Annotated in this window: 106 protein-coding genes (1 of these 106 only partly in view); 48 read left to right on the top strand and 58 right to left on the bottom strand. The window is 62.6% G+C overall.

The window, feature by feature from the left end; all coding sequences use genetic code 11:
- The 3 genes from HU736_RS12820 to HU736_RS12810 form a co-directional block, all read right to left on the bottom strand.
- Positions 1-440, bottom strand: the beginning of a protein-coding gene (locus HU736_RS12820; RefSeq protein WP_186697452.1) for an ABC transporter substrate-binding protein. Its footprint begins 1,153 nt before the window's first position; the window shows 440 of its 1,593 coding nt (coding positions 1-440); its start codon is at positions 438-440; the stop codon falls past the left edge of the window.
- Positions 441-650: 210 nt separating this feature from the next.
- On the bottom strand, positions 651-2,276 hold the full coding sequence (locus HU736_RS12815) for an ABC transporter substrate-binding protein (RefSeq protein ID WP_186697454.1): 1,626 nt from the start codon (positions 2,274-2,276) through the stop codon (positions 651-653).
- A 320-nt stretch (positions 2,277-2,596) separates the two neighbouring features.
- Positions 2,597-3,310 carry an SIMPL domain-containing protein gene (locus HU736_RS12810; protein WP_101316759.1) on the bottom strand — a complete coding sequence of 238 codons (714 nt, stop codon included), beginning with the start codon at positions 3,308-3,310 and terminating at the stop codon, positions 2,597-2,599.
- Between the two features lie 203 nt (positions 3,311-3,513).
- On the opposite strand from HU736_RS12810, the gene HU736_RS12805 reads away from it, so the two are divergent.
- Together HU736_RS12805 and HU736_RS12800 are read left to right on the top strand one after the other, a co-directional pair.
- Positions 3,514-4,770, top strand: coding sequence for an ATP-binding protein (locus HU736_RS12805; RefSeq protein WP_103436140.1), 1,257 nt, complete (start codon positions 3,514-3,516; stop codon positions 4,768-4,770).
- The gene (locus HU736_RS12800) at positions 4,770-5,330 is read left to right on the top strand and encodes a response regulator transcription factor (protein WP_103436141.1); all 561 of its coding nucleotides are present in this window, start codon (positions 4,770-4,772) and stop codon (positions 5,328-5,330) included. Before HU736_RS12805 ends, HU736_RS12800 begins: the two co-directional genes overlap by 1 nt.
- Positions 5,331-5,381: 51 nt before the next feature.
- Here the strand turns inward: HU736_RS12800 and HU736_RS12795 are convergent, their stop codons facing one another.
- From HU736_RS12795 to HU736_RS12755, 9 genes are all read right to left on the bottom strand, one after another.
- Positions 5,382-8,432 carry a multidrug efflux RND transporter permease subunit gene (locus HU736_RS12795; protein ID WP_186697457.1) on the bottom strand — a complete coding sequence of 1,017 codons (3,051 nt, stop codon included), beginning with the start codon at positions 8,430-8,432 and terminating at the stop codon, positions 5,382-5,384.
- A gap of 13 nt (positions 8,433-8,445) precedes the next feature.
- A complete protein-coding gene (locus tag HU736_RS12790; protein ID WP_186697459.1) occupies positions 8,446-9,567 on the bottom strand; it encodes an efflux RND transporter periplasmic adaptor subunit in 1,122 nt (373 codons plus the stop codon).
- A gap of 180 nt (positions 9,568-9,747) precedes the next feature.
- Positions 9,748-10,845: a DUF1513 domain-containing protein gene (locus tag HU736_RS12785; RefSeq protein ID WP_103436144.1), complete on the bottom strand. Its 1,098-nt coding sequence runs from the start codon at positions 10,843-10,845 to the stop codon at positions 9,748-9,750.
- Between the two features lies 1 nt (position 10,846).
- On the bottom strand, positions 10,847-11,911 hold the full coding sequence (locus HU736_RS12780) for an imelysin family protein (RefSeq protein WP_186697461.1): 1,065 nt from the start codon (positions 11,909-11,911) through the stop codon (positions 10,847-10,849).
- 17 nt (positions 11,912-11,928) lie between these two features.
- Positions 11,929-13,356 (bottom strand): di-heme oxidoreductase family protein, encoded by a 1,428-nt coding sequence (locus HU736_RS12775; RefSeq protein ID WP_186697463.1) that lies wholly within the window; start codon positions 13,354-13,356, stop codon positions 11,929-11,931.
- Between the two features lie 153 nt (positions 13,357-13,509).
- Positions 13,510-14,847 (bottom strand): imelysin family protein, encoded by a 1,338-nt coding sequence (locus HU736_RS12770; RefSeq protein WP_103436147.1) that lies wholly within the window; start codon positions 14,845-14,847, stop codon positions 13,510-13,512.
- Positions 14,848-14,995: 148 nt separating this feature from the next.
- The gene (locus HU736_RS12765) at positions 14,996-17,047 is read right to left on the bottom strand and encodes a putative bifunctional diguanylate cyclase/phosphodiesterase (RefSeq protein ID WP_101316777.1); all 2,052 of its coding nucleotides are present in this window, start codon (positions 17,045-17,047) and stop codon (positions 14,996-14,998) included.
- A 249-nt stretch (positions 17,048-17,296) separates the two neighbouring features.
- Complete coding sequence (locus tag HU736_RS12760) at positions 17,297-17,893, bottom strand: superoxide dismutase (RefSeq protein WP_101316779.1); 597 nt, start codon at positions 17,891-17,893, stop codon at positions 17,297-17,299.
- A 181-nt stretch (positions 17,894-18,074) separates the two neighbouring features.
- The gene (locus HU736_RS12755; protein WP_103436148.1) at positions 18,075-18,674 is read right to left on the bottom strand and encodes a LysE/ArgO family amino acid transporter; all 600 of its coding nucleotides are present in this window, start codon (positions 18,672-18,674) and stop codon (positions 18,075-18,077) included.
- A gap of 126 nt (positions 18,675-18,800) precedes the next feature.
- Here HU736_RS12755 and HU736_RS12750 point away from each other — a divergent pair, with 126 nt between their 5' ends.
- The 3 genes from HU736_RS12750 to HU736_RS12740 all read left to right on the top strand — a co-directional run bounded on the left by HU736_RS12750 (position 18,801) and on the right by HU736_RS12740 (position 21,650).
- Entirely contained in the window at positions 18,801-19,691 is an 891-nt protein-coding gene (locus HU736_RS12750) for a LysR family transcriptional regulator ArgP (protein WP_103436149.1), read from the top strand.
- A gap of 49 nt (positions 19,692-19,740) precedes the next feature.
- Positions 19,741-20,736 carry an NAD-dependent epimerase/dehydratase family protein gene (locus tag HU736_RS12745; RefSeq protein ID WP_103436150.1) on the top strand — a complete coding sequence of 332 codons (996 nt, stop codon included), beginning with the start codon at positions 19,741-19,743 and terminating at the stop codon, positions 20,734-20,736.
- An 86-nt stretch (positions 20,737-20,822) separates the two neighbouring features.
- Positions 20,823-21,650, top strand: coding sequence for an ATPase (locus HU736_RS12740; RefSeq protein WP_186697466.1), 828 nt, complete (start codon positions 20,823-20,825; stop codon positions 21,648-21,650).
- A gap of 44 nt (positions 21,651-21,694) precedes the next feature.
- Here the strand turns inward: HU736_RS12740 and HU736_RS12735 are convergent, their stop codons facing one another.
- The 3 genes from HU736_RS12735 to HU736_RS12725 are packed head-to-tail and all read right to left on the bottom strand — an operon-like array spanning position 21,695 to position 24,250.
- The gene (locus HU736_RS12735; RefSeq protein ID WP_186697468.1) at positions 21,695-22,744 is read right to left on the bottom strand and encodes an alkene reductase; all 1,050 of its coding nucleotides are present in this window, start codon (positions 22,742-22,744) and stop codon (positions 21,695-21,697) included.
- Positions 22,745-22,764: 20 nt separating this feature from the next.
- The gene (locus tag HU736_RS12730) at positions 22,765-23,934 is read right to left on the bottom strand and encodes an MFS transporter (RefSeq protein WP_181108484.1); all 1,170 of its coding nucleotides are present in this window, start codon (positions 23,932-23,934) and stop codon (positions 22,765-22,767) included.
- Between the two features lie 13 nt (positions 23,935-23,947).
- Positions 23,948-24,250: an ArsR/SmtB family transcription factor gene (locus tag HU736_RS12725; protein WP_103436154.1), complete on the bottom strand. Its 303-nt coding sequence runs from the start codon at positions 24,248-24,250 to the stop codon at positions 23,948-23,950.
- Between the two features lie 221 nt (positions 24,251-24,471).
- On the opposite strand from HU736_RS12725, the gene HU736_RS12720 reads away from it, so the two are divergent.
- Complete coding sequence (locus HU736_RS12720; RefSeq protein ID WP_103436155.1) at positions 24,472-25,050, top strand: acyl carrier protein phosphodiesterase; 579 nt, start codon at positions 24,472-24,474, stop codon at positions 25,048-25,050.
- On the opposite strand, the gene HU736_RS12715 is transcribed toward HU736_RS12720, so the two are convergent.
- On the bottom strand, positions 25,051-25,839 hold the full coding sequence (locus HU736_RS12715; protein ID WP_186697470.1) for a 1-acyl-sn-glycerol-3-phosphate acyltransferase: 789 nt from the start codon (positions 25,837-25,839) through the stop codon (positions 25,051-25,053). It abuts the gene before it with no gap.
- Entirely contained in the window at positions 25,839-26,594 is a 756-nt protein-coding gene (gene olsB, locus HU736_RS12710; RefSeq protein WP_186697472.1) for an L-ornithine N(alpha)-acyltransferase, read from the bottom strand. Before olsB ends, HU736_RS12715 begins: the two co-directional genes overlap by 1 nt.
- A gap of 211 nt (positions 26,595-26,805) precedes the next feature.
- Here olsB and HU736_RS12705 point away from each other — a divergent pair, with 211 nt between their 5' ends.
- From HU736_RS12705 to HU736_RS12685, 5 genes are all read left to right on the top strand, one after another.
- The gene (locus tag HU736_RS12705; protein WP_186697474.1) at positions 26,806-27,387 is read left to right on the top strand and encodes a YceI family protein; all 582 of its coding nucleotides are present in this window, start codon (positions 26,806-26,808) and stop codon (positions 27,385-27,387) included.
- 1 nt (position 27,388) lies between these two features.
- Positions 27,389-28,546, top strand: coding sequence for a phospholipase D-like domain-containing protein (locus HU736_RS12700; RefSeq protein ID WP_186697476.1), 1,158 nt, complete (start codon positions 27,389-27,391; stop codon positions 28,544-28,546).
- A 79-nt stretch (positions 28,547-28,625) separates the two neighbouring features.
- Entirely contained in the window at positions 28,626-29,204 is a 579-nt protein-coding gene (locus HU736_RS12695; protein WP_103436160.1) for a DJ-1/PfpI family protein, read from the top strand.
- Between the two features lie 150 nt (positions 29,205-29,354).
- Entirely contained in the window at positions 29,355-30,296 is a 942-nt protein-coding gene (locus HU736_RS12690; protein WP_101316808.1) for an AEC family transporter, read from the top strand.
- A 63-nt stretch (positions 30,297-30,359) separates the two neighbouring features.
- Positions 30,360-31,721 (top strand): amino acid permease, encoded by a 1,362-nt coding sequence (locus HU736_RS12685; RefSeq protein ID WP_103436161.1) that lies wholly within the window; start codon positions 30,360-30,362, stop codon positions 31,719-31,721.
- 42 nt (positions 31,722-31,763) lie between these two features.
- Here HU736_RS12685 and HU736_RS12680 read toward each other — a convergent pair whose 3' ends face one another.
- From HU736_RS12680 to gatC, 5 genes are all read right to left on the bottom strand, one after another.
- Positions 31,764-32,807, bottom strand: coding sequence for a calcium/sodium antiporter (locus HU736_RS12680; protein ID WP_150570817.1), 1,044 nt, complete (start codon positions 32,805-32,807; stop codon positions 31,764-31,766).
- A 60-nt stretch (positions 32,808-32,867) separates the two neighbouring features.
- Positions 32,868-33,239: a septal ring lytic transglycosylase RlpA family protein gene (locus HU736_RS12675; protein ID WP_101316814.1), complete on the bottom strand. Its 372-nt coding sequence runs from the start codon at positions 33,237-33,239 to the stop codon at positions 32,868-32,870.
- 69 nt (positions 33,240-33,308) lie between these two features.
- Entirely contained in the window at positions 33,309-34,754 is a 1,446-nt protein-coding gene (gene gatB, locus HU736_RS12670; protein WP_103436164.1) for an Asp-tRNA(Asn)/Glu-tRNA(Gln) amidotransferase subunit GatB, read from the bottom strand.
- 11 nt (positions 34,755-34,765) lie between these two features.
- On the bottom strand, positions 34,766-36,217 hold the full coding sequence (gene gatA, locus HU736_RS12665) for an Asp-tRNA(Asn)/Glu-tRNA(Gln) amidotransferase subunit GatA (protein ID WP_186697478.1): 1,452 nt from the start codon (positions 36,215-36,217) through the stop codon (positions 34,766-34,768).
- A 15-nt stretch (positions 36,218-36,232) separates the two neighbouring features.
- Positions 36,233-36,520: an Asp-tRNA(Asn)/Glu-tRNA(Gln) amidotransferase subunit GatC gene (gatC, locus tag HU736_RS12660; protein ID WP_101316820.1), complete on the bottom strand. Its 288-nt coding sequence runs from the start codon at positions 36,518-36,520 to the stop codon at positions 36,233-36,235.
- A gap of 202 nt (positions 36,521-36,722) precedes the next feature.
- On the opposite strand from gatC, the gene mreB reads away from it, so the two are divergent.
- From mreB to tldD, 8 genes are all read left to right on the top strand, one after another.
- A complete protein-coding gene (gene mreB / locus HU736_RS12655) occupies positions 36,723-37,760 on the top strand; it encodes a rod shape-determining protein MreB (protein ID WP_003255163.1) in 1,038 nt (345 codons plus the stop codon).
- 207 nt (positions 37,761-37,967) lie between these two features.
- On the top strand, positions 37,968-38,984 hold the full coding sequence (mreC, locus tag HU736_RS12650) for a rod shape-determining protein MreC (RefSeq protein WP_189691576.1): 1,017 nt from the start codon (positions 37,968-37,970) through the stop codon (positions 38,982-38,984).
- Positions 38,984-39,472: a rod shape-determining protein MreD gene (mreD, locus tag HU736_RS12645; RefSeq protein WP_101316824.1), complete on the top strand. Its 489-nt coding sequence runs from the start codon at positions 38,984-38,986 to the stop codon at positions 39,470-39,472. The genes mreC and mreD overlap by 1 nt, the downstream gene beginning before the upstream one ends.
- A gap of 34 nt (positions 39,473-39,506) precedes the next feature.
- Positions 39,507-40,106 carry a Maf family protein gene (locus HU736_RS12640; protein ID WP_186697480.1) on the top strand — a complete coding sequence of 200 codons (600 nt, stop codon included), beginning with the start codon at positions 39,507-39,509 and terminating at the stop codon, positions 40,104-40,106.
- A gap of 66 nt (positions 40,107-40,172) precedes the next feature.
- Positions 40,173-41,630 (top strand): ribonuclease G, encoded by a 1,458-nt coding sequence (gene rng / locus HU736_RS12635; RefSeq protein ID WP_186697482.1) that lies wholly within the window; start codon positions 40,173-40,175, stop codon positions 41,628-41,630.
- 73 nt (positions 41,631-41,703) lie between these two features.
- Entirely contained in the window at positions 41,704-45,525 is a 3,822-nt protein-coding gene (locus tag HU736_RS12630) for a YhdP family protein (protein ID WP_186697484.1), read from the top strand.
- An 8-nt stretch (positions 45,526-45,533) separates the two neighbouring features.
- Positions 45,534-46,385: a carbon-nitrogen hydrolase family protein gene (locus HU736_RS12625; protein ID WP_103436171.1), complete on the top strand. Its 852-nt coding sequence runs from the start codon at positions 45,534-45,536 to the stop codon at positions 46,383-46,385.
- Positions 46,386-46,387: 2 nt separating this feature from the next.
- Entirely contained in the window at positions 46,388-47,827 is a 1,440-nt protein-coding gene (tldD, locus tag HU736_RS12620) for a metalloprotease TldD (protein WP_186697486.1), read from the top strand.
- Positions 47,828-47,892: 65 nt separating this feature from the next.
- Here the strand turns inward: tldD and yjgA are convergent, their stop codons facing one another.
- Complete coding sequence (yjgA, locus tag HU736_RS12615) at positions 47,893-48,414, bottom strand: ribosome biogenesis factor YjgA (protein WP_101316835.1); 522 nt, start codon at positions 48,412-48,414, stop codon at positions 47,893-47,895.
- A 108-nt stretch (positions 48,415-48,522) separates the two neighbouring features.
- On the opposite strand from yjgA, the gene pmbA reads away from it, so the two are divergent.
- The 6 genes from pmbA (at position 48,523) to HU736_RS12585 (ending at position 53,766) form a co-directional block, all read left to right on the top strand.
- A complete protein-coding gene (pmbA, locus tag HU736_RS12610) occupies positions 48,523-49,869 on the top strand; it encodes a metalloprotease PmbA (protein WP_186697488.1) in 1,347 nt (448 codons plus the stop codon).
- Positions 49,870-49,997: 128 nt separating this feature from the next.
- Positions 49,998-50,399, top strand: a complete 402-nt coding sequence (locus tag HU736_RS12605) for a FagA protein (RefSeq protein WP_178080747.1) — start codon at positions 49,998-50,000, stop codon at positions 50,397-50,399.
- Entirely contained in the window at positions 50,392-51,768 is a 1,377-nt protein-coding gene (locus HU736_RS12600; protein WP_186697490.1) for a class II fumarate hydratase, read from the top strand. The genes HU736_RS12605 and HU736_RS12600 overlap by 8 nt, the downstream gene beginning before the upstream one ends.
- Positions 51,769-51,786: 18 nt before the next feature.
- Complete coding sequence (locus HU736_RS12595; protein ID WP_186697492.1) at positions 51,787-52,248, top strand: DUF2753 family protein; 462 nt, start codon at positions 51,787-51,789, stop codon at positions 52,246-52,248.
- A gap of 1 nt (position 52,249) precedes the next feature.
- Complete coding sequence (locus HU736_RS12590; RefSeq protein ID WP_186697494.1) at positions 52,250-52,861, top strand: superoxide dismutase; 612 nt, start codon at positions 52,250-52,252, stop codon at positions 52,859-52,861.
- Between the two features lie 11 nt (positions 52,862-52,872).
- Complete coding sequence (locus HU736_RS12585; RefSeq protein WP_186697873.1) at positions 52,873-53,766, top strand: ZIP family metal transporter; 894 nt, start codon at positions 52,873-52,875, stop codon at positions 53,764-53,766.
- Positions 53,767-53,818: 52 nt separating this feature from the next.
- Here the strand turns inward: HU736_RS12585 and HU736_RS12580 are convergent, their stop codons facing one another.
- The 10 genes from HU736_RS12580 to HU736_RS12535 all read right to left on the bottom strand — a co-directional run bounded on the left by HU736_RS12580 (position 53,819) and on the right by HU736_RS12535 (position 60,864).
- Complete coding sequence (locus HU736_RS12580; protein ID WP_101316850.1) at positions 53,819-54,091, bottom strand: HPr family phosphocarrier protein; 273 nt, start codon at positions 54,089-54,091, stop codon at positions 53,819-53,821.
- Positions 54,092-54,111: 20 nt separating this feature from the next.
- Positions 54,112-54,966, bottom strand: a complete 855-nt coding sequence (rapZ, locus tag HU736_RS12575; protein WP_101316852.1) for an RNase adapter RapZ — start codon at positions 54,964-54,966, stop codon at positions 54,112-54,114.
- A gap of 2 nt (positions 54,967-54,968) precedes the next feature.
- Complete coding sequence (gene ptsN, locus HU736_RS12570) at positions 54,969-55,436, bottom strand: PTS IIA-like nitrogen regulatory protein PtsN (protein WP_103436178.1); 468 nt, start codon at positions 55,434-55,436, stop codon at positions 54,969-54,971.
- A 12-nt stretch (positions 55,437-55,448) separates the two neighbouring features.
- Positions 55,449-55,757, bottom strand: coding sequence for a ribosome hibernation-promoting factor, HPF/YfiA family (hpf, locus tag HU736_RS12565; RefSeq protein ID WP_101316856.1), 309 nt, complete (start codon positions 55,755-55,757; stop codon positions 55,449-55,451).
- A gap of 78 nt (positions 55,758-55,835) precedes the next feature.
- Complete coding sequence (locus HU736_RS12560) at positions 55,836-57,359, bottom strand: RNA polymerase factor sigma-54 (RefSeq protein ID WP_103436180.1); 1,524 nt, start codon at positions 57,357-57,359, stop codon at positions 55,836-55,838.
- Between the two features lie 170 nt (positions 57,360-57,529).
- Complete coding sequence (gene lptB / locus HU736_RS12555; protein ID WP_101316860.1) at positions 57,530-58,255, bottom strand: LPS export ABC transporter ATP-binding protein; 726 nt, start codon at positions 58,253-58,255, stop codon at positions 57,530-57,532.
- The gene (gene lptA, locus HU736_RS12550; RefSeq protein WP_101316862.1) at positions 58,256-58,783 is read right to left on the bottom strand and encodes a lipopolysaccharide transport periplasmic protein LptA; all 528 of its coding nucleotides are present in this window, start codon (positions 58,781-58,783) and stop codon (positions 58,256-58,258) included.
- Complete coding sequence (lptC, locus tag HU736_RS12545; RefSeq protein ID WP_186697496.1) at positions 58,770-59,342, bottom strand: LPS export ABC transporter periplasmic protein LptC; 573 nt, start codon at positions 59,340-59,342, stop codon at positions 58,770-58,772. The genes lptA and lptC overlap by 14 nt, the downstream gene beginning before the upstream one ends.
- An 8-nt stretch (positions 59,343-59,350) precedes the next feature.
- Positions 59,351-59,875, bottom strand: a complete 525-nt coding sequence (locus HU736_RS12540) for a KdsC family phosphatase (RefSeq protein WP_186697498.1) — start codon at positions 59,873-59,875, stop codon at positions 59,351-59,353.
- Positions 59,876-59,889: 14 nt separating this feature from the next.
- Positions 59,890-60,864: a KpsF/GutQ family sugar-phosphate isomerase gene (locus HU736_RS12535; RefSeq protein ID WP_101316866.1), complete on the bottom strand. Its 975-nt coding sequence runs from the start codon at positions 60,862-60,864 to the stop codon at positions 59,890-59,892.
- Between the two features lie 243 nt (positions 60,865-61,107).
- On the opposite strand from HU736_RS12535, the gene HU736_RS12530 reads away from it, so the two are divergent.
- From HU736_RS12530 to HU736_RS12470, 13 genes are all read left to right on the top strand, one after another.
- On the top strand, positions 61,108-61,917 hold the full coding sequence (locus tag HU736_RS12530) for an ATP-binding cassette domain-containing protein (protein ID WP_101316869.1): 810 nt from the start codon (positions 61,108-61,110) through the stop codon (positions 61,915-61,917).
- The gene (gene mlaE, locus HU736_RS12525) at positions 61,917-62,714 is read left to right on the top strand and encodes a lipid asymmetry maintenance ABC transporter permease subunit MlaE (RefSeq protein WP_101316871.1); all 798 of its coding nucleotides are present in this window, start codon (positions 61,917-61,919) and stop codon (positions 62,712-62,714) included. The genes HU736_RS12530 and mlaE overlap by 1 nt, the downstream gene beginning before the upstream one ends.
- Entirely contained in the window at positions 62,714-63,199 is a 486-nt protein-coding gene (gene mlaD, locus HU736_RS12520) for an outer membrane lipid asymmetry maintenance protein MlaD (RefSeq protein ID WP_101316874.1), read from the top strand. The genes mlaE and mlaD overlap by 1 nt, the downstream gene beginning before the upstream one ends.
- A gap of 9 nt (positions 63,200-63,208) precedes the next feature.
- Positions 63,209-63,862 (top strand): MlaC/ttg2D family ABC transporter substrate-binding protein, encoded by a 654-nt coding sequence (locus HU736_RS12515; RefSeq protein ID WP_186697500.1) that lies wholly within the window; start codon positions 63,209-63,211, stop codon positions 63,860-63,862.
- Positions 63,859-64,161, top strand: coding sequence for an STAS domain-containing protein (locus tag HU736_RS12510; RefSeq protein WP_103436184.1), 303 nt, complete (start codon positions 63,859-63,861; stop codon positions 64,159-64,161). The genes HU736_RS12515 and HU736_RS12510 overlap by 4 nt, the downstream gene beginning before the upstream one ends.
- Before the next feature lie 118 nt (positions 64,162-64,279).
- Positions 64,280-64,519 (top strand): BolA family protein, encoded by a 240-nt coding sequence (locus HU736_RS12505; protein WP_101316880.1) that lies wholly within the window; start codon positions 64,280-64,282, stop codon positions 64,517-64,519.
- Positions 64,520-64,542: 23 nt separating this feature from the next.
- Positions 64,543-65,808 (top strand): UDP-N-acetylglucosamine 1-carboxyvinyltransferase, encoded by a 1,266-nt coding sequence (gene murA / locus HU736_RS12500; protein ID WP_103436185.1) that lies wholly within the window; start codon positions 64,543-64,545, stop codon positions 65,806-65,808.
- 89 nt (positions 65,809-65,897) lie between these two features.
- Complete coding sequence (gene hisG / locus HU736_RS12495) at positions 65,898-66,533, top strand: ATP phosphoribosyltransferase (protein ID WP_101316884.1); 636 nt, start codon at positions 65,898-65,900, stop codon at positions 66,531-66,533.
- A 126-nt stretch (positions 66,534-66,659) separates the two neighbouring features.
- Positions 66,660-67,985 (top strand): histidinol dehydrogenase, encoded by a 1,326-nt coding sequence (gene hisD / locus HU736_RS12490; protein ID WP_103436186.1) that lies wholly within the window; start codon positions 66,660-66,662, stop codon positions 67,983-67,985.
- Positions 67,986-67,987: 2 nt separating this feature from the next.
- The gene (gene hisC / locus HU736_RS12485; protein WP_150570827.1) at positions 67,988-69,034 is read left to right on the top strand and encodes a histidinol-phosphate transaminase; all 1,047 of its coding nucleotides are present in this window, start codon (positions 67,988-67,990) and stop codon (positions 69,032-69,034) included.
- A 272-nt stretch (positions 69,035-69,306) separates the two neighbouring features.
- A complete protein-coding gene (locus HU736_RS12480; RefSeq protein WP_101316890.1) occupies positions 69,307-69,957 on the top strand; it encodes a FadR/GntR family transcriptional regulator in 651 nt (216 codons plus the stop codon).
- Between the two features lie 13 nt (positions 69,958-69,970).
- The gene (locus tag HU736_RS12475; RefSeq protein ID WP_103436188.1) at positions 69,971-71,254 is read left to right on the top strand and encodes a CynX/NimT family MFS transporter; all 1,284 of its coding nucleotides are present in this window, start codon (positions 69,971-69,973) and stop codon (positions 71,252-71,254) included.
- Between the two features lie 93 nt (positions 71,255-71,347).
- Positions 71,348-71,818 carry a nuclear transport factor 2 family protein gene (locus tag HU736_RS12470; protein WP_186697502.1) on the top strand — a complete coding sequence of 157 codons (471 nt, stop codon included), beginning with the start codon at positions 71,348-71,350 and terminating at the stop codon, positions 71,816-71,818.
- A gap of 6 nt (positions 71,819-71,824) precedes the next feature.
- Here HU736_RS12470 and HU736_RS12465 read toward each other — a convergent pair whose 3' ends face one another.
- The gene (locus tag HU736_RS12465; RefSeq protein WP_186697504.1) at positions 71,825-72,691 is read right to left on the bottom strand and encodes a hypothetical protein; all 867 of its coding nucleotides are present in this window, start codon (positions 72,689-72,691) and stop codon (positions 71,825-71,827) included.
- Positions 72,692-72,747: 56 nt separating this feature from the next.
- On the opposite strand from HU736_RS12465, the gene HU736_RS12460 reads away from it, so the two are divergent.
- Positions 72,748-73,047, top strand: coding sequence for a GIY-YIG nuclease family protein (locus HU736_RS12460; RefSeq protein WP_103436191.1), 300 nt, complete (start codon positions 72,748-72,750; stop codon positions 73,045-73,047).
- Here the strand turns inward: HU736_RS12460 and yejK are convergent.
- On the bottom strand, positions 73,028-74,035 hold the full coding sequence (yejK, locus tag HU736_RS12455; protein ID WP_103436192.1) for a nucleoid-associated protein YejK: 1,008 nt from the start codon (positions 74,033-74,035) through the stop codon (positions 73,028-73,030). The genes HU736_RS12460 and yejK overlap by 20 nt on opposite strands.
- Before the next feature lie 406 nt (positions 74,036-74,441).
- On the opposite strand from yejK, the gene HU736_RS12450 reads away from it, so the two are divergent.
- Positions 74,442-74,723 (top strand): HU family DNA-binding protein, encoded by a 282-nt coding sequence (locus HU736_RS12450; RefSeq protein ID WP_029613585.1) that lies wholly within the window; start codon positions 74,442-74,444, stop codon positions 74,721-74,723.
- A gap of 48 nt (positions 74,724-74,771) precedes the next feature.
- Here HU736_RS12450 and rlmF read toward each other — a convergent pair whose 3' ends face one another.
- The 5 genes from rlmF to HU736_RS12425 form a co-directional block, all read right to left on the bottom strand.
- Positions 74,772-75,728: a 23S rRNA (adenine(1618)-N(6))-methyltransferase RlmF gene (rlmF, locus tag HU736_RS12445; RefSeq protein ID WP_103436193.1), complete on the bottom strand. Its 957-nt coding sequence runs from the start codon at positions 75,726-75,728 to the stop codon at positions 74,772-74,774.
- Between the two features lie 167 nt (positions 75,729-75,895).
- The gene (locus tag HU736_RS12440) at positions 75,896-78,742 is read right to left on the bottom strand and encodes a valine--tRNA ligase (protein WP_103436194.1); all 2,847 of its coding nucleotides are present in this window, start codon (positions 78,740-78,742) and stop codon (positions 75,896-75,898) included.
- 149 nt (positions 78,743-78,891) lie between these two features.
- The gene (locus tag HU736_RS12435; protein ID WP_186697507.1) at positions 78,892-79,260 is read right to left on the bottom strand and encodes a DNA polymerase III subunit chi; all 369 of its coding nucleotides are present in this window, start codon (positions 79,258-79,260) and stop codon (positions 78,892-78,894) included.
- 5 nt (positions 79,261-79,265) lie between these two features.
- Positions 79,266-79,694, bottom strand: coding sequence for a DNA polymerase III subunit chi (locus tag HU736_RS12430; protein WP_103436196.1), 429 nt, complete (start codon positions 79,692-79,694; stop codon positions 79,266-79,268).
- 47 nt (positions 79,695-79,741) lie between these two features.
- Positions 79,742-81,232, bottom strand: coding sequence for a leucyl aminopeptidase (locus tag HU736_RS12425; RefSeq protein ID WP_186697509.1), 1,491 nt, complete (start codon positions 81,230-81,232; stop codon positions 79,742-79,744).
- A 299-nt stretch (positions 81,233-81,531) separates the two neighbouring features.
- Between HU736_RS12425 and lptF the strand changes: the two genes are divergently transcribed.
- Both lptF and lptG read left to right on the top strand, forming a co-directional pair.
- The gene (gene lptF / locus HU736_RS12420; RefSeq protein WP_103436198.1) at positions 81,532-82,653 is read left to right on the top strand and encodes an LPS export ABC transporter permease LptF; all 1,122 of its coding nucleotides are present in this window, start codon (positions 81,532-81,534) and stop codon (positions 82,651-82,653) included.
- The gene (lptG, locus tag HU736_RS12415; RefSeq protein ID WP_101316912.1) at positions 82,640-83,701 is read left to right on the top strand and encodes an LPS export ABC transporter permease LptG; all 1,062 of its coding nucleotides are present in this window, start codon (positions 82,640-82,642) and stop codon (positions 83,699-83,701) included. The genes lptF and lptG overlap by 14 nt, the downstream gene beginning before the upstream one ends.
- Positions 83,702-84,112: 411 nt before the next feature.
- Here the strand turns inward: lptG and HU736_RS12410 are convergent, their stop codons facing one another.
- The 6 genes from HU736_RS12410 to gcvH form a co-directional block, all read right to left on the bottom strand.
- Positions 84,113-84,601 (bottom strand): RDD family protein, encoded by a 489-nt coding sequence (locus HU736_RS12410; protein ID WP_186697511.1) that lies wholly within the window; start codon positions 84,599-84,601, stop codon positions 84,113-84,115.
- Between the two features lie 94 nt (positions 84,602-84,695).
- Positions 84,696-84,908, bottom strand: coding sequence for a cold-shock protein (locus tag HU736_RS12405; protein WP_101316916.1), 213 nt, complete (start codon positions 84,906-84,908; stop codon positions 84,696-84,698).
- Between the two features lie 335 nt (positions 84,909-85,243).
- Positions 85,244-86,368 (bottom strand): glycine cleavage system aminomethyltransferase GcvT, encoded by a 1,125-nt coding sequence (gcvT, locus tag HU736_RS12400; RefSeq protein ID WP_186697513.1) that lies wholly within the window; start codon positions 86,366-86,368, stop codon positions 85,244-85,246.
- Positions 86,369-86,394: 26 nt separating this feature from the next.
- Entirely contained in the window at positions 86,395-87,771 is a 1,377-nt protein-coding gene (locus tag HU736_RS12395; RefSeq protein ID WP_186697515.1) for an L-serine ammonia-lyase, read from the bottom strand.
- A 69-nt stretch (positions 87,772-87,840) separates the two neighbouring features.
- A complete protein-coding gene (gcvP, locus tag HU736_RS12390) occupies positions 87,841-90,696 on the bottom strand; it encodes an aminomethyl-transferring glycine dehydrogenase (protein ID WP_186697517.1) in 2,856 nt (951 codons plus the stop codon).
- A 9-nt stretch (positions 90,697-90,705) separates the two neighbouring features.
- A complete protein-coding gene (gene gcvH, locus HU736_RS12385; RefSeq protein WP_186697519.1) occupies positions 90,706-91,089 on the bottom strand; it encodes a glycine cleavage system protein GcvH in 384 nt (127 codons plus the stop codon).
- 518 nt (positions 91,090-91,607) lie between these two features.
- On the opposite strand from gcvH, the gene HU736_RS12380 reads away from it, so the two are divergent.
- The 3 genes from HU736_RS12380 (at position 91,608) to HU736_RS12370 (ending at position 97,327) form a co-directional block, all read left to right on the top strand.
- On the top strand, positions 91,608-92,825 hold the full coding sequence (locus HU736_RS12380; RefSeq protein WP_437180463.1) for a TolC family protein: 1,218 nt from the start codon (positions 91,608-91,610) through the stop codon (positions 92,823-92,825).
- 68 nt (positions 92,826-92,893) lie between these two features.
- Positions 92,894-94,153 (top strand): efflux RND transporter periplasmic adaptor subunit, encoded by a 1,260-nt coding sequence (locus tag HU736_RS12375; protein WP_186697523.1) that lies wholly within the window; start codon positions 92,894-92,896, stop codon positions 94,151-94,153.
- 24 nt (positions 94,154-94,177) lie between these two features.
- Complete coding sequence (locus tag HU736_RS12370) at positions 94,178-97,327, top strand: efflux RND transporter permease subunit (RefSeq protein ID WP_186697525.1); 3,150 nt, start codon at positions 94,178-94,180, stop codon at positions 97,325-97,327.
- 99 nt (positions 97,328-97,426) lie between these two features.
- Here HU736_RS12370 and HU736_RS12365 read toward each other — a convergent pair whose 3' ends face one another.
- Positions 97,427-97,636, bottom strand: coding sequence for a hypothetical protein (locus HU736_RS12365; protein WP_186697527.1), 210 nt, complete (start codon positions 97,634-97,636; stop codon positions 97,427-97,429).
- 469 nt (positions 97,637-98,105) lie between these two features.
- Here HU736_RS12365 and HU736_RS12360 point away from each other — a divergent pair, with 469 nt between their 5' ends.
- A complete protein-coding gene (locus HU736_RS12360) occupies positions 98,106-98,342 on the top strand; it encodes a PLD nuclease N-terminal domain-containing protein (protein ID WP_103436209.1) in 237 nt (78 codons plus the stop codon).
- An 11-nt stretch (positions 98,343-98,353) separates the two neighbouring features.
- Entirely contained in the window at positions 98,354-98,518 is a 165-nt protein-coding gene (locus tag HU736_RS12355; RefSeq protein WP_181003773.1) for a hypothetical protein, read from the top strand.
- Positions 98,519-98,572: 54 nt separating this feature from the next.
- On the opposite strand, the gene HU736_RS12350 is transcribed toward HU736_RS12355, so the two are convergent.
- From HU736_RS12350 to arcD (HU736_RS12320), 7 genes are all read right to left on the bottom strand, one after another.
- Positions 98,573-99,430 (bottom strand): SDR family oxidoreductase, encoded by an 858-nt coding sequence (locus tag HU736_RS12350; RefSeq protein WP_186697529.1) that lies wholly within the window; start codon positions 99,428-99,430, stop codon positions 98,573-98,575.
- Between the two features lie 100 nt (positions 99,431-99,530).
- Positions 99,531-101,039: a transcriptional regulator GcsR gene (gene gcsR / locus HU736_RS12345; protein ID WP_186697531.1), complete on the bottom strand. Its 1,509-nt coding sequence runs from the start codon at positions 101,037-101,039 to the stop codon at positions 99,531-99,533.
- Positions 101,040-101,148: 109 nt separating this feature from the next.
- Positions 101,149-101,517, bottom strand: coding sequence for a DUF5064 family protein (locus tag HU736_RS12340; RefSeq protein WP_186697533.1), 369 nt, complete (start codon positions 101,515-101,517; stop codon positions 101,149-101,151).
- A 56-nt stretch (positions 101,518-101,573) separates the two neighbouring features.
- Complete coding sequence (arcC, locus tag HU736_RS12335) at positions 101,574-102,503, bottom strand: carbamate kinase (protein ID WP_103436213.1); 930 nt, start codon at positions 102,501-102,503, stop codon at positions 101,574-101,576.
- A gap of 106 nt (positions 102,504-102,609) precedes the next feature.
- Positions 102,610-103,620 carry an ornithine carbamoyltransferase gene (locus HU736_RS12330; protein ID WP_101316942.1) on the bottom strand — a complete coding sequence of 337 codons (1,011 nt, stop codon included), beginning with the start codon at positions 103,618-103,620 and terminating at the stop codon, positions 102,610-102,612.
- A 70-nt stretch (positions 103,621-103,690) separates the two neighbouring features.
- Positions 103,691-104,947 (bottom strand): arginine deiminase, encoded by a 1,257-nt coding sequence (gene arcA, locus HU736_RS12325; RefSeq protein ID WP_186697535.1) that lies wholly within the window; start codon positions 104,945-104,947, stop codon positions 103,691-103,693.
- Between the two features lie 31 nt (positions 104,948-104,978).
- A complete protein-coding gene (arcD, locus tag HU736_RS12320) occupies positions 104,979-106,406 on the bottom strand; it encodes an arginine-ornithine antiporter (protein WP_103436215.1) in 1,428 nt (475 codons plus the stop codon).
- A gap of 426 nt (positions 106,407-106,832) precedes the next feature.
- On the opposite strand from arcD (HU736_RS12320), the gene arcD (HU736_RS12315) reads away from it, so the two are divergent.
- On the top strand, positions 106,833-108,260 hold the full coding sequence (gene arcD, locus HU736_RS12315; protein WP_186697537.1) for an arginine-ornithine antiporter: 1,428 nt from the start codon (positions 106,833-106,835) through the stop codon (positions 108,258-108,260).
- Position 108,261: 1 nt separating this feature from the next.
- On the opposite strand, the gene HU736_RS12310 is transcribed toward arcD (HU736_RS12315), so the two are convergent.
- The 4 genes from HU736_RS12310 to HU736_RS12295 form a co-directional block, all read right to left on the bottom strand.
- Positions 108,262-108,675 (bottom strand): YbaN family protein, encoded by a 414-nt coding sequence (locus HU736_RS12310; protein ID WP_103436217.1) that lies wholly within the window; start codon positions 108,673-108,675, stop codon positions 108,262-108,264.
- Between the two features lie 52 nt (positions 108,676-108,727).
- Positions 108,728-109,336 (bottom strand): biliverdin-producing heme oxygenase, encoded by a 609-nt coding sequence (locus HU736_RS12305; RefSeq protein ID WP_186697539.1) that lies wholly within the window; start codon positions 109,334-109,336, stop codon positions 108,728-108,730.
- A 254-nt stretch (positions 109,337-109,590) separates the two neighbouring features.
- A complete protein-coding gene (locus HU736_RS12300) occupies positions 109,591-112,173 on the bottom strand; it encodes a TonB-dependent receptor (protein WP_186697541.1) in 2,583 nt (860 codons plus the stop codon).
- Between the two features lie 138 nt (positions 112,174-112,311).
- Entirely contained in the window at positions 112,312-113,274 is a 963-nt protein-coding gene (locus HU736_RS12295) for a FecR domain-containing protein (RefSeq protein WP_186697543.1), read from the bottom strand.
- Positions 113,275-113,342 lie beyond the last annotated feature (68 nt).

The following is a 113,342-nucleotide window of genomic DNA, read 5'->3' as shown; positions in this document are numbered from 1 at the left end:
ATGTTCTTGTCCAGGCCCATGCTGACGAAGTAGGGAAACTCGCTGGGGTACGCCAGGCGGAAGCGGTGCTGACGGTCGAGCATGCGCTGGAAGGTGAACAGCACGTCATCGGCGTTGAAGTCGCGGCTTGGCTTGAAGGTTGAGCTGCTGTGGAATTTCACCCCCGCACGCAACTTGAAGGAGTAATGCAGGCCGTCGTCGCTGACCTGCCAGCTTTCGGCCAGCGCTGGTTGCACTGCGGTGCCGCCGCGCTCGAACTCGACCAGGCGGTTGTAGATCGGTTCGGCGGCGTCATTGTCGGTGGCGCTGGTGTACTGGGCGGTGTCAAAGCCGGCCGGGCTGCCCTCGGAACAGAACACCAGGCTGTTGCCATGGCTGAGCGATGCCTGGGTCAGCAGGCCCAGGCCTAAGACAACCGAATACAGCGGAATATGGCGCATGGCAGATCCTTCTCCTCATCCAATGTCAGCCGCAGCGGGGGCGCTGGAACGGCAGCAATTGCTCGTTCCTGACGTTACGTCGGGAGGGAAGGGGGCGACAGGTTGTGATTTCCCCAAAGGCTGTAGGGATTTTCCGACGGAGGTGGGGGATCCGTCCGATGGCCTGATTACAGCGCCCACTGCCAAGGGCTGGCAGTGGGCCTGGCGGGGTTATTTGGCGACGCTGACGCCGTAGAAGGAGTTGAGGCCGAACGGGCTGATCTTGAAGTCCTGCACCGTGCTGCGCATCGGCTGGTACACCGTCGAGTGAGCGATCGGGGTAATCGGCACCTGCTGTTTGAGGATGTGCTGCGCCTGTTGGTACAGCTCGCTGCGCTTGGCTTGGTCAGGGGTGGCCTTGGCCTGCTTGATCAGGTCGTCATAGGGCTTGTAGCACCACTTGGAGAAGTTGTTGCCGTCGACCGCATCGCAGCCGTACAAGGTGCCCAGCCAGTTGTCCGGGTCGCCATTGTCACCGCTCCAGCCGATCAGCATGGCGCCCTGTTCGCCGCCTTTGGAGCGCTTGATGTACTCACCCCATTCATAGCTGACGATCTTGGCTTTGATGCCAACCTTGGCCCAGTCGGCCTGGAGCATCTCGGCCATCAGCTTGGCGTTGGGGTTGTATGGGCGCTGCACGGGCATGGCCCACAAGGTGATCTCGGTGCCTTCCTTGATGCCGGCCTCCTTGAGCAGCTGCTTGGCTTTTTCCGGGTCGTAGGGGGCGTCCTTGATGCTGCTGTCGTAAGACCACTGGGTCGGCGGTAGGGCATTGACTGCTAGCTGGCCGGCGCCCTGGTACACCGATTCAATGATCTGCGGCTTGTTCACCGCCATGTCCAGGGCCTGGCGAACCTTGAGCTGGGCCAGCGGGTTGGGCTGGTTGCTGCCTTTGATCTGGTCCATCACGTTGTAGGCGATATAGCCCAGGTTGAAGCCAGCCTGGTCAGGCATCTTAAGGTCTTTGTCGGCCTTGAGCGGCTGGATGTCGGCCGGTCGCGGGAACAGCGTCACCTGGCACTCGTTACGCTTGAGCTTCTGCATGCGCACCGAGGCGTCGGTGGTGATGGCGAAGATCAGGTTGTCGAGCTTGACCTCACCGGCTTGCCAATACTGCTTGTTGCCCTTGAAACGGATCAGCGCGTCCTTTTGATACTTGTTGAAAACGAACGGGCCGGTGCCGATCGGCTTCTGGTTGATGTCGGCCGGCTTGCCCTGCTTTAGCAGTTGATCGGCGTATTCCGCTGACTGGATCGAGGCAAAGCTCATCGCCATGTTCTGGATGAACGCTGCATCTACCTCATTGAGGGTAAAGCGCACGCTGTGCTCATCGATTTTTTCGACGCTGGCGATGTTGCGGTCCATGCCCATGTCGGTGAAATAAGGGAATTCGCTGGGGTAGGCCTTACGGAACGGGTGGTTCTTGTCGAGCATGCGCTGGAAGGTGAACAGCACGTCATCGGCATTGAAGTCGCGGCTCGGTTTGAAGTACGGCGTGGTGTGGAACTTGACCCCTTCGCGCAGGTGGAAGGTCCAGGTCTTGCCGTCGTCGGAGACGTCCCAACTGGTCGCCAGACCCGGAATCACCTTGGTGCTGCCGCGCTCGAACTGGCTGAGGCGATTGAAGATGGTCTCGGCTGAAGCGTCGAAATCGGTGCCAGTGGTGTACTGACCAGGATCGAAGCCTGCCGGGCTGCCCTCCGAACAAAACACTAGGTTGCTCGCGGCAAAGGCCGCCGGCGCCACGGCGAGCAAGCCTGCGCCGAATAAAAGCGGAATGACTGCATGTTTGAGCATGATGGCCTCATTGTTGTCATTTTTAGCTGAGATGGCCTTGTGAGCCGACCCATCGATCTTTATGCGCGGCAGATTGGCAATGCAACAGTGTGGGGGAGGGCTGGCAGGCGGAATGTGGAACGATCGTACGATAATGTCGCCTGGGTGTAAGTGATGGCGAAGTTGACCGTTTGCGCGGCGAAGATGGCGGCTTTTTGCCACATGTTGCGCAGCGGGATGTCAAGGAGAAAGCGCCGCATTGGGGCGTAGGAAAGGGCTTAAAGCGATGTAAGAAGGGGCCGCAAAGCGGCCCCTTCCGGTATAACGTGCAGATCAATCGATCAAGGCATCAGTACTTCAATCAAACCGTCAGCATTCATGCTGACTTCACTGGTGCCCGCTTCGATTTCAGGCGCCACCGCCGCCTCATCAGCCCCCATGGCTTTCATCGCCATTGGCGCGCTGCGCATATAAGGGCGCGGATAGCCGCTGCTGTTCAGGTTCAGGTTGACCACCTTGTAACCCTTGCCGCCGAGGGCCTCGGTCGCCAGCTGAGCGCGAGCCTTGAAGGCATTTACCGCATCCTTGAGCAACTCGTCTTCGCTGGTCTTGCGCGTAGTCTGGGCAATGGAGAAGTCCATGCCGCCCATCTTCAGGTCCTGCAGCAGCTCGCCGGTGAGTTTGGACAGGGTCGGGAAGTCGGCGCTCTCGAGGCGCAGCTCGGCACGCTCGCGCCAGGCGGTGATCTTCTGGCCCTTGGCGTCGTAGACCGGGTAGCTGTTGCGGCTGCCCTGGCTGATTTTCACTTCCTTGACCTGACGCGCCTGCTGCATGGCCTTGTTCATGGTCTCGGTAATGTCCTTGGCCAGCTTGCCCGGATCGCTGTTCTGGGCTTCGCTGTAAAGGGTCACGACCATCAGGTCGCGGGGCACTTCCTTGCTGACTTCGGCGCGCAGCGAGACCTGGTTGTAACGCGGCTCTTCAGCCAGCGCCGGGAGGCTGGCCAACAGGCCGCAGGAAAGCAGCAGGGCAGTGCTGCGACGAGACATATGCATAGGTGACTCCTTGGCGAAGAATAGGCGTGGCGAGTAATTGTCCATGCCACGCATGGCCCATAAGACCGGTTTCAGTGTAGTGGGTTCAAAAGTGCCATCATCAAGCTGTGACAAAGTGTGGCGCTTTGCCGCAGCGCTGCAGTGCAAGGCCAGGCTTGGGTATACTCCCGCCGATGTCCCTGGAGCACTCATCAGGAGAGCTCATGCTCGCTGCCGCCCAACCGTTGTCTGCAACTCGCCAGAACCTCTGGCGCCTGACCGTGATTCGGGTCCTGGTGCTGGCCGCCCAAGCCGGCTCGGTCGGCGTTGCCTACTGGACCGAACTGCTGCCGCTGCCGTGGCTGTCGTTGGCGGCAACCCTGGCGCTGTCATCGCTGCTGTGCGCCTTCACCGCCTTGCGCCTGCGCCTTTCGCTGCCGGTTACCGAACTGGAGTACGCCTTCCAGCTGGCCTGTGACCTGCTGATTCACAGCGCCTTGCTCTACTACTCCGGTGGCTCGACCAACCCGTTCGTCTCCTATTACCTGGTGCCGCTGGCGATTGCTGCGGTGACCTTGCCGTGGATCTACTCGCTGGTGCTCTCGGGCCTGGCCCTGGTCGCCTACAGCCTGTTGCTGGTGCAGTTCTATCCGCTGGAAACGCTGCCGCTGGCGCGCGACACCATGCAGGTCTACGGCATGTGGCTGAGTATTGCTCTGGCTGCGGCGGTGATTACCTTCTTTGCCGCACGCATGGCCGAAGAGTTGCGCCGCCAGGAGCAATGGCGTGGCGAGCGCCGCGAAGAGAGTCTGCGCGATGAGCAATTGCTGGCCGTCGCCACGCAAGCCGCCGGTGCCGCGCATGAGCTGGGCACGCCGCTGTCGACCATGAGCGTGCTGATCAACGAGATGCGCCAGGACCATCACGACCCGCAGTTGCAGGAGGACCTGGCGATCCTGCAAGACCAGGTCAAGCTGTGCAAACAGACCCTGCAGCAACTGGTGCGCGCCGCCGAGGCTAACCGGCGCATGGCCATCGTCGAGCAGGACGTTACCGCCTGGCTCGACGAAGCACTCAACCGCTGGCACCTGATGCGCCCCGAAGCCAGTTACCGCTTCCAGCGCCTGCGCGATGGCGAGGTGCCGCAACTGACCCCACCGCCCGACCTGACCCAAGCGCTGCTGAACCTGCTTAACAATGCTGCCGATGCCTGCCCGGATGACCTTGAAGTGCGCCTCGACTGGAACGCCGAGGACATCATCATCAGTATCCGCGACCATGGCCCGGGCATTCCTCCGGCCATTGCCGAGGCCATCGGCAAACCCTTCTTTACCACCAAGGGCAAAGGCTTCGGTCTTGGCCTGTTTCTGAGCAAGGCCAGCGTTACGCGTGCGGGCGGCTCGGTGAAACTCTATAGTCATGAGCAGGGCGGCACGCTTACCGAGCTGCGCCTGCCCCGTGGCAAGCGAGGAGATGAATGATGACTGATGAAACCCAGATCGACGGCGAAGAGCTGCCGCACCTGTTGCTGGTAGACGACGATGCCACCTTCACCCGGGTCATGTCCCGGGCCATGAGCCGCCGCGGTTTCCGCGTAAGCACCGCGTCGTCGGCCGAGGAAGGTCTGATCCTGGCCCAGAACGATTTGCCCGACTATGCCGCGCTGGACCTGAAAATGGAGGGTGATTCGGGCCTGGTGCTGCTACCCAAGCTGCTCGAGATGGACCCGGAAATGCGCGTGGTGATCCTCACCGGTTACTCAAGCATTGCCACTGCGGTCGAGGCGATCAAGCGTGGCGCCTGCAATTACCTGTGCAAACCGGCCGATGCCGATGACGTGCTGGCCGCGCTGCTGTCCGAGCACGCTGATCTGGATTCGCTGGTGCCGGAAAACCCCATGTCGGTAGACCGCCTGCAGTGGGAACACATCCAGCGCGTGCTCGGCGAGCACGAAGGCAATATCTCCGCCACGGCGCGGGCGCTGGGCATGCACCGGCGCACCTTGCAGCGCAAGCTGCAGAAGCGCCCTGTACGCCGCTGAAGTGAGCGCTGCCGGCTGGGTCGAGTGACGATCCAGCCGGCAGCGTGTACTTCACACGCGCGTTACTTCCGCCTCCCGTGCCACGGTCTTGTGCGCTAGCAGCGTGTAGATGCATGGCAGCACAAACAGCGTGAACAAGGTCCCGATCGACATCCCGGTGGCAATCACCATACCGATGTCAAAGCGGCTGACCGCCCCAGCGCCGGTCGCCAGAATCAACGGCACCATGCCGAACACCATCGCCGCGGTCGTCATCAGCACTGGCCGCAAGCGGATCGCCGCCGCCTCTTCGATGGCTTCGCGCACATCCAGCCCCTTGTCCTTGCGCAGCTGATTGGCGAATTCGACGATCAGAATGCCGTGCTTGGTAATCAGCCCGATCAACGTCACCAGGCCGACCTGGGTGTAGATGTTCATGCTCGACAGGCCCAGGAACAACGGCAGCAAGGCCCCGCAGATCGACAACGGCACCGTCACCAGAATCACCAGCGGGTCACGGAAGCTCTCGAACTGCGCCGCCAGCACCAGGAAGATGATCGCCAGCGCCAGGCCGAAAGTTACCCACAGCGCGCTGCCTTCCTGGACGAACTGCCGCGATACCCCGGCGTAGTCGAACGAGAAGCCTTCTGGCGCTTCTTCACCGGCGATCTGCCGCACCGTCGCCAGCGCTTCGTCCATGCTCACCAGTGGCACGCCCTGAATGATCGCCGAGTTCAGCTGCTGGAACTGGTTGAGCTGGCGCGGTCGAGCACGGTCGCTCAGGGTGATCAGGGTCGACAACGGCAGCAGTTGGCCCTGGTTGTTCTTCACGTAGTAGCTGTTGAGCCAGTGGGGGTTGTCGCGATAGGCGCGTTCGACCTGGGCGATGACCTTGTAGCTGCGCCCTTCGAGGGTGAAGCGGTTGATCTCGCCTTCGCCGAGCAGGGTGGCCAGGGTGCCGCCGAGCACGTCCATCGACACGCCCATCTGCGCCGCCTTGGCCCGGTCGATGTCGACCACCACCTCGGGCTTGTCGAACGCTAGGTCGATGTCGAGGAAGGCGAACTTGCCGGACGCCTGCGCGCGCTCCTTGACCCGCTGGGCGACCTCGAGCAGCGCCGGGTAATCACCGGCGGTATTGATCACGAACTGGAACGGCAAACCTTCGCCAGTGCCGGGCAGCGCCGGCAGGTTGAAGCCGAAGATCTGCAGGCCGGCGATTTCGGCAAGCTTGGCCTGGACCAGTGGCAGCAGCTCCATCTGGCTGCGCTCGCGCTCGTTCCACGGCTTGAGCAGAAAGCCACCGATGCCGCTCTGCACACCATTGAAGCCGTTGATCTGGAACGACGAGTAATACTCCGGGAAGCCCTTGAAGATCCCGGTGTACTGATTGGTATAGGTGTTCAGGTAATCAAGGTTGGTCGGCTGCGGCGCACTGCTGATCATGAAGATCACGCCCTGATCCTCGTCGGGCGCCAGCTCGTTCTGGGTGAACTTGAGCAGCACCGGGATCAGGCACAGGATGATCACGGCAAACACCACCACGACCGGCCTGCTGTCGAGGGTGCCGTGCAGCAGCCGTTGATAACGCACCTTGAGGCCGTCGAAGATCCGGTCGAGGCGATGCGCCAGGCCACTGGCGTTCTGCTCGCGGCGCAGCAGCAACGCGCACATCATCGGCGACAGGGTCAGGGCGACGATGCCGGAGATCACCACTGCACCTGCCAGGGTCAGGGCAAACTCCTTGAACAGCGCACCGGTAAGGCCTTCGAGAAAACCAATCGGCGCATACACCGCAGCCAGGGTGATGGTCATCGACACTACCGGTATCGCAATTTCGCGGGCGCCTTGCAGCGCCGCATCGAACGGCGTCTTGCCTTCGTCGATATGGCGATGGATGTTTTCCACCACCACGATCGCATCGTCCACCACCAAGCCGATCGCCAGCACCATCGCCAGCAAGGTCAGCAGGTTCAGCGAGTAGCCCATGGTCTGCATAAAGAACAGCACGCCGATCATCGACAGCGGGATGGTGACTACCGGGATCAGCACCGAGCGCAGCGCGCCGAGGAAAAGGAACACCACGACGATGACGATCAGCACCGCTTCGCCGAGGGTCTTGATCACTTCGTCGATGGAGGCCTGGATGAACAGCGTGGCGTCGTAGGCAATCGACACCTTGAGCCCGGCCGGTAGTTGACCTTCCAGCTCCGGCATGACCCGCCGCACTTCCTTTATTACCTCGAGCGGGTTGGCCGACGGCGTGGCCTTGATGCCGATGTACACCGAGGGCGTACCGTCGAACGAGCTGACCGTGTCGTAGTTTTCGGCCCCCATCTCGACCCGGGCGACATCGCCGAGCAGCACCCTAGTGTCGCCAGCCGTCTTCAGCGGCAATGCAGCAAACGCCTCCGGTGATTTCAATTCGGTGGTGGCGTTGATGCTGGTGACCACGTACTCGCCCTTGACCTCGCCTGCGGCCGAGAGGAAGTTGTAGCGGCGCACGGCATCGGTGACGTCATTGGCGGTCAGGCCAAAGCCGGCCAATTTGACCGGGTCGATCCAGATACGCATGGCAAACACCTGGTTGCCGAGGATCTCGGCCTCGGCCATGCCAGGCAGGGTCGCCAGCTTGGGCTGGATCACCCGCGACAGGTAGTCGGTGATCTGCGGGTTGCTCATCTGCTCGCTGTAGAAGCTGATGTACATCAGCGCCGAGGCGTCTGCCGCTTCCTTGCTCAACACCGGTGCCTCGGACTGCTGCGGCAGCTTGTTGCGCACTTCGTTGGCCTTGGCCAGCAGCTCGGTGAACAACCGGTCGCTGTTGGCGCCAACCCGCGCGTAGATCGAGATGATGGAGAAGTTCTGCCGGCTCACCGAGGTCATGTAGTCGATGCCTTCGGCACTGGCCAGGCTCTGCTGCAGCGGCTGGGTGATGTAGCCCTGGATGGTCTCGGCGTTGGCCCCGGGGTAGGCGGTGGTCACCGTGATCAGGGCGTTTTCCATTTGTGGGTACTGGCGGATCTGTAGTTTGCTCCAGGCCTGAAAGCCGAGCAGCAGGATCAGCAGGCTGACCACACTGGCCAGCACCGGGCGGCGGATGAACGGGTCTGTGAACGCCATGTCAGCCTCCTGCTCAGTTGCCGCGCGGAGCGCTGGCTGGGGTGGTCGACGCTTGCTCGGTGATCTGGATGGCCGCGCCCGGAGTCAGCTTCAGTTGCCCGGCACTGACCACCCGTTCTCCCGCCTTGAGCCCCTCACTGACCACCACCACACCGTCACGGCGCTCGCCGGTGCGGATGGTGCGTTGTTCGGCAATCAGCTGCGGCTGGCCGTCTGCGTTCTGTTTCGGGCTGACCACGTACACCGAGTTGCCATACAGGGTGTAGGTGATGGCGCTCTCCGGCACTACCACCTGTGGCTGAGGATCGGGGAGCAGCACCAGCAGGCTGGCAAACATCCCCGGCAGCAACTTGCCGTCGGGGTTGGCCAGGCTGGCGCGGACCAGCAGGTTGCGGGTGTTTTCGTCGACCTTGGGGTTGATCGCGCTAAGCGTGGCATTGAAGGTCTGGCCAGGGAAGGCCGCCACCTGCAGCAGCACTTTTTGGCCAAGGGCCAGTTGCGGCAGGCTCTGCTCCGGCATGTTGAAGTCGACGTACAGGCTGGACAGGTCCTGCAGGGTGGCGATTACCGTGCCGCTGGCAAGAAAGTCGCCGATGTCGACCTGACGGATACCAATGGTGCCGCTGAACGGCGCCTTGATGCTCTTCTTCTCCAGCGAGGCCTTGAGCTGATCGACCACCGCCTGGTTACGCCGGTACTGCGCAGTCAATCGGTCGAACTCGCCACGAGAGATAGCCTGGTCACCAACCAGCTGGCTACCACGGCCGTAGTCCACCTTGGCCAGGCCCAGATCAGCCTGGGCGGTGCCGAGCAGGGCGGCTTCCTGATCGCTGTCCAGTTGCAGCAACAACTGGCCTTGCTTGACCTGCTGGCCAGACTCGAAGTGCAGCGACTTCACCGTCCCGGCCTGCTCCAGGCTCAGCTCGACGCCCTGCAACGCCTTGAGGCTACCGACCGCCGGCAGGCGCTGCTGCCATGGGCGCTGTTCAGCCGTTGCGGCGGCAACGCTGACCGGAGGTTTCGGTGCGGTAAATATCTGGATCTGCTGATAGATCGAAAAGGCCTTGTAGCCCCCCAGAATCAACACGATCAACAGCACGATGGCCAACATGATCAGCATGCGCCGGCGCAGCATAGGTCCACTTCCCTGGAGGTAGTCATTGTTATGGCTGAGGCACGACCACGGGCGTTCCTGCCCACGTGCGAATGCACTGAGTATCGCCGGTTTTGCGCAACTAGGGGAGGGGCTATGCAGGCATTGATCTGACCTGCTCGTACAGGCAGCGAGCAGGCCAGATCAAGTGCCGGAAACGGGTCAAACCAGGTGCAGGTGGTTATCCCAGAAGCCGGAGGGCAGCTCCAGGGGCTGGCCCACAAGCTGCTGTTTGCGGCAGTCGTAGAAGCGGCAACGGCCTTGCCCGGAGGTGACCACAAAACCGTCCTTCACCGCACCCACGCCGGCGCAGTCGGGCATCGGTGCGTCGAGCTTGACCGCTGCCGTGTCCAGGTCCCAGATGAACAGCCGGTTGGCCCGCGGCGCAGTCAGGGCGACCAGCCGCAACTCGTTGTGGATGGCCACACTGGCGGTGTACTGAGCCATCGACTGCAATTGCCGCTCCGGCACCGGGAAGGCCTGGAATGGTTCGCCCGGGCGCTTGATCGCCAGCAGCTCGGCGGTCTCATCTGATGCGCCCATGAATTGCTGGCAAGCGACCAGGGTGCCGTCGTTGCCGATGGCCAGGTGGCGCACGCTGTTCATCTGCTGGCCGAGGGTTTCCTTGGACAGCAGGGTGCCATCGCGCTGCATCATCACCAGGCTTGGTTGCATGGCGTTGAGGTTCATCTCCACCCGGCTTTCGGCTTCGGTGCGAATGCCGCCGTTGGCCACTACCAAGGTTTCGCCGTCGGGCATCCACGCCAGCTCGTGCGGGCCGATGCCGTGGGTCGAGATCTCGCCGCTGTGCACCAGGCGTTCACCGTCGAAGCGATACACCCCGAGTACGCCACGGCCCGGATCGGTGGTGTCGTTCTCGGTGGCGTACAGCCACTCGCCGTCCTTGTGCATCACCGCATGGCCATAGAAATGCCGGTTGGGCTGCGCCGTCAGGGTTTGCAGCAAACGCCCATCACGCAGGTCGACCAGATAGCTTTCGGTGCCGGGGCGACGCGCCACGAACAGCGCAATCGGCTGTTGCGGGTGATGAATGATGGCATGGCAACGCTGGCCCACTTCGGTGGCGAACACCTGGTTGCCGTCGAGGCGATAGCCGACGGCGTAGTGCTTGCCGTCGGCATCGTCGCGGGCCGACAGCAGCAGTGGCTCGCTGCCTTTGTTGCGCAGCAGGCTCCAGCCGCCCAGGGTCAGGGCGCTAAGGGCGATACTGGCAAGTTTCAGGGCCTGGCGTCGCAGCATGTCAGTCACCGTCGTTGGCATTGAAGCCCAGCTGGATGTTCAACGCTTTGGCCAGGTCGCCTTCGTGCAGGCGGTGGACCACGTTGAGGCTGTCGTAGATATCGTTCAAGGTCTGCTTGCCAGCGTCGTCCGCGAGCAGCTCGCCAAGGGGCTTGTCGTTGGCGGCCAGCAGCTTCAGGGCGTTGGCATAGGCGGCGTCGATCTTGTCGGCGAGGGCGCTCTGGTCCTTGCCGAGCAGCCCGCGCAAGCCGCGGTTGTCGACCCCGACCCAGACCGCCTGGGCGGCTTTCAGGCTGGCTTCCAGGCTCTTCATCGAAGAGTGGCTGCGCCAGGCTTCGGCCTGCAGCGGCTGGGCGATGCCCTTGCTCTGGCGGCCCATCGGTGCGCCGAGCTTTTTCTTCAGGGTGTCCAGTGCGGTGACCTGGGCGCGGAGCAGATCGGCGATCGCCTCGTGCGAGTCAGCATAGCGCTGGTTGGGGAACTTGGTCATCTGCGAAAGCATGCCGTCGGTGCTGTTCCAGCCCTTGAGGATTTCTTCGGCGAGGGCCTTCTGGTGTTCGCTGATGGCCACCAGCAGTGGGCAGTAGCGGGCCTTCTGCTCAGGTGTGGCGATGTCTGGCTTGCTGTCGAAGAGGATGTACTCGTAGGCAGACAGACCGCGCACGACGACGCTGGACTTGCCCAGGGTCTCGTTGTCGATCGGCTTGTCGCCGTTGACCAGTTGCTCGACCTGACGGCCGACCAGGTTTTTCTTGTCGGGCCAGAACTGTACCTGCCACGGGCGGTTGCCTTCGGCCAGCGGGCCGACCAGCAGAGGCTGCAGCTCGGCCCAGGCTTTTTGCGCGTTGAGGAAGTCGGCGCGGGCGGCGTCCAGGGTGGTTTTGCCTTCACAGTAGGACAGGGCGCTGGCGGCCAGCTGGCGGTCAGCTTCGACCCAGCGGCTGTAGGTCGGCAAGATCACCTGCTTGGCGATTGCCGCCGAGGTGACGGCCTGCGGGTCTTGCGGCGAGCAAGCACCGAGGGCGATTGCGGCGAGGCTGGTGAACAACAGTTTGGGTCGGAACATGCCCGGCTCCTTGCGCGTTAAAGTGAATTCAGAAAAGCCAGCAACGCGGCGCGTTGCTCGGCATTGAAGGTCAAGACCTGGTCGCGCGCCGCCTGCGCTTCGCCGCCATGCCAGAGCACGGCTTCGAGCAGGTTGCGGGCGCGGCCATCGTGCAGAAACTGAGTGTGGCCGCTGACCGTTTCGGTCAGGCCCAGGCCCCACAGCGGCGCTGTGCGCCAGTCCTGTCCACCGGCGGCGAACTCGCTGCGCTGGTCGGCCAGGCCGGGGCCCATGTCATGCAACAGCAGGTCGCTGTAGGGGCGAATCAGCTGGTTGGCCAGCTCCGGCTCGACGCCTGCGCTGGCCGTGGTGAACTGCGGCGTATGGCAGCCCTGGCAGCCGGCCTGGAAAAACAGGTTCTTGCCAGTCAGCACCTGTGGTGCGTCGACGTTGCGGCGGGCCGGCACGGCCAGGTTGCGGGTATAGAAGGTGACCAGGCGCAGGATATTGTCGCTGACCTCTTTCTCGCCGTCGGCGCCGTCACCGTTGGGCGCGGCCAGGCAATCGGTCTGGGCCGGGGTGCAGTCGTCATGGGGCTTGAGCGTGCTGGTCAGGCCCATGTCGCCGGCAAAGGCATGCACGTTCTGCTGGTTGACGTTGGGCTGCCCGGCTTTCCAGCCGAAGCGACCGAGCACGGTCTTGCCCTGGGCGTCATCCCAGACCTGATTGGCGCGCCCGCGGATGCCGTCGCCATTGCGATCGTCCGGGTCGGCGTTGGCCAGAATCGCCGCTTCGGGGATTGCCTCGAGCAAACCCAGACCGATCATCGGCGGCGCGATCCGCGCCGAGAAACGCGTGTCGGGGTGCATCGGGCCGTAGCCGAGCTGGGTGATCTGCAATTGCGGGCGGCGCAATTCCACCGCGTGGCCGTCGGCGAAGCGTACGGTCTCGCTGCTGTAGCTGACGCGGACCTTGCCCTCGGGTTTGATGCCGGGGATGGCCATGTCCTGCAACTGAGTGCCGTAGACCGGCTCCGGAACCACGCCCAGGCGTTCGATTTCCTTGGCGTAGGCGGGCTGGTCGGGGATCGACAGCCTTACCAGCATCGACACTGCGTTGCTGTCGTCGAGTTCCGGCGGGTGCCCGCGGCCGTCGCGGACGTGGCAGTTCTGACAGGCGTTGGTGTTGAACAACGGGCCGAGCCCGTCACGCGCGGTGGTGGTCGCCGGAGCGATTACCCACGGGTTGCGGAAAAAGCTGTTGCCCACGGCAAAGTCCAGCCGCCGTTCGGGGCTGAGGTTGGCAGAGGGGAGGGAGAAGGCCTGGCGATCGCTGCGCAGGACGGTTGCCTTGCCACCGGACAGGGCCTCGCCTGGTTCGGCCTGAGTGAAACGCGGGGCGTCGTCACAGGCGACCAGAACAGCGGCCAGCAGCAGGGGGCTTAGGCGGAGCAAGGACATCAACAATCCTGGGCTTGGGCAAAAAACCGGCGTGCAAGCTTAGCAGGACGGGATTGTTTGAATAAGAGCAATTTGCAATTACTGGATGAAATCGTTGTCAGGTTGCTGCTGCAATTGGGGCCGCAAAGCGGCCCCAATCAAGTAGGTTTACAGCCCGAATCAGAACTCGTGATCAGCAGTATCCGGATTCAGGTTGGCAATCCCCAACTTGCCCGCAGCCTGCTCGATCGCACCGGTCTGTTTGACCAGCGAAGCAATCGCATCACGCACGATCTGGTTGCCGGCAGCATTGTCGGCGGCGATCAGCTGATCGTAGTGCTCACCCTTGAGGGCATGATCGACGATCACCTGGATCTTGGCCTCGGTGGCCTCCAGGTCAGCTTTCAGGGTGGCGTCGGTAGCCGGGTCAACCTTGGCCACCAGCGACGACAGGCTTGGGCCGGTCAGCTTGCTGCCGTCGGCGCGGGTGTACTCGCCCAGGTAGACGTTACGAATACCCTTGGCATCGTAGAAGTGCGAGTAGTGGGTGTTGTCGCTGAAGCAGTCGTGCTCGTCTTCCGGCGAGTTGGCTTCCAGCGAAACCTTCATGCGCTCGCCCGCCAGTTCACCCAGCGACAGGCTGCCCATGCCGAACAGCATCTTGCGCACGCCGTCGTTGACCGGCTCCGCTTCCAGCGTGGCGCGGTAGTTGTCGGCGACGTTTGGTGCCCAGTTGCCGACCATCTCTTCGAGGTCTTTGACCAGCAGGTCGGTGACCGCCTTGAGATAGGCACGGCGACGGTCGTTGTGGCCACCGGTGGCGCCAGCGCCTTCCAGGTAGTCAGACGCCGGACGATTGCCCGCACCTGGGCCGGTGCCGTTCAGGTCCTGGCCCCAGAGCAGGAATTCGATTGCGTGGTAACCGGTCGCGACGTTGGCCTCGGAACCGCCCAGCTCATTCAGACTGGCGAGTTTCTCCGGGGTCAGGTCCTTGACGTCGATCTTGTCTTCGCCAACCTGGATTTCGGTGTTGGCAATAATGTTGGCGCTGGCGGCAGGGTTGCCCAGCGCGTGCTCGTAGCTCTTGTCGACGTAGTCGATCAGGCCTTCGTCCAGTGGCCAGGCGTTAACCTGACCTTCCCAGTCATCGATGATGGTGTTGCCGAAGCGGAACACTTCGCTCTGCAGGTACGGCACGCGGGCAGCGACCCAGGCATCCTTGGCGGCTTGCAGGGTTTCGTCGTTCGGCGTGGCGAGGAACGCGTCGATGGCGCTTTGCAGGGTCTTGGCGGTGCTCAGCGAGTCGCTGTAGACGGCCGAGACGAGCTCTGCGTAGTGCTTGACCACGGCCTTGCCAGCCGCCTCGTCGATCGCCCCGGCGGTCGCGGCGGTGGTGCTGGCGGCAGCAGGTGCCTGGGCTTGCGGAGCGGCGGCCTTGTCATTTTTACCTTCGCCACAACCGGCGAGGGCGATAGCGATGGCCAGCAGACTGGCGGAGGCCAGAGGCATACGAATCATTGTTGGTTTCCTGCGTGGTGGGTTTGGACGTGTGCCGTGGCACGCGAAACCGTCACATCATGCGAAAGATTTGCATTTGCTGTAAAGGGGTGGGCAGTGAATTCATGAAAATGCCCGCTGGTGGGGCATTTTCCTGTTCTGGCGGGGTTTACAGCACTGAGACCTGATTGCGCTGCGCCTGCTTGAGGTAGGCAGTCAGCTCGCGCGCCGACAGCGGCTTGCTGTAGTGATAGCCCTGCCCCTCATGGCAGCCCTGGGCAATGATGTAGGTCTCCTGCTCGGCGGTTTCCACGCCTTCGGCGATGACCTGCATGCCAAGGCTCTTGCCGAGCTGGATGATGGCGCGAACGATGGTGGCGTCATCGTCGTCATCGAGCAGGTCCTGAACAAAGCTCTTGTCGATCTTGATCTTGTCCAGCGGCAGCGACTTCAGGTAGCTGAGCGAAGAATAACCAGTGCCGAAGTCATCAATCGCAATCAGCGCACCTGAGCGACGCAGGCTCAGCAGGTGCTGGGCGGCGGTGCTGATGTCTTCCATCAGGCCGGTTTCGGTGACTTCCAGCTCAAGGCTGCGAGGCGGCAGGCGATAGGCCTGCAGCAGGTTGTTGACCACCCGCGGCAGCTCGTTGTGGTGCAGTTGCACGGTCGACAGGTTGACCGCCATGCGCAGCTCGCCAAAGCCCTGGTCGTGCCATTCGCGCAGTTGCCGGCAGGCCTGGTCGAGGACCCATTCGCCGATGGGGATGATGTGGCCATTCTGCTCGGCCAGCGGGATGAACTGGTCGGGCGGGACCATACCCAGCTGCGGATGCTGCCAGCGCAGCAGGGCTTCGACGCCGACTACGCTGTGGTCGCGGTAGCTGATCTGCGGCTGATAAACCAGGTACAGCTGGTTGCGCGGCAGGGCTTCGCGCAGGTCCTTTTCCAGTTCGCGGCGTCGGCGCATTTCGCTGTCGACGCTGGCGATGTAGAACTGGTAGCGATTGCGCGAGCGCGCCTTGGCCAGAGTCATGGTCTGCTCGGCCTTTTGCAGGAGCTTTTCGGTGCTGTCGCCGTCCTCCGGGAACAGGGTGATGCCGATGGTCGCGCGCAGGCGGATTTCCTGCTGCTCGAGGGCAAACGGCGCCTCCAGGTCGTCGAGGATGCTCTGTGCCAGCTCGGCCGCCTCGTAAGGCTGCTCGATGTCGGCCTGGACTAGCGCAAACTGGTCGCCGCCCAGCCGGGCCAGGGCGCCGAGGCGGCCACTGTGCGCGCGCAGACGGTCGGCCAGGGCCAGCAGCAACTGGTCACCGACCTGATAACCGAATTGTTCGTTGATGCCTTTGAAGTCATCCAGACCTACGCACAGCACCGCCACTCGGCGCTGCAGGCGGCCGCCATCGACGAGGATCTTGTCCAGTTGCTGCTGCAATTGCTGGCGGTTGGGCAAGCCGGTCAGAAAGTCATACTGAGCCATACGTTGCAGGCTGTTCTCGGCTTCATGGCGCAGATGGGTATTGCGCTCGATCGAGGCCAGCAGCTGGTTGGCGGTGTTGACCCACAAACCCAGTTCATTTTTTTCGTGGCCTTTGACCAGCGGAATCTGATGCTGGCTGGGCCGATCAGGGTTGATCTGGGTAAGGTGCTCGATGATCTTCGACAGCGGCTTGGTCAGCAGCCAGTGGTAGACCAGGTACAGCACCAGGCCCATGGCCAGCGCCCGTAGTACGCCGGAGATGAAGATGATCACGGCGTTGATCAGGAATTCTTTGCCATAGGCGGCAGTGTCGAGGGTAATGCTGAGGTCGCCGTAGTACTCGCTGTAGGGGCCGCGGCCGACCAGTTGCGTGGTGTAGGTGCGTTCCTGGCCGAGCAAAAGATCGGTCAGCCAGCGCATCGACATGTCGCGCAGCGGTCGCGATTTCTCTGCGAGCATGGTTTCGTTGGGGTGGCCGATCGAGGCCATGCGCACCGAGTCATCCTGGAACAGGCCTTCCATGACCTGCATGCCCATTTCCCGGTCGAGGCTGTACACCGCCTGCGTCGACGGGTCACGGAACATGTCGAGGATGCGCTGGGCATCGCTGTTCACCGCCTGACGCGTCTTGTAGGTGTCGTAGACGATCTGCGCACAGCTAAGGACGACGCCAACCGCGAGCGCCGACAGCAGCACTACCCTGAGCAACTTGACCGATAAGCTGTTCCGCAATTGCAGCTTCAATGGGGATTCCTTAATCCATGCGCATGCCATTATTTTGCCAGTAGTTGTGGCAAGACACTATCGACCCTTTGTTGCATTGCTACTGTATCGGTTGCGCAGGCTTGCTACTTTAGTGCTATGCGCCAACTTTCCCAGAGTTTTGATGTTAGCGCGCTATGCGGGCGGATCAAGCTGGATTTACAGCGGTGCGAGCAGCCATAAAAAAACCCGGCGAGTGCCGGGTTTTTTCTGTGCCAAAAGCGAAGTCGATCAGGCCTTGAAGGTCTGGCCTTCGAACTGCTCGGCAACGAACTTCCAGTTGACCAGGTTCCAGAACGCCTCGACATACTTTGGACGGACGTTGCGGTAGTCGATGTAGTAAGCGTGCTCCCAGACGTCGCAGGTCAGCAGCGGGGTGTCGCCGTTGGTCAGCGGGTTGCCGGCGCCGATGGTGCTGGCCAGTGCCAGGGAACCGTCAGCTTTCTTCACCAGCCAGCCCCAACCGGAACCGAAGGTGCCGACCGAAGTCTTGGTGAACTCTTCCTTGAACTTGTCGAACGAACCGAAGGCAGCGTTGATGGCCTCGGCCAGTGCGCCAGTCGGTTGGCCGCCGGCGTTTGGTGCCAGGCAGTTCCAGTAGAAGGTGTGGTTCCAGACCTGAGCGGCGTTGTTGAAGATGCCACCCGAAGAGGTCTTGACGATCTCTTCCAGGGTCTTGCCTTCGAATTCGGTGCCTGGGACCAGATTGTTCAGGTTCACGACATAGGTGTTGTGGTGCTTGTCGTGGTGATACTCCAGGGTTTCCTTGGAGATGTGCGGCTGCAGGGCATCATGGGCGTACGGCAGCGGCGGCAATTCAAAAGCCATGGTGGATCTCCTGATTCAGGTCTAATTCGCGGTTTGCGCAAGGCCGATCACGGGCGGCCCGAGGTACGTCGGCGAGTTTGTACTCTTTGCGACGCAAGCCTTGGATCATATCACCAGCCCCCGCGCATAACCACGCAACAACTATAGGGACAAATAGTTGCAGCGCCGGCGCCAATGGCATTCAGCCCAGAATCAGCTGCGCTGCCACCGCGAACATCATCACTGCCACCATCAGGTCGAGCAGGCGCCAGGTCGCCGGCCGTGCCAGCCACGGTGCCAGCCAGGCTGCGCCGAGGGCGAGGGTGAAGAACCACACCAGTGAGGCGCTGGCCGCACCCGCTACGTAAGCGCTGGGCACGCTTTGCTGGGCGCCCAGCGAGCCGATCAGCAGCACAGTATCCAGATACACATGGGGGTTGAGCAGGGTCACTGCCAAGGCGCTGAGCAGCACCGCCCGGCGCGAGCGGGAGCCCTGGCCTTGCTCCTGCTCCAGGCTTTGCTTGGAACAGGCCCGTTGCAAGGCCTTGGCCCCGTACCAGATCAAGAACGCCGCGCCGCCCCAGCGCGCAGCAGCCAGCAACGTCGGGTTCTGTGCCAGCACCGTGGCCAGTCCGAACACTCCGGCGGCAACCAGCAGGGCGTCGCAGACCACGCAGAGGACGGCCACCGGCAGATGGTGTTCACGGCGCAGGCTCTGCGCCAGGACAAACGCGTTTTGCGTGCCGATGGCCATGATCAGGCCAAAGGCAACCAGCATGCCGTTCATATAACTTTGCCACATAGCGCAGACACTCCACTGCCACCAACCGATTGGCTGGCGCTGATTGCTTGATCGAATGCTGGCCATTGTGCCGAGTGGCGTTGTATAAGAAAAACCAATAAAGCTGATCAGGCATTAGAGAAATCGATGTTCGACTACAAGCTCCTGGCGGCCCTGGCGGCGGTCATCGAACAAGGCGGTTTCGAGCGGGCAGCACAAGTGCTTGGCCTGTCGCAATCGGCCGTGTCGCAGCGGATCAAGCTGCTCGAAGCGCGGGTCGGCCAGCCGGTGCTGGTGCGCGCCATGCCGCCGAGCCCGACCGAAGTCGGCCGGCAACTGCTCAACCATGTGCAGCAGGTGCGCCTGCTCGAGCGTGACCTGCAGCGCCAGGTGCCGGCGCTGGACGAAGGCGGCATGCCCGAGCGTCTGCGCATTGCGCTTAATGCCGATAGCCTGGCGACCTGGTGGGCCGGTGCGGTGGGCGCGTTTTGCGCCGAACAGCCGGTGTTGCTGGACCTGGTAGTCGAGGATCAGGACGTCGGCCTCAAGCGCATGCGCGCCGGTGAGGTTGCGGCCTGCCTGTGTGGCAGCGAACGCCCGGTGGCCGGCGCGCGCAGCCAGCCACTGGGCGCCATGCGCTATCGCGCCTTGGCAAGCCCGGCATTCATGGCCCGGCATTTCCCGCAGGGCTTCGACGCCAGCCGGCTGGCGCGGACCCCGGCGATCGTGTTCGGCCCGGACGATTTCCTCCAGCACCGTTATCTCGCATCGCTAGGCATTGCCGATGGATTTTTGCATCACCTGTGCCCGTCCTCGGAGGGCTTTCTGCGCATGACCGAAGCCGGCCTGGGCTGGGGCCTGGTGCCGGAGCGGCAGGTGACTGCGCAGCTGCAGTGTGGCGAACTGGTGGAAATCTGCGCCGATACTCCCATCGATGTGCCGCTGTACTGGCATCATTGGCGCAATGGCGGGCAACTGCTCGCCCAATTGACCGAGCACCTGCGCCAGACGGCGCCAGGTTGGCTAGTGCCGTTGTAGCCGGCAGCGACGTCAACTGCATCTGAAATCTGGCAAGGCGGAGTGTTACATGCGAATTCTGGTCACCGGCGCGAGCGGCTTCATCGGCGGGCGCTTTGCGCGTTTTGCCCTGGAGCAGGGCCTTGAGGTCCGGGTCAACGGGCGGCGTGCCGAAGGCGTGGAGCATTTGGTCAAGCGCGGCGCGCAGTTCATCCCAGGTGACCTCGGTGATGCCGAACTGGCCCGGCGTCTGTGCCAGGGCGTCGATGCCGTGGTGCATTGCGCGGGCATGACCGGCGCTTGGGGACGCTACCAGGATTTCCATCAGGGCAATGTGGTGGTCACCGAAAACATCGTTGAAGGCTGCCTCAAGGAGCATGTGCGCCGGCTGGTACACCTGTCGTCGCCGTCGATCTACTTCAATGGCCGCTCACGCCTGAATGTGCAGGAACAGCAGCTGCCGCGGCGCATGCACGATCATTACGCCACGACCAAATTTCTCGCCGAGCAGAAGGTCTTCGGCGCGCAGGAGTTCGGCCTCGAAGTGCTCGCCCTGCGCCCACGGCTGGTCACCGGGGCCGGCGATGCGAACATTTTCCCGCGCTTGCTGCAGATGCAGCGCAAGCGCCGCCTGGCAATCATCGGCAACGGCCTGAACATGGCCGACTTCACCAGTGTGCACAACCTCAACGAAGCGTTGCTCAGCGCACTCTTTGCAGATGATGAGGCGCTCGGCCAGGCCTACAACATCAGTAACGGCCAGCCGCTGCCGCTGTGGGATGTGGTGAATTACGTCATGCGTCAGATGCAGTTGCCGCAGGTCACCCGCTACCGCTCCTACGGCCTGGGTTACAGCCTGGCAGCACTCAACGAAGCGGCGTGCATGCTCTGGCCTGGCCGCCCGCAGCCAACTTTGTCACGCCTGGGTATGCAGGTCATGAGCAAGGACTTCACCCTCGACATCAGTCGGGCCCGGCAGCATCTGGATTACCGGCCTCAGGTCAGCCTGTGGAGCGCGCTCGACGAGTTCTGCGGCTGGTGGAAGAACGTCCCGCACAACCGCTGAAGCGCGCGCCTTGATGATGGTCATCAACGTAACGCGCTGGCGGTTTATACTGTGTCTCTTTGCTATGACTGTGGTTGAAAGCCCCCATGCGTAACGACCTTCGCGACGACTTCGACGACGTGCCAACATTGCGTGCCGGCACCCGAGATGACGATGAACTGCTCCCCGAGCACGTGGCGCGCAGCCGCCAGAAAGCCGCACGGCCGACCAACACCGCGCCGCTCTGGGCTTTGCTGGTTGCCTCGTTCATCGCCCTGGCCGGGCTCGGCTGGTGGAGCTTCCAGCAGATTTCGCTGATGGAGCAGCAACTGGTCGCGACCCAGGAGAGCTTTGCCCGCATCAGCGAGGAAGCCGCCGGCCGGCTGCAAGCGATCAGCGGCAAGGTCGAAGCCAGCGATGCCAGCGTCAGCACCGGCAGCGAAGCCTTGAAACTGCAGATTCGCCAGTTGCAGGCCAGCCTTGCCGAGCAGGGCAAGCAGCAGCAGGGCGTGGCCGGTCAGGCCGGCGACCTTGGCAAGCGCCTGGAACAGGTACTGGCCGATACCCGCGAGCAGCAAAAAGCTGTAACTGAATTGCAGGCCCAATTGCAGGCGCAGTTGAAGGCGGTGAATGCCGAGTTGGCGGCGCTGAAGGCGGGCCAGCTGGATGGCGGCAAGCTCGACAACGAGCTCAAGAGCCTGAACAGCGAGATTGCCGCGCTGAAGAAGCAGGGCAACCCGAGCGCGGCGATCAACAGTCTGGAGCAGGATGTGCTGGTGCTGAAGAGCCAGATCGACAATCGCCCCGCAGCAGCGGCCAGCAGCGGCGCCTCGGTGCAGGAATTCGACGCTTTCAGGGGGCAGACCACGCGCAGCCTGAACACCCTGCAGAACCAGGTGCAGAACCTGCAACAGCAGATCAACGCCCGGCCATAGTGGTAATGCTGATGGGGCCGCGCAAGGCCGCCCCATTCATCTGCTTACAGCCGTGGATAGTCGATATAGCCCACGGCGCCACCGCCATAGAACCTCTCCGGCCGCGCCTCGTTCAACGGCGCATCGGCGGCCAAACGTGCTGGCAGGTCCGGGTTGGCAATGAACGGCACGCCAAACGCCACAGCATCGGCCAGGCCGCTGGCAAGGGCGGCGTTGGCGCTGGCCTTGTCGAAGCGTTCGTTGACGATGTACGGCCCACCGAATGCTTGCTTGATCTGCGCGCCGAGGCTGTCGTCGGCGAGTTTTTCCCGCGAGCAGATAAACGCGATACCGCGTTTGCCCAGTTCGCGGGCGACGTAGGTGAAGGTCTCGGCGCGGTCAGCATCGCCCATGTCATGAGCATCGGCGCGTGGCGCCAGGTGCATGCCGACGCGCTGGGCGCCCCACACTTCGATCACCGCATCGGTCACTTCCAACAACAGCCGGGCACGGTTCTCCAGTGAACCGCCGTAGTTGTCGTTGCGCTGGTTGGTGCTGCTTTGCAGAAACTGATCGAGCAGGTAGCCGTTGGCGCCATGAATCTCGACGCCATCAAAGCCCGCCGCCTTGGCGTTTTCGGCACCGATCCGATAGGCCTCGACAATGTCAGCGATCTCTTCGCTTTCCAGTGCCCGCGGGGTTGGGTAGTCGGCCAGCGGACGCACCAGGCTGACATGGCCCTTGGGCTGGATCGCGCTGGGTGCAACCGGCAGCTCACCGTTGAGGTAGCTGGGGTGGGAGATGCGCCCGACGTGCCACAGCTGCAGGAAGATCCGCCCGCCGGCAGCATGCACTGCCTTGGTCAGGCTGTGCCAGCCGCGCACCTGGTCGTTGGACCAGATACCGGGGGTGTCCGGGTAGCCAACGCCCATTGGCGTCACCGAAGTCGCTTCACTGAGAATCAGCCCGGCGCTGGCGCGCTGCACGTAGTACTCGGTCATCAGCGCATTGGGCACGCGGCCTTCGTCGGCGCGGCAGCGGGTCAGCGGCGCCATGATGATGCGGTTGGGCAACTGCAGGTCACCCAGCAGCAGTGGATCGAATAGCGTAGTCATCGGTTCAGCCTCGCAAAGGTTCAGTTGCCAGCGGTGGCCAGCTCGGCATCGTTGCCGCGCTGGTTGAAAGTGATGAGGGTGACGATCAGGGCCAACAGCGCCAGGGCTGCGGCGGCCAGCGGTACGCGGGTCAGGCCCAGGCCGTGAGCGATCACGCTACCGCCGACCCAGGCGCCGAGGGCGTTGCCCAGGTTGAAGGCGCCGATGTTCAAGGTCGATACCAGGTTCGGTGCAGCCTTGCCGTAGGTGACCACGTTGACCTGTAGTGCCGGCACGGCGGCAAAGGCAGCTGTGGCCCACAGGAACAGGGTGATTTCAGCGGGGATCACGGCGCTGCTGGTCCAGCTGAACACCGTCGAGATCACCGCCATGGCCACAAACACGCCAATCAGAGTTGCGCCCAGACGGCGGTCGGCGAGCTTGCCGCCGATGATGTTGCCCAGAGTCAGGCCAAGGCCGATCAGCAGCAAGGTCCAGGTCACGCCGCTGGGCGAAACCCCGGTGACATCACCCAACAGCGGCGCGACATAAGTGAACAAAGCGAACATCGAAGCCGAGAACAGCACAGTCATGCTCAGCGACAACCAGATACCGGCCCCTTTCAGCGCGGCCAGTTCAGCGCGCATGTCGACCGCCTCTTCGTCACGTTGCAGCGGCAGGTAGCGGATCAGGCCGATCAGCGCGATCACACCGATCACGGTCACTGCCCAGAAGGTCGAACGCCAGCCGGCGACCTGGCCCAGCGCGGTCCCCAGCGGCACGCCGAGCACGTTGGCCAGGGTCAGGCCGGTGAACATCAGGGCTACGGCGGAGGCGCGGCGATTGGCCGGTACCAGGCTGGCGGCGACCACTGAACCGATGCCGAAGAAGGCCCCATGGCACAGCGCGGTGACTACACGGGCGAACATCAACAGGTTGTAGTCAGCGGCGACGGCGCACAACAGGTTGCCGACGATGAACACGCCCATCAGCGTGACCAGCGCGGCTTTGCGTGGCAGGCGGGCGGTGGCCAGGGCCATGAACGGTGCGCCGATGGCGACGCCCAGGGCATAGCCGGTAACCAGCCAGCCGGCACCGGGGATGGACACGCCAAGGTCGCTCGCCACTTCGGGCAGCAGGCCCATGATGACGAATTCGGTGGTGCCGATGGCGAAAGCGCTCAGCGCCAGCATCAAGAGTGGAAGGGGCATTGCTGAATCCTCGTCAGAGCGTTTCGCTCAGTTGCTTGAGAAACGCCTGGATCGCGTCCTCGTTGCGTTTGAAAAAATGCCACTGGCCGATTTTCTGGCTGCTGATCAGGCCTGCGCGTTGCAGGGTGGCCAGGTGGGCCGACACGGTGGATTGCGAGAGGCCGCAGCGTTGGTCGATCTGGCCGGCGCAGACACCGTGCTCGATGCTGTGCTGTTGATCGGGGAACTGGCTGGCCGGGTCTTTGAGCCAGCCGAGGATTTCGCGGCGGACTGGGTGGGACAGGGCTTTGATGGTTTCGTCGAGGTCCAGGGGCATGGGGAGGCTCTTGGGTAGGGCGCTATATCGCGATGGGGCGAAATATAAATCGGTATTTCGCGATATACAAATATGATGTTGGTCTTAGCTCGGGTCGAATCGCTATATCGGGTTATAACGATATTGGGGGCCAGCAAAACCACCACAAAAACCAGATAAGCCCGCAGCCAGCTATCCATCATCCCAAGCCGACCAACCCGCAGAAACCCTATACTGTCCCCATGAACTACCTAGCCCACCTGCACCTAGGCGGCCAACAGCCGCAACAACTACTCGGCAGCCTATACGGCGATTTCGTCAAAGGCACCCTGCACGGCCGCTTCCCACCCACCCTGGAAGCCGCCATCCAGCTACACCGTTCGATCGACAGCTACACCGACAGCCACCCCATAGTGCTAGCCGCACTGGCGCGTTTCCCGCGGGAGCGGCGGCGCTACGCCGGAATCGTGCTCGATGTGTTCTTCGACCACTGCCTGGCGCACCACTGGCACGACTACGCCGTCCAGCCGCTGACTGAGTTTACCCAGCGCTTTTACCAGGTCCTGCTCGCCGAGCCCGAGCTGCCAGGCCGGCTTGCGCATATCGCCCCGATGATGGCCGCGGACGACTGGCTGGCCGCGTACGGCGATTTTGCCACGCTGGAGTACGTGTTCCGTGGGATAGGCCGGCGCCTGTCGCGCCCCGAAGGCTTGGCGGGAGTAATGCCCGAACTGGAGGTGCTGTACCAGCCGTTGCTGGAAGACTTCAGAGAGTTTTATCCACAGCTGCAGGCGTTCGCCAGCGCCCGCTGGCCCTGCTGATCAAGCCGCTCGCGCTAGCCGGCGCCGGGCCAACTCGACTTGCTCGTGGCCGAACAGGGCGCCATGAATGGCTTGTTGTGCCTGAAACGCCAGCTGAGCGCGCTCCTTGCCGACGCTGCTGATCGGTGCCAGCAACTGAATGCGTACCTGCCCACGCGGTTGGGCAAACAAGCGCAGCAGGTGCGAAACCAGGTCGTCATCGCCAACGAAAGGTGCAATTGGATCAACCTCACCACTGCGCCAGTACTGAATCGCCACCGGTTGCAGTGGGGTAGCGCCATCGATGGCGCCGGCCAGCAGGCGGCCGTGGAAGGTGCGCAGGCTGCGGCCATCGGTAGTGGTGCCTTCCGGGAAGATCAACAGCGGCAGGGCATCGCCCAATTGCTGGCTGATCTGCTCGCGCAGGCCTTGGGCGTCACTGCCACCGCGGCGGATGAACAGCGTCCCGGCCTGCTCGGCAAGCCAGCCGGCCAGCGGCCAGTGACGGACTTCGGCCTTGGACAGAAACGATAACGGGGTGAGCATGCCGAGCAGCGGAATGTCGGTCCATGACACGTGATTGCCGACCCACAGCATCGGCCGCTGGGGCAGCTCGCCGAGCACCTCGACCTGAAATGGCAGCGCGCCGACCAGGCGCTGCATGTACCAGCGGCTCCAGCGCTGGCGCAGAGCCAGCGACACCGGCACACGCAGACGCTGGCCAAGCGCAGTAACGCTGGCCATGGCCATGCCGATCAGCAGCACCCACAGCAAACGTGCCAGGCGGGCGGCGACCCGCAGCCTCAGCATCACACCGCTGCCTTGAAGTGGCGGGCGTAGCGCGGGCATAGGTCGTCGCGTTTGAGCAGGATGAACACGTCGGCGACCTGAAAGTCCTCGTCCCAGCACGGTTCGCCGCAGATCTTCGCGCCCAGGCGCATGTAGGCCTTGAGCAGCGGGGGCATTTCGGCAATCACGTTGTTCGGCAGGGCCAGAGTCGGCAGCGGTTTTTTCGGCTCGGCGCGCAGGTTTTCGGTGCACAGGTAGCGTTCACGCAGGCGTTGCATGATCGCGTGGGCCTGCACGCCGCCATCCTGCATGGGGATGCTCGCGCAGCCCATCAGGTAGCTGTAGCTGCCTTCGTTGAGCACCTCGGCCAACTCGCCCCAGAGCACGGCGATGGTGCCGCCGTTGCGATAGGCCGGGTCGACGCAGGTGCGGCCCAGTTCAAGGATCGGCCCCTGCAATTGCAGCAGGCCGTGCAGGCTGAACTCTTCTTCGCTGTAGAAACGCCCGAGGCTGCTCGCGGCCTGGTGGTCGAGCAAGCGGGTGGTGGCAACCAGGCGGCCAGTACTCAGGTCACGCACGCCGATATGGCGGCAGTGGATATCGAAATCGTCCATGTCCAGGCCCTGTTCGGCGCCCTTGAGCTTGGCCATGAGTTCACCGCTGAACACCTTGAAACGCAGGGCCTGGGCTTCTTGCAGGGCCGCAGCGCCTAGCAGGCGCTCGGCTTGCAGACGGCGTTCAGTGCTGGTGTCGCCTGAGCGAGCGATCCGGGTCATTGCGAGTCTCCATTGGCCAACCATGTGCGGGGCTGCCGGTCGGCTTTGTTGTGCAAGGTCAGCCTAGGTAGGGGGGGTGTCACCTCGGTGAATCTTTGGTGATGCTTGCGTGACAGCCACCGCTGGCCGTACCTGAGGGGCTGCGAGACTGCTGCTTGCTGCACCGAAGGCGGGCGGGTAATGTTCACGGCTTTGTTTCACGGAATTCCCCATGCCCATGCTTGCCCGTCTGCTTCCCGCCCTGTTCCTGGCGTTGTGCCTGCCCGCTCATGCCAATTGGCACCTGGACGGTGAGTCTTCGCGCTTGTCGTTCGTCACCGGCAAAAACGGCGAGACCACCGAAGTGCATCGCTTTCTGGTGCTGCACGGCAGCGTCGATCGCAAGGGCGCAGCCGGCCTGCGGATCGAGATGGATTCGGTCAGTAGTGGTATCCCGCTGCGTGACGAGCGCATGCGCGATGGCCTGTTCGAGGTCGACCAGTTCCCCGAAGCGAAGGTCAAGGCGCAGATCGACCTGCGCCCGATCGACAACCTCGCCAACGGCGCGCAGATCGAACTGCGCCTGCCGCTGACCGTCACCCTGCACGGCCACTCGCATAGCTACAACGCATTGCTGATGGCCACGCGCCTGGACGAGCGGCGCTTTCAGGTGGTGACCCTTGAACCGTTGATCCTGCGCGCTGCTGACTATGGCCTGCTGCCCGGGCTCGAGAGCCTGCGCAAGTTCGCCAAGCTGAAGTCCATCAACCCCTCGGTACCGGTCAATGCGGTGCTGATCTTCAACGCCCGCTGATATGCCGGGGCCGGTCTTTCCCTGGCGCGACGGTAATCAGTTCGAGCTGCTGATCGACGGCCCCGAGTTCTTCCCGCGGATGTTGCAACTGATTGCCGAGGCCGAGCGCCAGGTCGATCTGGAACTGTATCTGGTCGAGGCCGGCACGTGCGCCGAGGCAGTGGTCACAGTGCTGGAGCAGGCCGCCCGGCGCGGCGTGCAGGTGCGTTGCCTGTTTGATGACTACGGCTCGCTGGCCTTCACCACGGCGCTGCGCCAGCGCTTGCTTGGCGCCGGTGTGCAGTTGAGCTGGTACAACCGCCTGCACTGGCGCCGCGGCGTGCGCAATCTGTACCGCGATCACCGCAAGATCCTCTTGGTCGACAGCCGCTGGGCGGTAGTCGGCGGCACGGGGGTCACCGATGAGTTCTGGCAGCCGCAGGCCGAGCGCAGCGAATGGCATGAAGTGATGGTGCAGATCCAGGGGCCGGTGGTCAGCGACTGGCAGCTGTTGTTCGATCGCCAATGGCATGCCAATGACCGCCGCACTGCCTGGCGCCCGCCAGCAGGTTTCGGTCTGCCACGCCTGCCCAAAGTGCCGGTACAAGGGCAGGGCCTGGGTCGGGTGGCTTACGCCGATGCCCGACAACACCGCGACATTCTGCATTCGCTGGTGCGTGCCCTGAACAGCGGGCAGCAGCGCATCTGGCTGGCGACGCCGTATTTTTTGCCGACCTGGAGCGTGCGCCGTTCTCTGCGCCGGGCTGCTTCGCGCGGCATCGACGTGCGCCTGCTGCTGACCGGCCCGCGCACCGACCACCCCTCGGTGCGCTACGCCGGGCACCGTTACTACCCGCGACTGCTGCGCGCCGGCGTACGCATCTTCGAATACCAGCCGTGCTTCCTGCACCTGAAGATGGTCGTGGTCGATGACTGGGTCAGCGTCGGTTCGTGCAACTTCGACCACTGGAACCTGCGCTTCAACCTGGAGGCCAACATCGAGGCGCTCGACCCCGCCCTGACCGCAGCCGTCAGCGCCAGCTTCAAACGTGACTTTGCCCTCAGCGAGGAGGTCGATCTGGCCCACTGGAACGCGCGACCGTTGTGGCGGCGAGTCAAGCAACGGATCTGGGGCTGGATGGACCGGCTGGTGGCCAACCTGCTGGATCGGCGCAATTGAGATGAACGCGCATATCGGTAAGCGCCGAAGCGGTCTATCGTGCTCAGATTGATCCCAGGCTAGGCAAGGAGCGGTGGCGATGACAGGCAAGAAGATTCTCATGCTGGTGGGCGACTATGTCGAAGACTACGAAGCGATGGTGCCGTTCCAGGCGCTGAGCATGGTCGGCCACACCGTGCATGCGGTGTGCCCGGAGAAAATCGCGGGGCAGACGGTGCGTACCGCTATCCACGACTTCGAAGGCGAGCAGACCTACAGCGAAAAGCCCGGGCACAACTTTGCCCTCAACTTCGACTTCGTCCAGGCCCGCGCCGAAAGCTACGACGCCTTGCTGATCCCGGGCGGCCGCGCACCTGAATACCTGCGCCTGAACGAGCAGGTGCTGGCGCTGGTGCGGGCTTTCGACGAGGCGCGCAAGCCGATTGCCGCGGTGTGCCATGGCGCCCAGTTGCTGGCAGCGGCAGGCGTGCTGCATGGCCGCGAGTGCAGCGCTTACCCTGCCTGCGCGCCGGAAGTGCGCCTGGCTGGAGGCACCTTCATCGACATCGCAGTGGATCAGGCCCACGTCGAGGGCAATCTAGTTACCGCGCCAGCATGGCCGGCGCATCCCGCCTGGCTGGCAGCGTTCCTGAAAGTGCTGGGCACTCGGATTTCTTGAATCGGCCGCTGTGCAGGGGGCGAGGCTGACAGCAAAAAGCGCCAGTTGTGTAGGAAATATCCTTTTAGCAGTGGCTATTGTCCGCAAAACCCAGCGCCTGGCGTATCATTAGCCCCCTAACGGCAACCCCAAAACCAGGACCGCTCGCGCATGCTCGCCCTTCTTATCCAGACGCTGAACATCACTGCACCGGTGTTCGCCATGCTGTTCATGGGCGTATTGCTCAAACGTTTGCACCTGATCGACGACAACTTCACCAAGGTTGCCTCGACGCTGGTGTTCAACGTGTGCATGCCGGCGCTGCTGTTTCTTGGCATCTACCATGCCGATCTGGATGCAGCGATCAAACCCGGTGTGCTGGTCTACTTCACCGCAATTACCCTGATCGGCTTCGCCTTGTCCTGGGGCCTGGCGATCTGGCGCGCGCCGCTGGCCGAGCGCGGCATCTACACCCAGGGGGCTTTTCGCGGCAACAACGGCGTTATCGGCCTGGCCCTGGCGGCCAGCCTGTACGGTGATTACGGCATCTCGCTGGGCGCGGTGCTCGCCGGCCTGGTGATCCTCCTGTACAACTCGCTGTCGGCGGTGGTGCTGGCGGTATACAGCCCGGACCTCAAGTCCGATCCGTGGAGCATCTGCAAAAGTGTTTTCAGTAACCCGCTGATCATCAGCGTGCTGCTCGCCACACCCATGGCCTACGCCCAGGTGCCGCTGCCGAACTGGCTGCTGACCTCGGGCGACTATCTGGCGCAAATGACCCTGCCACTGGCGTTGATCTGCATTGGTGGCACCTTGTCGCTGGCGGCGCTGCGCGACAGCGGCAAGCTGGCGGTGGATGTCAGCCTGGTGAAGATGGTCTGGTTGCCGCTGATCGGCACCCTCGGCGCCTGGCTGTGTGGTTTCCGCGGTGCCGAGCTGGGCATCCTGTTCCTGTACATCGGCAGCCCTACCGCTGCCGCCAGCTATGTCATGGCCCGTGCGGCCAATGCCAATCATCAGTTAGCGGCGGCGATCATCGTCATTACTACCCTGATGGCGGCAATTACCACCAATATCGGCATCTTCATCTTGCAGTGGGGCGGCTGGATCTAGATCCTTGCCGCCTGAACAGAACAACAACAGCAACAACGCTGCCACCTGACCTAAGGACACTCCATGCAAGACCAGAACTCGCCCGAGCGGTTACAGCGCGGCCTGAAAAATCGCCATATCCAGTTGATCGCGCTGGGCGGGGCCATCGGCACCGGGCTGTTCCTGGGCATTGCCCAGACCATCCAGATGGCCGGCCCCTCGGTGTTGCTGGGTTATGCCATTGCCGGCCTGATGGCCTTCCTGATCATGCGCCAGCTTGGCGAAATGGTGGTGGAAGAGCCGGTTGCCGGCAGCTTCAGCCACTTCGCCCATAAATACTGGAGCGAGTTCGCCGGCTTTGTCTCGGGCTGGAACTACTGGGTGGTCTATGTGCTGGTAGGCATGGCCGAGCTGACCGCAGTTGGCATCTATGTGCAGTACTGGTGGCCGGACTTCCCGACCTGGGCCACGGCAGCAATCTTCTTTGTGGTGATCAACCTGATCAACCTGACTCAGGTCAAGGTCTACGGCGAGATGGAGTTCTGGTTCGCTCTGGTCAAAGTAGTGGCGATTGTCAGCATGATCGGCTTTGGCGCCTGGTTGCTCACCAGCGGCCAGGGTGGCCCGGATGCCAGCGTCGCCAACCTGTGGCAATACGGCGGCTTCTTCCCCAATGGCGTCGGCGGCTTGATCATGGCTCTGGCGGTGATCATGTTCTCGTTCGGCGGCCTGGAGCTGGTCGGTATCACTGCCGCCGAGGCGGAAAACCCGCGGGTGAGCATTCCCAAGGCGACCAACCAGGTGGTGTACCGCATCCTGATCTTCTACATCGGTGCGCTGGCGATCTTGCTGTCGCTGTACCCGTGGCAAAAGGTGGTGCAGGGCGGCAGCCCGTTCGTGATGATCTTCCATGAACTGGACAGCAACCTGGTCGCGACCATTCTCAACGTGGTGGTACTGACGGCGGCGCTGTCGGTGTACAACAGCTGCGTGTACGCCAACAGCCGTATGCTGTTCGGCCTGGCCAGCCAGGGCGATGCACCGCATCAATTGCTCAAGGTCAGCCGTCGCGGCGTGCCGCTGACCGCGCTGGGTGTGTCGGCAGCGGCCACCGGTTTGTGCGTGGTGATCAACTACCTGATGCCGGGCGAAGCCTTCGGCCTGTTGATGGCGCTGGCGGTATCAGCGCTGGTTATCAACTGGGCAAGCATCAGCATCACCCACCTGAAATTCCGCAAGGCCAAGATCGCTGCCGGCGATACGCCGTTCTACCGCAGCTGGGGCCACCCGATTACCAATTACATGTGCCTGGCCTTCATCGTGTTGATCCTGGTGGTGATGTACCTGACTCCGCCGATCCGCATCTCGGTGATGCTGATCCCGCTGTGGATTGCCGCACTGGGCATTGCGTTCAAGCTCAAGAAGCAGCGCCAGGCCAAGCGCTGAGGTGTTTGCTGCAAGGCCTGCGCGGCTAAACCTGCGCAGGCCTCAGTGCTGGCGCCGCCAGGCGCGCACGGTGGTGTACAGCAGCGTCAGAGCAAGCAGCGGCAGCACGTAGAACAGCATCAGTTTCTCCAGCTTGCCCGCCAACGGCATGCCGGTGGTGAAGGTCACCACATGCAGGCCGTAGGCCAGGTACAGGCAGAGAAACACCAGCCCCTCGGCGCGGGTGACGCGGTAGCCGGAGTAGAACACCGGCAGGCTCAGGCAGGCGACGCCGAGCATCACCGGCAAGTCAAAGGCCAGTGCATTTGGTGAAATCGACAGCGGGGCAGGGGTGACCAGCGCGGTCGCGCCCAGCACTGCCAGCAAGTTGAACAGGTTGCTGCCGATCACTGTACCTACCGCTACTTCGCGCTCACCGCGCAGCGCCGCAACCAGCGCAGCGGCAAGTTCCGGCAGCGAGGTGCAGACGGCGACTACGGTCAGCCCAATGATCCGTTCCGACAGGCCAAGGTCAGTGGCCACTTCCACTGCGGCTTCCAGCAGCAGATGGCCGCCAATGCTGAGCAATACCAGGCCCAACGCGATCTGCCCCACAGCACCGCTCCAGAAGCGCAGGCGGCTGACCTCCAGGGCATTCGGTGCCGGATAAGTACGCGCGTAGTGGCGCGATTGGTGCCAGAGGATCAACAGATAACCGAGCAGCCCGAGCAGTAACAGCGCGCCTTCGAAGCGGCCCAGCTGGCCGTTGGCCGCGAGCAGGTAGACCAAGGCGCTGGCGGCCACCATCAACGGGATGTCCAGACGCACCAGTTGGCGCGACACGCGCAGCGGGATGATCAGCGCGGTAAAGCCGAGAATCACCAGCACATTGAAGATGTTGCTGCCGATCACGCTGCCGACAGCGACGTCAGGCGCACCTTGATAGGCCGCTTGCAGGCTGACAGTCAATTGCGGCGCGGTACTGCCGAAGGCAACCAGGCTCAAACCGATGATCAGCGGCCGCACATGCAGACGCGTAGCCAGGCGCAGGGCGGCGCGCACCAGCAGTTCGGCGCCGAGCACCAGCAGGACAAGGCCCACAGCCAATTGTAGGAGGCTGAAGGTGGGTAGGGTGGCGAGGTCGAAAATGGTCAGGCTCCCGTTGGCTCAGTCGCTCAGACCTTGTACCCGCACTCGCGCGGTTCCGCTACGGATCATGCCGATTTTTTCTGCGGCCGCGCGGGACAGATCGATCAAACGGCCACGGCTGTGTGGTCCGCGGTCATTGATGCGCACCACGACGCTGCGCTGGTTGGCCAGGTTGGTGACCAGCACTCGGCTGCCAAAAGCGAGGCTGCGGTGGGCGGCGGTAAGGCCGTGCTGGTTGAAGGGCTCGCCACTGGCGGTCCGTTTGCCATGATGGCGCGAACCGTAATAGGAGGCGGTGCCGGTCTTGTCGTAACCGCTAGGGTCGATATCGTGACTGGCGCAGCCGGCCAGCAGGGAGAAAAGCGCAAGTGCGCCAAGGGTATGCCGCATGCTCGCGTACGCTCCGCAAAGAATGAGTTGCCGGTGCACGGTCGTGGCTGACCGTGCACCGCGCAGGGCTTAGCCTTCGAGCTTGGCCTTGAGCAGTTGGTTCACCTGCCCCGGGTTGGCCTTGCCTTTGGAGGCTTTCATCGCCTGGCCGACGAAGAAGCCGAACATCTTGCCGCGCTTGGCTTCATCGGCGGCGCGGTACTGTTCGACCTGCTCGGCATTGGCTGCCAGCATTTCGTCGAGCATGGTCTCGATTGCACCACTGTCGGTGACCTGCTTGAGGCCCTTGCTGTCGATGATGCTGTCGGCGTCGCCTTCGCCTGCGGCCATCGCTTCGAACACGGTCTTGGCAATCTTGCCGCTGATGGTGTTGTCGCGAATACGCAGGAGCATGCCGCCCAGTTGCTCGGCGCTGACCGGCGCCTGGTCGATCTCGACACCGAGCTTGTTGAGCAGGCTGCCCAGCTCGACCATGACCCAGTTGGCGGCGAGCTTGGCGTCGCCACCAATGCGCACCACGGCCTCGAAGTAGTCGGCCTGTTCGCGGCTGGCGGCCAGCACGTTGGCGTCGTAGGCCGACAGGCCGTACTGGCTCTGGAAGCGTTCGACCTTTTGCGGTGGCAGCTCTGGCAGGCTGGCGCGGATGCTCTCGAGCAGGCTGCTCTCGATCACCACCGGCAGCAGGTCAGGGTCGGGGAAGTAACGGTAGTCGTTGGCTTCCTCCTTGCTGCGCATGGAGCGGGTCTCGTCCTTGTTCGGGTCGTACAGGCGGGTTTCCTGGATGACCCGGCCGCCGTCTTCGATCAGCTCGATCTGGCGCTGGATTTCGCTGTTGATGGCGCGCTCGATGAAGCGGAACGAGTTGACGTTCTTGATCTCGCAGCGAGTGCCGAACTCGACCTGACCCTTCGGCCGGATCGATACGTTGCAGTCGCAACGCAGCGAACCTTCGGCCATGTTGCCGTCGCAGATGCCCAGGTAACGCACCAGCGCGTGGATCGCCTTGACGTAAGCCACGGCTTCCTTGGCGCTGCGCATGTCCGGCTCGGAGACGATCTCCAGCAGCGGCGTGCCGGCCCGGTTGAGGTCTATGCCGCTGGCGCCATTGAAGTCTTCGTGCAGGCTTTTACCGGCGTCTTCTTCAAGGTGCGCACGGGTGATGCCGACGCGCTTGATGGTGCCATCTTCAAGGGCGATGTCGAGGTGCCCCTTGCCGACGATCGGCAGGTCCATCTGGCTGATCTGATAGCCCTTGGGCAGGTCAGGGTAGAAGTAGTTCTTGCGCGCGAACACGTTGCGCGGGCCGATCTCGGCTTCGATGGCCAGGCCGAACATGCACGCCATGCGCACGGCTTCCTGGTTGAGCACCGGCAGTACGCCAGGCATGCCCAGGTCGATCAGGCTGGCCTGGGTGTTCGGCTCGGAGCCGAAGGTGGTAGCGCTGCCGGAGAAAATCTTCGACTGGGTGGCGAGCTGGGTATGAATCTCCAGCCCGATCACAACTTCCCATTGCATGTGTGAATTCCTCAGAAGCCGGTAGGGGCGCGGGTGTGCCAGTCGGTGACTTGCTGGTAGCGGTGCGCGACGTTGAGCAGGCGGCCTTCCTGGAAGTACGGCGCCAGCAGTTGCACGCCGACGGGCAGGCCGTCGACGAAACCGGCCGGCATCGACAAGCCGGGCAGGCCGGCCAGGTTGGCGGTGATCGTGTAGACGTCTTCCAGGTAGGCGGAGACCGGGTCGTTGCTCTTGGCGCCAAGCTTCCAGGCCGGGTTGGGCGTGGTTGGGCCGAGAATCAGGTCGACGTCTTCGAAGGCTGCCATGAAGTCGTTCTTGATCAGGCGGCGAATCTTCTGCGCCTGCAGGTAGTAGGCGTCGTAGTAACCAGCCGACAGCGCGTAGGCGCCAACCATGATCCGGCGCTGTACTTCAACGCCGAAACCTTCACCGCGCGAGCGCTTGTAGAGGTCGGTGAGATCCTTCGGATCTTCGCAGCGATAGCCAAAGCGCACGCCATCAAAGCGCGACAGGTTGGACGAGGCTTCGGCGGGGGCGATCACGTAGTACGCCGGGATGGCGTGTTGCATGTTCGGCAGGCTGATCTGCTTGACCACCGCGCCGAGCTGCTCCAGCTCCTTGACGCTGGCATGCACCAGGTCGGCGATGCGCGAGTCCAGGCCGGCACCGAAGTACTCCTTCGGCAGGCCGATGCGCAGGCCTTGCAGCGGCGCGTTGAGGTTGGCGCTGTAATCAGGCACTGGCTCGTCGATGCAGGTCGAGTCCTTGGTGTCGAAGCCGGCCATGCCTTGCAGGAGCAGGGCGCAGTCTTCGGCAGTACGCGCCATCGGGCCGCCCTGATCGAGGCTCGATGCATAGGCGATCATGCCCCAGCGCGAAACGCGACCGTAGGTCGGTTTCAGGCCGGTCAGGTTGGTCAGTGCCGCCGGCTGGCGAATCGAGCCGCCGGTATCGGTGCCGGTTGCCACCGGTAGCAGGCGTGCCGCCACGGCTGCCGCCGAACCACCGGACGAACCGCCCGGCACGTGCTCGAGGTTCCACGGGTTCTTCACCGGGCCGTAGTGGCTGGATTCGTTGGCCGAACCCATGGCGAATTCGTCCATGTTGGTCTTGCCCAGAGTCACCATGCCGGCGTCGGCCAGCTTGCTGACCACGGTGGCGTCATACGGCGCGGTGAAGTTGTCGAGCATCTTCGAGCCGCAGCTGGTGCGTACGCCCTGGGTGCAGAACAGGTCCTTGTGGGCGATCGGCGCGCCCAGCAGAGGGCCGGTTTCGCCAGCGGCGCGACGGGCGTCGGCAGCGCGCGCCTGATCCAGCGCGCGTTCTTCGGTGACGCTGATGAAGCTGTTCAGTTGCGGGTCGAGTTGCTTGATCCGGCCCAGCAGGCTCTGGGTCAGCTCCTCGGATGAAAACGACTTGTCGGCGAGTCCGCGGGCGATCTCGGCCAGGGTCAATTGATGCATGGCAGGTGCTTTCCCTTACTCGATGACTTTTGGAACCAGGTACAGACCGTTCTCGGTCGACGGGGCGATGGCTTGATACGCGTCGCGCTGGTTGCTTTCGGTAACCTGGTCGGGGCGCAGACGTTGGCTGGCCTCCAGGGGGTGGGCGAGCGGTTCGATACCGCTGGTGTCGACAGCTTGCATCTGGTCGACCAACCCGAGGATGCTGTTCAAGGCATCGGTGATGCGCGGCAGTTCGCCTTCATTCAGCCCCAGTCGGGCCAGATGGGCGATCTTTTCCACGTCGGAGCGTTGCAGCGCCATGGGAAATCTCCAGAAAAACCAAACGGAATAAGTTCCGCGATGAGGAACATGCCGGCAGTTTGGCGGTCATACAGCCGCGATCATCTGCAGGCTTGCTCGGAAAAACTGCCAATTTAACATATTGGCTCCTTGCCCAAAATCCCTGCCATTGTTAGAGTTTGCCGCACTTTTTTACCCACGCTTTCCCCAGGGTCACTTTCCCATGTTCAAGAAACTGCGTGGCATGTTTTCCAGCGATCTGTCTATCGACCTGGGTACTGCCAACACCCTTATTTACGTGCGTGAGCGCGGTATCGTCCTGAATGAGCCCTCGGTTGTTGCCATCCGTACCCACGGCAACCAGAAAAGCGTCGTCGCCGTCGGGACTGAAGCCAAACGTATGCTGGGCCGTACGCCCGGCAACATTGCAGCCATTCGTCCGATGAAAGACGGCGTCATCGCCGACTTCAGCGTTTGTGAAAAAATGTTGCAGTACTTCATCAACAAGGTTCACGAAAATAGCTTCCTGCAGCCCAGCCCACGTGTGCTGATCTGCGTGCCGTGCAAATCGACCCAGGTCGAGCGCCGCGCCATCCGTGAATCGGCGCTGGGCGCCGGTGCACGTGAAGTATTCCTGATCGAGGAGCCAATGGCTGCGGCCATCGGTGCCGGCCTGCCGGTCGAAGAAGCGCGTGGCTCGATGGTCGTCGATATCGGTGGTGGTACCACTGAAATCGCGCTGATCTCGCTCAACGGTGTGGTCTACGCCGAATCGGTACGGGTTGGCGGTGATCGCTTCGACGAAGCCATCGTTACCTACGTGCGCCGCAACTACGGCAGCCTGATCGGTGAGTCCACCGCCGAGCGCATCAAACAGGAAATCGGCACCGCCTACCCAGGTGGTGAAGTACGTGAAGTCGACGTACGTGGCCGTAACCTGGCCGAGGGCGTGCCGCGTGCCTTTACCCTGAACTCCAACGAAGTGCTCGAAGCGCTGCAGGAATCCCTGGCGACCATCGTCCAGGCGGTCAAGAGCGCCCTTGAGCAGTCGCCGCCGGAACTGGCTTCGGACATCGCCGAGCGCGGTCTGGTGCTGACCGGTGGTGGCGCGCTGCTGCGCGACCTCGACAAGCTCCTGGCACAGGAAACCGGCCTGCCGGTGATCGTCGCGGAAGACCCGCTGACCTGTGTGGCTCGTGGCGGTGGTCGTGCGTTGGAAATGATGGACAAACACGCAATGGATCTGCTCTCGAGCGAGTGATTCACGGCGCTGTTCAACGTCCGGTAATGATCGCCTGGTTTACAGGTAGCACTCGCAGTGCTACCTGTATGCGCTGGGTTGGCGTCCGTGGGGCGCTGTTTCCGTCAATTCGCAGCAGGCCGGTGCTCCGCTTCATGCCCAGTCACCTCCTGAATCGTCGTCCACGAGGAACGGCCCATTAAACCGCTTTTCTCCAAGGGCCCTTCGCTGGGCGTTCGTCTGCTGGTACTGGTGGTGCTCTCGGTTGCCTTGATGGTGGTCGACTCGCGCTTCGCCCTGCTCAAGCCAGTGCGTAGCCAGATGGGCCTGGTGCTGATGGAGTCGTATTGGCTCACAGACCTCCCGCAGCGCGTATTCCAGGGGGTCGCCAGCCAGTTCGGCAGCCGCACCGAGCTTGCCGCCGAGAACGAAAAACTCAAGACCGAAGCCCTGCTGTTGCAGGGGCGCCTGCAGAAGCTGGCGGCCCTGACCGAGCAGAACGTGCGCCTGCGCGAGTTGCTCAACTCGTCGGCGCTGGTCAATGAGAAGGTTGAAGTGGCCGAGCTGATCGGCGTCGACCCCAATCCGTTCACCCACCGTATCCTGATCAACAAGGGCGAGCGCGACGGCGTCTTCCTCGGCCAGCCGGTGCTCGATGCCCGCGGCCTGATGGGCCAGGTGGTCGAGCTGATGCCTTACACCTCGCGGGTACTGCTGCTCACCGACTCCACCCACAGCATTCCGGTGCAGGTCAACCGCAACGGCTTGCGCGCCATCGCCAGTGGTACCGGTAACCCGGAGCGGCTTGAGCTGCGCCATGTTGCCGACACTGCCGATGTCAAAGAGGGCGACTTGCTGGTGAGCTCGGGCATGGGCCAGCGCTTCCCGGCCGGTTACCCGGTGGCCACGGTCAACGAAGTGATCCACGACTCCGGTCAGCCGTTCGCGATCGTGCGCGCCATTCCTACTGCGGCGCTCAACCGCAGCCGCTATATGCTGCTTGTGTTCAGCGACCGGCGCACCCCGGAGCAGCGTGCGACCGAGGCAGCCATGGCCCAGGAAGAAGCTGATCGGCAGGGTACGGCGCAGCCGCCAGCCGCAGCTGCTACCGAGCAAGCCACACCTGCTGCCAGTGCGCCAGCAAGCACTGCGCCCGCCACCCCGGCTGCCCCTGCGGCAACGCCCGCGGTACCCGTCAATCCGGCTGCGACGCCTGCGTCGCCCAGCCAACCGCGGAGGCAATGATGGCCAGTTCGCGCAGTAGAAACGGTTGGGTCATCTGGCTCAGCTTCGCCATCGGCCTGTTGCTCAGCGTCTCGCCGATGCCGCAGTTCATGGAAGTATTCCGGCCGATGTGGCTGGCCCTGCTGGTGTCATTCTGGGTACTCAACGTGCCGAACAAGGTCGGCATGACCACCGCCTTCGTGCTGGGCCTGGCAGAGGATGTGCTGTACGGCACCTTGCTGGGGCAGAACGCGCTGATCCTGACCCTGATCGCCTTCCTGGTGCTGTCGTTGCAGCAGCGCCTGCGCATGTTCCCGCTGTGGCAGCAGAGCCTGGTGATCCTGGTGATCTTCGGCATCGCCCAGTTGATCCAGTTGTGGCTCAGTGCCCTGACCGGCAATCGCCTGCCGACCCTGGCGCTGGTGTGGTCGGCAGTCATCAGTGCGCTGCTCTGGCCGTGGATCAGCTTTGCCTTGCGCGACCTGCGCCGCCGCCTGCACATCAACTGACCGGCATTGCCGCGCCTGACAGGGATATGTCCACATGAAGCCGCTCTATCTCGCCTCTGGCTCGCCGCGTCGTCGTGAACTGTTGACCCAGATTGGCGTGCCGTTCACCACCGTCAGCGCACCCATCGATGAAACCCCGCTTGCCGAGGAAAACGCCGAGGTTTATGTCGAGCGCCTGGCTCGCGCCAAGGCAGCTGCCGGACTGGCCCATATCACGGGTGCTGGTGTGGTACTCGGCGCCGATACTGCGGTGGTGCTGGATGGGCGCATTCTCGGCAAGCCTGAAAGCCGCGAACACGGCCTGGCTATGCTCGCTGAGCTGGCTGGGCGCGAGCATCAGGTACTTACCGCAGTTGCTCTGGATGATGGCCAGCAGGTCCGCAGCCTGTGCGTCGCCAGCACCGTACGTTTTCGCTCGATCAGCCCTGACGAGGCCAGCCGCTATTGGGCCAGCGGCGAGCCGCTGGACAAAGCCGGCGGCTATGCCATCCAGGGTTTGGCCGCGATTTTTGTCACCGCACTGAGCGGCAGCTATTCGGCCGTGGTCGGCCTGCCGCTCAGCGAAACCGCCGACTTGCTCGGCCAGTTCGGCATTCCCTGCTGGCAAATGCCAGCAGCTCAGGCAGAGGGTTGAACGCAGCGCTAGCCAGGGATCGGTCAGCGATCCATCATTACCCCAGACCTTTGATGAGAACCTGCCATGAGTGAAGAGATCCTGATCAACATCACGCCGATGGAATCGCGCGTGGCAGTGGTTGAAAACGGTGTTCTGCAGGAGGTGCATGTCGAGCGCACCCTGCGCCGCGGTATCGTCGGCAATATCTACAAAGGCAAGGTGGTGCGGGTTCTGCCGGGCATGCAGGCCGCCTTCGTCGATATCGGCCTGGACCGCGCGGCGTTCATTCATGCCTCGGAGATTTCCCAGCGCGAAGGCTCGGCGGTCGAGACCATCACTGCGCTGGTGCATGAAGGCCAGTCACTGGTGGTGCAGGTCACCAAGGATCCGATCGGCACCAAGGGCGCGCGGCTGACTACTCAGCTGTCGATTCCGTCGCGCTATCTGGTGTACATGCCGCGTAGCAGTCACGTCGGTATTTCGCTGAAGATCGAGGACGAAGCCGAACGCGAGCGCCTCAAGCAGGTGGTCAACAGCTGCATCGAGCAGGAAAACGTCAAGGACGCCGGCGGCTTCATCCTGCGTACCGCTGCCGAAGGCGCTCGCCAGGACGACATCCTTCAGGACATCCGCTACCTGCGCCGGCTGTGGGAGCAGATCGCCAGCCAGATCCAGACCTGCGGTGCACCGACGGTCATTTACGAAGACCTCGGCCTGGCGCTGCGGACCTTGCGTGACTTGGTCAACCACAAGATTGAGAAAATCCGCATCGACTCGCGGGAAACCTTCCAGAAAACCACGCAGTTCGTCGCTGAATTGATGCCGGAGATTGCCGATCGCCTCGAACACTATCCGGGCGAGCGTCCGATCTTCGACCTGTATGGCGTCGAAGACGAAATCCAGCGTGCCCTCGAGCGCAAGGTGCCGCTCAAGTCTGGTGGCTACCTGGTGGTCGATCCGGCCGAGGCGATGACCACCATCGACGTCAATACTGGCGCCTTCGTCGGCCATCGCAACCTCGAAGAAACCATCTTCAAGACCAACCTCGAGGCGGCCACGGCGATCGCCCGCCAGCTGCGCCTGCGCAACATCGGCGGGATCATCATCATCGACTTCATCGACATGGAAGATCAGGAGCACCAACGCCAGGTGCTGCGCACCCTGGAAAAACAGCTCGAACGTGATCACGCCAAGACCAACATCATCGGTATCACCGAGCTGGGTCTGGTGCAGATGACCCGCAAGCGCACCCGCGAGAGCCTTGAGCAAGTCTTGTGCGAGCCGTGCGCGGGCTGCCAGGGCCGCGGCAAGCTGAAAACCGCCGAAACCATCTGCTACGAAATCTTCCGCGAGATCCTCCGTGAAGCGCGGGCTTATCAGGCCGAGGGCTACCGTGTGCTGGCCAACCAGAAGGTGGTCGATCGTCTGCTCGATGAAGAGTCCGGCAACGTTGCTGAGCTGGAAGCGTTCATCGGTCGCACCATCCGCTTCCAGGTCGAGACCATGTACTCCCAGGAACAATACGATGTGGTGCTCCTCTGACGCGTCCTGAAAACCATCGCCGGTTGGCGAAAGTCGCGCTTGCAGCCATAGTTAAGGCACGTTTTGGAGGGCCATGGCCATGGAGCGTCTGACCCGCGTTCTGAGCGCCTTGACCCGTTGGGGGCTGGGCTTGTGTGCCTTGCTGGCGGTGCTGGTGGCGCTGTATGTGAGCATCGGCCGGCAACTGGTGCCGCTGGTGGCAGAGTATCGCGCCGACGTTGAGAGCAAGGCTGAGCAGGCCCTCGGCATGCCGGTACATATCGGCGCACTGGAAGGCCGCTGGAGTGGCCTGGCACCGGTGCTGCGTGTGCGTGATCTGCAGCTGGGCGAGGGCGCCGATGCGCTGCGCCTGGATGACGTCAAGGCCGTGCCTGATCTGTGGGCCAGCCTCAAGGCCCGCGAAGTGCGCCTGGCGCGCATCCAGCTGGGCGGCCTGCAGTTGATTCTGCGCGAGGATGAGCAGGGCTCCTGGGCGCTGGAAGGCCTGCCCAAGCAAGACGACGCCCCGCTCGACCCTGCGCAGTTGCTGCAGCGCTTGCAGCAGCTGGGGCGCATCGATGTATTCGATAGCCAGGTCACACTGCACCCCTGGCAGCGCGATCCACTGACCCTCACTTACGTCAGCGTTGGCTTGCAGGCCGGCGCCTCGCGCCAGGCGCTGGATGCACGGGCGACCCTGCCCGATGGGCAGCCACTGGCGCTCAATCTGCGTAGCCGTGCCACGGCTGATAACTGGCGCGATGGCTCCCTGGACGGCTACCTGAGCCTGCCGCAAAGCGACTGGTCGCACTGGCTGCCACCCAAGCTGCTTGGCCAGTGGCGCGCCGAAGCGCTGCGCGCGGGCGGCGAATTCTGGGTAGGTGTGCGCAAGGGCCAGTTGCAGCACGCAAGTGTGCGCCTCAACGCGCCGCACCTGCGCGGTGCCTACAGCAGCCGCAAGCCCGTCAGCCTGGATGACCTTGCCTTGTCCGCCTGGTTGCAGCGTGGTGAGGACGGTTACCAGCTAGTGCTCGACTCGCTGGCGGCTAGCATCGGCAAGCAGCGTTGGGAAACCCACCTGCAAGCCCGACAGCACAGCGCTTCGACACCCGTCGAAGAATCCTGGCAGGTCCAGGCCGACACCCTCGACCTGACCCCTCTGACCCCCTTGATCAATGCTTTGGCGCCGTTGCCGGACAACCTCATGGCGGTGGTCGACGGGCTCAAGGTGACCGGCGCGCTGCATAACGTGAAGCTGGATATCCGACCCAAGGCCGAAGGTGATCAGCGCCTGCAGTTTGCCGCCAACCTGGACCGTATCGGCTTCAACGCCTACCACGCTGCACCGGCGGCGGGAAACGTCAGCGGCAGCATCAGCGGCGACCTCGGTCATGGCGAACTGCGCCTGGATACCGACGCGTTCATGCTGCATCTGTATCCGGTCTTCGCCAAACCCTGGCATTACCAGAAAGCCAATGCTTTGCTCACCTGGCGCCTGGATCAGGAGGGCTTCACCCTGATCGCACCGTACCTCAAGGTACTTGGCGAAGAAGGCAAGATCGCCGGCGACTTTCTGATCCGCCTGCTGTTCGAGGAAGGCCGCGAAGACTACATGGACCTGCGCGTCGGCCTGACCGAAGGCGATGGCCGCTACACCGCCAAATATCTGCCCGAAGTCCTTAGCCCGGCCCTCGATGAATGGCTGCGCAGTGCCATCGTCAAAGGCACTGTGGATGAGGGCTACTTCCAGTACCAAGGTTCGCTGAACCGCGATGCCACCCCCGAAGCGCGCAGTATCAGCCTGTTCTTCAAGGTGCGTGACGCGGCGCTGGACTTCCAGCCCGGCTGGCCTCAGGTGCAGCAGGTGGCCGGCGATGTGCTGATTGAAGACAGCGGCGTGCGCATCAAGGCCCGGCAAGGCCTGTTGCTCGACACCAAGGTCAGCGATGTCACGGTGAACATCCCCCACGTTGACGCTGGCCAAGACAGCCATCTGTACCTGACCGGCAACTTCGCCGGCCCGCTCAGCGATGGCCTGAAGATCCTCCAGGAGGCGCCTATCGGCACTGCTGATATTTTCGCTGGCTGGGAAGGTGAAGGCCCGCTCAAGGGCAAGCTCAACCTCGATATCCCAATGGCACACGGCAAGCTACCCAAGATCAAGGTCGACTTCAGCACCGCTGATGCGCGCCTCAAGGTCGCGCCGCCGGAGCTGCAACTGAGCAAGCTCAAGGGCGATTTAACCTTCGACCTGGACAAGGGCCTGAGCGGCAACAACATCAGCCTGCAGGCCTTTGGCAAACCGGTCACGGCGCAAATTGTCGCCGAGGGCCAGCCCGGTCAGATGCAGACCCGCATCAATGCCTCTGGCCAGGTCGCGTTGAAGACCTTGACCGACTGGCTGCAGGTCAAGCAGGCCTTGCCTGCCAGCGGCGAGATTCCCTATCAGCTGCAGCTGAGCCTGGGCAGCCGGGACAATCGCTTGACCGTCGATTCTTCGCTCAAAGGCCTCAGCATCGACTTGCCGGCGCCCTTTGCCAAGGCTGCCCAGGATACCCGTGACAGCCGCTTCAGCATGACCTTGCAAGGTAACGAGCGACGCTTCGATGCCCGTTATGGGGACAGCACACGCTTCGCCTACGCAGCGCCCGGCGGCAAGCTTGACCAAGGCCGCGGCGAGCTGCTGCTGGGCGCGGGCGAGCCACAACTGCCTGGTGGCAAGGGCCTGCGCGTGCGTGGACGGCTCGACACACTCGATCTTGACGCGTGGCAGCAGCAGGCACAGCGCCTGGCCGGCGATGACCCCGGTGGCAGTGCCCGGCAGACCCTGCAAAGCGTCGATCTGAGCATCGGCCAGATACAAGCTTTCGGCACCCAGCTGAACCAGGCCGTGGTACGCCTGGCCCGTGTCGCCAGTGCCTGGGACCTGCGCCTGGACAGCCGCGAGGTGATCGGCAACGCACGCATTCCGGATGCCAAGGCGCAGCCCATGGTGGTCAAACTGCACAGCCTGCGCCTGCCACCGGCCGATCCAGCGCAAGCGCAGGACGACAATGCCCCCGACCCGCTGGCCAGTTTCGACCCGCGCAAGGTCCCCGCGCTGGACCTGTGCATCGACAAGCTGTATCGCGGTGATGACCTGTTCGGTTCGGTGGCGCTGAAATTGCGACCGACCCCGCGCGGCGTGTCTTTCAATGGCGTCGACCTGCTGATCAAGGGCCTGCACATCGATGGTAATGGCGCCTGGGAAGGTCTGCCGGGCAGCACTGCGAGCTGGTACAAGGGCCGCCTGGATGGCAAGAACCTGGCCGATGTGCTGCAGGGCTTTGGCTTTGCGCCAACGGTAACCAGCCGCGACTTCCATCTGGATGTCGATGGCCGCTGGCCTGGCTCGCCGGCCTGGATCGACACCAAACGCTTTTCCGGCAGCCTCGATGCGTCGTTGCGCAGTGGTCAGTTCGTCGAGGTCGAGGGCGGCGCCCAGGCGTTGCGCGTGTTCGGCCTGCTCAACTTCAACTCAATCGGCCGGCGCCTGCGCCTGGACTTCTCCGACCTGTTCGAGAAGGGCCTTGGCTATGACCGGGTCAAGGGCCTGCTGGTGGCTAGTGAAGGCGTTTACGTGACCCGTGAGCCGATCACTGTCACCGGGCCGTCCAGCAACTTCGAGCTCGATGGCACCATGGACATGGTGCGTGATCGCATCGCTGCCAACCTCCAGGTCACCCTGCCGGTCACCAACAACCTGCCGTTGGCAGCGTTGATCGTCGGCGCGCCGGCCATTGGTGGTGCGCTGTTTCTGGTCGATCAATTGATTGGTGATCGAATTTCGCGCTTTGCCAGCGTGCGCTATCGCGTCGATGGCTCGTGGAAAGAGCCTAAGATCACCTTTGTGAAACCTTTCGAAAAGTCTCGCTAGGAGTGCCGATGAAAGCAGCGGTGGTTCAGATGGTCAGCCAGGACGATGTGATGGCCAACCTGCAGCGGGCCGGTGTATTGCTCGAGCAAGCCGCTGCCGCCGGCGCGCGGCTCGCGGTGCTGCCGGAAAACTTCGCTGCCATGGGCCGGCGCGATGCCGCTGCGATCGGCCTGGCCGAGGCGCGTGGCGAAGGGCCGATCCTGCCATGGTTGAAACGCACCGCTCGCGCCCTCAAGTTATGGATAGTTGCCGGCACCTTGCCGTTGCCCCCGCTCGGCCAGCCGGACGCCAAGGCGCATGCTTGTTCGCTGCTGATCGACGAGCATGGTGAGGTGGTCGCACGCTACGACAAGCTGCACCTGTTCGATGTCGATGTGGCCGACAACCGCGGTCGTTACCGTGAGTCGGATGACTATGCCCACGGCAGCCAGGTGGTGGTGGCCGACACGCCGCTGGGCAAGGTAGGCCTGTCGGTCTGTTATGACCTGCGCTTCCCTGAGCTGTACAGTGCACTGAGGGCGGCCGGCGCGGAGCTGATCACGGCCCCCGCAGCATTTACTGCGGTGACCGGTGCGGCGCATTGGGAGGTACTGATTCGCGCCCGGGCCATCGAAACCCAATGCTATCTGTTGGCGGCGGCCCAGGGCGGAATCCACCCCGGCCCCCGCGAAACCCACGGTCAGGCGGCGATCGTCGACCCCTGGGGGCGCATCATCGCCCAGCAGGCTCGCGGTGAAGCGGTGCTGCTGGCCGAGCGCGACATAGATCAACAAGCGTCCATCCGGGCGCGGATGCCGGTGATCACGCACCGGCGCTTTTTCTCGCAGGACGCCTTGCGGCCTGCGCACACCTCGGAGTGACTATGAGCCAGATGTTAACCACCGTCAGCGACCAGCTGCTTGCCCCGGGCGGACTGACCCTGGACAGCCTGCAGGCTGTACTGGGCGAGTTGGCCGGGCCCGGCATCGATGCTGCCGATCTGTACTTCCAGGGCCAGATTTCTGAAACCTGGGCGCTGGAAGACGGCATCGTCAAAGAAGGCAGCTTCAACCTCGACCAAGGCGTTGGCGTGCGCGCCCTGTCTGGTGAGAAAACCGGCTTCGCCTACAGCAATGCGATCAACCTCGAAGCCCTCACCTCGGCCGCGCGCGCCGCCCGGTCGATCTCGCGTGCCGGCCAGAACGGCACGGTGCAGGCGTTTCGCAGCCAGGATGTGACCCAGCTGTACACCCCGGACAACCCGCTGGATGTGCTCAGCCGTGCCGACAAGGTCGAACTGCTCAAGCGCGTCGACGTCGCCACGCGGGCGCTTGACCCGCGCATCCAGCAGGTCAGCGTGAGCATGGCCGGGGTCTGGGAGCGGATTCTGGTGGCCGCTGCCGATGGCGGCCTGGCTGCCGACGTGCGTCCGCTGGTGCGCTTCAATGTCAGTGTGATCGTCGAGAAGGACGGCCGCCGGGAACGTGGCGGGCAGGGCGGTGGTGGGCGGACCGACTACCGCTTCTTCACCGAAGAGCGGGTCATGGGCTACGCCCGTGAAGCCCTGCGCCAGGCGCTGGTCAACCTTGAGGCCAAGCCGGCGCCGGCCGGCACCTTGCCAGTGGTGCTTGGCCCGGGCTGGTCCGGCGTGCTTCTGCACGAGGCGGTCGGCCATGGCCTGGAAGGCGATTTCAACCGCAAGGGCAGTTCCGCCTACAGCGGGCAGATCGGCCAGAAGGTTGCCTCCAGCCTGTGCACCATCGTCGATGACGGCACTCTGCAGGATCGTCGCGGTTCGCTCAGCGTCGACGACGAAGGGACGCCAACCGAGTGCACCACGCTGATCGAGAACGGCATCCTCAAAGGCTACATGCAGGACAAGCTCAACGCGCGCCTGATGGGCATGGCAGTGACCGGTAACGGCCGCCGCGAATCCTATGCGCACCTGCCGATGCCGCGTATGACCAACACCTACATGCGCGCAGGCGAGAGCGATCCCGAAGAGATCATCGCTTCGGTCAAGAAGGGTATCTACTGCGCCAACCTGGGCGGTGGCCAGGTCGATATCACCAGCGGCAAGTTCGTCTTCTCCACCAGTGAGGCGTATCTGATCGAAGACGGCAAGATCACCGCGCCGGTCAAGGGTGCGACGTTGATTGGCAATGGGCCGGAGGCGATGAGCCGGGTATCGATGGTCGGTAACGACCTGGCGCTGGACAGCGGCGTCGGTACCTGTGGCAAGGATGGTCAGTCGGTGCCGGTGGGCGTTGGCCAGCCGACTCTGAAGCTGGATGCGATCACCGTCGGCGGTACCGGCGGATGAGCGTAGTGCGCAGCAAGCGCGCCTCCACCGGGGTGGGGGCGGGCTTGCTGCGCACGAGGCATTACCTAGCGCAGGCCGCGCTGAGCTTCGTCAAGTTCGCGGATGTACTTGAACACCTTGCGCGCAGCAGCCGGCGGCTTGTCCCGGGCTTTTTCGTGCTGGGCATGGCGGATCAACGAGCGCAGTTGCTGACGGTCGGTTTCAGGGTATTCCTGAACAAACCGCTCAAGGTCCTCGTCGTTGCCGTCGACCAGCCGATCGCGCCAGCGCTCAAGGCCGTGAAAGCGTTCGTTGTACTGGCGGGTAGAGCTGTCGAGTTGCTCGATCACCGCAAGAATTGCGTCGGTGTCCTGGTCGCGCATCAGCTTGCCGACAAACGACATATGGCGTTTGCGGGCGATGTGCGCGGTGTGCTTGCTGGCATCGGCCAAGGCCTTGCGCAGCGGGTCGGTCAAGGGCAGGCGTGCCAGGGTGTCAGGCTTGAGCGTCGTCAGGCGCTCGCCGAGTTCAACCAGTGCATGTAGCTCACGCTTGATCTGGGTTTTGCTTTTTTCGCCATCGAAGGCGTCGTCGTATGAATCAACCATGGTGGCCGTCCGCTAGAAATCGTCGCCATGATAACCAGTCGGGGGCCAATTGTCCGGCCCGGTCGTAGAATGACCCTAGCCGTAAGCAGAATTTGAGTGGAGAAGACCATGAGTGCAGTCCAGAGCATAGGCCCGAAGGACCTGCCGGCCTTGCAGGAGCAAGTCGAGGCGATCGTTGCCGAAGCGCGCCGCCAGGGTGCCAGCGCCTGCGAGGTGGCGGTGTCGCTGGAGCAGGGTTTGTCGACCACGGTGCGTCAGCGCGAGGTCGAGACGGTCGAGTTCAACCGTGACCAGGGCTTTGGCATCACCCTCTATGTCGGCCAGCGCAAGGGCTCGGCGAGTACCTCGGCTAGCGGCCCGGAGGCCATTCGCGAAACCGTTGCTGCAGCCCTGGCGATTGCCAAGCACACCTCGGAAGACGAATGCGCCGGGCTGGCCGATGCCGCCCTGATGGCCCGCGATATCCCTGAGCTTGACCTGTACCACGATTGGGACATCAGCCCCGAGCAGGCCATCGAGCAGGCACTGGCCTGTGAGGCCGCTGCTTTTGATGCCGATCCGCGGATCAAGAATGCCGACGGCACTACCCTCAACACCCATCAGGGCTGCCGTGTTTACGGTAACAGCCATGGCTTTACCGGCGGCTATGCCTCGACCCGGCACAGCCTCAGTTGCGTGATGATTGCCGAAGCCGACGGGCAGATGCAGCGCGACTACTGGTATGACGTCAACCGCCAGGGCGATCTGCTGGCCGACCCGCGCAGTATTGGCCTGCATGCAGCGCAACGTGCTGCAAGCCGCCTGGGTGCGCGCCCGGTGCCGACCTGCGAAGTGCCGGTGCTGTTCTCTGCCGAGCTTGCCGGTGGCCTGTTCGGCAGCTTTCTTGGGGCGATCTCGGGCGGCAACCTGTACCGCAAGTCGTCGTTCCTCGAAGGCTCGCTGGGGCAACGCCTGTTCCCCAGCTGGCTGACCCTGGATGAACGCCCGCACCTGCCGCGGGCGCTGGGCAGTGCGGGGTTCGACGGCGATGGCCTGGCCACCTACGCCAAGCCGTTCGTCGAAAACGGCGAGCTGGTGTCGTACCTGCTCGGTACCTATTCGGGGCGCAAGCTGGGCTTGCCAAGCACCGCCAACTCGGGGGGCGTGCACAACCTGTTCGTCACCCATGGCGTCGAAGATCAAGCTGCATTGATTCGGCGCATGGGCCGTGGCCTGTTGGTCACCGAGCTGATGGGGCATGGTCTGAACATGGTCACGGGTGATTACTCGCGTGGCGCAGCGGGCTACTGGGTCGAGAACGGCGAGATTCAGTTCGCTGTGCAGGAAGTGACCATTGCCGGCAATATGAAAGACATGTTCCAGCAGATTGTGGCGATTGGCAGCGATCTGGAAACCCGCAGCAATATCCACAGCGGCTCTGTGCTGATCGAGCGCATGACGGTCGCGGGTAGCTAAAACCCTCCGCTGTGCCAGTTGCACATCCCGGACCCGGCCATCGCGCCGGGTCTTTTGTTTTTGCCTTCGGGGTTGAAGTGATTCTATTTATCACTTAATAATGAATATCATTACACCGTCCAGCAGTGATGATATTCATGAATACCGTACTCCATGAGTTGCCCTACCTGGAAAACTGGCGTTGGCTGAGCCGGCGCATTCGCTGCGCGCTCGACCCCGACGAGCCGCGACTGATCGAGCATTACCTGGCCGAAGGTCGCTACCTGGTGTGCTGCACCGCGACCTCGCCATGGACCGTCGCCCTGACTTCCCTGCGCCTGCTGCTGGATACCGCCAGCGACCGCATGCTGCCCTGGCACTGGCGCGCGCAGTGCCTGGACCAGGCCTGGCGGCCGCTGTTGGACCTGCGCAGCCTCGATCGCCTCGAGCAAAACCAGCGCTGGCAGCCCTATGCCATGCAGCTCGCCAATTGCGTGCTGCTGCCTTCGATTTCCCCCGACGAACTGTTGCAAGGAATTGACCATGAGTAATACCCGTATCGAGCGTGACAGCATGGGTGAGCTGCAGGTGCCGGCCCAGGCCCTGTATGGCGCTCAGACCCAGCGCGCGGTCGATAACTTCCCGATCAGCGGCCAGCGCATGCCGGTGCAGTTCATCCGTGCATTGTTGCTGGCCAAGGCGGCAGCGGCCAACGCCAACGTCGAACTCGAGCAGATTTCGCCGGCGCAGGGCCAGGCCATCGTCCAGGCGGTCGAGCAGTTGCTGGCCGAGGATTTCATTCAGCACTTCCCGGTCGACGTTTATCAGACGGGTTCTGGTACCAGCTCGAACATGAACGCCAACGAGGTGATTGCCACCTTGGCCAGCCGCGTCCAGGGCGAGCCAGTCAACGCTAATGACCACGTCAACTGTGGCCAGAGCAGCAACGACATCATCCCCACTACCATCCATGTCAGCGCTGCGCTGGCCATGCACGAGCAGTTGCTGCCGGCGCTGCGCCACCTGGTGCAGGTGATCGATGCCAAGGCCGTCGAGGTGCATCACTACGTCAAGACTGGCCGCACTCACCTGATGGATGCCATGCCGGTGCGCATGAGCCAGGTACTGGCTGGCTGGGCGGCACAGATCCGCGCTGCCTTGAGCCATCTTGAAGCGACCCTGCCGAGCCTGCAGGCGCTGGCCCAGGGCGGCACTGCGGTAGGTACCGGGATCAACGCTCACCCGCAGTTCGCCGCCGGTTTCGCCCGCCAGCTGAGCGGCCTGACCGCGATCGAATTCACTCCCGGTGACAACCTGTTTGCCCTGATCGGTTCGCAGGACACTGCCGTGGCGCTGTCTGGCCAGCTGAAAACCACCGCCGTTGCCCTGACCAAGATCGCCAACGACCTGCGCTGGATGAACTCCGGCCCGCTGGCGGGCCTGGGCGAGATCGAACTGCAGGCCCTGCAGCCTGGCTCTTCGATAATGCCGGGCAAGGTCAACCCGGTGATTCCCGAGGCGACCGCCATGGTGGCTGCACAAGTCATCGGCAATGACGCCACCATCGCCGTGGCCGGGCAGTCGGGCAACTTCGAACTCAACGTGATGCTGCCGGTAATCGCTCGCAACCTGCTGGAGAGCATCGAGCTGATGGCCAACGCCAGCCGCTTGCTGGCCGACAAGGCCATCGCGACCTTCAAGGTCAATGAAAGCAAGCTCAAGGAAGCCCTGGCGCGCAACCCGATTCTGGTCACCGCGCTGAACCCGATCATCGGCTACCTGAAGGCCGCCGAGATCGCCAAGACCGCCTACAAGCAAGGCCGGCCGATCATCGACGTGGCGTTGGAGCACACCGACCTCTCGCGTGACCAGCTTGAAGCCTTGCTTGACCCGGAAAAACTCACCGCTGGCGGTATCTGACCGTCCAGGAGGCACGTCATGCAGCACTGGAAACGCACCACCGATCACGCCAACCGGCTGTTTGCCCAAGGCGACTGGGTCGACGCTCGGGAGCATTACCTGCAAGCGCTGGCCCTGGCCCAGGTGCTGCTCGAGCGCTGGCATGACGTTGACGAGGCGGTTGCCGCACTGGTAATCGCCCATCACAACCTGGCCGATCTGCACCTGCGCCTGAACCAACCCCACGAAAGCGCGGATTACCTCTGCGCTGCCCACCAGCGCCTGCTGCAGGCCAGCCACGAGCCACGACTGCCGCAGCCGCTACGCGAGGCGGCACTGCGCCACAGCGCACGTACCTACACCGAGCTGCTCAATTTCATTGCCGAGTACGGCCAGTACCCGCGCACCGCGCGCTTGCTCAACCGCCAGGCTGGCGTGGCGAGCGAGCTGATTGCTGCGCCGGAAGTTGCACCTCACTCACTTAATTACGGAATCCACTGATATGCCGCATACCTTGCCTGCACTGCCGTACGCCTACGATGCGCTGGAGCCGCACATCGACGCCCAGACCATGGAAATCCACCACAGCAAGCATCACCAGACCTACATCAACAACCTCAACGCGGCCATCGAGGGCACCGAGTGGGCTGAGTGGCCGGTGGAAAAACTGGTTGGCGCGGTCAAGCAATTGCCTGAAAAGTTGCAGGCAGCGGTGATCAACCAGGGCGGTGGCCACGCCAACCACACCTTGTTCTGGACTGTTATGGCGCCCAATGGCGGCGGCGTGCCGCAAGGCGAGGTGGCCAAGGCCATCGAGCAGCAATTAGGTGGCTTTGATGCTTTCAAGGAGGCTTTCACCAAGGCTGCGCTGAGCCGCTTCGGCAGTGGCTGGGCCTGGCTCAGCGTTACCCCGACCAAGCAACTGGTGGTCGAGAGCAGCGGCAACCAGGACAGCCCGCTGATGCACGGCAACACGCCGATCCTCGGCCTGGACGTGTGGGAGCACGCCTATTACCTGAAGTACCAGAACCGCCGGCCTGAATACATTGGCGCGTTCTACAACGTGGTCGATTGGGCCGAAGTGGAACGCCGCTATCAGCAAGCCTTGAAGTGAGCCTAACCGGTATGCGCTCGCAGGTGATGTCTGTCAGCAGTGTGCGCCTGTTTCGTCTGGCGCTGGGGACTTTGCTGTTGCTGGTCGGGACTGCGCTGTTAGTGGCACGCGGGATCGATTGGCTGGGCCTGGAGCCGCGCATACTGCGGGCTCTGGAGGGCGGTGCACTGTGCGCTCTGGGCACTGCGCTGGGCGCGGTGCCGGTGTTGGTGATCCGCAATATGCCGGTAGCGGTGGCTGACACCTTGCTCGGTTTCGGCGCTGGAGTGATGCTGGCAGCGACTGCGTTCTCGCTGATCATGCCGGGCCTGACCGCTGCACAGGCGATCGGTTTCAGCCCATGGGGCGCCGGTGGGCTGATCAGTTTCGGCCTGCTGTTAGGCGCGCTTTGCCTGTTTCTGGTCGACTTCAAGGTCTCGGGTGCTTCACCCGAAGCCTTGGTCGGTAACGGCAATCAGCCGGTTATCGCAGCGCGGATCTGGCTGTTCGTGATTGCCATCATTGCCCATAACATTCCTGAAGGGATGGCCATTGGCGTATCGGCCGGTGGCGGCATGCCGGACGCCGACAGCCTGGCCATGGGCATCGCCCTGCAGGATGTGCCGGAAGGTCTGGTGATCGCATTGGTGCTGGCCGGAGCGGGGATGTCGCGTTTCAAGGCTTTCTTGATCGGCGCGGCCTCGGGCCTGGTCGAGCCGCTGGCAGCAGTGATCTGCGCATGGCTAGTGAATGTTGCCGAACTGCTGCTACCGCTGGGCCTGGCCTGCGCGGCGGGAGCGATGTTGCTGGTGGTGACGCAGGAGATCATTCCGGAATCACGCAGCAACGGCAACTATCGCCTGGCAAGCCTGGGGCTGTGCGTGGGCTTCTGCCTGATGATGGTGATGGACACGGCCATGTCGTGACCGCTTGCTGGTCCAGCGCTGCGGCAGCGCTGGGCCTGGCAGCGGCGGGGCGTTATTCGCCTTCGTCGAAGTAGTTGTTGATCAAATCCACCACGGCCTGGAGTGCCTCGTCTTCCTGCTCGCCCTCGGTGAACAGGTGCACCTGAGTGCCCTTGCCCGCTGCGAGCATCATCACCGCCATGATGCTTTTGCCATCGACCAGCTTGTCTGGCGCCCGGCCGACCCTCACCTGGCAAGGAAAGCGCCCGGCCACGCCGACGAACTTGGCGGCCGCTCGGGCGTGCAGGCCCAGCTTGTTGATGATGGTGATTTCGCGGGCGGGCATGTTCGGGTAAATCCTGTGGGCTAGAGGTCGCGGTGGCGGACTTGGACGTTTTTCAAGGATTGCTGCAGAACCTGGCCGAGGCGCTCGGTCAGGTACACCGAGCGATGGTGGCCGCCGGTGCAGCCGATGGCGATGGTGACATAGGCACGGTTGCTGGCGGCGAAGCGCGGCAGCCATTTGAGCAGATAGCTGGAGATATCCTGGAACATCTCTTCGACATCCGGCTGCGCAGCCAGGTAATCGATGACCGGCTGATCCAGGCCTGAGTGTTCGCGGATTTCCGGCTTCCAGTACGGGTTGGGCAGGCAGCGCACGTCGAACACCAGGTCGGCGTCTACCGGCATACCCCGCTTGAAGCCAAACGACTCAACCAGAAACGCCGTACCCGGCTCGGGTTGGTTGAGCAGGCGCAGCTTGATCGAATCGCGTAGCTGGTAGAGGTTGAGGTTGGTGGTATCGATCTTCAGGTCGGCAAGGTCGGCAATCGGCCCGAGCATATCGCTCTCGACCCGAATGGCTTCGGCCAGCGAGCGATTGGCGTTGGTCAGTGGGTGACGCCGGCGCGTTTCGGAGAAGCGCTTGAGCAGGGTGTCTTCGTCAGCATCCAGGTACAGCACATCGCACTGGATGTGCCGTGCGCGGGCATCCTCGAGCAGCTCGGGGAAGCGTGACAGATGGCCTGGCAGGTTGCGCGCATCAATCGAGACGGCAACCTTGGGCTGCATCAGCTCGGTATTGATCAACGCGTTTTCAGCCAGTTGCGGCAACAACCCGGCGGGCAGGTTGTCGATGCAGTAGAAGCCATTGTCTTCCAGCACGGCAAGTGCAGTGCTCTTGCCGGAGCCAGAGCGGCCGCTGACGATGATCAGGCGCATGCTCAGCTCCCGTTTTGCACGTCCAGGACGACCTGGTACAAGGCCTCGTTGTTGCTCGCAGCGCGCAGACGCTTACGCACGTCTTCGCGATCGAGCATGCTGGCAATCTGGCGCAACAGCTCAAGGTGAGCATCGGTGGCAGCTTCGGGCACCAGCAGGACGAACAGCAGGTCCACCGGGGCGCCATCGATGGCATCGAAGTCGATTGGATGATCCAGGTGGAGCAGGGCGCTGACCGGATTGGCGCAGCCCTTGAGGCGGCAGTGCGGAATGGCGATGCCATTGCCAAACCCGGTGGAGCCCAGTTTTTCGCGGGCGATCAGCTTCTCGAAGACTTCTTGCTGGTCGAGCTCGCTGACTTCGCTGGCTACGACCTTGGCGATTTCTTCGAGGGCGCGTTTCTTACTGCTGACGCCCGGCACGTTCACCAAGGAACGGCCGGGGGTCAGAATGGTTTCAAGTCGGATCATGGATGAGGGGGATCAGCGAGCAGCTGCACCTTGCAGGAGACTTTGCTGTTTTTCCTTGTGTTTTTTCAGTTGGCGGTCGAGCTTGTCAGCCAAATTGTCGATGGCTGCATACATGTCTAGATCTTCGGCATTGGCAACCACTTCGCCGCCCGGAATCTGCAGAGTCGCTTCGATCTTCTGCTGCAGTTTCTCGACTTTCATGATCACCGTGACGTTGGTGATCTTGTCAAAGTGCCCTGCGAGTCTCTTCAGCTTCTGCTCGACGTAGTCGCGCAGTGGTGGGGTTACTTCTACATGGTGTCCACTGATGTTGACTTGCATACAGCTTCTCCTTTGTTGCCCGTGCATAAAGAGGCAGGTCTTGCACCTGCCACAAAAACGCTGTGGCACATCCTGGGGCTACATCAGTCGCTTGCGTTCACTCGACGGTGCTATGCCGAGCGACTCGCGGTACTTGGCGACGGTGCGACGGGCTACCTGGATGCCTTGTGCCTCCAGTAAACCAGCGATCTTGCTGTCACTCAATGGCTTTTTCTGATTTTCCGCTGCAACCAGTTTCTTGATGATCGCGCGGATCGCCGTGGACGAGCATTCACCGCCTTCGGAGGTGCTGACGTGGCTCGAGAAAAAGTATTTCAACTCAAAGATGCCACGCGGAGTGTGCATGTACTTCTGGGTGGTGACGCGGGAGATGGTCGACTCATGCATGCCCACTGCTTCGGCGATGTCATGCAGCACCAACGGTTTCATCGCCTCGTCGCCGTACTCGAGAAAATCGCGCTGGTGCTCGACGATCTGCGTGGCGACCTTCATCAAGGTCTCGTTGCGGCTCTGCAGGCTCTTGATGAACCAGCGCGCTTCCTGCAACTGGTTGCGCATGAAGGTGTTGTCGGCGCTGGTATCGGCGCGGCGGACAAAGCCTGCATATTGCGGGTTGACCCGCAGGCGCGGCATGGCTTCCTGGTTCAGCTCGACCAGCCAGCGGTCGGTGTCCTTGCGCACGATCACGTCAGGCACCACGTACTCCGGCTCGCTCGACTCGATCTGCGAGCCAGGCCGCGGATTGAGGCTCTGCACCAGCTCGATGACCTGCCGCAGTTCGTCTTCCTTGAGCTTCATACGGCGCATCAGCTGGCTGTAGTCGCGACTGCCGAGCATATCAATGAAGTCGCTGACCAGGCGCTTGGCTTCGGTCAACCAAGGCGTATTGGCCGGCAACTGACGCAGCTGCAGCAGCAGGCACTCGCTCAGGTTGCGTGCGGCAACGCCGGCGGGTTCGAACTGTTGAATACGGTGCAGCACGGCCTCGACTTCATCGAGCTCGATGTCGAGCTCCGGGTCAAAGCCTGCGCAGATTTCTTCGAGGGTGTCTTCCAGATAGCCTTGCTGGTTGATGCTGTCGATCAGCGTTACTGCAATCAGGCGATCGGTATCGGACATCGGCGCCAGGTTCAGCTGCCACAGCAGGTGGCTTTGCAGGCTCTCGCCGGCAGAGGTGCGGGTGGTGAAGTCCCACTCGTCATCGTCGTTGCTGGGCAGGCTGCTGGCGCTGGTCTGGTAGACATCTTCCCAGGCTGTGTCGACCGGCAGTTCGTTGGGAATGCGCTCGTTCCAGTCGCCTTCTTCAAGGTTCTGACTGGCGGCGCTGCCTTCCTGCAGGCTGCCATCCTGAAAACCGCTGTCCTGGAAGCTGTTGTCCAGGTTTTCGGCGCTTGGCTTGCTTTCGGCACTGTCGGCCAGCGGGTCGCTGTTGTCGAAGTCTTCGCCGTCTTCCTGGCGTTCGAGCATCGGGTTGGATTCCAGCGCTTCCTGAATTTCCTGTTGGAGGTCCAGGGTCGAGAGCTGAAGCAGACGAATGGCCTGTTGCAACTGCGGGGTCATCGTCAGTTGCTGGCCCATTTTTAGGACGAGCGATGGTTTCATAGCTTGGGCTTAATACCTTGTCCGCCGGCGCATCTGCGCCATCCACTACACGAAGGGCGCCGCGGCGCCAATTTCAAGCAAGTTATATGCCTTAATTTGTAGCGTTTGCCTAGAGCACTGTAACACTTAAGCTGTTTTAGCTTGCTGCTGCCAGTGCTCAGGCAAGGGCCTCAGAGCCGGAACTCGTGGCCCAGGTAGACTTCCTTGACCAGATCGTTGGCCAGAATGGTCTCGGCATCGCCTTCGGCGATCAGTTGACCATCGTTGACGATGTAGGCTGTCTCACAGATATCCAGCGTCTCGCGGACGTTGTGGTCGGTGATCAACACACCGATACCCTTGGCCTTGAGGTGATGAATGATCTGCTTGATGTCACCTACCGAGATCGGGTCGACGCCAGCGAACGGTTCATCCAGGAGGATGAACTTGGGTGCCGTGGCCAGGGCGCGGGCAATCTCGACACGGCGGCGTTCGCCACCGGAAAGGCTCATGCCGAGGTTGTCGCGGATGTGGCTGATATGGAATTCCTGCAGCAGGCTTTCCAGCTCCTTGCGACGGCCGTCACGGTCGAGTTCCTTGCGCGTTTCGAGGATCGCCATGATGTTGTCGGCAACCGACAGCTTGCGGAAGATCGACGCTTCCTGCGGCAGGTAGCCAATCCCGGCACGGGCGCGGCCGTGCATGGGTTGGTGGCTGACGTCATTGTTGTCGATCAGCACGCGGCCCTGATCGGCCTGAACCAGGCCTACGATCATGTAGAAGCAGGTGGTCTTGCCGGCACCGTTGGGGCCGAGCAAGCCGACGATCTGGCCGCTGTCGATCGACAGGCTGACGTCGCGAACCACCTGGCGGCCCTTGTAGCTCTTGGCCAGATGCTGGGCTTTGAGAGTCGCCATTTACTCGGCCTTCTTCTTCGGCTGGATCACCATGTCGATGCGCGGACGCTTGGTCGTGGCGGCGCCACCGGCATTGCCTGCGGTTGCCACCTGCGACTTGGTGTTGTAGACGATCTTCTCGCCTTCGGTGGTGTTGCTTTCATTCTCGACCTTGGCGCGGTCGGTCAGAATCACCGTGTCTTTTTGCGCCTGGTATTGAATCGTCACGGCCCAGCCTTTCATCTTGTCGGGCTTGGCGGCGTCCTGCTGTTGCTCGAAGTAGGCCAGGTTGCCCACCGAAGTCACCACGTCGATGTCGCCATTGGCGGCACGGGTCATGGTCACGGTGTTGCCTTTGATCATCATCGAACCTTGGGTGATGATCACGTCGCCGCGGTAGGTAGCTACGCCTTGTTTGTCATCCAGGTGAGCGTCGTCGGCCTGGATACGAATTGGCTGGTCACGATCGTTCGGCAGGGCCAAGGCGCTCGCGCTTCCCAGTGCTGCGCTCAGGCTGAGCAAAAAAGGGAGGGTTTTAACGAGCCTCATACTGTCCTCTTACGTTGGACAGCAGGTCCATCCTGCCGTCTTTCAAATACGCTTTCATGCCAACGCCGGTGGTGGTGCCGCCGGCGCCGTCGATTCTAACGGCTTGCTCGGTCTGCGCATATTGCTTCTGCGGGAACACCGTCATGCGCGTGCTGGTAATGATGGTTTCGCGTTGTTTTTCGTCGGTGCGAGCAACCCGTACCTTGTCGATCAGCTCGACCTCGGTGCCATCCGGGTTGACCTCTGCACGCACGCTCTGGACATGCCAGGGATACGCGGTGCCGCGATACATGTGCAGGTCTGGCGTGGTCAGCAGTGTGACTTCGCTGGCCTTGAGGTGCTCGACCTTGTCGGCGGTCATTTCATATTGCATCTTGCCGTCAGGCAAGAACTGCACGCTGTGGGCATTGATCGCATAGTAGTCGATGGCGCTTTCGTCGACCTGCGCCTGTGGCTTGTCGAGGAAGCTCTCGGGGCTGACGTTCCAGTAGCCGACCGCTACCAGCAGGGCAGCGATCAGCCCCAGCAGCGCGATGTTTTTAGCTTTTTTGCTCAACATGTGCGGCCTTACAGGTAGTTGGCGTTGGCAGCGTCCAGGGTACCCTGGGCCTGCATGATCAGTTCACAGAACTCGCGGGCAGCACCTTCGCCGCCGCAGGCCTGGGTTACCCCGTGGGCGTTCTCGCGGACGAACACGGCAGCGTTGGCTACGGCCATGCCCAGGCCGACCCGGCGAATCACCGGCAGGTCGGGCAGGTCGTCGCCCAGGTAGGCGACCTGCTCATAGCTTAGGCCCAGTTCAGCGAGCAGGCCGTCCAGAACCACCAGTTTATCCTCGCGGCCCTGAAACAGGTGCGGGATGCCGAGGTTCTTCGCCCGACGCTCGACCACCGGGGTCTTGCGCCCGCTGATGATTGCCGTAGTCACACCCGAGGCCATGAGCATCTTGATGCCCTGGCCGTCGAGGGTATTGAAGGTCTTGAATTCGCTGCCGTCTTCAAGGAAGTACAGGCGGCCGTCGGTGAGTACACCGTCGACGTCGAAAACGGCCAGCTTGATAGCTTTGCCGCGTTGCAGGATGTCTTCGCTCATGGCATCTCCGTTCATCACATGACTCCGGCGCGGAGCAGGTCGTGCATGTTCAGCGCGCCGGTCGGGCGATCGTGCTGATCGACCACGACGAGGGCGCCGATCTTGTGGTCTTCCATGATCTTCAAGGCTTCAGCGGCGAGCATCTCGGCGCGGGCAGTCTTGCCGTGCACGGTCATCACCTCATCGATCAGGGTGGTGTGTACATCGATATTGCGGTCCAGGCTGCGGCGCAGGTCGCCGTCAGTGAACACGCCAGCCAGGGTACCGTCGTTTTCCAGGACGACGGTCATGCCCAAACCTTTACGGGACATTTCCAGCAGCGCTTCCTTGAGCAGGGTGCCACGTCGCACCTGCGGCAGCTCGTCGCCCGAGTGCATGACGTTTTCGACCTTGAGCAGCAAACGTCGGCCAAGGGCGCCGCCGGGGTGCGAGAAGGCGAAATCCTCGGCCGAGAAGCCGCGGGCCTCAAGCAGGGCGATCGCCAGGGCGTCGCCGAGCACCAGCGCTGCGGTGGTCGAGGAAGTTGGTGCCAGGTTCAGCGGGCAGGCTTCCTGCGCCACGCGCGCATCGAGGTTGGCCTCGGCCGCTTGCGCCAGCTGTGAATCGGGGTTGCCGGTGAGGCTGATCAGCTGAATGCCAAGGCGCTTGATCAATGGCAGCAGGGTGACGATCTCGGCAGTGCTGCCGGAGTTGGACAGCGCCAGGATTACGTCATCACGGGTGATCATGCCCATGTCACCGTGGCTGGCTTCGGCCGGATGGACAAAAAATGACGGCGTACCGGTACTGGCCAGGGTCGCCGCGATCTTGTTGCCGATATGCCCGGACTTGCCCATGCCAACCACGACCACACGGCCTTTGCTGGCCAGAATCAGTTCGCAGGCCTTGACGAAATTGTCGTCGATACGCGGCAACAGGCCCTCAACAGCCTCGAGTTCCAGGCGCAAAGTGCGCTGGGCAGATTGGATCAGCTCGCTGGATTGGCTCATGTCGAAAAGCAATGCCTGATGAAAAGGCGCCGATTATAGCCGCAATGTGCGAAAGGCTCATCACTGGATTGTCATAAGCCTGTTGCGGCCGCCTGTCATTCGCCTGAATGACGCTGCGATAGCCTTGGGGCGGGCCCGCCTGCGGTGCTATAGTTCGCCGCTGATCCGGCCCGGGTGGGGCGTGTGTGCCTTCACGATGAGGGCAGGCGTCCATTGGACGAGGCTGTATTGCAAGGAGTCTAGATGAGTGTGGATAGCGCCTACGCGGTCGAGTTGAAGGGGGTTACCTTCAAGCGCGGTTCGCGCAGCATTTTCAGTAATGTCGACATCCGCATCCCGCGCGGAAAGGTCACTGGCATCATGGGGCCATCGGGGTGCGGCAAGACCACCCTGTTGCGCCTGATGGGCGCCCAGCTGCGCCCCGCCAGCGGCGAAGTGTGGGTGGCCGGGCAGAATTTGCCGACGCTGTCGCGCAGTGATCTGTTCGACGCACGCAAGCAGATGGGCGTGCTGTTTCAGAGCGGTGCATTGTTCACCGACCTCGACGTGTTCGAGAACGTTGCCTTCCCGCTGCGGGTGCACACCGAGCTGTCGGAAGAGATGATCCGCGACATCGTCCTGATGAAACTGCAGGCCGTTGGCCTGCGCGGCGCCATCGATCTGATGCCCGACGAACTCTCCGGCGGCATGAAGCGGCGGGTGGCGTTGGCGCGGGCGATTGCCCTGGACCCGCAGATCCTCATGTACGACGAGCCATTCGTCGGCCAGGACCCTATCGCGATGGGTGTTCTGGTGCGTTTGATCCGTCTGCTCAACGATGCCTTGGGCATTACCAGTATCGTCGTGTCGCACGACCTGGCGGAAACCGCGAGCATCGCCGACTACATCTATGTAGTGGGTGATGGCCAGGTGCTGGGTCAGGGCACTCCGGACGAGCTGATGGGCTCGGACAATCCGCGCATCCGCCAATTCATGAAGGGCGATCCGGACGGACCGGTACCTTTCCATTTTCCTGCGCCTGACTACCGCGCCGATCTGCTGGGGACGCGTTGATGCGCCGAAGATCCTTACTTGAACGCGTACGCCTGCTCGGTCGCTCGGCCATCGATGTAGTGGCAGTACTGGGTCGTTCGTGCCTGTTCCTGGGCCACGCCCTGGTCGGCCGCGGCGGGCTTGGCGGTGGCTTCCAGTTGCTGGTCAAGCAGCTTTATTCGGTCGGCGTACTGTCGCTGGCGATCATTGTCGTCTCCGGCATGTTCATCGGCATGGTGCTGGCCCTGCAGGGCTACAGCATCCTCACCAAATACGGCTCCGAGCAAGCGGTCGGGCAGATGGTTGCCCTGACGCTGTTGCGCGAACTCGGCCCGGTCGTCACCGCGCTGCTGTTTGCCGGTCGCGCGGGCTCTGCGTTGACTGCCGAAATCGGCAACATGAAGTCCACCGAGCAGTTGTCGAGCCTGGAAATGATCGGCGTCGACCCACTCAAGTACATCGTTGCACCGCGGCTGTGGGCCGGCTTCATTTCGCTGCCGCTGCTGGCGCTGATGTTCAGCGTGGTGGGGATCTGGGGTGGCTCGTGGGTGGCAGTCGACTGGCTGGGTGTCTACGAAGGCTCGTTCTGGGCCAACATGCAGAACAGTGTTTCATTCACCGATGACGTGCTCAACGGCCTGGTCAAAAGCCTGGTGTTTGCCTTCGTCGTGACCTGGATTGCCGTTTTCCAGGGGTATGACTGTGAGCCCACTTCAGAGGGGATCAGCCGTGCCACCACCAAGACCGTGGTCTATGCCTCGTTGGCAGTGCTGGGTCTGGACTTTATTCTGACCGCCTTGATGTTTGGAGATTTCTGATGCAAAACCGCACCCTGGAAATCGGTGTCGGCCTGTTCCTCCTGGCCGGGATCCTGGCGTTGCTGCTGCTGGCCCTGCGTGTCAGCGGGCTATCGGCCAGCCCGACCAGCGATACCTATAAAGTTTACGCGTACTTCGACAATATCGCCGGTTTGACGGTCAGAGCTAAAGTGACCATGGCCGGTGTGACCATCGGCAAGGTCACGGCCATCGATCTGGATCGCGATTCCTACACCGGTCGGGTCACGCTGCAACTGGACAAGAACGTCGATAATCTGCCGGTCGACTCCACTGCATCGATCTTGACCGCCGGGTTGCTCGGCGAGAAGTACATCGGTATCAGCGTGGGTGGTGAGGATCAGGTGCTCAAAGATGACAGCACCATCCATGACACCCAGTCTGCCCTGGTACTGGAAGATCTGATTGGCAAGTTCCTGCTCAATACTGTTGGCAAAGAACCGAAAGAAGCCAACCCAGCTAATTAAGGAGTTTCCATGATCTCGATCCTGCGACGCGGTTTGCTGGTCCTGCTGGCGGCTTTCCCCCTGCTGACCACCGCTGCACCTGGGCAAACCGCCCGGGAAGTGATTCAGACCACTACCAATCAGTTGCTCAGCGACCTCAAGGCCAACAAGCAGCAATACAAGGCTGACCCGCAGGCGTTCTACGATGCTCTCAACAGCAACCTCGGCCCGGTGGTCGACGCTGATGGCATCTCCAAGAGCATCATGACCGTCAAGTATTCGCGCAAGGCTACGCCTGCGCAGATGCAGCGCTTCCAGGAGAACTTCAAGCGCAGCTTGATGCAGTTCTATGGCAATGCCTTGCTCGAGTACAACAACCAGGGCATCACCCTCGACCCTGCCAAGAGCGATGAAGGTGATCGCACCAGCGTGGGCATGAAGGTCACCGGTACCAATGGTTCGGTTTACCCGGTGCAATACACCATGGTCAAACTGGACGGCGAGTGGAAGGTGCGTAACGTCATCGTCAACGGCATCAACATCGGCAAGCTGTTCCGTGACCAGTTCGCCGACGCCATGTCGCGCAATGGCAATAACCTGGACAAGACCATCGACGGCTGGGCAGGTGAAGTGGCCAAGGCCAAGCAAACCGCCGACAGCTCGCCGGAGAAGGCAGTCAAATGAGTGAAACCAGCGTAAGCATGGCCGAGCCGGGCGTGCTGCGTCTGGCCGGCGTGCTGGACTTTCGCACGGGCCCAGCCCTGCGCAAGCAGGGCAAGGCACTGATTGCCGCCTGTGGTAAGCAGCAGGTAATGCTGGACTGCTCGGCGGTAGTCAAGTCGAGCAGTGTCGGCTTGTCGCTGCTGCTGGCGTTCATGCGTGATGCGCAGGCCGCAGGCAAGTCCTGGGCACTGCGTGGCATGCCTGACGACATGCGTGAAATCGCCGAGGTCTATGACCTCGATGAAGTGTTGGCGGGCTGATTGCCCGGCAAGGTGAAAAGGCCCCTCGGTCAGCGTGTCCATTCATGGGCTTCGCAGGCGAGGGGCTTTTTTGTATGATGGCCGACCCGCGCGCACAGGGCGCCGATTGAGGTTGAGCATGCAGGCCGTAGAAGTTAAGAGCTTCCTTGAAGCGAAATTGCCCGGAACCCGGGTCGAAGTTGAAGGCGAAGGCTGCAACTTCCAGTTGAACGTGATCAGCGACGAGCTGGCGGGGCAGAGCCCGGTAAAGCGTCAACAGGCGATCTATGCTCACCTGAATCCGTGGATTGCCGATGGCAGTATCCACGCGGTAACCATGAAATTTTTCAGCAGCGCAGCCTGGGCTGAGCGCACCTGAGCCAACTTGGCGGCGAGATCCTAATGGACAAACTGATTATTACTGGCGGCCCTCGTCTCGATGGCGAGATCCGCATTTCCGGGGCAAAGAACGCTGCCCTGCCGATCCTTGCAGCAACGCTGCTGTGCGATGGTCCAGTGACCGTCGGCAACCTGCCGCACCTGCACGACATCACCACCATGATCGAGCTGTTCGGGCGCATGGGCATCGAGCCTGTGATCGACGAGAAGCTGGCAGTCGAAATCGATCCGCGTGCAATCAAGACACTGGTTGCGCCGTACGAGCTGGTCAAGACCATGCGCGCCTCGATTCTGGTACTGGGGCCGATGGTCGCCCGCTTCGGCGAGGCTGAAGTTGCCCTGCCTGGCGGTTGCGCGATCGGTTCGCGTCCGGTTGACCTGCACATCCGCGGCCTGGAGGCCATGGGTGCAACAATCGAAGTCGAAGGCGGCTACATCAAGGCCAAGGCGCCTGAAGGCGGCCTGCGCGGTGCGCACTTCTTCTTCGACACGGTGAGCGTGACCGGCACCGAAAACATCATGATGGCTGCTGCTCTGGCCCGCGGCCGCAGCGTTCTGCAGAACGCTGCACGCGAACCTGAAGTGGTCGACCTGGCCAACTTCCTGATCGCCATGGGCGCCAACGTCCAGGGCGCAGGCACCGACACCATCACCATCGATGGCGTCGAGCGTCTGCACTCGGCTCACTACCGGGTCATGCCTGACCGTATCGAAACCGGCACTTACCTGGTGGCAGCTGCTGTCACTGGCGGTCGGGTCAAGGTCAAGGACACCGATCCGACCATCCTTGAAGCAGTCCTCGAGAAGCTCAAGGAAGCCGGCGCCGATATCACGACCGGCGAAGACTGGATCGAGCTGAACATGCATGGCAAGCGGCCCAAAGCCGTCAACCTGCGCACCGCTCCGTATCCGGCGTTCCCGACCGACATGCAGGCGCAGTTCATCTCGCTCAACGCCATTGCCGAAGGCACTGGTGCAGTGATCGAGACGATCTTCGAAAACCGCTTCATGCATGTTTACGAAATGCACCGCATGGGCGCGCACATCCAGGTCGAAGGCAACACTGCCATCGTTACCGGGGTCAAGACCCTCAAGGGCGCGCCAGTGATGGCCACCGACCTGCGTGCCTCGGCCAGCCTGGTGTTGTCGGCTCTGGTTGCCGAGGGCGACACCCTGATCGACCGCATCTACCACATCGACCGTGGTTACGAGTGCATCGAAGAGAAGCTGCAAATGCTCGGCGCGAAGATCCGCCGCGTACCGGGCTAACCTGCCCAGGCGCAAGGACGCGCCAACGAATTCAATGCAGCCGGGCTTTGCTCCCGGCTGCTGTAGCCGCTTAAGGACCGACGTTTGCCATGTTGACCATCGCGCTATCCAAAGGCCGCATTCTCGACGATACCCTGCCGTTGCTGGCCGAAGCCGGTATCGTGCCCACCGAGAACCCGGACAAGAGCCGCAAGCTGATCATCCCCACGACTCAGGATGACGTGCGCCTGCTGATCGTGCGCGCCACCGACGTGCCGACCTATGTCGAGCATGGGGCGGCCGACCTCGGTGTGGCTGGCAAGGACGTGCTCATGGAGTACGGCGGCCAGGGCCTGTATGAGCCGCTGGACCTGCAGATCGCCTGCTGCAAGCTGATGACCGCCGGTGTTGTCGGCGCACCCGAGCCTAAGGGCCGTCTGCGTGTGGCCACCAAGTTCGTCAATGTTGCCAAGCGTTACTATGCCGAACAGGGCCGTCAGGTCGACATCATCAAGCTGTACGGCTCGATGGAACTGGCACCGCTGATCAACCTCGCCGACAAGATCATCGACGTGGTCGACACCGGCAATACCCTGCGTGCCAACGGCCTCGAGCCGCAAGAGCTGATCGCCATGGTCAGCTCGCGTCTGGTAGTGAACAAGGCTTCGATGAAGATGCAGCATGCGCGCATCCAGAGCCTGATCGACACCCTGCGCCAAGCGGTCGAGTCGCGACACCGCGGTTGACTCCTGCGCACGACCTTCGCTGTCGTGCCCGTCTATCCGCGCCATAGCCAATTTTCTCAGGTGCCCGCGCGGATCGACTGGTAGCCTAGGGCGCCTGAGCATTCGCTACTATTCGAGGCCCTCGCCATGACCGTGTCCACTGCAATTGCCCGTCTCAACGCCGCTGATCCGGATTTCGCCCGACATCTGGATCATCTGCTGAGCTGGGAGAGTGTGTCCGATGACGCGGTCAACCAGCGCGTGCTCGACATCATCAAAGCCGTCCGTGAGCGCGGTGATGCCGCCTTGGTCGAGTTCACCCAGCGTTTCGATGGCGTGCAGGCGACCTCCATCAACGATCTGATTCTTGACCGTGACCGGCTGGAGCTTGCGCTTACGCGGATTACCGCGAGCCAGCGTGAAGCCCTGGAAAAAGCCGCCGAGCGCGTGCGCAGCTACCACGAGCGGCAGAAGCAGGACTCCTGGCAGTACACTGAAGCAGACGGCACCGTGCTTGGCCAGAAGGTCACGCCACTGGACCGCGCTGGCTTGTACGTTCCCGGCGGCAAAGCGTCCTATCCGTCGTCGGTGTTGATGAACGCGATTCCGGCCAAGGTTGCCGGGGTTGGCGAAGTAGTCATGGTGGTGCCGACGCCGCGTGGCGAGCTCAACGAGCTGGTGCTCGCGGCGGCCTGCATCGCCGGGGTTGACCGGGTGTTCACGGTCGGCGGCGCTCAGGCCGTGGCTGCGCTTGCCTACGGCACCGAGAGCGTGCCGCAGGTCGACAAGATCGTCGGCCCGGGCAATATCTATGTGGCCACCGCCAAGCGCCATGTGTTCGGTCAGGTCGGCATCGACATGATCGCCGGCCCGTCGGAAATCCTGGTGGTCTGCGACGGCCAGACCGATCCGGACTGGATCGCCATGGACCTGTTCTCCCAGGCCGAGCACGATGAAGATGCCCAAGCCATTCTGGTCAGCCCGGATGCGGAGTTTCTGGATCGGGTGGCGGCCAGCATCGACAAGCTGATGCCGACCCTGGAGCGCGCCGAGATCATCGAAAAGTCGATCAATGGCCGTGGTGCACTGATCCACGTGCGCGACATGCAGCAGGCCATCGAAGTGGCCAACCGGATCGCTCCGGAGCACCTTGAGCTGTCGGTTGCCGACCCGCAGGCCTGGCTGCCGCAGATCCGCCACGCCGGTGCGATCTTCATGGGCCGCCACACCAGCGAGGCGCTGGGCGATTACTGCGCAGGCCCCAACCACGTCCTGCCAACCTCCGGCACTGCGCGCTTCTCGTCGCCGCTGGGCGTGTATGACTTCCAGAAACGCTCGTCGATCATCTTCTGTTCCGAGCAGGGCGCCTCCGAGCTCGGCCACACCGCATCGGTGCTGGCCCGTGGCGAATCGCTGACGGCCCACGCCCGCAGCGCCGAATACCGTATCCGCACCACTGCCGAGGGCAACTGAACATGAGTCGATTCTGGAGCCCATTCGTCAAGGACCTGGTGCCTTACGTACCCGGTGAGCAGCCCAAGCTGACCCGCCTGATCAAGCTCAACACCAATGAAAACCCCTATGGCCCGTCGCCCAAGGCACTGGAGGCCATGCGTGGGGAGCTGAACGACAACCTGCGGCTGTACCCGGACCCTAACAGTGACCGGCTCAAGCAGGCCGTTGCCGAGTATTACGGGGTGAGCAGCGGCCAGGTGTTTGTCGGCAATGGCTCGGACGAGGTACTTGCGCACATTTTCCATGGCCTGTTCCAGCACGGCGCGCCGCTGCTGTTCCCTGATGTGAGCTACAGCTTCTATCCGGTGTACTGCGGCCTGTACGGCATTGCGTTCGAGCAGATCGCCCTGGACGAGCAGTTCCAGATCCGCGTCGAAGATTATGCCAAGCCCAACGGCGGCATCATCTTCCCCAACCCGAACGCGCCTACGGGTTGCCTGTTGGCGCTGGAGGCGATCGAGCAGTTGCTGCAGGCCAACCCTGACTCGGTGGTGGTGGTAGACGAAGCCTACATCGACTTCGGCGGCCAGACGGCGATCAGCCTGGTCGACCGTTACGACAACCTGCTGGTCACCCAGACCTTGTCCAAGTCGCGCTCGCTGGCCGGCCTGCGGGTAGGCTTGGCGGTCGGCCACCCGGACCTGATCGATGCGCTGGAGCGGATCAAGAACAGCTTCAACTCGTATCCGCTCGACCGCATGGCGATCGTCGGCGCCGCTGTAGCGTTCGAGGACCGCGAGTACTTCGACGAGACCTGTCGCCAGGTCATCGACAGCCGCGAGGCCTTGGTCGCGCAGCTGCAGGCCAAGGGTTTCGAGGTGCTGCCGTCAGCGGCCAACTTCATCTTTGCCCGCCACCCGCAGCACGATGCTGCCGAGCTTGCGGCGCGCCTGCGCGAGCAAGGGGTGATCGTGCGTCACTTCAAACAAGCGCGAGTTGCCCAGTTCCTGCGCATCACCATCGGTACGCCGCAGATGAACCAGGCGCTGGTCGATGCCCTGGGCTGAGTAAGCCAGGCGGCCCGGCCCTCACTTGCGAGGGCCGGCTTTGCTCATCGGACTTGATGACAATCTCCAACAGCAACAGCGTCAGTACCACCAGCCCGATGACGATACCCATGGCTATGTGATTACGCATTCACGTCCAGCCCTGTAAAAAAGCGCTACAGCCTCCCAAAGCCGCACCGCAGCCGCAACTGACAAAAATGCCAAGTGGCGGCAGGCCAGCTTTCAGTTACAATCCGATAATTCATAGGATGATTGGTTGAGTTGGCTGTGACATGGGAAACGAACTGATCAAGCGTTCGCTGGTTGAGCTGGCGGTCGAGCAATTGCGTCGGCGTATCGTCGAGGGCAGTTGGAAAGTAGGTGAGCGCCTGCCGACCGAGCCAGAGCTGGCCGCCGAGCTGGGCATCAGCCGCAATACCGTACGCGAGGCCATGCGCGTGCTTGCTTTCAGCGGCCTGGTCGAAGTCCGCCAGGGTGATGGCAGCTACCTACGTACCGCGCAGGATCCGCTCCACGCGATACAGGCCATGGCCCGCTGCACGCCCGAACAGGCGCGCGAGACCCGCCACATTCTCGAGGCTGAAGCGATTGGTCTGGCAGCCCTGCGGCGCACCGAGCAGGACCTGCTGGAGCTGCGCGCAGCCCTTGCCGGCAGCGCCGAGCACTATCACGCCGACCTCGATACCTATGTGCACTGCGATCTGCTGTTCCACCAGCGCCTGGTCGATGCCGCGCACAATCCTGCCTTGAGCGAGCTGTACCGATACTTCTCCGGTGTGGTGGCCGCTGCCCTGGAACGCAACATGAGCGCGCTGCCGCGCTGCCAGGCGGTGTTCGATCTGCACGGAGAGATTCTCGATGCGGTTGAACAGCGCGATCCGGAACGGGCCAAGCGTCTGTGCCGGGCCCTTATCGAATCCTGACTGCGAGACCATCATGGCTGACCAACTGACCCGCTCTGCGCCTGTGCGTGAGACCGAACTGGATGAACTGCTGATCGATGCCGAGGCCGATGACGAACAGGTGCAGCAGCCGCCAGCCATTCACCGGCCCTGGCTGTTGCTGTTGGGGCTGGTGCTGGTTGCGCTGAATCTGCGGCCGGCCTTGTCGAGCATGGCGCCAGTACTCGGCCAGGTTGCCGAGAGCCTGGGCCTGAGTGCTGCGCAGTCGGGCCTGCTGACGACCTTGCCGGTGCTGTGCCTGGGTTTGTTTGCGCCACTGGCGCCGTTGCTGGCACGCCGCTTCGGCAGTGAGCGGGTGGTATTGGGCATTCTCTTCACGTTGGCCCTGGGGATTGTCCTGCGCAGTACGTTCGGCGCGACCGGCGTATTTCTCGGCAGCCTGCTGGCGGGGGCGAGTATCGGCGTCATTGGTGTGCTCTTGCCCGGTATCGTCAAGCGCGACTTTCCCAAGCATGCCGGGACTTTGACCGGTGTCTACACCATGGCCTTGTGCCTGGGTGCAGCGCTGGCCGCTGGCGCCACCGTGCCGCTGAGCCACGCCTTGGGCGACAGCTGGTCGCTCGGTCTGGGCTTCTGGATGCTGCCGGCTCTGCTGGCGATGCTGGTGTGGTTGCCGCAGGCGAAGCAGCGGCATGCGGGGCACAAAGTCGCTTATCGCGTGCGTGGCCTGTGGCGTGACCCGCTGGCGTGGCAAGTGACGCTGTACATGGGCTTGCAGTCGTCGCTGGCGTATATCGTGTTTGGCTGGCTGCCGTCGATTCTGATCGGCCGTGGCCTGAGCCCCACCGAAGCAGGGCTGGTGTTGTCCGGTTCGGTCATCGTGCAGCTGATCAGCGCGCTGAGTGCGCCGTGGCTGGCGACCCGCGGCAAGGATCAGCGGCTGGCGATTGTGCTGGTCATGCTGGTAACACTGGTGGGTTTGTTTGGCTGCTTGTACGCGCCGTTGGGTGGGCTGTGGGGCTGGGCGGTATTGCTTGGGCTGGGGCAGGGCGGCACTTTCGCCCTGGCGCTGACCCTGATCGTGCTGCGCTCCAAAGATGCCCACGTGGCCGCCAATCTGTCGAGCATGGCTCAAGGCGTCGGTTACACCCTGGCGTCGATGGGACCCTTTGCCGTTGGCGTGGTGCATGATCTGACGGGCGGCTGGGCTGCCTTGGGGTGGATCTTTGCCGTGATCGGTGGCGGTGCCATCCTGTTTGGCCTCAAGGCCGGCCGGGCGCTGCATGTACAGGTGACCTGTGAGCGTATCCAAGGCTGAGCAGGGCCTGGCATTCACCTGGCAAATGAGCGTGGCAATCCCTGGCGTCTGGCTTTATCGTGCCGCTGTTGACCCAGACCATGGATGCCACGCATGAGCGACACCTCACACGCCCTGATTACCCGCTTCTACCAGGCGTTCCAGCGTCTGGATGCCGAGGCCATGATCGCCTGTTACAGCGCGGACATCGTCTTCACTGACCCGGTCTTCGGTACCTTGCGCGATCAGGAGGCGGGCGACATGTGGCGCATGCTCACCTCGCGCGCGCAAAACTTCAGCCTGACCTTCGATCAAGTGCGTGCCGAGCCAGGCGGCGCCAGCGCGCGTTGGGTGGCAACCTATCTGTTCAGCCAGACCGGGCGTACCGTGATCAACGATATCCGCGCACGGTTCGTGATCGAGGACGGTCTGATAACCGAACACCATGACAACTTCGACCTGTGGCGCTGGTCGCGCCAGGCATTGGGCATGCCTGGCGTGCTGCTGGGTTGGACGCCGCTGCTGCAGAACAAGGTGCGTCAGCAAGCGCGCAAGGGCTTGCAGGCGTTTACCGGAGCCCGTTGAGCTGGTCTAGTCTGCACCAACCGCCTGTTCCTCCGGGTGGTAGCTGAATCGAGCAGTGGCCGCGCTGGCGAGGTCCAGGCGAATGATTGGAATCACCGAGCCATTGGTACGTTGCCAGTCGCTCTGGTCTGCTTGCGCCTGCTGCAGTGCGTTGTACTTGCCGTCGATGTAGAAAAAAGCCTTGATCGGCAGTCGGTGCGACTCGGCCTCATCCCACGCTGCGATGATCACCTCGTTCCAAGGAAACGGCAGCTCGGCGGCGTAGTCGCGTTGGGTGACGATGGCCTGGTAGAAAGCATCGGCGCGCTCGGGAATGCGCTGGTCGCGCACATCGAAGGCGCACTGACGTTTGTAATCGCTACTGCTGCGGTAGTTCTCGATCCAGTCGGCGGCGGTGAGGACGCCTTGTTTGTGGCAGGCCATCTCGGTCTGCGCAGTCTGCGCGTTATCGCCGCAACCTTGCTCGTTACGCTCCCAGGAATCGCCGTCGGTTGGCCAGGCGCAGAGCACCTGATAGCGCAGTGATAGGCCCGGGCGCTGCATCAATGGGTACAGGATCAGCCCGCTGCGGGCATCTTCGGCGAGGTTTGAGGTGGTAATGTCGGCGCGCAGGTACGAGAACGAAACGCCTCCCTTGGCCTTGCTGTTCTGGCTATGATCCCAGGTGTGATAATCCGGCGAAGGCCGGGTCGGGCGCAGCAGCACGCCGGAGCAGGCGTGCGCAGGCTCGGCGCTGCCACCGCAGTTGCTGACGACATTGTCGTAGTTGTCCTGCAGGCGTTGTGCGGTCTGCGGGCCGATATCAGCGTGAGCTACCTTGGCGCCCACGCCGAAGGTAGCGAGCAGCGCTGCGGCGAAGATTTTCTTGGACATGATGAAGCCCTGTTGATGTGGGGCTCATCAAGCTAATGCCGGGCAGGAGCAAAGTCGTGAGTGAACAAGTTCCGCCTCGGGCGGAAAAACCCTGGTACGTATACCTGGTGCGCGCGCTGAATGGCTCGCTGTACTGCGGTATCAGTGATGATCCGCAGCGCCGCTTCAAGGTGCACCAGCAGGGGCGTGGTGCGCGCTATTTCAAGACCAGCCCGGCGCAGGCGCTGGTCTATGTCGAAGCCTGGCCAGACCGCTCCGAGGCGTTGCGTCAGGAGCGGCTGGTGAAGAAGCTGCGCAAGTCGGCCAAGGAAGCCTTGGTCGCTTCCTGGTCTGGTTTTACTCAGCCCGACGCTTGAGCTGATCGATCAGCTGGGTTGGCAGGCCCTTGATGATCAAGGTGCCGGCTTCTTCGTCATACTCCACTTTTGACCCGAGCAAGTGCGCCTCGAAGCTGATCGACAAGCCTTCGGCACGGCCGGTGAAGCGGCGGAACTGGTTCAGCGTGCGTTTGTCCGCCGGGATTTCTGGCGAGAGGCCGTAGTCCTTGTTGCGGATGTGATCGTAGAACGCCTTGGGCCGCTCTTCGTCGATCAGGCTGGAGAGCTCTTCAAGGCCGACCGGCTCGCCCATCTTGGTCTGGCTGGTGGCGTAGTCGACAAGCGTCTGGGTCTTCTCGCGCGCGGACTCTTCCGGCAGGTCTTCGCTCTCGACGAAATCACTGAACGCCTTGAGCAGGGTGCGTGTTTCGCCGGGGCCGTCGACGCCTTCCTGGCAGCCGATGAAGTCGCGGAAATACTCCGAGACCTTCTTGCCGTTCTTGCCCTTGATGAACGAGATGTACTGTTTAGAGTTGAGGTTGTTCTTCCACTCCGACAGGTTGATCCGTGCGGCCAGGTGCAACTGCCCCAGGTCTAGGTGGCGCGAGGGCGTTACGTCGAGCTCGGCGTTCACGGCCACGCCGTCACTGTGGTGAAGCAGGGCAATCGCCAGGTACTCGGTCATGCCTTGCTGGTAATGGGCGAACAGCACGTGGCCGCCGGTGGAGAGGTTTGACTCTTCCATCAGCTTTTGCAGGTGCTCGACGGCGGTGCGACTGAAGGCGGTGAAGCCTTGCTCGTCGTTCAGGTACTGCTTGAGCCAGCCACTGAACGGGTAGGCACCGGACTCACCATGGAAGTACCCCCAGGCCTTGCCCTGCTTGGCGTTGTAGTTGTCGTTGAGGTCGGCCAGGAGGTTTTCGATGGCGTCCGATGCGGCCAGCTCGTTGTCCCGTGCGTGGAGCACGGCGGGGCTGCCATCGGGCTTCTTGTCGATCAGGTGGACGATGCAATGACGGATAGGCATGGAAAATCTCGGCAGTAGCTGGAGCGCGGTTTGCGAGTACTCGCGGGGCGCTGGGCAAAGTGGCTAAGTTTAACCCAGACCACCAGAGATGCACTGGCCAGAAGTTGGCACAAATAGCGGTTGCTGGTTTTTTGTTCAATTTTTGCCAATTTATGTGAAAAGCCCCGAATTACCTGCATTAAATCGGCCCCGACAGCGGATATTTATCCGGTCCTGTGATACTTTTCGCGGTCTTGCGCTGCATCAATGGCGCATCGCTGGCAGATCACTTGCGTTATGTCGAACCAAACGCCGATTTGTGTATCTACATACGCAATTGGCGCGGCCCGCCGGAATTACCGGGCTGGCCCGATACCGACGTAGCATGCTGCATAACCTCTGAATTTTTTAGGGAAGGAACACCACCATGGCATTGACCAAAGACCAACTGATTGCCGACATCGCCGAAGCAATCGACGCGCCAAAAACCACCGCTCGTAACGCCCTGGAGCAACTTGGCCAGATCGTTGCCGACCAACTGGAAAACGGCGCCGAAATCACTCTGCCAGGCATCGGCAAGCTGAAAGTCTCGGAGCGTCCTGCCCGTACCGGCCGCAACCCTTCGACTGGCGCTGCCATCGAAATCGCTGCCAAGAAAGTCGTCAAGTTCGTACCTGCGAAAGTGCTGACCGACGCCGTCAACAAGTAATTGTCGACGCTTCGATAAACCGCGCCCGGCTTGCCGGGCGCGGTTTTTTTACGCCTGCGATTTGCCCTGGCGCTGCGCATGCCAGGCTTTGCGCGCAGCTGCGTCGTGGAAGCTCCAGGCAACCACGCGGCTCTGTTTCTGCCCTTGGCCCATTGCCAGCGTCTGTACTGCTACGGCGCCAGCCTTTTTCAGTGCGGCTTCGATCACCGGCAGGTTACTCGCCTTGGATACCAGGCTGGTGAACCACAGCACCTGCGGCGCGCAGGCGACGCTCTCGCTGATCAGCTGGCTGACGAAGCGGATTTCGCCGCCTTCACACCACAGCTCATTGTTTTGCCCGCCGAAGTTCAACACCGGCAGCTTGCGCTTGGGGTCTTGCTTGCCGAGGTTTTTCCATTTGCGCTGGCTGCCACGGGTAGCCTCGTCGCGCGAGCTGTGGAAGGGGGGGTTGCTCAGCGTCACATCGAATCGCTCGTCGGGCTGTAGCAGGCCGCTGAGGATGTGCTTGCTGTTGCTTTGCTGGCGCAGGGCAACGGCCTTGTTGAGGCCATTGGCCTGTACGATGGCTTTGGCCGAAGCCAGCGCCACCGGGTCGATATCCGAGCCGAGGAAGCTCCAGCGGTAGTCGCTGTGGCCGAGCAGGGGATAGATGCAATTGGCGCCGACGCCGACGTCCAGCGCGCGTACCTGAGGGCCGCGGGGGATTTCACCGCCGTTATCGGCAGCCAGCAGATCGGCGAGGACGTGCAGGTAATCGGCGCGGCCAGGGATCGGCGGGCACAGGTAGTCGGCCGGAATATCCCAGTGCTGGATACCGTACTGAGCCTTGAGCAGTGCGCGGTTGAACACGCGCACGGCTTCGGGGTTGGCGAAGTCGATGCTGGGGTTGCCGTAGGGGTTGGTGATGGTGAAACGGCCAAGGTCAGGGTGGGCCTTGATCAGGGCGGGGAAGTCGTAACGGCCCTGGTGGCGGTTTCTTGGGTGCAGGTTGGGTTTTGCGGTCATGGTCGGATCCGGTGTTGCAAGCCTTGGGGCCGCTTTGCGGCCCTTTCGCGACACAAGGCCGCTCCTACAGTAACCGCGTCAGTCTAGGTGAGCGCGGTCGGTGTAGGAGCGGCCTTGTGTCGCGAAACGAGGGCAAAGCCCTCGCCGCTCAGGTCAGCAATGTCGAGTTACAGCGCTGCAATCCGCGCATGCTGCTCGGTAAAGTTGGCCAGTGCCTGTTCGGCTTCGGCCAGCTTGGCGCGTTCCTTGTCGATCACCGCAGGCGGTGCCTTGTCGACAAAGGCAGCATTCGACAGTTTGCCGCCGACGCGCTGGACTTCGCCCTGCAGACGCTGGATTTCCTTGTTCAGGCGCGCCAACTCGGCATCCTTGTCGATCAGCCCAGCCATCGGCACGAGCACCTGCAGATCACCCACCAGTGCGGTCGCCGACAACGGCGCTTCGTCGGCTTCACCGAGCACGGTGAACGACTCGACCTTGGCCAGCTTCTTCAGCAATGGTTCGTTTTCCCGCAGGCGGCGCTGGTCTTCGCCACCGGCGTTCTTGAGGAACAGCGGCAGCGGTTTGCCCGGGCCGATGTTCATCTCGGCGCGGATGTTGCGCAGGCCGTTCATCAGCTGTTGCAGCCATTCGATATCGCCTTCGGCAACGGTATCGATACGGCTCTCGTTGGCCACCGGCCACGGTTGCAGCATGATCGTCTTGCCGCTGACGCCGGCCAGCGGCGCGATGCGCTGCCAGATCTCTTCGGTGATGAAGGGCATGAACGGATGCGCCAGGCGCAGTGCCACTTCAAGTACCCGCACCAGCGTGCGACGCGTGCCACGGGCGCGCTCGATCGGGGCGTTTTCGTCCCACAGGACCGGCTTGGACAGCTCCAGGTACCAGTCGCAATACTGGTTCCAGATGAACTCGTAGAGTGCCTGGCTGGCCAGGTCGAAGCGGAACTGCTCCAGCTGACGGGTCACTTCGGCTTCGGTGCGCTGCAGCTGCGAGATGATCCAGCGATCAGCCAGAGACAGCTCGTAGGCTTCGCCGTTCTGGCCGCAGTCTTCGCCCTTGTCCAGCACGTAGCGCGCGGCGTTCCAGATCTTGTTGCAGAAGTTGCGATAGCCTTCGACGCGGCCCATGTCGAACTTGATGTCGCGACCGGTCGACGCCAGCGAGCAGAAGGTGAAGCGCAAGGCATCGGTGCCGTAGCTGGCGATGCCTTCCGGGAACTCGGCCTTGGTCTGCTTGGCGATCTTCTCGGCGAGTTTTGGCTGCATCATGCCGCTGGTGCGTTTTTCCAGCAGGGCATCGAGGGTGATACCGTCGACGATGTCCAGCGGGTCAAGCACGTTGCCCTTGGACTTGGACATCTTCTGGCCTTGGCCATCACGCACCAGGCCGTGCACATAGACAGTCTTGAACGGTACCTGCGGGGTGCCGTCCTCGTTCTTCACCAGGTGCATGGTCAGCATGATCATCCGGGCAACCCAGAAGAAGATGATGTCGAAACCGGTGACCAGCACGTCGGTGGAGTGGAATTTCTTCAGGAACTCGGTTTGCTCTGGCCAGCCGAGAGTGGAGAAGGTCCACAGCCCCGAGCTGAACCAGGTGTCCAGCACGTCGTCGTCCTGACGCAGCACCACGTCGCTGCCCAGCTGATGCTTGGCGCGGACTTCGGCTTCGTTGCGGCCAACGTAGACCTGGCCGGCTTCGTCGTACCAGGCCGGGATGCGGTGGCCCCACCACAGCTGACGGCTGATGCACCAGTCCTGGATGTCGCGCATCCACGAGAAGTACATGTTTTCGTACTGCTTGGGCACGAACTGGATACGGCCGTCTTCAACGGCCGCAATCGCAGGCTCGGCCAGCGGCTTGGTCGACACGTACCACTGGTCGGTCAGCCACGGCTCGATGATGGTCCCGGAGCGGTCGCCCTTGGGCACCTTCAGGGCGTGGTCATCGACGCTGACCAGCAAGCCCTGGGCATCCAGGTCGGCAACGATCTGCTTGCGCGCGACAAAGCGGTCGAGGCCGGCGTATTGCGCAGGCAGGCTGGCGTCGAGCTGATCGTTGAGGCTGCCGTCGAGGTTGAACGCCTGGGCGTTGGCCAGCACCAGCGCATTCTTGTCGAAGATGTTCAGCAGCGGCAGGTTGTGACGCTTGCCGACTTCATAGTCGTTGAAGTCGTGGGCCGGGGTGATCTTCACGCAGCCGGTGCCGAACTCGGGATCGCAGTAGTCGTCGGCGATGATCGGGATAAGACGCCCGACCAGCGGCAGTTTGACGAACTTGCCGATCAGCGCCTGATAGCGCTCATCGCTCGGGTTGACCGCAACCGCCGCGTCACCCAGCAGGGTTTCCGGGCGAGTGGTGGCAACTACCAGGTAGTCCTTGCCATCAGCGGTGGTGGCGCCATCGGCCAGCGGGTAGCGCAGGTTCCACAAGTGGCCCTTCTCGTCGTGGTTTTCCACTTCAAGGTCGGAGATCGCCGTGTGCAGCTTGGTGTCCCAGTTGACCAAGCGTTTGCCGCGGTAGATCAGGCCGTCTTCATGCAGGCGCACGAAGGCTTCCTTGACCGCATCGGACAAGCCGTCATCCATGGTGAAGCGCTCGCGGCTCCAGTCGACCGACGAGCCCAGACGGCGGATCTGCCGGCTGATGTTGCCGCCGGACTGTTCCTTCCATTCCCAGACCTTGTCGAGGAACTGTTCGCGGCCCAGATCGTGGCGGCTCTGGCCTTTGGCCTCGAGCTGACGCTCTACCAGCATCTGCGTGGCGATACCGGCGTGGTCGGTGCCCGGCTGCCACAGGGTGTCGCGACCCTGCATGCGGCGGAAGCGGATCAGGGCATCCATGATCGCATTGTTGAAACCATGGCCCATGTGCAGGCTGCCGGTCACGTTTGGCGGCGGGATCATGATGGTGTAGGACTCGCCTGCACCTTGTGGGGCGAAGTAGTTCTCGGACTCCCAGGTGTTGTACCAGGAAGTTTCAATGGCGTGCGGCTGGTAGGTCTTATCCATGCGCGGCGGGACCCTTAGGCATTAATTCGGGAAAGCCGAGCAGTATAACGGAGCGGCTGGTTGCACGCGACAGGCGCCTGAGTCGATCGCGGCGAGTGCTGCGTGCAGACTTCGTCAGCCGCCGCTACGCGGCACTGCGGGCTGTGCGGTTACTCGGGGCGCTTGAGCAGGCGCTCCATTCGGGCATCGAGACGGCGTTTGATTTCGGTCTCGATGTGCGGGGTGTAGTCGTTGATGACGTCCTGCATGATCAACTGCGCAGCAGCGCGCAGCTCGGCGTCCAGCCGCAGCAAGGTGTCCTGGCGGCGCGCCTGGGCAGCGTCGTCGTCCTCGGCTTCGATTTCGGCCACGGGCGTCGGCGCTCGGTTGCCTTGCGGCTCGTCGAGCACCAGCGGGATTTGCTCGACGGTATCGGTCAGCAGCGGCGGTTGCAGGTTGTCGTCGCCCAGCAGCACCCGAATCGACTCGAGATCATCCAGCAGGTGGGCGGAGGTAGGCAGAGAAGAAGGCTTGTCCATCGTCGTTAAAGTCGCTGTAGGCGGTGATTGTGCAGAGCATAGCCCTGTTCCCGGTAGAAACGGAACCGTTCTCGGGCCGCCTCGCGAATCGCTGGCGCCTCGACGACGATTTCCGCTACACGCTGGAAGTTGCCGACAAAGCCTGGCACTTCGCCGCCAAGGTTGATCAGCAGGTCGGCATGGCTGCCGGCATCGTTGCCCAGACCCAGCACCACCACGGCGTTGGCATCGACCTCGGCCAGATCGTGGGGCACAAAGGCTTCGCCCTTGAACTGCCACAGGCGTTGGTCGAGCTGAGCGCGCTGGTCGGCATCCTCGCAATGCAGGTACACCTGATGGCCCAGCCGCCAGGCTTTCTCGCACAGCTTGCAGGCAAAATCCAACCGTGCGTCGAGGGCGTCGGTGGGCAGCACATAGAAGTCTACTTGGCTCATGATTCAGTCCGTTGGCGGCAGCCCCTGCGGGCTGCCGCCCTGCCCGGTCAGGCGTTGGCGCGGTCGAGCAGATACTGGGTCAGCATCGGTACCGGGCGGCCAGTGGCGCCCTTATCCTTGCCGCCGCTGATCCAGGCGGTGCCGGCGATGTCCAGGTGGGCCCAGTTGTAGGCCTTGGCAAAGCGCGACAGGAAGCAGGCAGCGGTGATGGTGCCGGCCTTTGGCCCGCCGATGTTGGCGACGTCGGCGAACGGGCTGTCGAGCTGCTCCTGATACTCATCGAACAGTGGCAGCTGCCAGGCGCGGTCGTCGGCGCGCTTGCCGGCGTCGAGCAGTTGCCCGAGCAGTTCGTCGTTGTTGCCGAGCATGCCCGTGGTGTGGCTGCCTAGAGCGACGATGCAGGCGCCGGTGAGGGTGGCGATGTCGATCACCGCCTGCGGCTTGAAGCGCTCGGCGTAGGTCAGGGCGTCACACAGCACCAGACGGCCTTCAGCGTCGGTGTTGAGGATTTCGACGGTTTGCCCGCTCATGGTGGTGACGATGTCGCCCGGGCGTGTGGCATTGCCGCTCGGCATGTTCTCGGCACAGGCGAGGATGCACACCAGGTTGATCGGCAACTTCAGTTCAAGCACGGCGCGCAGGGTGCCGAACACGCTGGCGGCGCCACACATGTCGTACTTCATTTCATCCATGCCGGCGCCCGGCTTGAGGCTGATGCCGCCGGTGTCGAAGGTGATGCCTTTACCGACCAGGACATAGGGTTTTTCGCTTTTTTTGCCGCCCTGGTACTGCATGACGATCAAGCGTGGCGGCTGCTCGCTGCCCTGGCCGACCGCATAGAAGGCACCCATGCCCAGTTCTTTGATTTTTTTCTCGTCGAACACTTCGACCTTGAGGCCCTTATGCGTCTTGCCCAGCTCCTTGGCCTGTTCAGCCAGGAACACCGGGTGGCACAGGTTAGGCGGCAGGTTGCCGAGGTCGCGAGTGAAGGCCATGCCGCTGGCAATCGCGGTAGCGTGCTGCACGGCGCGTTCGACTTCGGCCAAGCCAGCCTTGTCGGCCAGCAGGGTAATTTTCTTCAGGGCGCGCGGCTCGGCTTTCTGGCTCTTGAAGCGGTCGAACACGTACTCGCCATCGAGCAGGCTTTCAGCCAGCAGGCGGTATTTGCCGTAATGACCTTCGCGACCGGTGATGGCGATATCGTCCAGCGCCAGCACGGCATCGCTGCCACCGAGGTTTTTCAGCACGCCGGCGACAGCGTTGGCCACCTTGCGCCAGCTGCGGTCGCCAAGGTCATCCTTGCCGCTGCCGACCAGCAGCACGCGCTCGGCCTTCAAGCCGGCTACACCGTGCAGGAGCAGGGTCTGGCCCGGCTTGCCGGCCAGGTCGCCGCGCTTGAGCACGGCGCTGATGGCGCCGTTGCTGGCTTCGTCGACAGCCTTGGCGATTTCACCGAGCTTGCGCCCTTCGCCAACGGCCAGTACCAAAGTTGCGGTTTTCACCGATGCAGCAGCTACGCTCTTTACAACCAGTTCCATGTACGGGTCCCCGAATGGTCAGTCAGATAGCGCATGGGCTTTCGTCAGCCCTGGATACGCTCGATGCGAGCCTGGCCGCGTACTCGCGTGCCAGCAGGAAAGCTGCCAGTTTGAGCCTCGCGCAAGCGTGCTGACAACCCCGATGTCTGCGCTGATGCGTAGCCAAGTGACAGGCGAGGGCAATCACAGGATAATGCGCGCACTTTACATGGAGGTTCGCCCCTGGCGAACCGGCATTGGTCTTGGCTGTCTGAAGCCATTGTTTGGCGTCCGCCCCTGACAACCCAGGAGTGTCTGGTTTGATCGTCTTTCGTTATTTGTCCCGCGAGGTCCTGCTGACCTTGAGCGCCGTCAGCGCTGTGCTGCTGGTGATCATCATGAGCGGGCGTTTCATCAAATACCTGGCGCAGGCCGCACAGGGGGTTCTTGACCCGAGCGTGCTGTTCCTGATCATGGGCTTCCGGCTGCCGGGTTTCCTGCAGTTGATCCTGCCATTGGGGCTGTTCCTGGGTATCTTGCTGGCTTATGGCCGGCTGTACCTGGAAAGCGAAATGACCGTGCTGTCTGCCACCGGCATGAGCCAGCAGCGTCTGCTCGCCATGACCTTGGCACCGGCTGCGCTGGTGGCACTGCTGGTGGCCTGGCTGAGCCTGAGCCTGGCCCCGCAGGGCGTCGCGCAGGTGCAGCAGATCATCTCTCAGCAGGATGCGCTGACCGAGTTCGATACCTTGGTGCCTGGGCGTTTCCAGACCTTGCGTGACGGCTCGCGGGTGACCTACACCGAGCAACTGTCGGACGACCGCGTCAACCTCAGTGGCGTGTTCATCTCCGAGAAGCGCTTCAACCAGGACAAGACCAAGGACCGCGCGCCTTCGGTACTGGTGGCTGAAAAGGGCCACCAGGAAGTACAGGCCGACGGCAACCGCTATCTGGTGCTGGAAAACGGCTACCGCTACGACGGTAACCCCGGCCAGGCCGATTACCGTGCGATCAAGTACGACACTTATGGCGTCTTGCTGCCCAAGCCTGAAGTCAGCGAAGAAGTCACCGAGCGTGAAGCCATCCCGACTTCCGAGCTGTTCGGCCAGACGGGCCTGCGTGAGCGCGCCGAGCTGCAATGGCGCTTGTCGCTGCCGCTGCTGGTATTCATCGTGACCTTGATGGCGGTGCCGCTGTCGCGGGTCAACCCACGCCAAGGGCGCTTCCTCAAGCTGTTGCCGGCGATTCTTCTCTACATGGCTTACCTGACAATGCTGATTTCCGTACGCGGCGCCCTCGAGAAGGGCAAGCTGCCAATCGCCCTGGGCATGTGGTGGGTGCATGGGTTGTTCCTGCTCATCGGCCTGGGCCTGATGTACTGGGAACCGATGCGCCTGAAACAGGCTGCACGGCGCGCGGAGGTGACCCGTGGCCAAGCTTGATCGTTATATCGGCATGAGCGTGCTGGTGGCCATTCTGGCGGTCCTCGGCATCATTCTCGGGCTGGCTTCGCTGTTTGCCTTCATCGATGAGATGGGTGACCTGAGCGACACCTACAGCGTGCTCGACGCCAGTTACTTCGTGTTACTGACCGCGCCGCGGCGGCTATACGAGATGCTGCCGATGGCGGCCTTGATCGGCTGTCTGATTGGTCTTGGCAGCCTGGCCAGCAGCAGCGAGCTGACCATCATGCGTGCGGCGGGCGTGTCCATCGGCCGCATCGTCTGGGCAGTGATGAAACCGATGCTGGTACTGATGCTGGTTGGTCTGTTGATCGGCGAATACATCGCGCCGGTGACGGAGAACAAGGGGCAGGCCGAGCGGTCGCTTGCTCAGGGTGGCGGTGAGGCGCAGAGCTCCAAGCGCGGTATGTGGCACCGGCAGGGTGATGAGTATGTGCACATCAACTCGGTGCAGCCCAATGGCTTGTTGTTGGGTGTGACCCGTTATCGCTTTGATGCCGAGCGCAAGATCATCACCTCGAGCTTTGCTCGTCGTGCTACCTACAGCACTGATCATTGGCAGCTGAATGACGTCACTACTACGCACTTTCGCGGGGATCACACTGAGGTGATCAAGGCGCCGGAAGAGCGTTGGGATGTGTCGGTTACGCCTGAGCTGCTCAATACCGTGGTGTTGGCGCCTGAGTCGCTGTCGATTACCGGGTTGTGGGATTACATCCATTACCTGGCTGATCAGGGGCTGAACAATGCGCGTTACTGGTTGGCGTTCTGGGGCAAGGTGCTGCAACCGGTGGTGACGGCGGCGCTGGTGTTGATGGCGATCTCGTTTATCTTTGGGCCGTTGCGGTCGGTGACCTTGGGGCAGCGGGTGTTTACCGGTGTGCTGGTTGGGTTTACCTTCAAGATTGCTCAGGATTTGCTGGGGCCTTCTAGTCAGGTGTTTGGCTTCCCGCCGTTGTTGGCGGTGCTGTTGCCGGCGGGGATTTGTGCGTTGGCTGGGGTTTGGTTGCTGCGTCGGGCGGGGTGACCGGGGCGGTCCGGGCTATATTTGGGCTGTTCGCGCTCAATGGGAGCTTCTCCGGAGTTTTTGGTGGCTGATCGGGCCCCTTTCGCCTTTACGGCGAGTTACTTTTTTGGCAAACGCCGCGCCCCAAAAAAGTAACCAAAAAAGGGCTTGGCTCCACATCCGGCCCCTTCGCTGCGCTGCGGGGTTCCCTCGCTCCGGTCTTGCTCCCGGGAGGACCGCGCTGTACGGCCCATCCTGGGCCGCAGCGCTTGCCGGCCATCCATGGCCGGCACCTCCCTCCGCAAGACCTGCGCTCGGCCTCCTGAGTCGCCGGTAGATCAAGATCAAAAGCAGATCAAGATCAAGGGCACGCCTCGCTGCGCTGGCGCAGAGCTTGAGCGGCTTGGCTGCTATGTTCTCAACGGCTCAGAATCACTTCTTCTGCTTTGGCACGCGCACCAACTCCGTCTGCGAATAGATGTCATGCCAGCAGCGTTTGCGTTTGTCGAACAGTGCCCAGACAAAGCCCAGGCCCAGGCATAGCCATGACGCAATCGACACGACAAAACGCAACAGCGCCTGCCACAGGCTGATGGCGCTGCCGTCGGCGTTCTGTACTCGTACGCCCCATACCTGCATGCCCAGGGTCTGGCCGCCGTGGGTCCAGAATTTGGCGAAGAAACCGAACAGCGCGAACAGCAGTACCGTCGACAGCAGCGGGTCGCCATCCAGCGCGCCGGCGTCGGTGAGGGTGCGCATGCGCTCCTGGCCAATGATCGACATCTGGATCAGCTTGTACGCCCCGGCGGTGACGATCAGCAGTGCCGTGCACAGCAGAAAGTCGTAGAACATCGCCGCCAGTCGGCGCCCGAGGCCGGCGGGTGGGAACTCGCCTTGGGGGTGCAGGGTGTGTTTGGGCATGCAGGCAACTCGTCAGGCCAAAAGCGCATTCTATGAAATTGCAGGCGTAAAAAAGCCCCCGCATGTCAATGCGGGGGCTTTTTTATATCAGTTGTCAGGCGATTACTTGCACTTCATCAGCCTGCAGGCCTTTTTGACCCTGAGTTGCCACGAAGCTGACCTTCTGGCCTTCTTTCAAGGTCTTGAAGCCGTCGCCCTGGATTGCGCGAAAGTGCACGAACAAGTCCGCGCCGCTTTCCGGGGTGATGAAGCCGTAGCCTTTTTCATCGTTGAACCATTTGACGGTACCGTTCTGACGCTGAGCCATTGTCTTGTTTCCCATGAATCTTCTAGAGGGTGATAACCGCGCACTGCTGTTGCAGGCAGTCGGCAAAATTACGCTGTAGTGCAGGAAACCAAGCGTCGTCGAACGGGTTGTAGCGGACCGCGGCTACTGGCCCAAGTCACGATCAATTGCGACCCATGCAAACACAGTGGGCTGAATGTACGCCAACTTTTGCGACCATGACAAGCCCTCGCATAACACCCAATAACAGGATCTCAGGCGCACTGTTTAATAGTGCTCCAGATACCATGGCGCCTGGGCTGGCGCCATTTTCAAAAAGTTATCGAACAGGTTCGAAATCGAATAAGCAGGCCGGCTTAGCCGCGGTAGTAACGTGGCGCAACAAAAGGCATCTTGCTCACTTTCAACGGCACGTTCTTACCCCGCACTACCGCATTCAGGGGAGTGTCGAGTGCGGTGTGGGCGAGGTCCACGTAGCCCATCGCAAGCGGTGCTCCCAGGGTCGGACCGAAGCCGCCGCTGCAGACCTTGCCGACTACCTTGCCGGAGGCATCGACAATCTCGGCGCCCTCACGCACCGGAGTCCGTTCCTGCGGCAGCAAACCGACCCGTTTACGCGCCACGCCCTGGTGCTGTTGGGCGAAGATCTGCTCGGCACCGGGGAAGCCACCGGCACGTTCGCCGTCGGCGCGGCGTACCTTGGATATGGCCCAGAGCAGGCTGGCCTCGATCGGTGTGGTCGTGCTGTCCATGTCATGCCCATACAGGCACAGGCCGGCTTCCAGGCGCAGCGAGTCCCGCGCGCCAAGGCCGATGGCCTGCACTTCAGGCTCTTGCAGCAGGCGCCGGGCCAGCAGCTCTGCACCTTCGGCCGGTACCGAAATCTCGTAACCATCTTCGCCGGTGTAACCCGAGCGGCTGACGTAGCAGTCCAGACCGAGCAACTTGACTGCACGGAACTGCATGAAGGTCATGCTCGCTACCTCTGGCGTCAGGCGCGCCAGCACCGTTACCGCGGCCGGGCCTTGCAGGGCTAGGAGCGCACGCTCGGTAAACAGCGGCTGGATCTCGCACTGGCCTTCGAGGTGTTGGCGCAGGTGCGCCAGGTCCTGCTCCTTGCAGGCAGCATTGACCACCAGCAGCAACTCATCGTTGCCCAGGTTGGCCACCATCAAGTCATCCAGAATGCCGCCAGCGTCGTTGGTGAACATCGCATAACGCTGCATGCCGACTGGTAGGTCGATGATGTCGACCGGTACCAGGGTTTCCAGCGCCTGCGCCGCAGCGCTGCCGCTGAGGCGGATCTGGCCCATGTGCGAGACGTCGAACAAACCGGCCTGGGCGCGGGTGTGCTGGTGTTCTTTGAGCACGCCGAGCGGGTACTGCACCGGCATGTCATAACCGGCGAACGGCACCATGCGCGCGCCCAGTTCCAGGTGCAGCGCGTGCAGCGGGGTCTTGTGCAGCTGTACTTCGGACATCGGTGACTCCTTGAGAGTGGTTCAGATCAACATTCGATGATGTTGACGGCCAGACCGCCGCGGGCGGTCTCCTTGTATTTGCTTTTCATGTCGGCGCCGGTCTGGCGCATGGTGCGGATCACCTTGTCGAGCGAGACGAAGTGCTGGCCATCGCCGCGCAAGGCCATGCGCACGGCATTGATCGCCTTGACCGAGCCCATCGCGTTGCGCTCGATGCACGGCACCTGGACCAGCCCGCCAATCGGGTCGCAGGTCAGCCCGAGGTTGTGCTCCATGCCGATTTCGGCGGCGTTCTCGACTTGCTGGGCAGTGCCGCCCATGACCTCGCACAGCGCCCCGGCAGCCATCGAACAGGCTACGCCGACCTCGCCCTGACAGCCGACTTCGGCGCCGGAAATCGACGCGTTTTCCTTGTACAGAATGCCGATCGCTGCGGCGGTCAGCAGGAATCGCACCACGCCGTCCTCGTTGGCACCGGGCACAAAGCGCATGTAGTAGTGCAGCACGGCCGGGATGATCCCGGCGGCACCGTTGGTGGGCGCTGTGACCACGCGCCCGCCGTTGGCGTTTTCTTCGTTGACCGCCAGTGCATACAGGTTGACCCAGTCGAGCACCGACAAGGCATCGCGCAGGCTGGCTTCCGGGTGCTGGCTGAGCTGTCGGTACAGCGCCGGCGCACGGCGTTTGACCTTGAGTCCTCCAGGCAAGATGCCTTCGTGCTGGCAGCCGGCACTGACGCAGTCCTGCATGACCTGCCAGATCCGCAGCAGGCCGTCCCGGGTTTCCTGTTCCGGTCGCCAGGCCGCTTCGTTGGCCAGCATCACCTGGCTGAACGAAAGCTGCTGCGCGCTGCAATGGCCGAGCAACTGTTTGCCGGTGGTGAACGGGTAGGCCAGGACGGTGCGGTCTTCGACGATGCGATCGTGTCCGGCCGCTTCTTCATCGACCACGAAGCCGCCGCCGACCGAGTAATACTCGCGGCTGCGCAACTGCAAACCGGCCTCGTCGAAGGCGCGAAAGATCATGCCGTTGGGGTGATAGTCGAGCGGCTTGCGGATCATCGCCAGGTGCTGCTTTTCGTTGAAGGCGATTTCGTGCTCACCGAGCAGGCACAGCCGGCCACTGCTGCGAATAGCCTGCAGGCGCGGGGCGATGCTGTCGGTATCGACGCTGTCGGGCTGGGCGCCTTCAAGGCCGAGCAGCACCGCCTTGTCGCTGCCGTGGCCCTTGCCGGTGGCACCGAGCGAGCCATACAGCTCGGCCTTGACGCTGGCCGTCTGGCTCAGCAGGCCGTCGCGGCGCAGGCCTTCGGCGAAGCGCGCGGCCGCGCGCATCGGCCCAACCGTGTGTGAGCTGGAGGGGCCGATGCCAATTTTGAACAGGTCGAACACGCTCAGGGACATGGATTGCTCCTCGGAACAGGCCTGGCTGTCGGGTGCGCCCGCCTCCAGTGGAGGCGGGCGAGGCGGCTATCAGACGTCCTGATAGCTCTCGATCGACGGGCAGGCGCAGATCAGGTTGCGATCACCAAACACGTTGTCGACCCGACCCACTGGTGGCCAGTACTTGGCTTCAACCAGGCTTGGCAGCGGATACACCGCCTGCTCGCGGCTGTAGCCGTGGGCCCATTCCCCGACCAGCTCGGCAGCGGTGTGCGGGGCGTTCTTCAGCGGGTTGTCATCCTTGTCCAGATAGCCGTTTTCGACGGCGCGGATCTCTTCGCGAATCTTGATCATGGCATCGCAGAAGCGGTCCAGTTCTTCCCGCGATTCACTCTCGGTCGGCTCGATCATCAACGTGCCGGCCACCGGGAACGACATGGTCGGGGCGTGGAAGCCGTAGTCGATCAGGCGCTTGGCCACGTCATCGACGCTGATGCCGCTGCTGTCCTTGAGCGGGCGCAGGTCAAGAATGCACTCGTGCGCCACCAGGCCATTGCTGCCGGTGTACAACACAGGATAGTGCTCTTCCAGGCGGCGGGCGATGTAGTTGGCGTTGAGGATGGCCATCTGCGAGGCGCGGGTCAGGCCAGCGCCACCCATCATGCGGATGTACATCCAGGTGATCGGCAGGATGCTGGCGCTGCCGAACGGCGCGGCGCAGACCGCACCGGTGGTGTTTTCCAGCGCCGCGTGGCCGGGCAGGAACGGCGCCAGGTGTGATTTGACGCCAATCGGGCCGACACCCGGGCCGCCACCGCCGTGGGGGATGCAGAAGGTCTTGTGCAGGTTCAGGTGCGAGACGTCGCCACCGAACTTGCCCGGCGCGCACAGGCCGACCATGGCGTTCATGTTGGCGCCGTCGATGTACACCTGGCCGCCGTTGTCATGGATGATCGCGCAGATTTCGCCGATGGCTTCCTCGAACACGCCATGGGTGGACGGGTAGGTGATCATGATCGCTGCCAGCTGCTCGCGGTGCTCGACGGCCTTGGCGCGCAGGTCGGCGATGTCGACGTTGCCGCGCGCATCGCAGGCGGTCACTACCACACGCATACCTGCCATGTGCGCGGTAGCCGGGTTGGTGCCGTGTGCCGACGACGGGATCAGGCAGATATTGCGGTGCGCGTCACCACGGCTGCGGTGGTAGGCACGGATCGCCAGCAAGCCGGCGTACTCGCCCTGGGAGCCGGCGTTGGGTTGCAGCGACACCGCGTCATAGCCGGTGGCAGCGCAGAGCATCGCCTCCAGCTCGTTGGTCATCTGCAGGTAGCCCTGGCTTTGCTCGGCGGGGGCGAACGGGTGCAGGTTGCCGAATTCGGCCCAGGTTACCGGGATCATTTCGCTGGCGGCGTTGAGCTTCATGGTGCAGGAGCCCAGCGGGATCATGCTGCGGTCCAGCGCCAGGTCCTTGTCCGCCAGCTTGCGCAGGTAGCGCATCAGCTCGGTTTCGCTGTGGTAGCGGTTGAACACCGGGTGTTCGAGGATCGCCGACTGCCGACGCAGCGCTGCTGGCAGGTGAGACTCATCAGCCGCAGCCAGGGCGGCGAAGTCGGGCAGCGACTGCTCGCCGGCAAATAGCTGCCAGAGCGCTTCGACGTCAGCCTGGGTGCTGGTTTCATCAAGCGACAGGCCCAGCTGCTCGGCGTCGATCTGGCGCAGGTTGATGCGCTGCTCGCGGGCCTTGTGGTGCAGGGCGGCGGTGGTTGCGCCTGTGGCCAGGGTCAGCGTGTCGAAATACGCCTGGGTCTGCAGGGTGACGCCCAGTTGCTCCAGGCCAGCGGCGAGAATTGCGGTGAGCGCGTGAGTACGCTCGGCGATGCGCTTGAGGCCAGCCGGGCCGTGGTAAACGGCGTACATGCCGGCGATGTTGGCCAGCAGGACCTGCGCGGTGCAGATGTTGCTGGTGGCCTTCTCGCGGCGGATATGTTGCTCGCGGGTCTGCATGGCCAGGCGCAGGGCGGTCTTGCCGAAGCGGTCAATCGACACGCCGACCAGGCGGCCTGGCATATCGCGTTTGAATGCATCGCGGGTGGCGAAGTAGGCCGCATGCGGGCCGCCGAAGCCCAGCGGCACGCCGAAGCGCTGCGCGCTGCCGATGGCCACGTCGGCTTCGAATTCACCGGGTGGGGTCAGCAAGGTCAGCGCCAGCAGGTCAGCAGCCACCGCGACCAGGGCGTTGCCGGCGTGCAGGCGCTGGACCAGTTCGCGGTAGTCGAACACATCGCCATTGCTGGCCGGGTATTGCAGCAGTGCGCCGAAGAAGCGGCTGGTGTCATCCAGCGTGCGCTCGTCACCGATCACCACTTCGATGCCCAACGGCTCGGCACGGGTGCGCAGTACGTCGAGGGTCTGCGGGTGGCAATGCTGCGAAGCGAAGAAGCTGTGGCTGGCCTTGTTTTTCGACAGGCGCTTGCAGAAGGTCATGGCTTCGGCGGCAGCGGTGGCTTCGTCGAGCAGCGAGGCGTTGGCGATCGGCAGTCCGGTCAGGTCACTGATCATGGTCTGGAAGTTCAGCAGGGCTTCCAGGCGACCTTGGGAGATCTCTGGCTGGTAAGGCGTGTAGGCGGTGTACCAGGCCGGGTTTTCCAGCAGGTTGCGCAGGATCGGGGCAGGCGTGTGGGTGTTGTAGTAGCCCTGGCCGATCAGGCTTTTGAACAGCTGGTTCTTGCCAGCGATGGCTTTCAGCGCGGCAAGCGCCTCGGCTTCACTCTGGCCGTCGCTGCTGCCGAGCACGCTGGTGCCCTTGATGCTGTCGGGGATCACCGCGGCGCTCATGGCGTCGAGGCTGTCAAAACCCAACTTGGCGAGCATGCTCTGCTCGTCAGCGGTGCGCGGGCCGATATGGCGGGCGATGAATTCGTTGGCAGTGCCGAGGTTACTGGTCATGGTCGGTCCTCAAGCGTCAGCGTTGGCTTTGATCAGGCGGTCGTAGGCATCCTGGTCAAGCAGTTTAGCCACGGCGTCGGCATCGGCCGGCTGGAAGCGGAAAAACCAGCCTGCGCCCAACGGGTCTTCGTTGACCAGTTCAGGGTTTTCAGCCAGTTGCTGATTGACCTCGAGCACTTCACCGGTCAGCGGCATGTACACGCCACTGGCGGCTTTCACTGATTCCACGGTGGAGGCTTCTGCGCCTTGCTCGTAGTGCTGCAGCTCAGGCAGTTGCACGTACACCACGTCACCCAAGGCGTTCTGGGCAAAGGCGGTGATGCCTACGGTGACGCTGCCGTCGGCTTCGCTGCGCAGCCATTCGTGATCTTCAGTGAAACGCAATTCGCTCATGGGGATTCCTCAAAGAAACAGGGCGTTGGCGCGGTCGTCCGCGCTCTTGGTAGAGGATTGGTTAGCAATAACGTTGCCAGTTATAAAATTACTAGTTAATTCAGTGGCTTATGTTTATTTCGGAACAGCGAGTGATGAACATTGTAATGATTTCGATACGGGTGAAGCGGTGTAAAAATGCTTAGGTGTATCAAACCCTTGCATAGGGAGGGCTTTCGCAGGCTGGAATGTATTCGATACGATGTATCGAAATCGCTACGTGAGTTTTGCTTGTTGCCCGACCACGTCAACGGGACTCGCTGGAAAGTCACGCCGCATTCACTTCCTTGCAAAATTGTAATGTTGCCGCCACCGCGCTGATAGCTGCCGTTCATTAGCGTGCCTGCACTTGATTCAACAGGGCTTGGCGGCGGCCGCAGGGTGCTTGCCAGGTTTCAGTGAAATGTGTGCAGAGGACCCTTACCGTGCCCCGGTTCAACCGTTCCACCTTGATCAGCAAGCCAGCCTGGGCGTGCCGGCTGCTGGCTGTCTGCGCCCTGCTCGGCGCCGGCCTGGCCGCGCCGGCACTGGCCCAGGGCCTGAGTTTGACCCAGGCCCTGGCCCAGGCCATGGCGGCCAACCCGCAGTTGGCAGCTGCCCGGCAGGAAATCGGGATCGCTCAAAGTGCGCGTGACCAGGCTGGGGTCATGCCCAACCCTGAGCTGTCTTACGAGGTTGAAGACACTGACCGCAACAGCAGCACGACCACGATCACGCTCAGCCAGGCGCTGGAGCTGGGTGGCAAGCGTGGTGCGCGCATCGAAGCTGCCAGCTACGGCCAGAGCGTCGCCCAGCTGGAGCTGGCGCGTCAGGTCAACAGTCTGCGCGCCGATGTTGTGCAGGCCTTTCATGCCGCGCTGCGCGCGCAGGTCGGGGTCGATCTGGCGCGCCAGTCGCAGCAGCTCGGCGAACGCGGCCTGAAGGTTGTCGATGGCCGGGTGCGGGCGGGCAAGTCGTCGCCGGTCGAGGCGACCCGCGCCCAGGTCGAGCTGGCCGAAGCGCGCCTGCAGTTGCGCCGTGCTGAAACCGAACAGGCCATGGCTTACCAGAACCTGGCCCTGATCAGCGGCAGCGCCACTGCCGATGTTCAGCGGCTGGATGCGCCGAGCCTGTCGCCTGGCTTGCCGCCATCCTCCGTCGACCTGCTGGCCCGGCTCGAGCAGACCGCCGAGATGCGCCACGCGTTGGCCGTGATCGACCAGAGCGATGCCGCGCTTGGCTCGGAAAAGGCCCTGCGCGTACCTAACCTCACCGTCAGTGTCGGCAGCCAATACGACCGCGCCGTGCGCGAGCGGGTCAACGTGGTCGGCCTGTCGATGCCGTTGCCGCTGTTCGATCGCAACCAGGGTAACGTGCTCTCGGCGGCGCGCCGCGCCGATCAGGCGCGCGACCAACGCAACGCGGTCGAGCAGCGCCTGCGCAGTGAAACCCAGACCGCGCTGCTGCAATGGACCCGCGCAATGCACGAGGTCGAGACCTACGAGCAGACCATTCTACCGGCAGCCCAGCAGGCGCTCGACAGCGCCACTCGCGGTTTCGAAATGGGCAAGTTCGGCTTTATCGAAGTGCTCGATGCCCAGCGCACCTTGATCACCGCACGCGGCCAGTACCTCGACTCGCTGGGCGCCGCCAGTGCTGCCCGGGCGCAAGTGGAACGGATCTACGGCGACCTTGATGGTGCCGTTGCCGCGCGTTGAGCGGCCAGACGCTTTATTCGGTACCTGGCGGCTGAGCCCGTCACTGCCCACGATCAGCAGGAGTAGCAATGAACAACACACGCAAGATCGCCCTCGCGGTGGCCGCCGTGGCCGCCCTCGGCCTGGGCAGCCTGCTCTGGAGCTCGAATGCCGAGCAGCACGCCGATGCCCATGGCAAGGATGACGATCATGGCCATGCCGAGACGCAGGCGACGCCAGCCAAAAACTCAGGCGAGGATGATCACGACCACCTAGAGGGCGCTGAAGACGAGCACACCGAAGCAGGCCATGGAGAAGAGGAGGGCAAGCTGACTCTCAGTGCCGAGCAGATCAAGGCGGCGGGCATCGTCCTCGCCCTTGCGGGGCCACGCCAGCTCGGCACCGTGGTGAGCTTCCCTGGGGAGATTCGCTTTGACGAAGACCGCACCGCGCACGTGGTGCCACGGGTGCCTGGCGTGGTCGAAAGCGTGCACGCCAATCTCGGCCAGGCGGTGCGCAAGGGCCAGGTGCTGGCGGTGATCGCCAGCCAGCAGATCTCCGACCTGCGCAGCGAACAGCAGGCCGCCCAGCGCCGGCTCGAGCTGGCCCGGCTGACCTTCACCCGCGAACAACAGTTGTGGCAGGACAAGATTTCTGCCGAGCAGGACTACCTGCAGGCCCGCCAGGCCCTGCAAGAGGCTGAGATTGCCCAGGCCAATGCCCGCCAGAAAATCGCCGCAATCGGCTCTGCCATCGGGGCCGCCGGCGGCAACCGCTACGAACTGCGAGCACCGTTCGATGCAGTAGTGGTGGAGAAGCACCTGAGCGTCGGCGAAGTGGTCAGCGAGGCCACCAACGCGTTCATTCTGTCGGACCTCAGCCAGGTCTGGGCGACGTTTGCGGTGCCGCCCAGTGACTTGAACAAGGTCACCACCGGCCGCGCGGTCAAAGTGTCCTCGCCAGACATGAATGCCGAAGTCGACGGCAAGGTCGGCTATGTCGGCAGCCTGCTCGGTGAGCAGAACCGCGCGGCAACCGTGCGCGTCACCCTGACCAATCCCGAGGGGGCCTGGCGCCCAGGCCTGTTCGTAAATATCGCGGTGACGGCGCAGTCGGCCCAGGTCGCCGTGGCCGTGCCCGAGTCGGCTGTACAAACCCTCGAAGCACAGCCTGCGGTATTCGTGCGCAGCGTCGACGGCTTCGAGGCGCACCCGGTCAGCCTTGGTCGGCGTGACGGCGGTTACGTGGAGATAACCACGGGCCTGCAAGCCGGTGTCCAGGTCGCTGCCAGTGGCAGTTTCACGCTCAAGTCGGAGCTGGGCAAGGCCACTGCCGAGCACAGCCACTGATGCGCCGCGAAAGGAAGATTGCCCATGTTTGAACGTCTTATCAGATTCGCCATCGAGCAGCGCATCGTGGTCATGATCGCAGTGCTGATCATGGCTGCGGTCGGGGTCTACAGCTACCAGAAACTGCCCATCGATGCGGTCCCGGACATCACCAACGTCCAGGTCCAGATCAACACTGCCGCGCCAGGTTATTCACCGCTGGAAACCGAACAGCGCATCACCTTTGCCGTGGAAACGGCCATGGCCGGCCTGCCGGGGCTGCTGCAGACCCGCTCGCTGTCGCGCTCGGGCCTGTCGCAGGTCACGGTGATTTTCAAGGACGGCACCGACATCTTCTTCGCCAGGCAGTTGGTCAACGAGCGTCTGCAGGTGGCCAAGGCGCAATTGCCGCAAGGCGTCGAGGCGATCATGGGCCCGGTATCGACCGGGCTCGGCGAGATTTTCCTGTGGACCGTCGAGACCGAGCCTGGCGCGCTGAAGGAAGACGGTACGCCCTACACCCCGACCGACCTGCGGGTGATCCAGGACTGGATCATCAAGCCGCAGTTGCGCAACGTGCCCGGGGTTGCCGAAATCAACACCATTGGCGGCTACGCCAAGCAGTACCAGATTGCGCCCGATCCCAAGCGCCTGGCTGCCTACAAGCTGACCTTGAATGATTTGCTGACTGCCCTGGAAAGCAACAACGGCAACGTTGGCGCCGGCTACATCGAGCGCAGTGGCGAGCAATTGCTGATCCGCGCACCTGGCCAGGTGGGCACTGTCGATGACATCGCCAACATCGTCATCAGCAGCGTTGGCGGCGCACCGATCCGCGTCAGCAATGTCGCCGAAGTCAGCATCGGCAAGGAGCTGCGCTCCGGCGCTGCCACCGAGAACGGCCGTGAGGTGGTGCTCGGCACCGTGTTCATGCTGATCAACGAGAACAGCCGCAGTGTGTCGCAAGCGGTTGCCAGCAAGCTCGCCGAGATCAACCGCACGCTGCCCAAGGGCGTGGTGGCGGTCACCGTCTATGACCGCACCAATCTGGTCGAAAAAGCCATTGCCACGGTCAAGAAGAACCTGATCGAAGGGGCGATTCTGGTCATCGTGATTCTGTTCCTGTTCCTCGGCAATATCCGCGCGGCGTTGATCACGGCGATGGTGATCCCGCTGTCGATGCTGTTCACCTTCACCGGCATGTTCAACAACAAGGTCAGCGCCAACCTGATGAGCCTGGGCGCGCTGGACTTCGGCATCATTGTCGACGGCGCGGTGGTGATCGTGGAAAACGCCATCCGGCGTCTGGCCCATGCCCAGCACAAGCACGGGCGCATGCTGAGCAAGACCGAGCGTTTCCATGAGGTGTTCGCGGCGGCCCGCGAGGCGCGCCGGCCGTTGATCTTCGGTCAGTTGATCATCATGGTGGTGTACCTGCCGATCTTTGCCCTCACCGGGGTCGAGGGCAAGATGTTCCACCCGATGGCGTTCACCGTGGTGCTGGCGCTGCTCGGCGCGATGATCCTGTCGGTGACGTTCGTGCCTGCCGCAATTGCCATGTTCGTCACCGGCAAGGTCAAGGAAGAGGAAGGCGTGGTCATGCGCACCGCGCGCCAGGGCTACCAGCCGGTGCTGCGCTGGGTGCTGGAGCATCGCCGGTTTGCCTTCGCCGGGGCATTCATCTTGGTACTGCTCAGCGGCGTGCTGGCGACGCGCATGGGCAGCGAGTTCATCCCCAGCCTGAGCGAGGGCGATCTGGCCTTGCAGGCGTTGCGGGTGCCGGGCACCAGCCTGACCCAGTCGGTCGACATGCAGCAGCGTCTGGAAAAAGCCATCATCGAGCAGGTCCCAGAGGTGGAACGGATATTTGCCCGTACCGGCACCGCCGAAATCGCCTCCGACCCGATGCCACCGAACATCTCCGATGCCTACATCATGCTCAAGCCGCAGAGTCAGTGGCCCGACCCGAGCCTGTCGCGGGAGGCATTGATCGCCCAGGTGCAGAAGGCAGCCGCCAGCGTGCCGGGCAGCAACTATGAGCTATCGCAGCCGATTCAGTTGCGTTTCAACGAGCTGATCTCCGGTGTTCGCAGTGATGTTGCGGTCAAGGTTTTCGGCGATGACATGGATGTGCTCAACCGCACTGCGGCCAAGATCGCCACGGCGTTGCAGGGCGTGCCAGGTGCGTCCGAGGTCAAGGTCGAACAGACCACCGGCTTGCCGGTACTGACCATCAATATCGACCGTGACAAGGCCGCACGTTATGGCCTGAGCATGGGCGCTGTGCAGGATGCCATCGCCATCGCGGTAGGTGGCCGTGAGGCTGGCACCTTGTATGAAGGCGACCGCCGTTTCGACATGGTGGTGCGCCTCTCGGAGACCTTGCGCACCGACGTTGCCGGGCTGTCCAGCCTGTTGATCCCGGTGCCGGCAAGCGCCGCCAGCGGGGCCCAGCAGATTGGCTTCATCGCCTTGTCGCAGGTGGCCAGCCTGGACCTGCAGTTGGGGCCCAACCAGATCAGCCGCGAGAACGGCAAGCGCCTGGTGGTGGTCAGCGCCAACGTGCGCGGGCGTGACCTTGGCTCGTTCGTTGCGCAGGCCAGCGAGACCCTGGCCAGCACGGTCGCCATCCCGGCAGGTTACTGGACCAGCTGGGGCGGCCAGTTCGAGCAGTTGCAGTCGGCGGCCAAGCGGCTGCAGATCGTGGTGCCGGTGGCTTTGCTGTTGGTCATGACCTTGCTGTTCTTGATGTTCAACAACCTCAAGGACGGCTTGCTGGTGTTCACCGGGATTCCCTTTGCCCTGACCGGCGGGGTGGTGGCACTGTGGCTGCGTGATATCCCGCTGTCGATCTCGGCTGGGGTGGGCTTTATTGCCTTGTCCGGGGTCGCGGTGCTCAACGGGCTGGTGATGATCGCGTTCATCCGTGGGCTGCGCGAGGAGGGTTGCAGTGTCAGGCTGGCCGTGGATGAAGGTGCGCTGACCCGGTTGCGACCGGTGTTGATGACGGCGCTGGTGGCGTCGCTCGGCTTCATCCCGATGGCCTTGGCCACCGGCACCGGCGCTGAGGTGCAACGGCCGTTGGCGACCGTGGTGATTGGCGGGATTCTGTCGTCTACGGCGTTGACGCTGCTGGTGTTGCCGGCGCTGTATCACTGGGTGCATCGGCGTGATGATGAGGCAGAGAAGACTTGAGGTAGTTACCTACAACAAAAAACCCACAATGCATATTGTGGGTTTTTTATTGAAGATTGAATAGAGCGGGGCCGCGCAGCGGCCCCGTTATTTGTATCACTACTTACTTTCAATGCGCGGCTGTTTCGGCTGTTGCGCAACTTGCTCTTTGTCATCCTGGCGCAACGACTTGCTGTCCCACAGTCGTGCCTGCTCAGTACGAAAATCCTGATTGAATTGCTTGACGCGCTCATGCCCGCCTTCAGCATATGCGGTGCCGGCCATTCCAATCAGCAAACTGGCCATGGCCATGCACTTCAGCAGTTTCATAATTAACCTCGCTATCGTCAACCTGCCGGGAACGGCGGTTTCTCTCGCATGCAGATTAACCAGGCGAAGTTAACGCGAGGGTGAGTTGGCCATTACAGTCTGGTTAGGTTGGCGCGCTCATAACGGCACCGGGTAATCGGCGCGCTAACGATTAGTGCAGCGTTAGTTGAATTCAATTTTTGAACTTTCATTACCTGACCATTCGTCTTGCTTTGATAAAAATACGGGCACGATCTTTAACCGATTTTCTCCCAATAGGTAGGTGACGCTGTGCTGCGGTATCGCCCAGCGTCTGACAAAGCCTGACCTAAGCCTGAGGACTGTGTTCGGCGTGGGCAGTTTGCTGCCCAATGACATGCCGCGCAGTCAGGCGTTGCCAACCGCAGACGTCGCGGTAGGGCAAACCGTCCACTGATGAACAACGCGCTGAGCGCAATCACTCAATCCATTGCAACGGGAGTCGAAGCTTATGTCCGCTGACCTACTCACGTACTTCTGGATTGCCGTAGCGGCAATCATCCTGCTGCTTGACCTGTGGGCCATCGTCAGTGTGTTTCGCAGTGACAAGGCTGACGCCACCAAGATCATGTGGGCGTTGCTGCTGGTCGTCCTGCCGGTAATTGGCCTGGCTATTTGGGGCATTGCCGGGCCACGTGGGATCAAGCGCGGCACGGGCCCCTCATCACCCGACCACAGCAAAGGCTAGGAGAAAAAAGTATGCGCAACCCCGCCGATAAACAACACCAGCAACAAACACCGAGCAAGCCCGCAGGAGAGGCCGAGCGCGACAACGATGCACGCCGGCCAGACGGCTCGACGGGCACTGAGCATGACTCGACCGCGCAGAAAACAGCACGCCAGGAAGACCAGCAGCGCAAATAAAAATGAAAAAGCGGCGCGCATCTCTCGGGATGCGCGCCGCTTTTTTTGCGGGGTTTACAGGATGGGCTTACCGCCGGTCACGCCATAGCGCGAACCGGAAATGTAGCTGGCCTCATCCGAGCCCAGCAGCACATAGATCGGGGCGACTTCGACCGGCTGGCCAGGGCGGCCCATCGGCGTTTGCGTACCGAATTCGCTGACCTGTTCGAGCGGCATGGTCGCCGGGATCAATGGTGTCCAGATCGGGCCAGGTGCGACGCTGTTTACGCGAATGCCCTTGCTGCCCAGCATCTGCGCCAGGCCTGCGGTGAAGTTGGCGATCGCGCCTTTGGTGGTGGCGTAGGGCAGCAGGGTAGGCTTGGGTGAGTCGGAATTGATCGAACTGGTATTGATGATCGAACTGCCCTTGGCCATCGACGGCAGCGCGCGCTGGCAGATGCGGAACATGGCCGTGATGTTCACGTCGAAGGTCATCACCCACTCGTCATCGGTGATGTCTTCAAGGTTTTCGTGGGACATCTGGAACGCGGCATTGTTGATCAGGATGTCGATGCGGCCAAACTTCTCCACCGTCTTGTCGACAATTTCGTAGCACACCGCCTTGTGCGCCAGATCGCCTGGCAGCAGCAGGCACTGGCGGCCAGCCTGTTCGACCCAGCGGGCAGTTTCCTGGGCGTCTTCGTGTTCATTCAGATAAGCGATGGCAACGTCGGCGCCTTCACGGGCATAGGCAATCGCCACGGCGCGGCCGATGCCGCTGTCGCCGCCTGTAATCAGGGCGATCTTGCCCTGCAGGCGGCCACTGCCTTTGTAGCTGTGCTCACCGCTATCAGGGGCCGGTTGCATCTTCTGTTGCTCGCCGGGGACGGCCTGCGGTTGTGTCGGGAACGGCGGGGTCGGGTAATCGCGCATGGTCAGTACTCCTGTTGAGATTGAAGACTCCTGATATTGGAAGGAGCCCATCCGCGGGAGTTGGAGTGCATGCGCGATCAACGCGACCAGTGGTCGAACGCTAGGGTTTGCCTGGAATCCCGTACTTGCGCAGGCGCTGGGCAATCGCGGTGTGCGAGGTGTTCAGGCGTGCCGCGAGCTGCCTGGTCGAGGGATAGCTGGGGTACAGGCGCTGCAACAGTTCACGCTCGAAATCGCCGACTGCCTGCTCAAGGCTGGCTACCTCGGTGTCCTGGCCGCGGCGCACCGCGGTGCCGGCGATGTCCAGGTCGCCAATGTCGACCAGGTCGCTGTCGCAGATGGCCGCAGCGCGGAAGATCACGTTCTGTAATTGGCGCACGTTGCCCGGCCACGGGTTGGCCAGCAACGCTGCATGGGTGCCTGGGGCGAGCTGGCAGGTCGGGCGCTGGATCTGCGTGCAGGCCTGCTGCATGAAATAGTGCGCCAGCAGCAGAATATCCTGGCCGCGCTCGCGCAGCGGCGGCACTTGCAGGTTGAGCACGTTGAGGCGGTAGAACAGGTCCTCGCGAAAGCTGCCCTCGCTGACCATGCGTTCGAGGTCACGGTGGGTGGCGCTGATGATGCGTACATCGACCTTGACCTCGCGATCGCCACCGACCCGGCGAAAACTGCCGTCGTTGAGAAAACGCAGCAGCTTGGCCTGCAGGTACGGCGACATTTCGCCGATCTCGTCGAGAAACACCGTACCCTGGTTGGCCAGCTCCATCAGCCCCGGCTTGCCACCGCGCTGCGCGCCGGTAAACGCGCCCGGGGCATAGCCGAACAGTTCGCTCTCGGCCAGGCTCTCGGGCAGCGCGGCGCAGTTGAGAGCCAGAAAGGGCGCGCCCTGACGGCTGCTCAGGGCGTGGCTGGCGCGGGCCACCAGCTCTTTGCCGGTGCCGGTTTCGCCATGCACCAGTAACGGCGCATCCAGCGCCGCTACGCGCAGGGCACGGGCCTTGAGGGTGCGAATGGCCGGCGAGTCGCCGAGCAGCGCATCGAAGCCTTCGGCGTGATCATGGTGCAGCGCCGACAAGCGCTCACCCATACGCTTGGGCGGGTACAGCGTCAGCAGGCCACCGGCATGGGTGATCGGTGTGGCATCCAGGAGCAGGCTGTGGCCGTCGAACTGCATCTCGCGCATCGGCAGGTGGAAGTTGTTGTCCAGCAGCGCCTGCAGCAGGGCCGGGTCCTTGAACAGCTCGCCAACCGAACGCCCGGCCGACTCGCGCCCGCACAGGGCGATCAGCGCCGGGTTGGCCAGCAACACCTTGCCGGCGCTGTCGACGGCCAGCACCGGGTCGCTCATGGCTGCCAGCAAGGCATCCAGCTGCAGGTGGCGGCGCTGGCCGGGGAGGATGTCGACCACTTCCACCGATTGCACGCCGTGCACTTCCAGCAGGGCATCGTGCAGTTCTTCGAGCACGGCCGGGCTGAGAGTCGGGGCGTCGATGTAGACGTTGGGCGGGACCATCTCCACGGCGTCCAGGTTGAGATGGCGGGCACCGAGCAGGGCCAGGACTTCCTGGGTGATGCCGACGCGGTCGATGAAGCTGACGTGAATGCGCATGGGGAGCGTACAAGGCTGTGGCCGCAGAGGCGCTCAGTATGCCGCGCCCGCCTCAGGCTTCAAGCCTTGTGCATCAACAAAACTGCCGGCGGTACTGTCGCCGTAAAGGCTATTCCAGGTGCTCAGGCTTGACGCAGTCGCCGGATTTGACCGCAAGCTTCTGGCGGATGTCTTCAAACATCAGGTCATAGATTTTGTGCGACGAGCCCATGCTCTCGAATTTTTTCGGCTGCGGCATGTAGCTCTGGGCCTTGCGCGTGGCGATGCTGAGAAAGCTCGGCAGGACCTGATCCTTGGCCAGAAAGAACGTCTCCTCGACCGGCTTGCCTTCGATGCTGCCGTGCATATGAAACTGGATGCCGGCGCCGTCCTTGGGGTCCGTGGCCACTTCGTAGTTGATGTTGAGGTCGTAGCTGTGATCCTGGTTGTGCAGCGCCATGCGCTCGATATGCACGTGACCTGGCTCGAACTTGGCCATGATAGCTCCTCGCAAAGGTGTGAAAACGGCGGGCGACCGGCACCCGCCAACTGCAATCAACGGTAGCTTATTCCAGGCTTGGCGGTGGACACTCGGGTGCCGGCACTGCCTTTGACGATCTCTTCGATGTCGGCCAGCGAACCAATCACCGCGACCTTGCCGGTGTTGCGGGCGAAGTCGCAGGCAGCCTGCACCTTGGGTCCCATCGAGCCTGCGGCAAAGCCAAGCCGCTCCAGTTCATCCGGGTGAGCCTGGGCAATCGCCTTCTGCGTGGGCTTGTTGAAGTCGACATACGCGGCGTTGACGTCGGTGGCGATGACCAGCAGGTCAGCGTCCAGCTGTTCAGCCAGCAGGGCCGAACACAGGTCCTTGTCTATCACCGCTTCGATGCCTTTGAGCTTGCGGTTGTCATCGTACATGGTGGGGATGCCGCCGCCACCGGCGCAGATCACGATGCTGCGTTTTTCCAGCAACCATTTGATCGGACGGATTTCGAAGATGCGCTTGGGTTTCGGGCTGGCGACTACCCGGCGGAATTTGTCGCCGTCAGGCTTGACCACCCATCCCTTGTCCTTGGCCAGACGCTCGGCGTCCTCCTTGCTGTAGACCGGGCCGATGAACTTGGTCGGGTCCTTGAAGGCCGGGTCGTTGGCGTCGACTTCGACCTGGGTGAGCAGGGTGGCGAACGGCACTTCGAAGTCGAGCAGGTTGCCCAGCTCCTGTTCGATCATGTAGCCGATCATGCCTTCGGTTTCAGCGCCAAGCACGTCCAGCGGGTAGGCTTCGTCCGGCTTGTAGGCCTGGGCCTGCAGCGACAGCAAACCGACCTGTGGGCCGTTGCCGTGGGCGATGACCAGTTCATTGCCGGGGTGGATCTTGGCGATCTGTTCGGTGGCGGTGCGGATGTTGCTTCGCTGATTGTCAGCGGTCAGAGGCTCGCCTCGGCGGAGCAGGGCGTTGCCGCCCAGTGCAACAACGATACGCATGGTCAAGTGTCCTTTGGCAGAGAGGAGCAGACGGCTTGGCCGCTGCGGGTGAACGTGGAAAAGCAGCAATTCACCTCGCAACGGCCACGCCAGCCCAGCGGGTCGGTCAGAGATCAGCCAGGGTCGAGACCAGGATCGCCTTGATCGTGTGCATGCGGTTTTCCGCCTGCTCGAAGGCAATGCAGGCCGGCGACTCGAATACGTCGTCGGTCACTTCGATACCGTTGGCCAGGTGCGGGTACTGCTCGGCGATCTGCTTGCCGACTTTAGTGTCGGAGTTGTGGAACGCCGGCAGGCAGTGCATGAACTTGGCCCGCGGGTTGCCGGTGGCCTTCATCAGCTCGGCGTTGACCTGGTACGGCAGCAGTTGCTGAATGCGTTCGCCCCAGGCTTCGACTGGCTCGCCCATCGATACCCAAACGTCGGTATGGACGAAATCGACGCCTTTTACCGCCGCTTTCGGGTCTTCGGTGAGGGTGATGCGCGCGCCGCTTTCTTCGGCGTATTTGTGGCAGCGTTCGACCAGATCATCGTGCGGCCACAGCGCCTTGGGCGCGGCAATGCGCACGTCCATGCCGAGCTTGGCGCCGATCAGCAGCAGCGAGTTGCCCATGTTGTTGCGGGCGTCGCCCAGGTAGGCGTAGCTGATGTCGTGGATCGGCTTGTCGCTGTTTTCGCGCATGGTCAGCACGTCGGCGATCATCTGGGTAGGGTGGTATTCATCGGTCAGGCCGTTGAACACCGGTACCCCGGCAAACTTGGCCAGCTCTTCGACGATCTCCTGCTTGAAACCGCGGTACTCGATGGCGTCGTACATGCGCCCGAGCACCCGTGCGGTGTCCTTCATGCTTTCCTTGTGGCCGATCTGCGACGAATTGGGGTCGATGTAGGTGACATTGGCGCCTTGGTCGTAGGCGGCCACTTCGAACGCGCAGCGGGTGCGGGTCGAGGTCTTTTCGAAGATCAGGGCAATGTTGTTGCCCTTCAGGTGCTGCTGCTCGGTGCCGGTGTACTTGGCGCGCTTGAGGTCGCGGGACAGGTCGAGCAGGTAGCGCAGCTCGCGCGTGGTGTGATGTTCCAGGCTGAGCAGGTTGCGGTTGTGGATGTTGAACGCCATGACAGTTCTCCTTGGATTCGGTGAGGTACCCGGCCGGCGCCTGGTGAGCGCGGCCGGGGTGCTGGCTATTTCAGTAATCGATAGGGTCGCGGATGATCGGGCAGGTCATGCAGTGGCCGCCGCCACGGCCACGGCCGAGTTCGCCGGCACTGATGGTGATGACCTCCACTCCAGCCTTGCGCAGCAGGGTATTGGTATAGGTATTGCGGTCGTAGCCGATGACCACACCAGGCTCGAGCGCGACCACGTTGTTGCCGTCATCCCACTGCTCGCGCTCGGCGGCAAAGGCGTTGCCGCCGGTTTCCACCACGCGCAGCTCTTTCAGATTGAGCGACTCGGCGACCACTTCGATGAAGCTCTTGTGCTCGCGGCGCACGTCCAGGCCATACGGCTTGCTGCTGTCCTGACGGATCACGAACGGCACAATCTCTTTGACTACTTCCGGGAAGACCGTGACCAGGTCGCGGTCGCAGAAGCTGAACACGGTGTCCAGGTGCATCGCCGCGCGAGATTTGGGCAGGCCGGCGACCACTACTTTTTCTACCGCGCCCTTGGCGAACAGCGACTGCGCCAGTTGGCCGATGGCCTGGCGCGAAGTGCGCTCACCCATGCCGATCAAGACCACGCCGTTGCCGATCGGCATGACGTCGCCGCCTTCCAGGGTGGACTTGCCATGGTCCTGGTCAGGGTCGCCGTACCAGATTTCGAAGTCGGCGCTGGTGAACTGTGGGTGGAACTTGTAGATGGCGGTGGTCAGCAGGGTTTCCTGACGGCGCGCTGGCCAATACATCGGGTTCAGCGTGACGCCGCCGTAGATCCAGCAGGTGGTGTCGCGGGTGAACTGGGTGTTGGGCAGCGGGTCGAGGAGGAAGCTGGAGTGACCGAGGTAGTCGCGGTACATCTTGATCACGCTGGCGCCTTCGCTTTCGGGCAGGTCTTCGCCGGCCACGCCGCCAATCAGAAACTCGGCCAGACGGCGCGGCTCCATGCCTTCGAGCCAGCTGCGCACTTCGTTGGTCAGGCCCAGGCCGACGGTGTCGGCGGTGATCTTGCGGTCGAGGATCCACTTCAGGGCTTCGGGGATTTGCACGGTCTCGGTAAGCAGGTTGTGCATTTCCAGCACTTCGATGCCGCGCTCGCGCATCTTGGTGACAAAGTCGAAGTGGTCGCGCTTGGCCTGGTTGACCCAGATAACATCGTCAAACAGCAGCTCGTCGCAGTTGCTTGGAGTCAGCCGCTGATGCGCCAGGCCTGGTGAGCAGACCATCACTTTGCGCAGTTTGCCGGCTTCGGAATGGACGCCGTACTTGAGGTTTTCGGTGGACATGGTGATTGCCTCCATAATGCAGATTCGGTGATTAAAGGGTCAGGAAACCGTCATACAGGCCGTAGGCCGCCACCAGCGCGCCGACGACTACCGCGGCGAAGATCAGCTTCTCCATGCTGGTGAAGATCGGTTGCCCCAGTTCACGCTTGGCCTTGGCGAACAGGATCGCCCCAGGCGCATACAGCAGCGCCGACAGCAGCAGGTACTTCATGCCACCGGCATACAGCAGCCAGATCGCGTAGATCAGGGCGATGGCGCCGATCAACAGGTCCTTGCGCCGCTCACCGGGTGCTTGTTCGTAGGTTTCGCCGCGCAGCGCCATGAGAAAGCCGTAGGCCGCCGACCATAGGTAGGGCACCAGGATCATCGAGGTGGCGAGGTAGATCAGCGACAGGTAGGTGCTGGCCGAGAACAGGGTGATGATCAGGAACACCTGCACCATCGCGTTGGTCAGCCAAAGGGCGTTGGTCGGGACATGGTTGGCGTTTTCGCGGCGGAGAAACTCCGGCATGGTGTGGTCCTTGGCCGCCGCGAACATGATCTCGGCGCACAGCAGCACCCACGACAGCAACGCCCCGAGCAGCGAGATGATCAGGCCGACGCTGATCAGCACCGCGCCCCAGTGGCCGACCACATGCTCAAGCACTGCCGCCATCGACGGGTTCTGCAGCTTGGCCAGTTCCGGTTGGGTCATCACGCCCATCGACAGCACGTTGATCAGCACCAGGAACAGCAGCACGGTGATAAAGCCGATTACCGTGGCCTTGCCGACGTCGGCGCGTTTTTCTGCACGCGAGGAGAAGATGCTCGCGCCCTCGATGCCGATGAACACCCACACGGTGACCAGCATCATGTTGCGCACCTGGTTCATCACGCTGCCCAGGTCCGGCGAGCCGACCGCCCAGATGTCGGCGGTGATCACGTCGAGCTTGAACGCGAACAGGCAGATCAGCGCGAACAAGGCCAGCGGCACCACCTTGGCGATGGTCGTCACCAGGTTGATGAAGGCGGCTTCCTTGATCCCGCGCAGCACCAGAAAATGCACGGCCCAGAGCAGGATCGAGGCGCCGATCACCGCCGCCGGCGTGTTGCCTTCGCCAAATACCGGGAAGAAATAACCGAGCGTGCTGAACAACAGCACGAAGTAACCGACGTTGCCCAGCCAGGCACTGATCCAGTAACCCCAGGCTGAGGAAAAGCCCATGTAGTCACCAAATCCAGCCTTGGCGTAGGCATATACCCCACCGTCCAGATCGGGCTTGCGATTGGCCAGGGTCTGGAATACGAACGCCAGGGTCAACATGCCCACTGCGGTAATTGCCCAGCCAATCAATACCGCGCCAACACCGGCACTGGCGGCCATGTTTTGCGGGAGGGAAAATATCCCGCCACCAATCATCGAGCCGACCACAAGTGCGACCAGTGCGCCGAGTTTAAGTTTTTCGGGAGAATCAGACATTTAACGACTCCGTACCAGGAGAAAGTTGACGTCATGGTAAACCTGACGCCGCCGGCATTCGCTGATGTAGATCAGTTCATGGCAACGTAAGGCCAAGGCCCAACGTGTCTCCTGGAGTGTGCCGACCGCTCTGCTGCAGGCCTTTGCACCGGCAACTCCATGTCAATGTAGAGTAAACACTCTGTTCTGCCTGCGATGTTTCAAACTAGCCGCTTTTACCGGATAGGCAAATTTTCAGCGTAAATAAAAATTATTACTGCAGCAGGCTATAGTTGCCCGGCAGCCTCCCATTGGCGCACAGGATCGCCTATAGACAGTGTTGCTATTAGTGCTATAGCGTTTAATGGCGACAGCGCATATGCAGCGCTATTTATATGGACTCAAAATTGTTGCGTGCAGATGACATCAACCAACGGTGGGCGCCCAATGAGCGAGCCTGGAAATAAACTGCGACTCGGTGCATTGATTGCGCTGGTAGTGGGTTCGATGATTGGTGGCGGGATCTTTTCGCTGCCGCAGAACATGGCCGCCCGCGCCGACGCCGGCGCTGTGTTGATCGGCTGGGGCATCACCGCCGTAGGCATGCTGGCGCTGGCGTTCGTGTTCCAGACCCTGGCCAACCGCAAACCCGAACTCGACTCGGGGGTGTATGCCTACGCCAAGGCCGGCTTTGGCGACTACATGGGTTTCTCTTCGGCGTGGGGCTACTGGATCAGCGCCTGGCTGGGCAACGTCGGCTACTTCGTACTGCTGTTCAGCACCCTGGGGTTTTATTTTCCAATGTTCGGCGAGGGCAATACGCCGGTGGCGATCGGCTGCGCCTCGGTGTTGCTCTGGTGCGTGCACTTTGTGGTGCTGCGTGGGATCAAGGAAGCCGCGTTCATCAACCTGATCACTACCGTGGCCAAGGTAGTGCCACTGCTGATTTTCATCGTGATTGCCGCCGTGGCGTTTCGTGCCGAAGTCTTCACCCGCGACCTCTGGGGCGCTAGCAACCCGCAGTTCGGCAGCGTAATGGAGCAGGTCCGCAACATGATGCTGGTGACCGTGTTCGTGTTTATCGGCATCGAGGGCGCGAGCGTGTACTCGGCGCGGGCCCAGCGCCGTTCAGACGTGGGCAAGGCGACTGTGATCGGCTTTCTCGGCGTGCTCGCCTTGCTGGTGCTGGTCAACGTGCTGTCGCTTGGGGTGATGACCCAGCCGCAGCTGGCGGGGTTGCAGAACCCCTCGCTGGCAGCGGTGCTGGAGCATATCGTCGGCCCATGGGGCGCGCTGCTGATCAGCCTGGGCCTGGCGGTGTCACTGCTGGGCGCGCTGCTGTCGTGGGCGCTGTTGTGTGCAGAGATCCTCTACGCCACGGCCAAGGACAAGACCATGCCGCGTTTTCTCACCGTCGAGAACGCCAATCACGTGCCGGCCAACGCGCTGTGGCTGACCAACTGCATGATCCAGGGCTTTTTGCTGATCACGCTGTTTTCGGCAGGTACCTACACCAGTCTGATCTATCTGGCGTCGTCGATGATTCTGGTGCCGTACCTGTGGTCGGCGGCCTATGCTGTGCTGCTGGCGCTGCGCGGTGAAGGCTATGCCGAGCAAGCCGGGCTGCGCCGCAAGGACCTGATGGTGGCCGGCCTGGCGCTGGTCTACGCGATCTGGCTGTTGTACGCCGGCGGGCTCAAGTACCTGCTGCTGTCGGCGTTGCTGTATGCGCCAGGGGTGATTCTGTTTGCAAGGGCCAAGCACGAGCAGGGCCAGGCGCTCTTCACCGGCTGGGAAAAGCTGATTTTCGCTGCGGTGCTGGCAGGTGCAGGCGTGGCCGCGTATGCGCTGTACGCGGGGTTGTTGACGCTCTAGCTCAGCCGGCATTGCAGTTGGAGGCTGCGGGCTGAACGCGCTCCGGGCGTGACCATATCCACAGGTTGCCCAGGCTCATGCCGGCGATGGCCAGAAACACCGGCCAACGGTGCTCTAGAAAGGTCAGCATCAGGCAGGCGCAAATCAGCATGCTCACGGTGGCGCTGATTTTCGCCCGGCGCTGGATCACCCGGCCGTTGCGCCAGTTGTGCAGGATCGGCCCGAACAGCCGATGGTTCTCCAGCCAGGCGCTCAGGCGCGGCGAGCTGCGCGTCGCGGCCCAGGCTGCAAGCAGAATGAACTCGGTGGTCGGCAGGCCCGGAATGACAATCGCCACCAAGCCGATACCCAGGCTCACATAAGCCAGGATCGCGTACAGCAGGCGGGTCAGTTTCGAGCGGGCAAGTTGGGTCATGGTCTCACTGCAAAAACGGCCGGTCACCACCGCGGTGACCGGCTAAAGCGTATCAGGCCGGCGCGACTTCTGCCGCGTAGGCATGCTTGAGCAACTCGGTGAAGCGCTCGAAGGCGGCGACTGCAGCACGCTCGGCGGCTGCGTCTTCTTCAGCGGACAGCTCCAGGCCATCGAGGATGCGCGTGAACTGTTTCCAGCCTTCGGCGCGGCCACCGGCCGGCTCACCCAGGTGACGTGCGCCAAAGCTGTCGGACAGCTCCAGTGCCACTGCACGCTTGATCAAAAAAGCGGCGCCCAGTTTGGATCCTTCGGAGACGAAGATCCAGCCTAGTGCCTCGCCCAGGCTCGGCGCCTGCAACGCGCCAGCCACGGGTGCCGGCACTTCGGTATTGAGGTCGACGAGGTCCATGCGAGCCTGATCGGCGCGGCAGCGGGCGGCCAGGTCGGGCACGATGAGGGTCAGCTGCGGATCGTTGTACAGCCCCTGCAGCTCGGACTGAAACAGGTACTGGGCAACCACGAAGCGGGCAAAGTTGTCACGGTTGGCAAACGGCGCGTGGGCTTTGACCAGTGCGTCGAGCTCGGTGTGTGGAGCGTTGGTCGCCTGATTCAGGCGTTGCGAGCGCAGCTGCGGGCGCTCGGCGTTGGCAGCGTTGGTCATGGTGGGTCCTTGGAAAATGGGCGGTCTAGTTACGAGACGAACAAGCGGGCTGAACACAGTAAAAATTCATGCTCAATAATCCTGGCAGCGCAGGTCGATGTAGGAGCGGCCTCGTGTCGCGAAAGGCCCGCAAAGCGGGCCCAGCAATTCTGCGGTGCTGCACAAATCCTGGGGCCGCTACGCAGCCCTTTCCGACCGGTCCGGCGCCCCGGCAAGGCCGCTACAGGGGGCCGCGTAAGCAGGTAATGCGCAGGTCAGATATCCCAGATCACGTTCACGGCAAAATTGCGCCCGGGCATGGTCAGGCGGTCGAGGTTGGCTGGCTGGGTCACCGCCGCTTCGCCCTGGCCGTCGTAGCCACGCACCGAATCCCACTGCCAGTACTTCTTGTTGGTCAGGTTGTACACGCCGGCGTTGACGGTGACGTCGTCGGTGACCTTGTAGAAACCGCTCAAGTCGAGCACGCCGTAGCCCGGGCTGCGGAACTGGGTGCTGGCGCCGTCCGGAGCGAAGAAGGCGCTGTCGTCGACGCGGGTCTTGCGTTTGACCAAAGTCCAGCTGAGCAGGGCGCCATAGTCGGCCTGGTCATAACCGAGACCAAACACGCCGGTCAGCGGGTTGACGCTGTTGATCGGCTGGCCATTGTCATCGTTGCGACCGTGGGCATAGGCAATCGAGGTCTGGCCATACAGGCCCTGCGATGCGCCAAAGTGATCGAGGTTCAAGCGGCCTTTGAACTCGGCGCCCTTGATGGTGGCGTGCTTGATGTTGCTGGCCTGGAAGGTGGTGCCGAGGTTGGCCGACTGCACGGCGTCTTCGTTGATGAAATCCCGGTACTTGTTGTAGAACACCGCGACATCGAAGTTACCCGCGGCAAAGTTGCCGCGCAGGCCGGTTTCATAGCTCTTGCTTTTTTCCGGCTCCAGGCCCGGATTGCCCTCTACCCGGTAGCCCACAATCGGGTTGTCGAAGCGCCCGTACATCGACTTGGCCGTCGGCGTGCGGAAGCCTTCGGCGTACTGGCCGTACCAGGTGTAGTTGTCGTCAAAGGCGTAGGTTACGCCAAGCTTGGGCGACAGGCGATGCCACTTCTTGTCCGAGTCGTCGACCGCAGTCGGAGCAACGCCGGTGCCCTGAATGCCACGCAGGAAGGCGTCGGTCATCTCCGGTCGCATGCGCGTGTAGTCGTAGCGCGCGCCAGGCAGGAAGGTCCAGCTGTTCCAGCGAATCTCGTCCTGGGCGAACAGACTGTAAGTGTCGACGGTCGGGTCCGGGAAGTCGCTGACCAGCGCCTGGCCATCGCGGGCGCTGTCCTGGCCTACCGCTGTGCAGCTGCCGCCGACGTTCAGGCAGGTGCCGCTGCCGCTGCGCGTACCGGTGACTTCTTCATGCTTGAGGGTGGTGCCGTAGGTCAGCAGATGGTCGGTCTGGCCGATGCTGAAGGACTTGTCCAACTGCCCGTCGAATACCCATTGGCGGTCCTTGTAAGTGGTCTTGCGGTCACGTGCTACCTGGCGACCCGAGGCGACATACAGCTCTTCGGTACGCTGATCGGTCTTGGCGATCTGGTAGTTCAGGCTCCACTTGGCGCGGTCGGCGAACAGGCTGTCGAGGCCGAATTCATGGTTGATGCCAAACCGCTCGCGAGTGACCGTGTCATTGCCCTGGCGCGCGCGGTATGAATTCATCGCGCCAAAGCCTGGTATGAACGGCCCGCCTACGGCGCTGAGGATGTTCTGATCGCGATCATCCTTGTAGGTTTCGTAGGTAAAGCCCAGCCGCGCATCGTCGGCGTAGTTCCAGCCGGCCTTGGCCAGCACGTTGGTAGTGCGCACGTCTTCAGGGTTGGCCGCGGTGCGATCGAGCCCGGTGCCGTTGTGCTCGCCATAGGACTGGGTCTCATGGCCGTTACGCTGGCTCAAGTGCAGCAGGCCATCGACATCGCCCTGGCGGCCGGCGATTGTGGCCGAGGTCAGCCAGCTTTCGTCAGCCGAGCTGTAACCGGTCTTCAAGCGTGCGCCGATGTCCTTGCCCGGTTTGATGATGTCGTCCGCGTCGAGGGTGAAGTAGCTGACCGCGCCACCGATGGCGTTGCTGCCGTACAGCACCGAAGCCGGGCCGCGCAGTATCTCTACGCGCTTGACGATTTCCGGGTCGACATAGTTGCGTTGGGTCTGCGCATAGGGGCCGTAGAAGAAACTGTCGGGGATCGACACTCCGTCGATCTGGGTCAGGATCCGTTCACCGTCGATGCCGCGGATGTTGTAGCCGTTGAGGCCGCTGCGCTGGCCGGTGCCGCCAACCGAAACACCCGGCTCGTAACGCACCAATTGCTGGATATCGTTGACGTTCTGTCGATCCAGCTGCTCGCGGGTCTGCACAGTGACGGTGCTCGGCACCTGGCTGACATCCTGGGCGCTGCGGGTGGCGCTGACGGTCAGTTGCTGCAGGGCAATCACACTGCTGGCCGACTGGCGTTCAAGCACCACGTTGCCGTTACCGATCTTGCGGTAGCTCAGCCCGGTGCCTTGCAGCAAACGCTGCAGCGCAGGCTCGGCTGGCAGCGAGCCCTGGACGCCGGGCGATGAGATACCCTCGGCGACCTCGGCGCTGAAGCCGACCTGCCAGCCGGTAACCTGGCTGAAGGCGTTGATGGCCGCAACCAGTGGCTGTTGGCTAATGCTGAAGCGGTAATCGCCCATGCGCGGGCTGTTGGCCTGGGCCGGCTCTGCGGCCAGGGCCGGCAGGCTGACGGTGCCACTGGCGATCAGGGCCAAGGTCAGCAGAGACAGCTGTCCCAGGCGGCGGGGTGACGGGCGGAGTTGAGCTGTGGACATCGAAAACGCTCCCAGACGCGCGAACTGTTATAGGTGATGCTTGTTCCTGTTTAAAAACAAGAATCAGTTGCATTGGCTATAACGAGACGTGTTGTGGGTAGCGATCGCGTAAAAATAATCAAGGCGGCAGTCAGCGATTCAGTTGAGGATCACCAGCGCCGGGTATTCATGCAGCCTGGCTGAGGTGATCTGGGCCAGCGCGCGCAAGGTTTCCAGCGGTTGGTCGAGGCGGTAGTTACCGGTCACGGCAACCTGCTCGAGCGCGCCGTTGCGGCTGATGATCCAGCCCGGATAGTAACGGCGCACCTCGGCCAATACTTCGCTCAGCGGGCAGTTCTCGAACACCAGGCGGCCCTCGACCCAGGCCAGATCCTGGCGCATATCAGGGCGGCTGGGCTGGCCAAAACCCTGCGGGCCAACGCTGATGCTGTCGCCGGCGCGCAGGCGAATGTGCTGATCACTGGCGGCGTGCAGGTCGACATCGCCGCGCTGCACGCGGACCTGCGCCTGGCCATCCAGGTAGCGCACGGCAAAGTCGGTGTCGCGGACCTGCGCACGTATCGGCCCGGCCTGCACCTCAAGCGCCTGCTCACCGGCACGGCGTACCTGAAAGTACGCCTCGCCTTGTAGCAGGCGGGCCACTGGCTGGCCGTCGCGCACATCGCTGGCAAACGCCGAGTCGGTGTTGAGCAGGACCTTGGTGCCGTCGTCCAGCTGCAGCCGCTGGCGCTCGCCGACCACGGTCAGGTGATCGGCCTGCAGCCGCACCGGCAGGTTGCCGAAGGTGAACAGGCCGACCAGCAGCACGGCTGCGCTGGCCAGTGGCTTCCAGTGGCGGCGCAGGCGAGCGGCTGGAGCGTTGCGCTGGGCCTGGTGGATCTGGCCGGCGGCCTGACGCAGGGGCACACCGTTCCAAACCGCTTCGGCCTCGACATAGGCCTCGGCGTTTTCCGGCGCAGCGCTCAGCCAGGCCTCGAAGGCTGCGGTGTCTGCTGCGCTGGCGCATTGCAGGCGCAGCAGCCAGTCCAGTGCCTCGTCCATGGCACGCGCGCGGGCATCGGGCCCGGCAGGTGTCGGGCGGGGGCTGGGGCTGTCGGTCACGAAGGGTCCTTGCTTGGGGGATTTTGCCGAATGATCGGGGCTGCAACGGGCCAAGGCAAGCGCTTTAC

The sequence above is a fragment of the Pseudomonas shirazensis genome (genome assembly GCF_014268785.2).
GTDB classification, from domain to species: Bacteria; Pseudomonadota; Gammaproteobacteria; order Pseudomonadales; family Pseudomonadaceae; genus Aquipseudomonas; species Aquipseudomonas shirazensis.
Note: the sequence above shows the minus strand (reverse complement) of the source record. Positions and strands in the feature narration are given on the sequence as shown.

Excerpts from the sequence above, each read along its gene's own strand:
- HU736_RS12815 (WP_186697454.1), bottom strand. The coding sequence starts at position 2,276 with ATGCTCAAACATGCAGTCATTCCGCTTTTATTCGGCGCAGGCTTGCTC.
- HU736_RS12810 (WP_101316759.1), bottom strand. The coding sequence starts at position 3,310 with ATGCATATGTCTCGTCGCAGCACTGCCCTGCTGCTTTCCTGCGGCCTG.
- HU736_RS12805 (WP_103436140.1), top strand. The coding sequence starts at position 3,514 with ATGCTCGCTGCCGCCCAACCGTTGTCTGCAACTCGCCAGAACCTCTGG.
- HU736_RS12800 (WP_103436141.1), top strand. The coding sequence starts at position 4,770 with ATGACTGATGAAACCCAGATCGACGGCGAAGAGCTGCCGCACCTGTTG.
- HU736_RS12795 (WP_186697457.1), bottom strand. The coding sequence starts at position 8,432 with ATGGCGTTCACAGACCCGTTCATCCGCCGCCCGGTGCTGGCCAGTGTG.
- HU736_RS12790 (WP_186697459.1), bottom strand. The coding sequence starts at position 9,567 with ATGCTGCGCCGGCGCATGCTGATCATGTTGGCCATCGTGCTGTTGATC.
- HU736_RS12785 (WP_103436144.1), bottom strand. The coding sequence starts at position 10,845 with ATGCTGCGACGCCAGGCCCTGAAACTTGCCAGTATCGCCCTTAGCGCC.
- HU736_RS12780 (WP_186697461.1), bottom strand. The coding sequence starts at position 11,911 with ATGTTCCGACCCAAACTGTTGTTCACCAGCCTCGCCGCAATCGCCCTC.
- HU736_RS12770 (WP_103436147.1), bottom strand. The coding sequence starts at position 14,847 with ATGATTCGTATGCCTCTGGCCTCCGCCAGTCTGCTGGCCATCGCTATC.
- HU736_RS12760 (WP_101316779.1), bottom strand. The coding sequence starts at position 17,893 with ATGGCTTTTGAATTGCCGCCGCTGCCGTACGCCCATGATGCCCTGCAG.
- HU736_RS12755 (WP_103436148.1), bottom strand. The coding sequence starts at position 18,674 with ATGTGGCAAAGTTATATGAACGGCATGCTGGTTGCCTTTGGCCTGATC.
- HU736_RS12750 (WP_103436149.1), top strand. The coding sequence starts at position 18,801 with ATGTTCGACTACAAGCTCCTGGCGGCCCTGGCGGCGGTCATCGAACAA.
- HU736_RS12745 (WP_103436150.1), top strand. The coding sequence starts at position 19,741 with ATGCGAATTCTGGTCACCGGCGCGAGCGGCTTCATCGGCGGGCGCTTT.
- HU736_RS12740 (WP_186697466.1), top strand. The coding sequence starts at position 20,823 with ATGCGTAACGACCTTCGCGACGACTTCGACGACGTGCCAACATTGCGT.
- HU736_RS12735 (WP_186697468.1), bottom strand. The coding sequence starts at position 22,744 with ATGACTACGCTATTCGATCCACTGCTGCTGGGTGACCTGCAGTTGCCC.
- HU736_RS12730 (WP_181108484.1), bottom strand. The coding sequence starts at position 23,934 with ATGCCCCTTCCACTCTTGATGCTGGCGCTGAGCGCTTTCGCCATCGGC.
- HU736_RS12725 (WP_103436154.1), bottom strand. The coding sequence starts at position 24,250 with ATGCCCCTGGACCTCGACGAAACCATCAAAGCCCTGTCCCACCCAGTC.
- HU736_RS12720 (WP_103436155.1), top strand. The coding sequence starts at position 24,472 with ATGAACTACCTAGCCCACCTGCACCTAGGCGGCCAACAGCCGCAACAA.
- HU736_RS12715 (WP_186697470.1), bottom strand. The coding sequence starts at position 25,839 with ATGCTGAGGCTGCGGGTCGCCGCCCGCCTGGCACGTTTGCTGTGGGTG.
- olsB (WP_186697472.1), bottom strand. The coding sequence starts at position 26,594 with ATGACCCGGATCGCTCGCTCAGGCGACACCAGCACTGAACGCCGTCTG.
- HU736_RS12705 (WP_186697474.1), top strand. The coding sequence starts at position 26,806 with ATGCCCATGCTTGCCCGTCTGCTTCCCGCCCTGTTCCTGGCGTTGTGC.
- HU736_RS12700 (WP_186697476.1), top strand. The coding sequence starts at position 27,389 with ATGCCGGGGCCGGTCTTTCCCTGGCGCGACGGTAATCAGTTCGAGCTG.
- HU736_RS12695 (WP_103436160.1), top strand. The coding sequence starts at position 28,626 with ATGACAGGCAAGAAGATTCTCATGCTGGTGGGCGACTATGTCGAAGAC.
- HU736_RS12690 (WP_101316808.1), top strand. The coding sequence starts at position 29,355 with ATGCTCGCCCTTCTTATCCAGACGCTGAACATCACTGCACCGGTGTTC.
- HU736_RS12685 (WP_103436161.1), top strand. The coding sequence starts at position 30,360 with ATGCAAGACCAGAACTCGCCCGAGCGGTTACAGCGCGGCCTGAAAAAT.
- HU736_RS12675 (WP_101316814.1), bottom strand. The coding sequence starts at position 33,239 with ATGCGGCATACCCTTGGCGCACTTGCGCTTTTCTCCCTGCTGGCCGGC.
- gatB (WP_103436164.1), bottom strand. The coding sequence starts at position 34,754 with ATGCAATGGGAAGTTGTGATCGGGCTGGAGATTCATACCCAGCTCGCC.
- gatA (WP_186697478.1), bottom strand. The coding sequence starts at position 36,217 with ATGCATCAATTGACCCTGGCCGAGATCGCCCGCGGACTCGCCGACAAG.
- gatC (WP_101316820.1), bottom strand. The coding sequence starts at position 36,520 with ATGGCGCTGCAACGCTCCGACGTGGAAAAGATCGCCCATCTGGCCCGA.
- mreB (WP_003255163.1), top strand. The coding sequence starts at position 36,723 with ATGTTCAAGAAACTGCGTGGCATGTTTTCCAGCGATCTGTCTATCGAC.
- mreD (WP_101316824.1), top strand. The coding sequence starts at position 38,984 with ATGGCCAGTTCGCGCAGTAGAAACGGTTGGGTCATCTGGCTCAGCTTC.
- HU736_RS12640 (WP_186697480.1), top strand. The coding sequence starts at position 39,507 with ATGAAGCCGCTCTATCTCGCCTCTGGCTCGCCGCGTCGTCGTGAACTG.
- rng (WP_186697482.1), top strand. The coding sequence starts at position 40,173 with ATGAGTGAAGAGATCCTGATCAACATCACGCCGATGGAATCGCGCGTG.
- HU736_RS12630 (WP_186697484.1), top strand. The coding sequence starts at position 41,704 with ATGGCCATGGAGCGTCTGACCCGCGTTCTGAGCGCCTTGACCCGTTGG.
- HU736_RS12625 (WP_103436171.1), top strand. The coding sequence starts at position 45,534 with ATGAAAGCAGCGGTGGTTCAGATGGTCAGCCAGGACGATGTGATGGCC.
- tldD (WP_186697486.1), top strand. The coding sequence starts at position 46,388 with ATGAGCCAGATGTTAACCACCGTCAGCGACCAGCTGCTTGCCCCGGGC.
- yjgA (WP_101316835.1), bottom strand. The coding sequence starts at position 48,414 with ATGGTTGATTCATACGACGACGCCTTCGATGGCGAAAAAAGCAAAACC.
- pmbA (WP_186697488.1), top strand. The coding sequence starts at position 48,523 with ATGAGTGCAGTCCAGAGCATAGGCCCGAAGGACCTGCCGGCCTTGCAG.
- HU736_RS12605 (WP_178080747.1), top strand. The coding sequence starts at position 49,998 with ATGATATTCATGAATACCGTACTCCATGAGTTGCCCTACCTGGAAAAC.
- HU736_RS12600 (WP_186697490.1), top strand. The coding sequence starts at position 50,392 with ATGAGTAATACCCGTATCGAGCGTGACAGCATGGGTGAGCTGCAGGTG.
- HU736_RS12595 (WP_186697492.1), top strand. The coding sequence starts at position 51,787 with ATGCAGCACTGGAAACGCACCACCGATCACGCCAACCGGCTGTTTGCC.
- HU736_RS12590 (WP_186697494.1), top strand. The coding sequence starts at position 52,250 with ATGCCGCATACCTTGCCTGCACTGCCGTACGCCTACGATGCGCTGGAG.
- HU736_RS12585 (WP_186697873.1), top strand. The coding sequence starts at position 52,873 with ATGCGCTCGCAGGTGATGTCTGTCAGCAGTGTGCGCCTGTTTCGTCTG.
- HU736_RS12580 (WP_101316850.1), bottom strand. The coding sequence starts at position 54,091 with ATGCCCGCCCGCGAAATCACCATCATCAACAAGCTGGGCCTGCACGCC.
- rapZ (WP_101316852.1), bottom strand. The coding sequence starts at position 54,966 with ATGCGCCTGATCATCGTCAGCGGCCGCTCTGGCTCCGGCAAGAGCACT.
- ptsN (WP_103436178.1), bottom strand. The coding sequence starts at position 55,436 with ATGATCCGACTTGAAACCATTCTGACCCCCGGCCGTTCCTTGGTGAAC.
- hpf (WP_101316856.1), bottom strand. The coding sequence starts at position 55,757 with ATGCAAGTCAACATCAGTGGACACCATGTAGAAGTAACCCCACCACTG.
- HU736_RS12560 (WP_103436180.1), bottom strand. The coding sequence starts at position 57,359 with ATGAAACCATCGCTCGTCCTAAAAATGGGCCAGCAACTGACGATGACC.
- lptB (WP_101316860.1), bottom strand. The coding sequence starts at position 58,255 with ATGGCGACTCTCAAAGCCCAGCATCTGGCCAAGAGCTACAAGGGCCGC.
- lptA (WP_101316862.1), bottom strand. The coding sequence starts at position 58,783 with ATGAGGCTCGTTAAAACCCTCCCTTTTTTGCTCAGCCTGAGCGCAGCA.
- lptC (WP_186697496.1), bottom strand. The coding sequence starts at position 59,342 with ATGTTGAGCAAAAAAGCTAAAAACATCGCGCTGCTGGGGCTGATCGCT.
- HU736_RS12540 (WP_186697498.1), bottom strand. The coding sequence starts at position 59,875 with ATGAGCGAAGACATCCTGCAACGCGGCAAAGCTATCAAGCTGGCCGTT.
- HU736_RS12535 (WP_101316866.1), bottom strand. The coding sequence starts at position 60,864 with ATGAGCCAATCCAGCGAGCTGATCCAATCTGCCCAGCGCACTTTGCGC.
- HU736_RS12530 (WP_101316869.1), top strand. The coding sequence starts at position 61,108 with ATGAGTGTGGATAGCGCCTACGCGGTCGAGTTGAAGGGGGTTACCTTC.
- mlaE (WP_101316871.1), top strand. The coding sequence starts at position 61,917 with ATGCGCCGAAGATCCTTACTTGAACGCGTACGCCTGCTCGGTCGCTCG.
- mlaD (WP_101316874.1), top strand. The coding sequence starts at position 62,714 with ATGCAAAACCGCACCCTGGAAATCGGTGTCGGCCTGTTCCTCCTGGCC.
- HU736_RS12515 (WP_186697500.1), top strand. The coding sequence starts at position 63,209 with ATGATCTCGATCCTGCGACGCGGTTTGCTGGTCCTGCTGGCGGCTTTC.
- HU736_RS12510 (WP_103436184.1), top strand. The coding sequence starts at position 63,859 with ATGAGTGAAACCAGCGTAAGCATGGCCGAGCCGGGCGTGCTGCGTCTG.
- HU736_RS12505 (WP_101316880.1), top strand. The coding sequence starts at position 64,280 with ATGCAGGCCGTAGAAGTTAAGAGCTTCCTTGAAGCGAAATTGCCCGGA.
- murA (WP_103436185.1), top strand. The coding sequence starts at position 64,543 with ATGGACAAACTGATTATTACTGGCGGCCCTCGTCTCGATGGCGAGATC.
- hisG (WP_101316884.1), top strand. The coding sequence starts at position 65,898 with ATGTTGACCATCGCGCTATCCAAAGGCCGCATTCTCGACGATACCCTG.
- hisD (WP_103436186.1), top strand. The coding sequence starts at position 66,660 with ATGACCGTGTCCACTGCAATTGCCCGTCTCAACGCCGCTGATCCGGAT.
- hisC (WP_150570827.1), top strand. The coding sequence starts at position 67,988 with ATGAGTCGATTCTGGAGCCCATTCGTCAAGGACCTGGTGCCTTACGTA.
- HU736_RS12480 (WP_101316890.1), top strand. The coding sequence starts at position 69,307 with ATGGGAAACGAACTGATCAAGCGTTCGCTGGTTGAGCTGGCGGTCGAG.
- HU736_RS12475 (WP_103436188.1), top strand. The coding sequence starts at position 69,971 with ATGGCTGACCAACTGACCCGCTCTGCGCCTGTGCGTGAGACCGAACTG.
- HU736_RS12470 (WP_186697502.1), top strand. The coding sequence starts at position 71,348 with ATGAGCGACACCTCACACGCCCTGATTACCCGCTTCTACCAGGCGTTC.
- HU736_RS12465 (WP_186697504.1), bottom strand. The coding sequence starts at position 72,691 with ATGTCCAAGAAAATCTTCGCCGCAGCGCTGCTCGCTACCTTCGGCGTG.
- yejK (WP_103436192.1), bottom strand. The coding sequence starts at position 74,035 with ATGCCTATCCGTCATTGCATCGTCCACCTGATCGACAAGAAGCCCGAT.
- HU736_RS12450 (WP_029613585.1), top strand. The coding sequence starts at position 74,442 with ATGGCATTGACCAAAGACCAACTGATTGCCGACATCGCCGAAGCAATC.
- rlmF (WP_103436193.1), bottom strand. The coding sequence starts at position 75,728 with ATGACCGCAAAACCCAACCTGCACCCAAGAAACCGCCACCAGGGCCGT.
- HU736_RS12440 (WP_103436194.1), bottom strand. The coding sequence starts at position 78,742 with ATGGATAAGACCTACCAGCCGCACGCCATTGAAACTTCCTGGTACAAC.
- HU736_RS12435 (WP_186697507.1), bottom strand. The coding sequence starts at position 79,260 with ATGGACAAGCCTTCTTCTCTGCCTACCTCCGCCCACCTGCTGGATGAT.
- HU736_RS12430 (WP_103436196.1), bottom strand. The coding sequence starts at position 79,694 with ATGAGCCAAGTAGACTTCTATGTGCTGCCCACCGACGCCCTCGACGCA.
- HU736_RS12425 (WP_186697509.1), bottom strand. The coding sequence starts at position 81,232 with ATGGAACTGGTTGTAAAGAGCGTAGCTGCTGCATCGGTGAAAACCGCA.
- HU736_RS12410 (WP_186697511.1), bottom strand. The coding sequence starts at position 84,601 with ATGCCCAAACACACCCTGCACCCCCAAGGCGAGTTCCCACCCGCCGGC.
- HU736_RS12405 (WP_101316916.1), bottom strand. The coding sequence starts at position 84,908 with ATGGCTCAGCGTCAGAACGGTACCGTCAAATGGTTCAACGATGAAAAA.
- gcvT (WP_186697513.1), bottom strand. The coding sequence starts at position 86,368 with ATGTCCGAAGTACAGCTGCACAAGACCCCGCTGCACGCGCTGCACCTG.
- HU736_RS12395 (WP_186697515.1), bottom strand. The coding sequence starts at position 87,771 with ATGTCCCTGAGCGTGTTCGACCTGTTCAAAATTGGCATCGGCCCCTCC.
- gcvP (WP_186697517.1), bottom strand. The coding sequence starts at position 90,696 with ATGACCAGTAACCTCGGCACTGCCAACGAATTCATCGCCCGCCATATC.
- gcvH (WP_186697519.1), bottom strand. The coding sequence starts at position 91,089 with ATGAGCGAATTGCGTTTCACTGAAGATCACGAATGGCTGCGCAGCGAA.
- HU736_RS12375 (WP_186697523.1), top strand. The coding sequence starts at position 92,894 with ATGAACAACACACGCAAGATCGCCCTCGCGGTGGCCGCCGTGGCCGCC.
- HU736_RS12370 (WP_186697525.1), top strand. The coding sequence starts at position 94,178 with ATGTTTGAACGTCTTATCAGATTCGCCATCGAGCAGCGCATCGTGGTC.
- HU736_RS12365 (WP_186697527.1), bottom strand. The coding sequence starts at position 97,636 with ATGAAACTGCTGAAGTGCATGGCCATGGCCAGTTTGCTGATTGGAATG.
- HU736_RS12360 (WP_103436209.1), top strand. The coding sequence starts at position 98,106 with ATGTCCGCTGACCTACTCACGTACTTCTGGATTGCCGTAGCGGCAATC.
- HU736_RS12355 (WP_181003773.1), top strand. The coding sequence starts at position 98,354 with ATGCGCAACCCCGCCGATAAACAACACCAGCAACAAACACCGAGCAAG.
- HU736_RS12350 (WP_186697529.1), bottom strand. The coding sequence starts at position 99,430 with ATGCGCGATTACCCGACCCCGCCGTTCCCGACACAACCGCAGGCCGTC.
- gcsR (WP_186697531.1), bottom strand. The coding sequence starts at position 101,039 with ATGCGCATTCACGTCAGCTTCATCGACCGCGTCGGCATCACCCAGGAA.
- HU736_RS12340 (WP_186697533.1), bottom strand. The coding sequence starts at position 101,517 with ATGGCCAAGTTCGAGCCAGGTCACGTGCATATCGAGCGCATGGCGCTG.
- arcC (WP_103436213.1), bottom strand. The coding sequence starts at position 102,503 with ATGCGTATCGTTGTTGCACTGGGCGGCAACGCCCTGCTCCGCCGAGGC.
- HU736_RS12330 (WP_101316942.1), bottom strand. The coding sequence starts at position 103,620 with ATGGCGTTCAACATCCACAACCGCAACCTGCTCAGCCTGGAACATCAC.
- arcA (WP_186697535.1), bottom strand. The coding sequence starts at position 104,947 with ATGTCCACCGAAAACCTCAAGTACGGCGTCCATTCCGAAGCCGGCAAA.
- arcD (WP_103436215.1), bottom strand. The coding sequence starts at position 106,406 with ATGTCTGATTCTCCCGAAAAACTTAAACTCGGCGCACTGGTCGCACTT.
- arcD (WP_186697537.1), top strand. The coding sequence starts at position 106,833 with ATGAGCGAGCCTGGAAATAAACTGCGACTCGGTGCATTGATTGCGCTG.
- HU736_RS12310 (WP_103436217.1), bottom strand. The coding sequence starts at position 108,675 with ATGACCCAACTTGCCCGCTCGAAACTGACCCGCCTGCTGTACGCGATC.
- HU736_RS12305 (WP_186697539.1), bottom strand. The coding sequence starts at position 109,336 with ATGACCAACGCTGCCAACGCCGAGCGCCCGCAGCTGCGCTCGCAACGC.
- HU736_RS12300 (WP_186697541.1), bottom strand. The coding sequence starts at position 112,173 with ATGTCCACAGCTCAACTCCGCCCGTCACCCCGCCGCCTGGGACAGCTG.